Genomic DNA, 114,812 nt, shown 5'->3' on the forward strand with positions numbered 1-114,812 from the left:
GCCGGCACCACGACGTGGCCCATGCCCTGGTCGCCGGTCACGAATCTCGCGCCGAACGGGGTGACGACCGGGCTGTGATCGAGCACCGCACCGTGGAACACCTCGAGCGTGGTGCCGGCCGGGTCCTCGAAGGTGATCACCTCTTCCACCCGCCGGGCCTCGGCCTCGTCGGTGGACAGCTGCTTGAACGGGGTCCCGGCGGTGTCCAGGGTCGCCTTGACCCGTTGCAGCGCCGGGCGGTCACGCACCTCCCAGCCGACGGTGAGCACCCGGTCGGTCTCGCCGGGCACCACGATGAGCCGGGCCGCGCGCTCGTCCATCCGCAGGTACAGCGCCGCGGGGTCGGGGCCCTTGCCCTCGGCGAAACCCAGGACGCCGAAGGCGAATTGCCGCCAGCGGTCGATGTCGTTCGTCGAAATGGTGATGTAGCCCAAGCTTTTCAGGTCGGTCAACTTCTTCTCCTAGATCAAAGCCCGCAGCGGACCCTCGGGCGGCTCGATGCCCAGCGAACTCAGTGCCGAGGCGTGATAGGTGGTGCCGGGGACGTGGATGGCGTGCAGGTGGCCGACATGCACGTCGCGCCAATACCGTTGCAGCGGCTTGTCCATTCGGGCCGCGTTGCCGCCCGAGCGGGCGAAGATCTCGTCGACCGCCGACACCGCGCGCCACACCGCGCGAACTTGCGTTCGGCGTCCGGCCGCGCGGTCGGCGAACGACACCTCTTTGCCGGCTGCGACCATGTCGTAGATGCGGTCGGCGTTGGCCAGCAGTTCCTGGCGGGCGGCGTTGATGTCGGCGGCGGCCTCGCCGATCGCGTGCATGACGTACGGGTCGTCCTTGATCGCGGTTCCGGTGGCGCCGACGCGCTCGCGCTGGTAGTCCAGGTGCGCGGCCAGCGCGCCCTCGGCGATGCCGATCGTCGCCGCGGAGATGCCCAGCGGGAACATCGTCGACCACGGCATCAGATACAGCGGCTCGGTCATGCCGGCCTCGCGCTGCGCGGTGCCGTCCATCACCTTCGTCGCGTCCATCGTCCGGTAGGCCGGGACGAACGCGTCCTTGACGATCACGTCCTTGGAGCCGGTTCCGCGCAGCCCCACCACATTCCACGAGTCCTCGACGATCTCGTAATCCTTGCGGGGCAGGATCATGTGCAGCATCTGCGGCGGCATCAGCGGTATGCCTTTTTCGTCGCCGAGCATCGCGCCGAGAATGATCCAGTCGCAATGGTCGGTGCCCGAGCTGAATTGCCAGCGGCCGTTGAAGAGGTAGCCACCGTCGACCGGTTTGGCCACCCCCTGCGGCGCGTACGGGGAGGCCATCCAGGTGTCGTAGTCGTCGGCCCACACTTCGTCTGCCACCTTCGGGTCGGCGTAGGCCAACTGGTAGGGGTGTACGCCCACCACGCCGACGATCCAGCCGGCGGCCGGGTCGAGTGCCGCCGTGGCCATCACCGTCTCGGCGAACTCGCGGGGATGCACCTCGAACCCGCCATGACTCTTGGGTTGCAGCAGCCGGATCAGGCCCGCGCCCTTCATCAGCTTGACGCTGTCGTCGGTGAGTCGGCCGATCCGCTCGGCTTCGGCCGCCTGCTCACGCAGCTGGTCGGCCAAAGCCGCTACCCGGTCGATAACCCGCTCGCTCATCCTGTTGTCCTTTTCCGTGGCGTACTAATGGTGTACCGCAGTCGGTGCCGGACCAGAAGGTGATCGGGGTGAACTCGTGGCGCCACTGGGCAATAGGAGGACGACTGTGAGTGACATCGACGACCTGACGGCGCGGCTGCGCCGACTCGAGGACGAGCGCGATATCGCGAGGCTGATCGCCTCGTACGGTCCGGCGGTGGACGCCGGGGACCCCGACGCCGCCGCGCGGCTGTGGGCGAGCGACGCCAGCTACGACGTCGACGGCTGGCGCATGAAAGGCCGGGCCGACGTGCACGCCATGGTGAGCTCGTCGGCGCACCAGAACCTGGTGGCCAAGGGGTGCGGTCACTTCCTCGGGCCGTGCGTCGTCACGGTCACCGGCGACTCGGCGGTGGCGGTGTGCGAGTCCCTGGTGCTGGTCCGTGACGGGGACGGGTACCGCGTATGGCGCTGCACCGCAAATCATTTCGTGCTGCGCCGAATCGACGGCCAATGGCGGATCGGTGCGCGTACCAGCCGGATTCTGGACGGGAATCCCGACGCCCACGCGCTGCTGACCGCGGGCCTGACGGGGCTGGCCGAGCCCTGATGGCGCGACCCGCTAGCCGCGCGAGAGGAACGCCAGCACGGTGCTCTCGAACGCCTCTTTGGCCTCGATCATCGCCCAGTGACCGGAGTTCGGGAAGATGTGCAGCTCCGCGTTGGGGATGGTGCGCATCGGGATGAGCGCCATGTCCGGCGGACTCACCCGGTCGTCTCGCCCCCACGTCAGCAGGGTGGGCACGGTCAGCTTGTGCATGACGGCCCACGGCAGCGGGCGGTCGGAGGCGGCCATCGCGGCGTTCATCGCGGCGAAGGCCGTTTTCCCGTACATCCGGCGCGCGGCGGCCAGCGTGTCCGGGTCGGTGGCCAGCTCCCAGCGTTCTTCGACGAGTTCCTCGGTGATCAGCGCCTGGTCGTAGACCATCGACTTGAGCCAGTCCACCAGCCGCTGCCGGGTGGGGTCCTCGACGAACTCCTGCAGCAGCCGGATGCCCTCGCTGGGGCTCGGGCTGAAGATATTGGTCCCGATGCCGCCGATGGTCACCAATCGGTCGACGCGGTTCGGGTTGTGGGTGGCGAAGTTGATGCCGACGCCACCGCCCATCGAGTTCCCGACGATGTGCACCTTCTGGACACCGAGCGCGTCCAGGAAGGGCGACACGGTGCCGAACGCGGTGACCATCGGGTGGCCGCCGAAGTCGTCGCTGACGCCGAACCCGGGAAACTCCAGGATCAGGCAGCGGAACCGCTCGGCGAAAGTGGGCAGTATGCCGCGGAAGTTGCGCCAGCCGGTGACGCCCGGTCCGGAGCCGTGCAGGAACAGCAACACCGGGGCGGACTCCAGGCCGCAGTCGTAGTAGCGCAAAGCGCCCTTCGGAGTGCTGATTTCACGCAGGTCAGGCTGCGCAACGGTGTCTGCCACGCGTGTCACCTTGCCATGCCGCGGCAGCGCGGCACTATGGGGTTCCGCGGGTCAGGTGTGGTCGTGTCTGGGTTCGCTGCAATTCACCAGCTCTTTGAGCGCCGCGGGAAACGCGTCGGCGAGGTCCCAGAGGTCGGCAACCAGGTCGGGGCAGGAGATGAGGCCGACGCCGAGTCGGCCGTTGAGCGACATGACGGTGATGTTGAGTCCGGCGCCCGCGATGATCGGGCCGAGCGGATAGATGGCGTCGACCCGGCAACCCATGAAGTAGAGCTGTTTCTGCGGTCCGGGCACGTTGGACATCACCAGGTTGTGCGGCGGCTTTTCAGGCATGGGTATCCGCGGCAGCAGCTTCATCGCGGCGCCGAACATGGTCTGCGCGGTCACTTGCGTCCAGTCCTGCAGCAGGCTGGAACCCATGGCGGCCGCATGGTCTTTGGCCGCGGCGTTGCCCTCCGCGATGCTGCGCAGCCGTTCGGCAGGATCGTCAATATGGGTTTCAAGCCGGCAGAGCATCCAGGTGGTCTGATTGCGGCCCGGCCGGTCGGACTTGCCCCGCACCGAGACCGGCACGCTGGCCACCATCGGACTGTCCGATAGTTCATCGCGGTCCGACAAGAACTGTCGAAGCGCCCCGGCGCAGAGCGCCGTCACCACGTCGTTGATGGTGACTCCGAACCGGTTCTTGACCTGCTTGACCTCCTCAAGGTCAAGCATCGTCAAGGCGACGTTGCGGCGGCGGGTGAACTGACCGTTGAAAGCCGTCGGCGGCGCCGCGAACGGGGCGGCCATCGTCTGTCCGCCCCCGCGGGCGCGGAGAATCGTCTGCGCCAGCGTGAGGGCCGTTGCCGGCACCACCTTGGCCAGGCGCCACGGCCGCAACCCGGCACCGATGAGCCCGGACGCGGCGATTTGGAGGGGATTCGCCGCCCCGGCGCGGGTCGCGGGTTGCGGCGCAGGGGCGTCCGGCACGGTGCTGCACAACTGGGCCAACAGATTGGCCCCGCCCACGCCGTCGACCACCGCGTGGTGGGCCTTGAGAACGACGGACAGCGCGTCGCCGCCGTGCAGGCCCTCGATCACCCACATCTCCCACAGCGGGCGATCGCGATCCAGCGCCAGCCCGGCGACGTGCCCGCAGATCTCCGCTAACTCTCTGGATCCTCCGGGCGTGGGCAGGGCGGCCCGGTGGAGATGACGCGCCAGGTCGAATCGGTCGTCGTCGACCCAGACGGGATGGTCGAAGTTCAGCTGGTTGTCGGCCAGCTTGAGGCGGAATTCCGGCACCGCGTCCACCCGCGCCGACAGCGCCTCGCGAAATTGGCCGAAGGTGTAGCCGCCCGGCATGTCACCCGGGTCCAGCTCTAGTACGCAGCAAACATTCAACGGCTGCGTCGGGGATTCCAGGTACAAAAAGAACGCGTCTAATCCACTGAGTCGTTGCACTATCAGCTCATCTCATTTGTGCGGCCATGACCGCTGGTCACATGACCTGTGGTCAGCCCGGAACCCCACCGGCGAACGCAAACAGGGGCCGACCGCAATCTCTAAGTGTGATTTCTATCTGTAGCCGTTGAGCGGTCCCAGGCAAACATCTGAGCTAGACATTTAACAAAATCGCCACCGTCGTTCATCTCCGCGCAGGACTCAGCCGCCAGGCTGGCGCGCCATGGCCGAGTTGGGCGCCGCCCAGTCGGTCGACACCTTGCGATGCTTGATCAGCCAGGTGTCCCCATCGGGCACCAAGGTGTCGCGATAGCGGCCGAAATGGTCGAGCCCGACATGGGTGACCACGGTGAAGTACGACGAGACCTGCGCCGTGTCGCGAGTCAGTCCGGTGAACAAGACGTTGGCGAGGTTGTGCCGGACGACGGGCTTGACGCCGGCCGGGCGGGCGACGTCGACACCGCCGAGGAACGAGGCGATCGCCGATCGCCCGCGCAGCGGCTCGGCGCCCCGGATTTCCAGGACGCCGTCCGGGCAGAACGTCTCGGCGAGGCCGGTCACGTCGCCGCCATCACCCGCCCAGTTGTACCGCGCAAGCGTGTCACGGATCCGCTCCCGCGCGACCAGTTCCCATATCTCCACCGCGGTGACTCCGTTCTCCCGCCGGGCTAGCGGAACATGCCGGAGCCTAATACGTGAGCGCGCAGGCGCCGATGAGCCTTCCCGGAAAACGTTTCGGCAGTCGCACTTTCGCGGATGCGACCGCTACTTCACGATGTGGGGCCGGAAGCCGCGTGGAACAGCCGGTGTCACGCCGTTGAGATCGAAGACCGCGATCAGGGCCCGCAGCAGGGCGGGGGACCAGTCCTCGAAGGGCCGGGCGTCTATCCGGTCGATGACTTCGGCCCGGAGGTATTCGATGCCCATTTGCTGGTGGTCGCTCATGCCACATCCCGATGCGCGGGGCCCGCTTCGATGCTCAACGAGCCAGCTCCTTTCCGAGGCTCTGTCCTGCGTCGACGCTAGGACCGCCGCCTCGTGCCTGTACAGCGAACCGGCCAGATTCAAATGTGTCTCAAGTGAAGTTGTGTGCGGGAATGAATCCGGGCCCGGGGCGGTAGAACAACGCATGGAACTCAACGCCGCCGCCCGCGATCTCATTGGCAAGGGCGCCGATGCCACCCTGGTCACCCTCAACCCCGACGGCAGCCCTCAAGTCAGTCTGGTGTGGGTCGCATTGGAGTCGGCGCCCGACGGAGACGAACTCGTCACCGCGCACCTCGCCGCGCACAAGAAGGTTCGCAATGTCCGTAACGACCCCCGGGTGGCCGTCACCATCGTGTCGCTAAACGGGGCACACACCGGGATGCGGCCGTACCTCTCCATCACCGGAACGGCACGGATCCTCGATGGCGGCGCGCCCGAGCTGCTCGAGCAACTCAACCCGATCCTGGGCGACCCGAATACGAAATTCCCGCCGGACGGCGCGCCCCCCGGATTCTTGACCCGGATCCGCATCGACAAGGTCGGTGGCATCGGTCCCTGGGTGTCCTGACACCCGATTTCTGGGACTTCCGCGACGGTCAGTAGCGGAATACAGTGGGTGGGTGACGACGGGCGAAGACGGCAGGCATCTACGCACCTGCCCCCTGTGTGAAGCCATGTGCGGCTTGGAGATTCACGTCGACGGCGGCAGGGTCACCAGCATCCGGGGAAACCGCGACGACGTGTGGAGTCGCGGACACATCTGCCCGAAGGGCGTCTCACTTGCGGCGCTCCACGACGACCCGGACCGCGTCCGCCGCCCCATGATCAAGGTCGACGGCGAATGGCACGAGGTCAGCTGGGACGCGGCGTTCCGCCGCTGCACCGAATTGCTGACGCCCGTGATCGAGAAGTACGGAATCGGCGCGGTCACCGCCTACACGGGCAACCCGCTGGCGCACTCGTTTTCACTGGCCCGGTACGCGGGTGTGCTGATGGGCATGTCCGGGATGCCCGTCACGTATTCACCGGGGACGGTCGACCAGTGGCCCAAGAACCTGTCGTCGCACCTGATGTACGGCCTCTGGTGGAACTTCCCCGTGCCCGACATCGAACGCACCGACCTGCTGGTGATCATGGGCGCCAACCCCGCCGCGTCGCAGGGGTCATTGCTGGCCGCGCCTGACGTGATGGGCCTGATCGACCGGATCCGCAAGCGCGGCAAAGTGATCGTGATCGACCCGGTACGCACGCAGACGGCCGCCCACGCCGATGAGTGGCTTCCCATCGTGCCCGGGACCGACGCCGCGCTGTTGTTGGCGGTGGTGCACACGCTGTTTGACGAAAACCTGATCAATCCCGGACCGCACGTCGACGGCGTCGACACGATGCGCCGGGTCGCCGCGGACTGGCCGCCGGAACGGGTCAGCGCGGTCACCGGCATCGCCGAAGACCGCATTCGGCTGTTGGCCCGCGAGCTCGCCGGCACCGAGAAATCGGTGGTGTACGGGCGGATCGGCCTGTGCAACCAGGAGTTTGGCAGCCTGGCCAGCTGGCTGGTGGATGTGATCAACATTTTGACCGGTCATTTCGACGTTCCCGGGGGAGCGATGTTTCCCAAGCCGGCGGCTTGGTCGATCACCACCCAGCCGCTCCCCGGCCTGGAGGGTGGCCTCCCGGAATTCGGCCGCTGGCACACCCGGGTGCGCGGGGCGAAGGAAGTGCTTGGTCAGGCGCCTGTGTCATGCATGGCCGAGGAGATTGCCACCCCGGGCGAAGGACAGCTGAAGGCGCTGATCACCGTCGCCGGTAACCCGGTGTTGTCCACCCCGGGCGGTGACAAGCTCGACGAGGCGTTGCCGATGCTGGAAGCGATGATCTCCGTTGATCTTTGGCTCAACGAGACGACCCGGCACGCCGATGTGATCCTGCCCGGGCTGTCCCCGCTCGAGCAGCCGCACCACGACGATCTGATCCTGCTTTTTGCGATCCACAGCATCGCGAACTACTCCGCGCCGGTGTTCGATCCGGGGGACCGCCCGCATGAATGGGAGATCCTGATCCGGCTGACCGGCCTGTGCACCGGCACACCGGCCGAAGATGTCGACGTCGCCGCGATCGACGACGGCTTCTTCGATTACCTGGCCTTCACCCGGGGCGTCGACGGGGCCGAGATCCGCAAGCTCTACGACCGTGGCGGCCCCGAGCGGATGCTGGACCTCACGCTGCGAACCGGGCCGTTCGGAGACCAGTACGGCAAAAACCCCGGCGGGCTCACGCTGGACCTACTCAAGGCCAACCCGAATGGCATCGACTTCGGCCCGATGGTGCCGCAACTTCCGGACATCCTGGGCACGCCCGACAAGAAGATCCGGCTCGCCCCGCAATACCTGCTCGATGACCTGCCCCGGCTGGCCGCCCGGATGGAGCGGCCGGCCGAGCCGCTGGTTCTGGTGAGCCGCCGACACCTGCGATCGAACAACACCTGGCTGCACAACGTGCCCGCGCTGATGAAGGGAAAGGAGCGGTGCACGTTGCTGATTCACCCCGACGATGCGGCCCGGTGCGGCGTCGCGGACGACGACGTCGTCACCGTCAAATCCGCCGCAGGGGAAATCAAAGTGCCGGTCGAGATCACCGACGCGATCAAACCGGGCGTGGTGTCGATGCCCCACGGTTGGGGACACGGCAAGCCGGGCACTCGCATGGCGGTGGCCAACAGCTCGCCGGGCGCCAACACGAATGTGCTTTCCCCACCGACATTTATCGACGAGCCGTCCGGCAACGGCGCATTGAACGGCATACCGGTGACGATCATCTACGATCAAGCCCGATTCCGGCCCGCGCAAACGCCCTGAGTCCCGCAAGCCGTTCACCCCAAATCGCCGGGGCCGCGGTGGCTTTCACCCCGCATCGCTACAACCAAGACGAAGTTGCTCTCGAGCTCACCGAATTCACCGATCCAGGGTTCCTGCGCTTCGCGCATACGACGGGGGTCGACCATCGCAACCTCGCACTGCCGCTCTCGCGTTATCCACGGTTGAGCGGCTTCACCGAAGCGAACGATGCCTATCTCGAGGTCGCCGTCGACCGCGGCCTGGTTTGAGGACTGTCCGAGCGATCAGGGAGCGATGGGACGATTCGTCCACTCGCGGTCAGGCCGGCGCGACGAGCGGTACCAACCGCCCGCCGCGCCGGTACCGCCGTCGGTCGGGATGGTGTGGCCGGTGACGAACGCCGACAAGTCCGAGGCCAGAAACAGGATCACCCGGGCCTGATCCTCGGGCACACCCATTCGGCCCACCGGAACCCACTGGGGCCACTGTGTCTGCTCGTCGGCCGACAGCCACTGCGAGTAGGGCACCTGAAGGGATTCCGTGACGTCGGGGGCGATCGCGTTGACCCGCACCCCTTGCCCGCCCACCTGCACCGCAAGGCTGCGGGTGAACTGAATGACGGCCGCCTTGAGAGCCGCATAGACAGGATCTTCCGGGTAGCCGCGCAGGCCCTCGACGGAGGAGACGTTGACGACCGCACCGGCCCGTCGGGTGACCATGGCCGGCAGAAACGCGTGGGTGACCAGGAAGACGTGATGCAGATTGATCCGGTAGAGGTCGTCCCAGAGTTGGGGGTCGGTGTCGACGAAGCTTCCCGGATGCCGCAGCCAGTGACCCACATTGTTGACCAGCACGTCCACCCGGCCGTAGCGATCCAGCACCGAACGCGCCATGTCATTGACCGCGGCCGCGTCACGGACGTCGGTGACCACCGCGACCGCCGATCCGCCCGAGGCCGCGATGTCGTCGACCGTCCGAGCGGCAAGCCCGCCGTCGATGTCGACGATGACCACGTGTGCGCCGTGTTGAGCGAACAGCCGCGCGGTGGCCGCGCCGATGCCCCCACCACCGCCCGTCACCACCGCGACCCGGTCATCCAGCAGCGCGTCAGCGCGCGTTTCGGCGTTCATCGCTCATATCTTGGGCCACTGGGCGGAGATTGGCCGGAAATTGGCGAGCCCGGGCCGGCGAAGCGCCGAACAATTTTATATACCCACCCGCCAGCGGGGGTAAACCGTGATGTACCCAACATTCGCGCCGCCTTCACCCACAGTTTTTCCGGCCCACGGGCGGGTATTCCGTGCGCACTTAGGAGGGATTGCAATGGTTAGCACCACCGCTCCAAGTCGCGTATTGCCAAGTGGCGCAATGAAGCGGCGAGTCCACCATCGCCACAGTCCGCAATCGGTGGCGGTTTCGTTGGCCAGCCGGTTGATCGTGAAGAACACCGTGCGTGCCTGGGCCTTTACGCCGAAAGCACACTGGCCATTCGAATACGTCGACAGTTTCGCGGGTTTGGTGCCGCGCATCGGCATGTCGGCCAACATCGAACCGGTGCGGCTGGAAGACTGTGCCGCCGAGTGGGTTTGCGCCCCCGGCGCATCGACGGACCGGGCGATCCTCTATCTGCACGGCGGTGCCTTCCTCACCTGCGGCCTCAACACGCACCGCTCGGTGGTCACCCGCCTGTCGAAGGCCGCGGATGCCGCCGTACTCACCGTCGGATACCGAAAGCTGCCCTCGCACCACATCACCGATGCGATCGACGACGGAATGAACGGGCTGCGCTGGCTGCAGGATCGCGGTTTTGACGGCGACCAGGTGGTTGTAGCCGGCGACTCGGCCGGAGGATATCTCGCTTTCATGACCGCGCTTTCGGCCATTAGCAGCGAGGTGATGAGGCCCGCGGGGATCGCGACCATTTCACCGTTCACCGATGCCGACCCGGCCCGAAAGCTGCGGCACCGCAACGCGCGCAAGTGCTCAATGTTCACCCGCGGGGCGTTGTCGGTGTTCGCCGAGTACCTCAGCCAGGCAAAGGTTTTGGAGGGGCGGGCGGAGTCCGCCGTGGCTTCACCGGTGGACGCCGATCTGTCCTCCTTGCCGCCGGTGACCATTCATGCCAGCTCCGACGAGCTGCTGCTCCCAGACGCCGAACTCATGGCAAAGCGCTTGGAAGCCAGCGGGATTCCGTGCGATCTGCACCTATGGGACGGACAGATTCACGATTTCCCGTTGGCGGCGGACATCCTGCCTGAAGGAAGGCGAGCGATTCGCTATATCGGAAATTTCGTCAAGGACGTCACCGCCGTGCCCCAGCCGTGGCGCCGTAGCCTGCACACCGCCGCGGCGGCCGGCTAGCAAACTTGCGGAAGTGGCCGTGGCGCTGGCGCGCCGATATTCGGCGCCCGATTCGCGCGGCTGCCGATACAGTTGGTCGTGATGAGCCGACCAGCCCCACCTGTGTTGACCGTGCGGTACGAGGGATCCGAGCGCACGTTCGCCGCAGGCAACGATGTAGCGATCGGGCGTGATCTCCGCGCCGACGTCCGCGTGGCACATCCCCTGATTTCCCGCACGCACCTCATCGTCCGATTCGACCAGGGCCGATGGATCGCCATCGACAACGGCAGCCTCAACGGGCTGTTCGTCAACCACCAGCGCGTGCCCACGGTCGACATCCAGGACGGCCTGCGCGTCAACATCGGCAATCCGGACGGCCCGGCGCTGACCTTCGAGGTCGGTCGCCACCAGGGCTCGGCCGGGCGACCCCCGTTGACGACCTCGATACCGATCGTCAACCCGGCCACCGCGGCGAGCCTCCACGCGCCCCTGGCCCAGCCGCCGGGCGCGCACTGGCCCGGCCAGCCTCAGCAGCCCGCGTCGGCCTCCTTTCGCCAGCCCACGCATCAGCCCAGCGGGCCGCAGCCCGTCCATCCGCCGAGCGCGTCGTTGCCGAGCCACCCGTCGGCCCCGCAGCCGCGGTATCCGACCGGTGGCCACCCCGCGGCACCGCCGAGCGGAGCGCAACACGCCCCGCAGATCTACCGCTCGCAGCCGATGAAAGCGCCCCCGGCCCAAGCCGGGGAGCCGACGGGGCTGGAGACCGGGCACGTCGGCGGTGACGCGGCGAACATCGCGACATCGATGATGAAGATCCTGCGGCCGGGCAGGGCGGTCGAGTCGACGCCGGGCGCGATCAAGATCGGCCGGGCCAACGACAACGACATCGTCATTCCCGAAGTGCTGGCATCGCGCCACCACGCCACCCTGATCCCGACGCCGCACGGCACCGAGATTCACGACAACCGCAGCATCAACGGCACCTTCGTGAACGGCGCCCGGGTCGACGCGGCCGTGCTGCACGACGGCGACGTCGTCACGATCGGCAACATCGACCTCGTCTTCGCCGGCGGCACGCTGGCCCGCCGCGACGAGAGCGCGACCGCGACCCGCACCGGCGGACTGGACGTGCGCGGCGTGACGTGGACGATCGAGAACAACAAGACGCTGCTGGACGACATCTCGTTGGGCGCGCAGCCCGGGACGCTGACGGCCGTCATCGGACCGTCGGGTGCGGGCAAGTCGACGTTCGCCAGGTTGGTCGCGGGGTACACGCACCCGACCAGAGGCACGGTTGCGTTCGAGGGCCACAACGTCCACGCCGAGTACGCCTCGCTGCGCAGCAGGATCGGAATGGTGCCCCAGGACGACGTGGTGCACGGCCAGCTCACGGTGCAGCAGGCGTTGATGTATGCGGCCGAGCTGCGGCTGCCGCCGGACACGACCAAGGACGACCGGGCTCAGGTGGTGGCCCGGGTGCTCGAGGAACTCGAGATGACCCAGCACCTGCACACCCGGGTCGACAAGCTCTCCGGCGGCCAGCGCAAACGCGCATCGGTCGCCCTGGAGCTGCTCACCGGGCCGTCGCTGCTGATCCTCGACGAGCCGACCTCCGGCCTGGACCCGGCGCTGGACCGCCAGGTGATGACCATGCTGCGCCAGCTGGCCGACGCGGGTCGTGTCGTGCTCGTGGTCACCCACTCGCTGACCTACCTGGACGTGTGCGATCAGGTTCTGCTGCTGGCCCCCGGCGGCAAGACCGCCTTCTGCGGGCCGCCCAGCCAGATCGGGCCGGCCATGGGCACGACGAACTGGGCCGACATCTTCAGCACGGTCGCGGGCGACCCCGACGGCGCCAAAACGCGGTACCTGGCGCGGACGGGCCCGCAGCCACCACCGCCCCCCGCGCAGCAGCCCGCCGACCTCGGCGACCCCTCGCACACGAGCCTGGTCCGGCAGTTCTCCACGATCGCCAGGCGCCAGGTCCGGTTGATCTTCTCCGACCGCGGCTACTTCGTCTTCCTGGCGCTGCTCCCGTTCATCATGGGATCGCTGTCCATGTCGGTGCCCGGAGATGTCGGGTTCGGTAAGCCGAACCCCATGGGATCCGCGCCCACCGAGCCGGGGCAGATCCTGGTCTTGCTCAATGTGGGAGCGGTCTTCATGGGCACGGCGCTGACCATCCGCGACCTCATCGGCGAGCGGGCGATCTTCCTGCGCGAACAGGCTGTAGGTCTGTCCACCAGCGCATACCTACTGGCAAAGGTCTGTGTCTATACCATGTTCGCGATCGTCCAGTCGGCGATCGTGACGGTCATCGCGATCCTCGGCAAGGGTGGCCCGACTCAGGGTGCCGTGGCGTTGGGTATGCCCAATCTGGAGCTGTTCGTCGACGTCGCCATGACCACGGTCGCCTCGGCGATGCTCGGGTTGCTGCTGTCCTCCATCGCCAAGTCGAACGAACAGATCATGCCGTTGCTCGTCGTGGCGGTCATGTCGCAGCTCGTGTTCTCCGGCGGCATGATTCCGGTCACCGGGCGCCTCGGTCTCGACCAGATGTCCTGGGCCACCCCGGCCAGATGGGGCTTCGCGGCGTCAGCCTCCACCATCGACCTGCTCACGTTGGAACAGGCGGTGCCGTCCGTCGCGCACGACGCGCACTGGCGCCACGCGGCCGGGGCGTGGACGTTCGACATGGCCATGCTGGTGGTGCTCAGCGTGTTCTACCTGAGCTTCGTGCGCTGGAAGATCCGGCTCAAGGGCGGCTGACACCGCGCCGGGTCAGGCTCCCTTGCGGATCACCTGGTCGGCTGCGGCGCGCATGCGATCCGACAGCTGAAGCAGACTGTGCTCGCCCACCCCGAGCGGAAGGGTGTATGCCAGTTGCCGCAATTCGACCGCATAGTTGCGCAAGTCTTCGCGGAGGCGCGTCTCAACAGTGGGCATGACATCTCCCTCGGGCTGCGGCCGGGCAAAGGTCCTGGTCCGCGTCGACCAGCCGATGTGAAAATCTTCGCAGCCCTACCGCAGATCGGCGAGAGCGCCGATGCGAATTAACGGGAGTTTGACAGCGTCTTTACAGTCGGAGCTCCCAATCGAACCTCCGGCGCGCCGCCGAGCGTAAGGTCGCGGCGAAATCCCGGGCGCATTTTCGCCGTGGCGTTACGCTGGCGCTGCTTGGTGGAAAGGCCTTCAGAAAGGCTTCAGAAAGGCAGAGGCGCCCGAATGGATTTCGAACTCGACGCCGGGCAGCGCGCTTGGCTGGCCGAGGTCCGCGAGTTCCTCCACGCCAACGTCACCGCAGAGTTGCGAGCCGAGCTCGCCGAGCATGACCTGGAGTTCCCCGACGGCGAGGTGGCGCGGTTCCGTCGCAGGATCGGGGAGAAGGGCTGGTTCGGGCTGAACTGGCCGCGCGAGTACGGCGGCCTTGCCGGCGAGAGGGGCCTCGGTGCCATCCACCTGCATCTGCTGATGAGCGAATTCGAGTACTGGGGCGTGCCCGGGCCCGATCTGACGGTCACGTCCGTGGCGCCGATGATCATGCGGCACGGCACCGAACGGAACAAATCCGAATGGCTGCCGCTGATCGCCAAAGGCGAAATGGTCTGCGCCGTAGGGTATTCCGAGCCTGAGGCGGGCACCGACCTGGCCAACCTGCGCACCAGTGCCGTCCTCGACGGCGACGAATGGGTGATCAACGGCACCAAGATCTGGAACAGCGGCGCCCAGCGAGCCACCCACGAGTGGCTCTGCGTACGCACCGATCCCAACGGTGTTCGCCATCGGGGCATCTCGGTCATCATCGTCCCGATCGACAGCCCCGGCGTGGCCATCCGCCCGCTGTACGCGTGGTCGGGCTATCGCACCAACGAGGTGCACTTCCGCGATGTGCGGGTGCCGGTCACCAACCTGGTGGGCGAAGTCAACCGCGGCTGGACGTACATCACCGGCGCGCTGGATCTCGAACGCGGTGCGCTGACCAACGCGGGCGACCTGCGTCGCGCCGTGGAGGAGCTGCGTGAGCTCTCGCGCACGCCGCGCCGTGACGGCACGGTGCCCTCCGAGAGCCCGTCGCTGCGGCGCCGGCTCGCGCAGGCCGAGGCCGACGTGGCGGTGGCCACGCTGATGGGCTACGAGGCCGCGTCGATCCTGGACAGCGGTGTCATCCCGTCGGTGGAGGTCAGCGTCGAGAAGGTCTTCACCAGCGAACTGCGCCAGCGCATCGCCGTGCTGGCGCTCGATCTGCTCGGCCCGGACGGTTTACTGGCGCACCGCAACCAACATGCGCCGCTGGCCGGCAAGTTCGAGCGGCTCTACCGCGCCGCGCCCCTGATGCGGTTCGGCGGTGGTACCAACGAGGTGCTCCGCGACATCATCGCCCAGCGCGGGCACAAGATGCCCAGCTACGGGCGCTAAACCGATGAAAGCGATACCCACCGTTGAACAGCGCGAGTTCGCCTCGGCGTTGCGCGCCCTGCTGGCGGCCGAAAGCCCCGTGCCGTTGGTGCGCGCGCTGAACGAGCCGGACGCGGACCGTCGCACCCCGGCGCTGTGGAAGGCGTTGACCGAGGCGGGTGTCCTCGGGCTGGCCGTCGCCGAGGAGTACGGCGGCTCCGGCGGCTCCCTGGACGATCTCGCCGTCTTCTACACCGAGGCCGGCCGCGCGCTGTGCCCGACGACGATCCACAGCAGCATTCAAGCCGCGCTCACGATCGACCAGCTCGGCTCCCCGGACGCCAAGAGCACCTGGCTCCCGCCCCTGGCATGCGGTACGGCCCGCGGCACCACGGCGCTCTGGAACGCGCGTGACGCCGCCGTCGTGTCCGCCCCGCTGCGTGCCGACCCCGCGTCGACGCAGTGGCGGCTCAACGGCATCGCGGACTACGTAGCCGACGCCGACGTCGCCGACGTCATCGTGATTTCGGCTGCGGCGCAAGGACGTACGCTGGCCTTCGTCATCAACGCCGAAGCAACCGGTGTGAGCATGGAACCGCTCGCCATGGCGGGCGGGCATCGGGCGTTCACGGTGCACTTCGACGACGTCATGGTCACGGGCGACGCGCTGCTCGGTGACGCCGCTCCCTCAGCATTGCGGCGGGTGGCCAATGCGGCCGTGGCGTTGGGGTCGCTCGACTTGGTGGGAGTCGGGCAGGCGGTCATCGACCGCACCGTCGAATACACCACGTTGCGTCACCAATTCGGCCGGCCCATCGCGTCCTTCCAGGCCGCGCAGCACCTGGTCGCCGACATGCACATCGCCCTGGCGGCGGCGCGGTTGGCCGCGCATGCGGCGGTGTTCTGGATTGCGCGCGGTCGCACGGCGACCCGGGAAACCGCCATCGCGCGCATGCACGCGGCCACCGCGGCCAGGTTGATCACGTTGAATGCCCACCAATTGCACGGCGGCATGGGATATGTCACCGAGACCGATCTGCATCTGTGGACCGAGCGGGCACGGCTGGGCTCGACGTGGGGCGGCGGGGCGGACGTCGCCGCATCGTGGCTGGAGGAGACATTGGACGAGAACTCAGAGGAGTGCCGGTGAGCTCGAATGAACGATGACAGCTTGATCGACGCCGAATCGGCGTCCCGCATCGGCACCGTCGCCGCGTCCGCGACGGGCGAGGTGAACCGGCGCGACTGGCAACGGTGGGCCGCGGCGATCGGTGACCACAACCCGTTATGGTTCGACCCGGATTACGCCAGGGCCAACGGCTTTCGGGACATCATTTGCCCTCCGCTCTTTCTGCAGTATGCCGTGCTCGGCGTCACGCACCTCGAGGCGTTGCGGCCCGACGGTTCCTCGGGCGCGATTTCGGGCAGCCTCGCGTTTCCCAGTGCGCCGAAGCGGATGGCCGGCGGCGAGAGCTTCACCTTTCATCTGCCCGCCTACCACCGCGACGACGTCGAAATGGTGCGCACCATTTCCTCGATCGTCGAAAAGAGCGGCCGCTCCGGCAGATTCGTTCTGGTTACCTGGCACACGGTGTACCGGAACCAGCACCAAGACCTGCTCGCCGAAGCGTCGACTTCGATGATCGCGCGCCCCTAGGAGCGTCATGACCGACCAAGTCTTTTACGAGGACGTCGAGGTGGGCCACCAGATGCCCGAACTCACCGTGACCACCGACGAGACGCAGTTGTTCTTCTTCAGCGCCGCCACCTACAACGGCCACCGCATTCACTACGACAAGGAATGGGCGCGCACGGTCGAAGGCTACGACGACGTGCTGGTCCACGGCCCGCTGCAGGCCGCGCTGCTCGGCCGGGCGATCGGGGACTGGATCGGCGGGCGTGGCCGCCTGGTGTCCTTCTCCGTCCAGAACCGCGCAGTCGCCCATCCCGGCCAACCCCTGAGCTTCGGCGGCACGGTCACCGGCAAACGCCTCTCCGATGAGGGCGCCGGGTTGGTGGACCTCGACATCGCCGGCCGCCGCGACGATACGGTGCTGATGCCCGGAACGGCGACGGTCGAGCTGCCCCGACGCGGAACGCCGTCGTGACCGGCCTGCGCGGCGAGGCCGCGATCGTCGGCATCACCGAGTTGCCGGCCGAACGGCGTCCCACCCGCCCGCCGCTGTTCACCCTCGACCAGTACGCGCTGCTCGCAAAGATGGTGATCGAGGACGCGGGCGTCGATGCCGCCTGCGTCAACGGCCTGCTGACCCACGGCATTGCCGAGTCGGCCATGTTCGCGCCGGCTACGCTGTGCGAATACCTCGGCCTGGCCCTGGATTTCGGTGAGCGGGTCGACCTGGGCGGGGCGACCGCGGCGGGCATGATCTGGCGGGCCGCGGCCGCCGTGGAGCTCGGCATCTGCGACGCGGTGCTGGCCGTGATCCCCGGCTCGGCGTCGCAGCCGCAGTCCGAAAAGCGGCCACCACCCACCCCGAATTGGTATGGGGCGTCATCGAACAACTACGGGTCGCCGCAAGCGGAATTCGAGATCCCGTATGGCAACGTGGGCCAGAACGCGCCGTACGCGCAGATCGCGCAGCGCTATGCGGCCGAGTTCGGCTACGACCCCGCGGCGGTGGCCAAGGTCGCCGTCGACCAGCGCACCAACGCGTGCGCCCACCCCGGCGCGGTCTTCCACGGCCACCCGCTCACGGTGGACGACGTTCTCGCCAGCCCGATGATCGCCGACCCGATCCACATGCTGGAGACGGTGATGCGGGTGCACGGGGGAGCGGGTGTCCTCATCGCCAACGCCGACATCGCCCGGCGCGGCCGCCACCGGCCGGTGTGGATCAAGGGGTTTGGCGAACACATCGCGTTCAAGACCCCCACCTACGCCGAGGACTTGCTGTGCACCCCGATCGCCCGCGCCGCCGACCGGGCGTTCGGGATGGCCGGCCTGGACCGGGCCGAGGTGGATATGGCGTCGATCTACGACTGCTACACCATCACCGTGCTGATGAGCCTCGAGGACGCCGGCTTTTGCGACAAGGGCCACGGGATGTCGTGGATCGCCGGCCACGACCTGACCTACCGCGGCGACTTTCCGCTCAACACCGCCGGCGGACAACTCTCCTTCGGGCAGGCCGGCATGGCCGGCGGCATGCACCACGTCGTCGACGGTGCCCGCCAGGTCATGGGCCGGGCCGGCGACGCGCAGGTGCGCGACTGCCACACCGCGTTCGTCACCGGCAATGGCGGCATCATGAGCGAGCAGGTCGCGCTGCTGATGCGGGGGGACTAGCGATGAGCATCCCCGTTCCCGAGCCGACGCCCGTGTCGCGCCCCTTCTGGGATGGTCTGGCCCAGCACCGCATCCTGGTGCAGTACTCGCCCTCGTTGGGGCGCTACGTGTTCTATCCGCGCACCCTCGCCCCGGGAACATTGGCCGACGACCTGGAATGGCGCGAAATCGACGGCACCGGAACGCTGTACACGTTCACGATCGCCCGCCGGCCCACCGGTCCGCCCTGGGCGGACGCGCTGCCGCAGCTGCCCGCGGTGGTGCAGTGGGACGCCGGACCGAAATTCAGCACCGAGTTGGTGAACGTCGACCCTGGCGACGTCCATATCGGCATGCGGGTCGAGCCGGTGTTCTACGATCTGCCCGAAGACGGAATCACCCTATTGAAGTACCGGCCGGCGTGACCGACTCAACGATGAGCTCGGGAGGTGTACATGGACGATCCCTTTGACGGCGTCCAGGCGATGTTGCGCGAGTTGGACACGGGATTCCCGCGCATCGAGACCATGACCGCCGCCCAGGCCCGCGCCGCCGTCGCCGAGCGGCGCCGGCCCGTCGACAACGTTGACGACGTCCACCGCACCGAAGACCGTTCGATTCCGGGCCCCGACGGCAGCATCCCCGCTCGGATCTACTACCCGCACGGTGAGCCGCGCGACAACCGCGCCGCGGTCGTGTTCTGCCACGGCGGTGGATTCGTGTTGTGCGACATCGAATCCCACGACGGCTTCTGCCGCGCCCTGGCCCGCGGTGCCGAGGCGGTGATCGTGTCGATCGGCTACCGCCTCGCGCCCGAACATCCGGCCCCCGCGGCCGTGCTGGACGCATTTGCGGCGTTCTGCTGGGTGGTCGACCACGCGTCCGAGCTCGGCATCGACCCGGCGCGGACGGCCATCGGCGGTGACAGCGCGGGCGGAAACCTCGCTGCGGTCACCGCCCTTCTCTGCCGTGAACGGGCGGTCGCCGGGCCCGCCGCGCAACTCCTGCTCTATCCGGTCATCGATCCGTCTTTCGACACCGACAGCTATCGGCGCTGCGCCACCGGCTACTTCCTTACCCGCGCCGCCATGCAGTGGTACTGGCGTCAATACCTCGGCGCCGAAACGCTTTTGGAGCAGCCCGACCTGGTGGCGCCGGCCCGCGCGGAATCGCACGCCGGCCTGCCGCCCGCGGTGATCGTCACCGCCGGCCTGGATCCGCTGCACAGCGAGGGCTGCGACTATGCGCGCCGGTTGCGCGACGCGGGGGTGCGCGTGGTGCACCGTGATTTCCCGGGTTTGTTTCACGGCTTCCTGACCATCCCTTCCTTTCCGCCGGCGGACTCGGCGCGCGACCTGATCTGTGCCGACCTGCGGGCGCTACTCCAGCCCGCCGTCTGCGAGTCGACATGACCTTCAAGGCGGAAGCCGACGTGATCGTTATCGGCGCGGGCTTCGCCGGGCTCTACGCCGTGCACCGGGCCGCGTCGGCGGGCCTATCGGTAATCGGCCTCGAGGCGGCGCCCGACGTGGGCGGCACCTGGTATTGGAACCGGTATCCGGGTGCTCGGTGCGATGTCGAAAGTGTCGACTATTCCTACTCATTCGACGAATCGCTCCAGCAGAGCTGGACGTGGACCGAACGGTTCGCCGCCCAACCGGAGATCCTTGCCTACCTGCGTCACGTTACCGACCGGTTCGATCTGCGCCGCCACTACCGATTCGGGGTCGACGTCGTCGGCGCCGTTTTTGAGCAAGGCCGATGGCACGTCCGCACCAGGGACGGCGAGACCTATGCCGCGCAGTTCCTCATCTGCGCGACCGGTTGCTTGTCGGCGGTCAATCGACCCGACATCCCCGGCGTCAACGACTTCGCGGGCGAGGTGTACTTCACCGCCGCGTGGCCGCGCGAGGACCCTGACCTGCGCGGCAAGCGGGTGGGTCTGATCGGCACGGGTTCCTCTGGCATCCAGGCGGTTCCGATCGTCGCCGCGCGGGCCGATCACCTGGTGGTGTTCCAGCGATCCGCGAACTACAGCATCCCGATGCCCAACCGCCCCTGGACTCCGGAGGAGCAGCAACAGATCCGGGAACAGTATCCCGAGCGCCGCCGCATCTCGGCCTACGCGGCGGCGGGCACACCGCACGGCACGTATCACAAAAAGGCGGTCGACACCGAACCGCAGGAACGTGCCGACGCACTATGGCGGCGCTGGCGCGAGGGCGGCGTGCTTTTCGCCAAGACCTTCCCGGACCAGAACTCCGACCTCGCGGCCAACCACATCGCCCGGGAATTCGCCGAGGAGCGGATCCGTGAGATCGTGGCCGACCCCGCCGTGGCCACCGACCTGATACCCGTCGACCACCCGATCGGCACGAAGCGAATCTGCACCGACGGCGGCTATTACGCCGCGTTCAACCGCGACAACGTCCGGCTGGTGAACCTGCGGCGCGAGCCCATCGAGGCGATCACCGCCGAGGGTGTCCGAACCAGCGCCGCGACCTATCCGTGCGATGTGCTGATCTTCGCCACCGGCTTCGACGCGCTGACCGGCGCGCTGACCCGCATCGACCCGCAGGGGCCCGGGGGAGTACGGCTGAGCGACGTCTGGGCCGACGGCCCGCTGACGTTTCTCGGGCTGATGGTGCCCGGCTTGCCCAACCTGTTCACCATCAGCGGCCCCGGCAGCCCGTCGGTGCTGGCCAACATGGTGCTGCACGCTGAGGTACAGGTCGACTGGGTCATGGAGCTGGTGCTGACGGCCCGTCGCCTCGGGGTGTCGGAGGTGGAACCGCGGCGCGACGCCGCAGACGCCTGGACCGACCATGTCGCGAAGGCGGCCGAGCAGACGCTCTTCCCGAAAGCGGCCTCGTCGTGGTACCTGGGCGCCAATATCGAAGGCAAGAAACGGATCTTCATGCCCTACGCCGGTGGGTTCGGCACCTATCGGCGCCACTGCGAGGATGTGGCGCGTCGGCACTACGCCGGGCTGGTGCTGACCACCACCAACGAACCTCGGCCGAGGAAGTGAAACGACGCCGGAGGTCGACACTCAGCCCTGTGTCGTTTCCGCCGTCTGGAGTTCCCCCGCAAGGGCTTTCAGGCGGTTGGAATACGCCCGCACACCCCAGGCCATTGCTTCGCCATCAAGTTCGTTGGGCAGCGGACGATCCCGAATTCGATCCCAGTTTCCCACTATGTCCTCGGCCGTCGGATGCGGGCCGAACGTCGCGCCGTCGGTGTGTGAGATGACGTAACGGCAGTAATAGCCGCCGGTAGCCCCGAAAATCTGCGCCGTCGCGGGACAACTGCGGTGGACCAAGGCCAATGCCATCGGGGTGACCCGGCTCGCGGTGAGTAGCGCGACGTATTCGGCCGAGTCCAAGGAGATCTCGAGTTCGGGCGGCCGACCGCGCAGCGCCGCGTCGCCTTCGGGAGTGAACACCGAGAACAGGCGGGTATCGAAAGCCGCGGGGGCCAGTGCGTTCACCCTGATTCCGTATCGCATGCCCTCCCAGGCCACCGAGCGGGTCAAACCGATGACACCCATCTTTGTGGTGGCATAAGCCGCCTGCCCGAACGCGCCGGACAACCCGGATGCTGACGTCAGCGTCACGATGCGACCTCCGCCGTTGTCCTTCATCGCGCGGTAGGCGGCGCGGACGGTGCGAAAGGTGCCACGCAGATTCACCGCAGTGATGCTGTCGAAGTCATCGTCGGACACGTCTTCGAAGTGGTCGTCCAGCACGATTGCCGCGTTGTGAATCAGGCCGTCGACGCGGCCCCAGGTGTCCATCGCGAGATCGATGATCTGTTGGGGCCCTTCGTCGGAGGACACGCTCGCGCCGGACGCTACCGCCTCGCCCCCGGAAGCGACGATTTCGTCGGCAACCGACTGGGCCATCGTGGGGTCGCAGCCACCGCCGCGTGGGCTTCCGCCCAGGTCGTTGACGACCACGCGAGCACCGCGTCGTCCCAGTTCGATGGCTTGGGATCGGCCGATCCCGCCGGCAGCGCCGGTGACGATAACCACGTCGGTGTCGAAGCGAAGATCCCCGCTCACGGCTGTCCTCTCTAAAGATCGGGTGCGGTGTTCGGAAACAATCCGGCTGGGGCGGCGCCATCGACCTCGAGTAGTTTGCCGGTGATCCATGACGAAGCTGGAGATGCGAAAAATAAGGCGGCCGAGGCGATATCGTCTGGTGTGCCGTTGCGGCGCATCGGTGTCTTCTGGCGCAAGTTTTCCCGTATGTCGGGCATGGCATCCATGAATCCACGCAGCGCCTCGGTTTCGACGCAGCCCGGCAGGATGGCGTTGACCCTTATCTTGGGTGCGAGTTCGACGGCCGCGAGCTGGGTGAACTTGCCCAGCGCCGACTTGGCCAGGCTGTAGGGGAGGAAGCCGCGTTCGTTCTGCATCCCCGACATCGAGCCGATGTTGACGATCGCCCCGCCGCCGCGAGCGAGCATGTGCGGCAACGCATGCCGTCCGAGCTCGAAGGGCGCCGACACATTGAACCGGAACGCACCTTCCAGAATCGCCACCGTCATGTCCGTGTATGTGCCGAGCTGTTCAACTCCGCCGGCGTTGTTCACCAGCAGATCTAGCCCCCCAAGCGAGCGCACCGACTGTTCGACAACGTCTCCGAGACTATCGATCTCTGTGACGTCGGCCGGGATCGCGATGGCGTTTCGGCCCACGGCCCGGACGTCGTCGGCGACGGCGTCGAGATCCGCCTTGGTCCGGGCAACCAGCGCCACATCCGCGCCCGCCCTGGCGAATGCCAGCGCGATCCCCCTGCCGATGCCCTTGCCCGCGCCGGTGACTAGGGCGGTCTTGCCGTCGAGACGGAATTGCTCGGTGATATCCGGCACCGGTTAAACCTTGATGCCGAAGACCTCGGCGGCGTTGCCGCGGCAGATCTGATCGACCTCGCTGGCCGGCACTCCGTCGAACTGCTTCTCAATCCAGTCCGCGGAGAACGGGAACGAGCCCTCGTGGTGCGGATAGTCATTGCCCCACATCAGGCAGTCCAGGCCGGTGAGATCGCGGTTGCGGATCGCCAGCGGGTCCCACATGAACGTCGCGTGCGTCTGCCGCTTCAGGTAGTAGCTCGGGTGCACGTCGATCTTGGCGGGACCCATCAGGTCGTCGATGCCGAGCTCGTGCAGGCGGCTCTGGCTGAAGTGGTGGTCGTAGAACTGCATCGCGAAGGCCAGCCATCCGGCATAACCCTCGGTGCAGATCACGTGCAGGTTGGGGTAACGCTCGAAGACCCCGCTGTAGGTCATCCAGCCCAGCGTCTCGCCCATGCCGCAGCTCTGCACGTACCACCCGATGTCCTGACGGCCCGGGTAGGCCATCAGACCGGGCCCGACCAACGGTTGGCGCAGACCGCCGACATGCATGGTGATGGGGATCCGCAGGCTGTCCGCAGCTTCCCACAGGGGCTCCCACTCCTCCATGTAGTAGGGGCGCTCGAAGATCCCGTCCGGCAGCAGCGCCGGACGTAGCCCCATCCCCGCGGCGCGTTCCAGCTCTGCCACCGACGCGGCAATGTCCTTGAACGGCAGGTGAATACCGGGCGCGACACGATCGAGGTAGGGACCCCAATGGTCGGCCAGCCAATCGTTGGCCACCTTGCAGTAGGCGGTGTCGGCGTCGGCGGGAATCCCGTTGGGCATATCGGCGATCCGGCCGATCAGAACCGCGCCGTAGACACCGTCGCGCTCCAGATCAGCGAGTTGCTCGGCGGCGTCCAAGCTAATGTGCGCCTCGCTGACTACGTTGCCCTCGGCGCCGGTCGCGTCGGCCTGGATGTCGGAGTCGGCGCCCTCACCAGTCATCATGGAAAGAGAGACGATGTGGCCGAGCTTGTAGACGTCCTTGCCGTTCTCGTCCTTCTCGATGCGCGGGAAGTACTCCCGGTAATGCTCCGGCAGCTCGTTCACTATCGAAAGTGGCGGGGTGATGTGGCAGTCAGCCGTGATGAGTTTTTCAGGCACCATGGCGCCTCCTCCTGTCGGGGCTGTCGGGTTACGAGTGCTCAGCCTGGAGCTCTTCCAGGGAGGGGTTCACCGGGCCGCCCGGCATCATCGGGAAGGACCGGGAATCCCAGTAATCGCGGTTATGAACAATGCGGCCCTCGTCGTCGGTCTCGCCGACAGAGGCACCCCGACAAGCGAATTCGATGTCGAACGCGGTGCCCGACATGGTCCATTCGACCATGTAACGATTGCCCTCCTTCATGCCGCCATGGTGGGTGAACTTGCAGTCCGGCACCGCCATCAGGGTGATTTCGACCATGTTCTTCACACCCTCGTGACCCTCGAACTCGATATGGCCGGAGACGTCCTCCCACTTGATGTGGGGGGAGCAGATCGCCTGCATCGGCTCGACCTGGTGGGTGTTAAACGCGTCGATGAATTCCTCGCACCACGACATTGCGGTCTCCGTTCGCTGCAATGCGGTCACTAGACGATCGTCTAGTTCAGTTTCGTACCCTAGACGATCGTCTAGCTATGTCAATAGTTCGAGCACCAGATTGCGGAAAGCGCCTGTCTAAAGGATGGATTCGGCGCAGAGCGGCGATTCAGGCCGAGGCCCGTTTTGACTTTCGGTTCGTCCGGCGCTGCGACAAATCCGGGAGTCCGACAATCCGCCGGGCCATATCCAGTAGTTGAATGCGCAGCGTGTCGTCGTCGAGGTCCGCGACGAGCGGGTGCGAAACCGTTCCACCGACGACGCAAGTCAGGGCCGCAAGCCGCACCTGGGTATCGGGTCCGGGTTCGTCGCCGACGAGCATTCCGTAGAGCCGCTCGATGAAACGCTGAAACGGTTCGTGCTCGGAGAGCAGTCGCACGATCACCGGATCGAACTGCAAGGTATTGGCCGCGCGGCGATGGCCCACCGCATGGTCGATGACCCGATTCAGCAGCAACTCACGAGCTTCGATGCGACAGTCCAGCGCCTCGGCTGCTTCCAGCGCGTCTTCGAGCCTGGCGAGCTCCATCTCCGCCACGGCGATGATGATCTCGTCCTTGGTGTTGAACTGGTGGTAGATGGCACCTTTCGTCACCCCGACGGCGTCGGCGATCATCTGGTACGACGTCGCGCCGACGCCGCATTCAGCGAATAGCTCCAGCGCCGCATGCAGCGTGCGCACTTGCGAGGCGGTGCGCGGTGTCGAGCCAAGCCGTGTGGTTGGCTGTTGGGTGGAGGCCACCGACTAAGGCTATACGCGCGCCAGCGATAGGGCTAGACGATCGTATAGCCCGAAGAGGAAGTGAACGGTGCTGGAGACGGTTCAGCAACTGCTGCGGCAACGCCGCAACGACGACACCCCGGCCCTCGCATCCGGCGAGCGCATGTGGACCTGGCGGGAACACGTCGCGGAGGCCGAGGCGGAGGCGGCCGCGCTGATCACACTCGCGGACCCGACCCGACCGTTGCACGTCGGAGCCGTGCTGCCCAACTCGCCGGCGATGCTGCGCGCCATGGCCGCGGCCGCGCTGGGCGGTTACGTGCTGTGCGGGATCAACACGACGCGGCGCGGGGCGGGGCTGCTGGCCGACATCCGGCGGTCCGACTGTCAGCTGCTTCTCGTCGACCCCGAACACCGTGACCTGTTGGACGGCTTGGACCTCAACGGGATTCAGGTGCTCGACGTAACCGGGCCGCGCTACGCCGAACTGGTGGCCACCGCGCCGCCCCTGGTTCCGCACCGTGAGGTCGCCGGCGGCGACACCCTGATGATGATCTTCACCTCCGGGACCAGTGGCGACCCGAAGGTCGTCCGGCTCGCCCACGCGATGGCGATCATGTGCGGCGCCAGCCTGATCTTCCAGTACGACGTCACCCCCGACGACGTCTGCTACCTGTCGATGCCGCTCTTTCACTCCAACGGTGTCGCCGCCGGATGGGCGGTCGCCATCGGCAGCGGCGCCACCATGGTCCCGGCCCGGTTCTCACCGTCACGTTTCCTGGACGACTTGCGTCGCTACCGCGTGACATACCTCAACTATGTCGGCAAGCCCCTCGCGTTGATCCTGTCCACCCCCGAGCGCCCCGACGACGCGGACAACACATTGCGGGTGGCATTCGGCAACGAGGCGACCGACCGCGACATCGCCGAATTCGCAAGGCGTTTCGGTTGCCGCGTGGTGGACAGCTTCGGTTCCAGCGAGTTCGCGGTGATCGTTGTCCGAGAAGACGGCACCCCGCCCGGATCGATCGGCAGGCCATATCCGGGAGTGAGCATCTACAACTCGACGACGCTGCGGGAGTGTGCCGTCGCGGAATTCGACGAACACGGGGCGCTGACGAACTTCGACGACGCGGTCGGCGAGTTGGTCAACACCCAGGGGGCGGGCCCGTTCGTCGGCTACTACAACGATCCGGCCGCCACCGCGCAGCGGATGCGACACGGGATGTACTGGTCCGGAGACCTGGCCTACCGGGACGCCGACGGCTGGATTTACCTCGCCGGTCGGACCGCGGACTGGATGCGGGTGGACGGCGAGAACCTCGCGGCGGGGCCGATCGAGCGGATCCTGGAACGCCTGCCCCAGGTGAGCCAGGTCGCGGTGTACGCGGTACCCGACGACCGCGTCGGTGACCAGGTGATGGCCGCGCTGGTTCTGCGTGACGGGGCGCGGTTGGAGCCCGACGACTTCGCGAAATTTCTTGCCGCACAACCCGACCTGTCACCCAAGGCCTGGCCGAGGTATGTGCGCATCAACGACGGCCTGCCGACGACGGCGACGAACAAGATCCTCAAGCGGGCGCTGATGGCCGCGGGCGTCAGCGCGGAGGGCGGTGTGCTGTGGACGCGCCCGGCGCGCGGCACCGCCTACCGTCCCGCGGTGGAAACCAATGCCATGAGCTAGGTGACGGCCTCTTGCGGCCCTTCCCCGAACCGCGCCAGCACAAGTGTCGCCGACACGGCCACCATGAAGCCCGCGATAACCAGCCAGCCGAGGCCGTCGCGCGCGCTGTCGCCCAGCCACACCACTCCGACGAACGCGGGCGCGATGGTTTCACCGATGACCATCCCGGCGACGGCGGTGGTCACGGACCCGCGATGCAGGGCGGAGGTCAGCAGCAGAAAACCGGCGGCCCCGCCCGCGGCCGCCGCGTACAGCGCCGGATTGGTGTAGAAGGCACGCTTGGTCGGATTGATCACCTCGATCAGCCGGACGCCGACCTCGATGACCCCGAAGCCGGTTCCGGCCGCAAGCCCCAACGCCAGCGCGCGCGGCCGGTCCGGCAGTCGGCCCGCGATGGCACCGGCGATGAATATCGCGGCCACCACGCCGAGCAATGCCCAGCCGAGCCCGGCCGGAGCATGCCGGAAGTGCCCCGGCCCGGCCGCCAGTGCGAGCACGACGAGGCTTGCGCACACCACGCCCACCGCGGTCCATTCGGGCGGTGACAGCCGCGCCGACAGGAGCCATGCGGATGCGATGCCCGTGACCGCGATCGAGGCGGCCAACGCCGCGGCGACCACGTAGATCGGCACCAGGCGCAGCGCCGCCACTTGAAGGAGGAAGCCGACCCCATCCAGGCCGACGCCGGCGAGGTAGCGCCACTGCCGGGCGGCGCGCATCAGCAGCACGGTATCCACACCCGAGCCGCTGCCGGCTTCCACCGATCGCGTCGCGGCCGCCTGTAACACCGAGGCCGTGCCGTAACAGACCGAGCAGCCCAGCGCGAGGAGGAAGCCGATCAGCACACCTCGAACAATAGGGCGTCGGCGACGGGTGGCGCGGGCGGGCGACCGGCTGAGAATTGTCTGAACAAATGTTTGGGTGATGCGCAGTCGGGGCACGTCACAAGTACGCATGGCGTCAGCCGCGGCCGGACTCTCTCACGATTAGTGAACAGTCAAGCGTTCTATAAGTGGTCGTTGAATGTCGGTCAAATGATGCACTACAAGCTAATTCAGATCATATGTTTAAAGTGAGTGCACAAGTGTGTACTCCAGCGGCATGGCTGAACGCGGCGCCCAGCCCCACGTCCCATGGGGACGGCGATTGTTCCTGCGGGCGGTGCGGCGGTTGTTCAGCCCGCTGCAGCCCGACGACTACCTGGAGATGATCAACCCGCTCTGGACCACCAAGGAGCTGCGCGGGAAGGTCGAACAGGTCGAGCCGCAGGGCTCGGAAGCGGCGAGCGTGCTGATCCGGCCCGGGTACGAATGGCCCGGCCACAAGCCGGGTCAATACGTGCGGCTTGGTGTGGTGGTCGACGGGGTCTACCACTGGCGGGCGTACTCGCTCACGTCGGATCCGACGCCCGAAGACGGACTGGTCAGCGTGACGCCCAAGAGGGTGGACGGCGGAGTCGTGTCGCCGTATCTGGTGCAGAAGATCCAGCCGGGGGACTTGGTGCGGCTCGGCGAGATCGAGGGCGTGTTCACCCTGCCCGAACCGTTGCCGCCCAAGCTGCTGTTCATCAGCGCGGGCAGTGGCATCACGCCGATCATCAGCATGCTGCGCAGCCTTGATCATCGCGACGAGTTGGGTGACGTGGTCGTCATCCACTCCGCTCGCACCCGCGACCAGGTCATGTTCTTGTCCGCGCTCGAAGACCTCGACCATCGCCACGAACGAATGCGGCTGGAGTTGCGCCTCACCTCGGAGCGGGGCCGGCTCGAGCCGAGCGATCTGGACGAGGTGTGCCCGGACTGGCGCGAACGCGAGGCGTTCTGCTCGGGCCCGGGCGACATGCTCGACGCGCTGATCGAGCACTGGGAGAACAACGGTGATCGGGACCGCCTGCACTTCGAGCGATTTCAGCCCAAGATCGGCGGCGACGCCAACGCCGGCGAGGGCGGAGTGGTCTGCTTCCTGGACAGCGACGAGGAAGTCGAATGCGACGGCAGCACATCCATTTTGGAGACCGGGGAGCAGGCCGGCCTCAACCTCGCCTACGGCTGTCGCATCGGCATCTGCCACACCTGTGTCGGGACGCTGAAGTCGGGCAAGCTGCGTGACCTGCGCTCGGGTGACGTGATCGAACCGACCGGACAAGACGTCCGAATCTGCATCAACACCGCCGAGGGCGACGTCGAACTCGAACTGTGATCGAAAGGAGGGGCCGGTGACTGCTGTCGTGGAAAAGTCCGTGGAAAGCCCACTCGCCCGCTTGGGGGAACAAGAACTAGAAAAACTCGCCAAAGAATTCGACGCGATCCACGACGAGGTGTTCGCCGACCTCGGGGATCGGGACCGGCGCTACATCAAGACGGTCATTTCGGTGCAGCGTCAAATCGTGGTGGTAGGCCGGGTGCTGTTGCTTGCGTCCCGCTCGAAGACCGCGTGGGCGCTGGGCACAGCGTGTCTGGGCATGGCCAAGATCCTGGAGAACATGGAGATCGGGCACAACGTGATGCACGGTCAGTGGGATTGGATGAACGATCCCGACATCCATTCCTCGGTGTGGGACTGGGACACCGCGTCCACCGCCGAGTCCTGGAAGCACTCCCACAATTACATCCACCACACCTTCACCAACATTCTCGGCAAGGACAAGGACCTCGGCTACGAGATCATGCGGATCGACCCGAACCAGAAATGGGCGCCGCGGTTCCTGTTCCAGCCGATCTACAACCTGCTGCTGACGCTCCTGTTCGAGTGGGGTGTGGCCGTCCACGACATGGACATCAACGCCATACGCAAGCGCGAGAAGCCGTGGTCGGAAGTGCGAGAGGACCTGAAAGGCATCGGCGGCAAGGCGCGTGCGCAGATCATCAAGGACTACCTCGGGTGGCCGTTGATCAGCGCCGGCGCCTTCGCGCTCGTCCAGCTCGCCTCGCGCGGCAGGATCAGCCAGCCCGCCGAATCGCGCTTGGGCAGGAGGCTTCGCAAGGTGTCGGGCACGGGCCGCGTCGGCGCCACGGCCGCCTTCCTCGACAAGGTCTTGCCCGGGGTGGAGAGCACCTATCTACGGACCTTGGGTGCCGACGCCGTGGCCAATCTCATCCGCAACGTGTGGGCGCACGCCATCATCTTCTGCGGCCATTTCCCGGATCAGACGTACACCTTCACCCCGGAAGAGGTGGAGGACGAAACGCGTGGCGGCTGGTACGTGCGGCAGTTGGTCGGGGCCGCCAACATCGACGGCGGCCCGCTGTTCCACGTCATCAGCGGCAATCTCGGCTATCAAGTGGAGCACCACCTTTACCCGGACATGCCGAGCAGTCGGTACTCGGAGATCGCGCCGAAGGTCAAGGACATCTGCGAGCGTTACGCGCTGCCGTACAACCACGGCCGGTTTTCGAAGCAGTGGTTGATGGTGCACCGCAGCATCTTTCGGCTGGCCTTCCCCGGCGGGAAGCCCCGCCCGAAGCCCGGGCCATACCGCAGCCAGGTCACCCGGCCGGAGCCGCAGCGGCCGAGCGAGGGCAACCTGTTCCGCGAGCGGGTCCCGGCCGAACACCCGGCCGCGGGTCCTGAACACGAGGCCACCGGCGTCGAGGTGCAGCCCCCGCCGCGGGGCAAGGACTGACGCGCGGCGCTGATTCTCGAATCTGAACCCTTTTCGGCGCGCCGTCGTGGAAGATCGCCGATGATGCACGGCATCCGAAGATCTGAGACCGAAGACGCCGAGCCGACGAGCGATCCCGGCGGCTACGGGTTTCCCGCGCGGCTGTGGCGCCTGCTGGCCGAGCACCCGCCCCCGGGCGTCGGGCGGGCGCAACGGTGGCGCAGTCCGCTGCGGGGGCCGTGGCTGACGTCCGTGTTCGGTTCGGTGCTGCTGGTGACGCTGCCGATCGTCATCATCACCGGTCTGCTGTCCTACATCGCCTACGGGCCGCGGTTCGGCCAAGCCTTCCCCGGCAACGTCGGATGGCTGAAGCTCCCGACGTTCGACTGGCCCACCAACCCGTCATGGCTGTATCGGCTGACCCAAGGACTGCACGTCGGACTCGGGCTGGTCCTGATCCCGGTGGTGCTGGCCAAGCTGTGGTCGGTGATACCGAGGCTCTTCGCCTGGCCGCCGTCCCGATCCATTGTCCAACTGCTGGAACGGGTTTCGCTGCTGATGCTGGTCGGGGGCGTCCTGTTCGAAATCGTGACGGGCGTGCTGAACATCCAATACGACTACATCTTCGGTTTCGACTTCTACACCGCGCATTACTTCGGCGCGTGGGTGTTCATCATCGGGTTCGTCGTGCACATCGCGATCAAGATCCCGACCATGTGGTCGGCCTTGCGCTCGATCTCACCGCGCGACGTCCTGCGCACCGGGCGTGCCGACACCAAGGCGGAGCCGTGGGAGCCGGACGGGCTGGTCACCGCGGACCCGCGCCCCGCGACGATGAGCCGCCGCGGCGCCCTGGCCCTGGTCGGCGGCGGTGCGCTGTTCATGACGGTCATCACCGCGGGCCAGACGGTGGGCGGCTACACGCGGCCCGCCGCCCTGCTGCTCCCGCGGGGGCGCACCCGCGGGGACGGCCCCAACGACTTCGTGATCAACCGAACCGCGGTCGTGGCCGGTATCTCCGCGGAAAACAGCGGGGAGCGCTGGCGGCTCACCCTCAGTGGCGGCCCCCACCCCATGACACTGGACCGCGCCGCGCTCCTGGCCATGCCGCAGCACACCGCCGTGCTGCCGATCGCCTGCGTGGAAGGCTGGTCGACCACCCAAACCTGGACCGGGGTGCGGCTGGCGGACCTGGCCCGACTGGCCGGCGTTCCCGCACCGGAGTCGGCGCTCGTCGCGTCGTTGGAGCGCTTCGGCGCGTTCGGCCGCGCGACACTGCAAGGGAGCCAGGTCCTGCACCCCGATGCGCTGCTGGCGTTGCGCGTCAACGGTGCCGACCTGTCCCCGGACCACGGCTTCCCGGCGCGCGTCATCGTGCCGGCGCTGCCCGGCGTGCACAACACCAAGTGGGTGGCGTCCATTGCCTTCCGGGCGGCCGCAAATGCGTAGCGCGCGAGCATTTTTCGTAAGGCTCTATGGGTCCCACCCGTTGCATCTGCTGACCCTGATCGCCGGGTTCGCGCTCCTGGGCTACGTGGTGGCCACCATCAAGCCGGTGACGCTGTGGAACCCGCACGTGTGGTGGCAGTCGATCATCGTGTGGTTCGCCGCGGCCATCATCGCCCACGACCTGGTGTTGTTCCCGATCTATGCGTCTCTCGACTGGCTGCTGTCGCGGACCGTTGTCCGGCGCACACCACCGCGCGTGCCGGTGGTCAACCACATCCGGGTGCCCGCGCTGGGGGCGGGCCTGACGCTGCTGGTGTTCCTTCCCGGCATCATCAAGCAAGGCGCCACCACCTATTCGGCCGCGACCGGCCAGACCCAGGACCCCTTTCTGGGTCGCTGGCTGCTGCTGACCACGGTGATGTTCGGGCTCAGCGCCGCCATCTACGCGGTCCGCGTGCCGATGGCGCGCCGGCGGGCTGCGGCGCCCGCCCTACATGTTGGCGATGATCTGTAGGCGCTGGGCGCTGTACTCGGTGTCCGAGATCGCGCCCCTGGCGTGCAAGTCTTCCAACTGCTTGAGGCGCTCGGAAGGCGGTGGCTCGGACACGGGTAGCGCGACCGGGTGGGCGTGGATGCCGCCGTGGTGCGCCACGGTGCCGCCCTTGGTGCTCCACCCCGCGCCCAGGTCGATGAGGCGCAGTGCGAACAGCACTCCGGCGCCGGTGATCGGCAGGCCGAGGTAGAGCATCCACCCCAACGGCACGCCGGCTCGGCTCAGCGCGAAATAGCGCGTCAGCAGCACTAGCGCGAGCATCCCGCCGGCCAGCAGCACGACGACCTTGCTTTTCATCCGCGGTGTACCTCCGTGTAGTTGGCTGCGGGTGGCAGCGGTGGTGGGACAAGCGCAAACCACGCGTGCCGCTACCGATCCCAAAGGGCACTGGTCGACTTCACCGTCCGGGGCCGTCCTTGGAAGATTCTTGGTGACTTCTTGGAGTGTTCTTTCAAACCCGCGCGTTCTGCGCGTCGCGCGGTGAGTAACTACAGTGGTCAGACGTGGGGAACGGACAAGCCAGGACGGCGGCGACGTTGTGCGCCTGCGGTGCCGCGCTGGTTGTCGCGTTCGGTTGGTCGGCCGGTGACGCGACCGCACGGGCCGCGACCGCCCCTTCTTCATCGAGCGTGACGCCCGCGCCCCCGCCGACTCCGGGCGGCGCCTTGCCGGTGCAACCCGCCGGCGGGGGCGGCTGCATCATCGGCCTCAACTGCGGTTGCACGCGCAACTGCCATAAGCCCCACCCGCGTCCGCCCGACGTCGCCGGCGACCCGCAACACGGCGCGCCCGCGCCCGCCCCGCAGGACCCCTAGCGGGCGTTAGCAGACGGGGCCGCGCACAGCTTCCCTATCATCTGCTCATGGAGATCGAGTCCTCGCCGTCATTCACCGACGAGGACTTCGCCCGGTTTCACGCCGCCGGATGGTGGTCTGACACGACGCTGTCGGACGCGGTGCGCCGCAACGCCGAACGGTCCCCGGATCGTCTCGCCTATGTCGACCATCCGGGCACCTCGCTAACTTGGCTTCAATTCGACCGTGCCGCAACCGATCTGGCTGAACGTCTGGCTGGGGCGGGGGTGGCGCCCGGCCACCGGGTGGCGGTGTGGCACGGCGACTCCACCGCCCTCCACGTGCTCTTCGTGGCGATCGAGCGGTGCGGGGCCGTCGTCGTCGGCATCGGCGCGCGCGCGGGCACCCGTGAGGTCGCGGCGATACTGCGCAGCTCGCAACCGAAGATCCTGATCAGCGACCGGCAGCGCTACGGGGAGGCCGCGACTGTCGCCGACGGGCTTTCGCTGCCCGCCCTGGTGCTGAGCGCTGATGACGGCCCGCCACGACTGAACATTCGGTTACCGCCCAAGGCGCTCGCAGTCGAGTCCCAACTCGGGCCCGACGAGGTCTTCCTCATCAACTCCACCTCTGGGACCACCGGCCTGCCCAAGTGCGTGGTGCACACCCAGAATCGTTGGCACTACTTCCACCAGAAGGCCGTCGCCAACGGGCTGCTGACGACGGAGGACACGTTCCTGCCGGTGATACCGACGCCATTCGGCTTCGGGCTCTGGACCAGCCACACCACGCCGATCTATCTCGGCGCCAGCGCGGTGATCTTGGAAAGGTTCAGCGCGAGGGCGACCTGCGAGGCGATATCCCGGCACAAGGTCAGCGTGTTGTGTTGTGTGAGCACGCAGTTGACCATGCTGATGGCGGATCCCGCGATCAGTGGGTATGACCTGAGTTCGCTGCGCGTCGTGTTCACCGGCGGCGAGGCGCTGCCATACCGACCGGCCGTCGAGTTCGAGGAGCTCACCGGCGCCAAGATTCTGCAGTTCTACGGCTCGAACGAGACCGGAATGCTGAGCGCGACCACGGTCGATGACTCACGCGAGCGCCGGCTGCGCACCGGCGGCCGGATCGTCCCCGAGATGGCGGTCCGCCTCTTCGACGGGGAACGGGACGTCACCGCGACGGGACGAGGCCAGCCCGCATGCCGCGGTCCGGCGACCAGCCTCGGCTACCTCGGCGGGACCGACCACGACAAGCTATTCACCCGAGACGGCTGGATGCGCATGGGCGACATCTGCGAAATCGACACGGATGGCTATCTGACCGTCACCGGGCGAACCTCCGACTTCATCCTGCGCGGTGGCAAGAACATCAGCGCAACCCAGGTCGAGGATGCTGTCGCCACCCACCCCGCTATCGCGGTAGCCGCGGCGGTCGCGATGCCCGATCCGGTGTTCGGCGAAAAGGTCTGCCTCTACGCCGAACTCGTCGACGCGGCCACCCTGGAGCTGCCCGAGCTGGTCAAACACCTGCTGGCGCTGGGAGTGTCCAAGGAGCTATTGCCCGAACGACTCATCGTGGTCGACGAGCTTCCGCGATCGTCCGGCGGGAAGGTTGCCAAAGGCCGGCTCCGCGAGGATATTCGAGCCAGAACGGAGGCCGATCATGAATGCTCCTAACGCGCGCCGGGGCGGTCTGGAAGTGTGGGCGCCTTCGGTGGTTCCCCCGATCGGGGTCGAGCTGTCCGACGAGCAGGCGCTCGCCGTGGCCTTCCGCCACCTGGCCGGCATCGGATTCGCCGAGAACATGGCGGGACACATCACCTGGCAACCGGACGGTCAGACCGAGATGCTCGTCAATCCGTGGGGGCTGTGGTGGCAGGAGATCACCGCGTCCGATATCTGCGTGGTGGACGGTGATGCCCGGGTGCTGCGCGGCCGTTGGGATGTCACTCCGGCGATCCATATCCACACCGAGCTGCACCGCGTCCGCGACGATGCCCGAGTGGTCATCCACAATCATCCGTACTACGTCTGCGTGCTCGCGGCGCTGGGCAGGCTGCCCGAATTGGTGCACCAAACCGGTTCACTCTTCCTCGATGACCTGTGCCTGGTGGACACCTACGACGGCGAGATCGACAGCCCCGCCCGCGCGGCCGAACTGGCGGCCCGCATCGGGGCCGCGAACCTGACGATCCTGGCCAACCACGGCGTCATCGCGACCGGCCGCAACCTGGCCGAGGCCGTCTACCGAGCGGCGTCGATCGAACGGGTATGCAAGCTGGCCTACGATGTGCTGCTCACCGGCAAGGAACCCGTGGCCATGAAGTGGTCGGACATGGCGGGCATGCAGCGGTCCCTCACCGAACGCGCCGCCGACGTGTACTGGGCCGGCGCGGCCAGGATGACCATCAAGGCCCATCCCGATGTGCTCACGTGAACCGCACCGGAAGCCGTGACTTCAGACTCGACAACGGTGCCGCGCAAGGAGATTGACGAGTGAAATCGATCGACGAGCTGGCCGGCAACCTGAACTTCACCACCGCCAAGACCGGCGAGCAGCGCTCGGTCACCTTCCTGCCGGACCCGCCGCGCGCACCGCGTCGCTACACGGTGATCTCGGTCGATGATCACATCGTCGAACCACCGGACACCTTCACCGGACGGCTGCCGCGCAAGTTCGCCGACCGCGCGCCCAAAGTCGTGGAGACCGAGAGCGGGGGACAGACCTGGGTCTACGACGGCCGGGAACTGCCCAACGTCGGCTTCAACGCCGTCGTCGGCCGACCGGTGGCGGAGTACGGCTTCGAGCCGGTCCGATTCGACGAAATGCGCAGGGGCGCCTGGGACATCCACGAGCGCGTCAAGGACATGGACCTGAACGGCATCTACGCCTCGCTAAATTTCCCGTCCTTCCTGCCCGGCTTCGCCGGCCAGCGGCTGCAGCAGGTGACCAGCGACCGCGACTTGGCGCTGGCCTCGGTGCGCGCATGGAACGACTGGCATTTCGAGGTGTGGGCGGGCTCGTATCCCGAACGCATCATTGCATGCCAGTTGCCATGGCTGCTGGACCCCGAGCTCGGCGCGCAGATGATCTACGAGAACGCCGAACGTGGGTTCCACGCCGTCACTTTCAGCGAGAACCCGGCGATGTTGGGATTGCCGAGCATTCACTCGAAGCACTGGGACCCGATGATGGCGGCGTGCGCCGAGACGGACACCGTCGTGAACCTGCATATCGGGTCGTCGGGGTCCTCGCCGTCCACCACTGACGACGCGCCGCCGGACGTGCAGGGCGTGTTGTTCTTCGCCTACGCCATCTCGGCGGCGGTCGACTGGCTGTACTCCGGCCTGCCCAGCAGGTTTCCCAACCTGAAGATCTGTCTGTCGGAAGGCGGAATCGGCTGGGTCGCCGGGCTGCTGGATCGCCTCGACCACATGCTCAGCTATCACGCGATGTACGGCACCTGGCAGGCCCTGGGCGAAAGTCTGACTCCCGCGGAGGTTTTCACGAGGAATTTCTGGTTCTGCGCGGTGGAGGACAAATCGTCGTTCGTGCAGCGGGACCGGATCGGCGTGGACAACATCATGCTGGAAGCGGACTACCCGCATTGCGACTCGACCTGGCCGCACACCCAGCAGACGATCCACGAACAAATCGGCGACCTGCCTCCCGATGTGATTCGTAAGTTCAGCTGGGAGAACGCGTCTCGCCTGTACCGCCACCCGGTGCCGGTGGAGGTGCAGCGCGATCCCGAGGCGTTCTAGCTGCGACGCCCCGTATGGAGTAACCCGCCGGCGCAGTGAGCACAATGCGCAATAGCGCAGAATCGCCGGTTGCCATTGCGCACGAGCGCGTGAAAACAACGAGCAGGCCGCTCTGGCTGGGAACGCTCTTCCACGATTCGTCCAGCTATCGTAAACTACGTTTAGTATGTACTGAACGAGCTGACGGAGGGCCATGTCCCCGGAAGAGGCCGAGTTCGTCGACCGCCTCGGACTGTTCTTCGAGCTGCTCGGTGCCACCCGCACCATGGGCCGGGTATACGGGTGGCTACTGATCTGTGATCCGCCGCAGCAGTCCTTGACCCAGCTGGCCGACGCGTTATCGGTGAGTAAGGCCTCCATCAGTACCGTTGCCCGGCAGCTGCTGGAGGGCGGCATGGTGGAACGGTTGCCGAGCCCGGACCGCCAACACCTCTACCGGGTCACGCCGGGTGGGTTCACCAGTGTTCTGGAAACGCAGCTGTCGCTGATGCGGTTAGGGATCGAGCCCGCCGAGTTCGCCCTTTCCGTGCTGGGTGAGGACCGTGCCGAACAGCGGCAGCGTGTCGAGGATTTCCGCGATTTCTGCGAGTTCTGCACCCAGGGCTACCGCGACCAGCTCATGCAGATGTGGACCGAGTATCGGGCGGGAAGGAATAAGACATGACGACGACCAAAGTTGACTTCACCGGTGTGCCGTGGGGCTCGGTGGAGTGGACGAACCTTGTCACGCTGTATCTGCGCGCTCACGAAAGCCGTTCGCGCCGACCCATTTTGGGTGACAAGGCGGCCGCCGAAGCCGTGGACCGGATCGACTATGACTTCAAGCGAATCCACCGAAGCTCGCTGCCGGCGTCGAACCAGTACCTGGTCGCCCTGCGCGCCAAGCAGCTCGACGAGTGGTGCGCGGATTTCCTGCGGCGTCACCCCGACGCGGTGGTGCTGCACCTGGGCTGCGGCCTGGACGGCCGCGCCTTCCGGCTCGCGTTGCCGGCGTCGGTCTTGTGGTTCGACGTCGACCAACCCGGTGTCATCGAGCTGCGGCGGCGCCTCTACGACGACACCGAGCGGTACCGGATGATCGGCTCCTCGGTGACCGACCCGGAGTGGCTGGAGCAGATCCCGACTGGACGCCCCACGCTTGTGGTCGCCGAGGGCCTGCTGATGTATTTGACCGAGCAGCAGGTGCGGCAGCTGCTCCAACGCTTGACCGACCGATTCGAGTGTGGCGAAATGCATTTCGACACGTTGTCGGCGCTGGCGCCGCTGCTGTCCAGGGTGTTCACCAGGGGAATCATCAAGTGGGGCATCCGCGACGCGCGGGAGCTGCAGACGTGGAACCCCAGGCTGCGGCTGCTAGAGCAGTCACCTGCGTTGGCCGGTTACCAGAAAATCGAATCGACCGCGGTTCGGTTCATGTACACGCTGACGTGCGCAACGCCCGGCGGCCGATACGACGTGCTGAACCGCTTCGCATACTCATAGGTCGGAAGCCAGGCGCCGCAGAATCTCGGATGTGGGTTCGGCAGTGGCGTTCCGGTATCCGGTGCCCGCCCACAGATGGACATAATCGGGCTTGCCCGCCGCGGCCGCGGCTTTGCGCAGGGGGCTGGTGAGGTAATGGATGGCGGGATAGCCCAGCGGCGCCTGCGCCTCGTGGGTGTCGATGAACGCGTTGCGCAGCCCGCGGGCGGGGCGGCCGGTGAAGGAGTGGGTGAGCACCGTCTCGGTGTAGGCGGGATCGGTAAGGGCCGCCTGATGGGTGGCTGAGGCGCCGCTTTCGTCGGCGCGCAGCAGAACAGTCCCGACCACGGCCGCCGCGGCCCCCGCACGGACTACCTCGGCGACCGCACCGGGGGTGGCGAGCCCGCCGGCGGCCATCACCGGCAGCGGCACCGTCGCGACGATCCGTTCGACCAGCTCGGCGATCGGCACCGGCGTCAACGGTTTCCGCGGCGAGAGCGTGCCGGAGTGACCGCCGGCCGCCACCGCCTGCACGGCGAGCATGTCGACCCCGGCGTCGTGCGCTTGCGCCGCCTCCTCGGGTGTGGTCACCGTCTGGACCACGACGCTCTTGGCAATCTGCAGCGCGGCGATCACGCTGCGCGATGGAATGCCGAAGGTGAACGACACCATCGGAACCGGGTCGTCGAGCAACAGCGCGATCTTCTCGTCGAATTTGTCGTTGTCCTCGACGGGGTCTGGGGGCAGCGTCAAACCGAACTGGTCGGCGTCCCGCTGAACGATCGCGGCATAAGCGCGGTAGCTCTCAGGGTCAACCGGTAGCGGGTTGGGGGCAAACAGGTTGATACCAAACGGGATTCCCTCGGCGCGAACCTGTTTGAGCTCAGCCTCGACGGCCTCCACGGTCTTGTAGCCGGCGGCGAGCATGCCCAGGCCGCCCGCGCGGGTCGCGGCCGACACCATCGCGGGGGTGGTCGGGCCGCCCGACATCGGGGCGGCGACCAGCGGAATGGACATCCCGAACTGTGCCAGCATCTCAAAGCCCTTCCGGTATCGCAGCGTCGAAGGCGCGGACAGTGCCGCCTCGACAATAACGACGCGCAGTTGCGGCAGCATTCCGCCCAGCCGCCGGACCTGGCAGGATGCTTCAGCGTGAAGAGGCCTAACTTCCTCGTTATCGTGGCGGACGACCTCGGTTTTTCCGATATTGGCGCGTTCGGCGGCGAAATCGAGACGCCCAATCTTGATCGGCTGGCCCACGCGGGGATCCGGCTCACCGATTTTCATTCCGCGCCGGCCTGCTCACCCACCCGGGCGATGTTGTTGACGGGGACTGACCACCACATCGCCGGCATCGGCACCATGCTCGAGGTCGCCGGCCCCGGATTCCGCGGCGCTCCCGCTTACGAGGGCTATCTGAACGACCGGGTGGTGGCGTTGCCGGAACTCCTGCGCGACGCCGGATACCTGACGCTGATGTCGGGCAAGTGGCACCTGGGCGCAACCATCGAGACGTCGCCGTGGGCGCGCGGGTTCGAGCGCTCGTTCGCCTTGCTGCCGGCCGGGGCGAGCCACTTCGGGGGCGGAGGGGCCCGGAGTTTCTCGCCGGTGCCAACGCTTTACACCGAGGACGATCAGTTCGTCACCGTCGGGGACGACTTCTACTCGTCGGATTCCTACACCGACAAGCTGTTGCAGTATCTGAGCGAACGCGCGCCCGGCGACGACCGGCCGTTCTTCGCGTATCTGCCCTTCCAGGCGCCGCACTGGCCGCTGCAGGCGCCGGACGAATCCATCGCGAAATACCGCGGTCGCTACGACGCCGGACCGGACGCGCTCCGCGAGGAGCGACTGGCGGCGCTCAAGCGGCTCGGACTGTGCCCGCCGGGCGTCGAGGCGCACCCGGTCGTTGCCGACGGCGCCCCGGAGTGGGACGAGATGACTGCCGAACAGCGCGCGGTGTCGGCGCGCAGCATGGAGGTCTACGCCGCGATGGTCGACCGGATGGACTGGAATATCGGCAGAGTGATCGACTACCTCTCGGAAAGCGGCGAGCTCGACGACACCGTCGTTATCTTCTTGTCCGACAACGGCGCCGAGGGCGCCATCGTTGAGGCGATGCCGCTGGTCGGTGCCCGGATCGTCGCGCAGATCGAAAAGCATTGCGACAACACCCTCGACAACCTCGGCCGGCCGTCCTCATTCATCTGGTACGGGCCACGGTGGGCGCAAGCGGCCACCGCGCCGTCGCGGCTGCACAAGTCGTTCACCACCGAAGGCGGGATCCGGGTGGTCGGATTCGTCACCTGGCCGGGCTTCGACCGGCAGCGGCAGATCGGCACCGCCTTCAGCACCGTCATGGACATCGCACCGACGGTGCTGGAACTGGCGGGGGCCGCGCATCCGGGCACGGCCTACCGAGGGCGCGAGGTGGCGCCCATGCGCGGCCGGTCCCTGGTGCCATACCTGTCGGGCGGCGCGCAGACGGTGCACGACGCCGATACCGGCACGGGCTGGGAGTTGTTCGGCCGCAGGGCCATTCGCCAGGGGGACTTCAAGGCGCTGCACCTGCCCGCACCGTACGGTCCGGGCGATTGGCAGCTGTACGACCTCGCTTCGGATCCGGGCGAGATCCACGACCTGGCCGACTCACATCCGGACAGGCTGGCCGAGCTGCTGACGCTGTGGGATCGTTACGTCGAGGAAACCGGCGTGATCCTCGATCCCGTCTCAGTGTTCGAGGTGGAGTTCTGATGGCTGAGAAGACCACCTGCGCGATCATCGGTGGCGGCCCGGCCGGCATGGTCCTGGGGCTGCTACTGGCTCGGGCGGGCGTGCAAGTCACCCTGATGGAGAAGCACGGCGACTTCCTGCGCGACTTCCGCGGTGACACGGTCCATCCGACGACGATGCGACTGCTCGACGAGCTGGGTTTGTGGGAGCCCTTCGCGGCCTTGCCTTTCACCGAGGTCCGCACCGCGAAACTCGAGTCCAACGGGCGGTCGGTGACCTACGTCGACTTCGAGCGGTTGCGCCAGCCCCATCCCTTCGTCGCGATGGTGCCGCAGTGGGACTTGCTCAATCTGCTAGCGGATGCGGCACAGGTGGAGCCGAGCTTCTCGCTGCGGATGAACACCGAAGTCACCGGGCTGCTGTGGGAGGCCGGCAGGGTTGCTGGAGTGCGCTACTGCGGGCCCGACGGCCCCGGCGAATTGCGGGCCGAGCTGACCGTTGCCTGCGACGGCCGTTGGTCGATCGCGCATCACGAGGCCGGACTGAAGGCGCGCGAATACCCGGTGAAGTTCGACGTGTGGTGGTTTCGGTTGCCGCACAACGAAGACACGGAGTACTCGTTCTTGCCGCGCCTCGGTCCGGGTAAGGGTCTTGCCGTGATCCCGCGGGAGGGCTACTTCCAGATCGCCTACCTCGGGCCCAAGGGCACCGACGCCCAATTGCGGGCGCGTGGCATCGAAGCGTTCCGGCGCGACGTCGAAGAGTTGCTACCCGATATGCCGGAGTCGGTGGCGGCGCTGCAATCCATGGACGACGTCAAACATCTGGACGTGCACGTGAATCGGCTGCGCCGTTGGCACACCGAGGGGCTGTTGTGCATCGGTGATGCGGCGCACGCGATGTCGCCGCTGGGCGGCGTCGGCATCAACCTGGCGATCCAGGACGCCGTAGCGGCCGCGACCGTGCTGGCCGAACCGCTGCGACGGCACCGGGTCGGCGGCCGCGACCTCGCCGCGGTGCACCGCCGCCGCGTGTTCCCCACGGTGGTGACGCAACTGGTGCAGCGGGTGCTGCACCGGATGTTGCTCGGGCCGTTGTTGCGCGGGGCGGACCCCACGCCGCCCGCGGCGCTGCTCGGCGTGATGCGACGGTTGCCATGGCTGTCGGCCGTGCCGGCTTACTTCGTCGGCGTTGGAGTGCGACCCGAGCATGCGCCGTCGTTTGCGCGCCGGGCGCCCGGGCCGGCTACCTAGGCTGAATCTCCGACAACAGCCGACGCGCCGCCTCGACGCACGGCCGGAGCCGGTCGATCGGGCTGATGCCCGCCAGCGCCAGCGATCGTCTCGGCACTTCGAGTTCGATCCCGATGTCAGGCGGAAGCGCGGAAAGGATGTCGCCGAGCGGTAGTTCACCTTCGCCGGGAACCATGCGCTCAAACATGGCTTCCTCCATGTAGTTGTCCATGCGTGGCTGCAGTGTCGTGTCGTTGAGTTGGGCGTAGCCGATGTGGTCGGAGGCAATGGCTGCGACGTCGGCGGGGCTGGATCCGGACCGCACCAAGTGCATGGTGTCGATCAGCAATCGGAAATCGGACCGCCCGACGTATTCGCGGGCGGCCAGTGCGGTGGCCAAGTCGCCGACCGTCAGCCCGGGCACCGGTTCGACGACGGTCTGGATGCCGCGCTGGGCGGCAAGTTCCGTCAGGACCGCGAACTGGTCGAAGGTGCGGCTCAGATCGGGATCCAGGCTCACGACGTCGATCTGCGGAACACCGAGCTCAGCCAACGCGTCGAGATCCGCGGTGAACCCATGCGTATCGGAGCCGGGCAGCACCAGGAATCCGTCGCCGAGCGAGATCTGCACGCCGCGGTGATCCATGGCGGCAAGCATGTCTCGCCTGAGTGCGGCGTCCTTCAAAGAAAAAGGAGGATAACCCAGCGGCACCAATGGCAGTCCCTGCACGACCGTCGAGATAAATCGACAGCCGAGATCTCCGGCGAGATCGACGAACTCCACCGGCGGAAGGCCGAATGCGCTGAGAAAGCCGACAGCAAACTGGTCCATTTTCGTTCCGGTAAAGAACCCTACAAGCGGCCCAGCCGCGTTACCGGCCAAAACGATGGCTAGGCCACCAGCTGGCTACGGCCGGGTTTGACATTCCGAAAAGGAGGGTAACCTCGACACACACCAATTCATTGGGTCGCGAATCGGTCCACACGCGGGACACCGCTCACGTCGGGCGGAGCCCGGGGACTGAAAGAAGGCGATAAATCACCATGATTATGAAGAAAATCGCAAGTGCGGCCGCAATCGCTGGCGCACTGGGTGCTGCCACCCTCGGATTCGGTGCAGGTGTGGCACAAGCTGATCCCGGCCCATGGATACCACCGGGTCCGCCGGGTCCGCACGTCGTCGACCATGGTCCTTGGAATCCGCTGCCACCTGGGCAGATCAAGCAGATTTGTCCCTGGCAGTCGCCGCCCGGCCATTGGGTTGGCGGTCCGCACGGGGTTCCCTGTACCTGAGCTCGCTTGAGTTCCCGGAGCTAACACGATGCCCGCCCGCCCTGTTGTTCGGCAGGGAGGGATGTGGGCTATCGCCGACGGCTCTTTACTGACACTACGAATATAGAGTAATCTCCGGGTCCAAGATCACGGGACCCGGTATGGACAAACGACGAAAGCCTAACCCTGCGGAGCGCCGCCGCGACTTATGCGATGCGGCGATCCAGTTGTTGGCCGACGACGGGGCCAAGGGATTGAGCCACCTCAAAGTCGACCGCAAAGCCGGCGTGCCCGACGGCACCACCTCGTTCTATTTCCGCACCCGCTCGGCGCTGCTGCGCGCCGCGGCCGAGCGGCTGGCCGAGTTGGACCTCGCCGAGCTGCAATCGGTGGCGGACAGCTCGACCGATCAGAAAGACGATGCCTCACCCTCGCGGTTGTCGCAGGTGGTCATTCAGGCCGCCACTGACCCGCAGTTGTCGCGGACCAAGGCCCGGTACGAGCTGACGATGCAAGCCACTCGCGACCCGGCGCTCGCCGCGATCTTGCAGCAGGCCACGGACGAGTTCACCAAGTTGCATCGGGAGATCCTCGTGCAACTGATGCCACACGGCGCGGACCTGGAACCGGCGGTAGTCGAGGACCTCAGCAACGTCACACTGACGTTTATCAACGGTCTGCTGCAGCGGCTCGCCCATGGCGACCGGTTCATCGATACCGCGGAGCAGCTGGACGGGATCTTGTCCGCGATGGCGGCGGGGATTCTCAAAAGTCCGAACAAGGGGCGCCTGACACGGAGCGACGGCCTGCCACCAGCGCGCCGCAGCCGGGTAGCCGGATCCGGGTGAGCGTGCGGGCCGGACACGGCGTACGTGGCTCTGGCTCTTGCCAGGGCACCCGCTGTATGGTTCTCTACGAGAATAGAGTAAGTCCACGTTCGCGGGCCATTTCAGCCAAAACCCGTGTGCACGTGCGAGCAATATGATTAAGCGGAGTGTATAAATTGGCCGAGCCCAATCCGGCGCTGACAGACCGGCAGCGCCGGCACTGTCGTAGCCGGTGCGGGCGCCCGGAAACGCCTGCAGTAGGAGGGATTTCGTGACGGCGAGCACCGATAGCCATGTTCGTTTCGATCCATACGATGTCGAGCTCATTGCCGACCCATATCCCATGTTCAAGCGCCTGCGTGACGAGGCGCCGCTGTACTACAACTCCGAATACGACTTTTACGCGCTGAGCCGATTCGCCGACGTAAACAAGGCAATCATCGACTACGGCACTTACAGCTCCGCGCGCGGCGTGATCATGGAACTGATCAAGGCCAACCTCGAGATCCCGTCGGGCATGCTGATCTTCGAGGATCCGCCGATCCACGACGTGCACCGCAAGCTGCTGTCGCGCATGTTCACCCCCCGCAAGATCGCCGCGCTGGAGCCGATGATCCGCGAGTTCTGCGCGCAATCGCTGGATCCACTGGTGGGGTCGGGGCGGTTCGACTTCGTCACCGACCTGGGCGCGATCATGCCGATGAAGGTCATCAGCGCACTGCTCGGGATTCCCGAAGAAGATCAGGAGTACATCCGCGATCGCGGCAACGCCCAACTACGCACCGAACCCGGCAAGCCGATGAGTGCCGCCGAGCATGGCTTGTCCGTAGGCGAGCAGTTCGAGGCCTACATCGACTGGCGTGCCGACAATCCGTCCGACGACATCATGACCGAGCTGCTCAACGTCGAGTTCGTCGACGAGACCGGGACCACGCGGCGGCTGAGGCGCGAGGAGATCCTCGTCTACCTCAACGTGGTGGCCGGAGCGGGCAACGAAACCACGACGCGGCTGATCGGTTGGGCGGGCAAAGTTCTCGCGGAGCACCCCGACCAGCGTCGCGAGCTCGTCGAGAACCCCGCACTCATCCCGCAGGCAATCGAGGAGCTGCTGCGCTTCGAGCCACCCGCGCCGCACATGGCACGCTATGTGACCCGCGACGTCAGCCTCTATGACCGGACGGTGCCGGAAGGCAGCGTGATGCTGATGCTGCTCGGGGCGGCCTGCCGCGACGAGCGCCAATTCGGTCCCGACGCGGGCGAATTCAACATTCATCGCCCCGCTCGCCCGCACCTCACGTTCAGCGTCGGCGCCCACTTCTGCCTGGGCTCGGCGCTGGCCCGGCTGGAAGGCCGTGTCGCCCTCGAGGAAATCCTCAAGCGCTTCCCGGAGTGGGAGCCCGATCTGGCCAACGCCACGCTCAGCCCAACGTCGTCGGTGCGCGGCTGGGAAACTCTGCCCACCGTGGTGCCCTGATGACCGGCCGGGTCGAGGGCAAGGTCGCGTTCGTCAGCGGTGCCGCCCGCGGTCAGGGTCGCAGCCACGCGGTGCGCTTAGCGCAGGAGGGCGCCGACATCATCGCGATCGACGTCTGCGGGCCGATCGAGAACCTGGCTTATCCACACTCGACGCCGGAAGACCTGGCCGAGACGGCCGACTTGGTGAAAGCCCAAGACCGTCGGATCGTCACCGCGCAGGTGGACGTCCGCGACTACGAGGCGCTGAAATCCGCAGTGGACGGCGGTGTGGAACAACTAGGGCGGCTCGACATCATCGTCGCGAACGCAGGCGTGGGTACCGACGGCAGGAAGCTGCACAAGATCCGGGAGAACGTCTGGCAGGACATGATCGACATCAACCTGACCGGCGTTTGGCATACGGTCAAAGCGGGTGTCCCACAAATACTCTCGGGTGGCCAAGGCGGATCGATCGTGCTCACCAGCTCGGTCGGTGGGCGCAAGGCCTACCCGAACACCGGCCACTACGTCGCGGCCAAGCATGGCGTCATCGGCCTGATGCGTGCCTTCGCCGTCGAGCTGGGCCAGCACATGATCCGCGTCAATTCGGTGCTACCCACCCAGGTAAGCACCACGATGGTGATGAATGACAACACGTTCCGGCTCTTCCGCCCGGACCTGGAAAATCCGGGGCCGGACGACTTCGCCCCCATCTCACAGATGATGCACACCCTGCCTGTGCCATGGGTGGAACCCGCGGACATCAGCAACGCGGTCCTGTTCCTCGCCTCTGACGAATCTCGTTATGTCACTGGCGTTTCGCTTCCCGTCGACGCGGGCAGCTTGCTCAAATAAACGCTATTCAAGAGAAGTTGGAGACGACGATGCCCGAATACGATTACGAAGAAATGAAGAAGGAAGCCGAGCAGTACATCAAGTTCGAGAAGGACAAGAAGAACCGGATCGCCTACATCACCTTCAACCGCCCCGAGGAGCTCAACTCCACCACCTTGGGCATGCGGCAGAACTACGCCGACTTAATCCATAAGTGCAACGTGGACGACGACGTCAAGGTCGTCGTGATCCGGGGCGAGGGCCAGGATTTCGGAAGCGGTGGCGACCTACCCGAACAGCGAGGAATGCTGGAGAACCCCGGCATGCCGCTCCTGCACGAGCTGGCGATCAATGATGACGACGTCAAGTACCCGCCCGGCGGATCGTATCGCTACCTTTCGACCGTCACCGACTTCTACGCCAAGGCCCGAGCGGGCAACCGCCCGCTTCAGGAGCTGCGCAAGATCAGCATCATCGAGGCGAAGGGCTACTGCTACGGGTGGCACTTCTACCAGGCCGGCGACGCCGATCTGGTGATCTCATCCGACGACGCCCTCTTCGGCCACCCGGCGTTCCGCTACGTGGGCTGGGGCCCGCGACTGTGGTGGTGGGCCGAGACGATGGGCCTGCGCAAGTTCTCCGAAATGCTGTTCACCGGGCGGCCGTTCAGCGCCAAGGAGATGTACGAGTGCGGCTTCGTCAACAGCGTGGTGCCCCGGGAGAAACTGGAAGAAGAGACGCTGAAGTACGCGATGGCGTGCTCCCGCTCCCGCCCGACCGACACCGTCGCGGTGCAGAAGACCTTCCTGGAGCTCTACAAGCAGCACAAGGGTGAATACTTCGGCAGCCTGCTCACCGGCATGGTCGAGGGCATGCTGCCGATGATCACCAACGACGCAGAGGAGGTCGACCTGACCGCGGGTACCTTCGAGAAGGGTCTCAACAACGTGGTCAAGGACAACGACCTGAACTTCCCGCCGGAGTGGCGCCTGAGCCGCTCGGGACGCGCGAAGCCCTGACCGTCTTGGAAGAGGTCGCATGTCGGCGCTGACGGGTTTCCGGGTCGTTGAGCTGGCCGGGTCCGTCGCGGGGGAGTACTGCGGAAAGCTGTTGGCCGACTTCGGCGCCGAGATCATCAAGGTCGAGACGCCGGAGTGCGGCAGCCCGACGCGGGCGATGGCTCCCATCATGGCCGACGGGTGCGACGGCAGCGGGCTGTTCGCGTACCTGAACACCAACAAGCAGTCCGTCGTGCTGGATCGCGGCTCGGAAGCCGACGTCGAGACCATCCACAAGCTCATCAGCACGGTGGACGCGGTCATCGACGACCACGCCATCGACTGGGCGCAGCGACATCCGGATGTGGTGTTCTGCTCGATCACGCCGTTCGGGCAGGGCGCGCCGGCCGAGTTCGGTAATGCCAAGAGCATCAACGTCTTCCATGCCAGCGGCTGGGGGTACCACACGCCCAGTCACCCTGATCCCGCCAAGCCGCCACTGCAGGGGCCCGGCCGGTTCCTGGCCGACTACGAAGCCGGACTGGACGCCGCGCTCTGCGTGACGGCATCGCTCTTCGCGCGCCTGCACAGCGGCCACGGCGACTCCATCGACATTTCCGAACATGCCGTGCTGGCCTCGCGTGCCGACTGCATCCTGGGTCGATTCATCACCGGCGAGGTGACCGCCGAGGGCCACCGCGGCGATTACGACCAGGCCGGCCCCGCAGCATTTTTCGCGTGCGCCGATGGCTTTGTGTACCTGTACATGACCAGCCGCGCCCACTGGCTCGGCCTGAAAGAACTCATGGGTCATCCGGACTGGCTAGACGGGTTTGAGGACGACTGGCTGGAGTTCTCCGTCACCGCGGAAAAGGTCGGCGCATTCCAGCGGGGCTTCGCGGCGTGGATCCGGGCCCTCGGCAAGGACGAAGCATCCGACCAAGCCCAGCGCCAAGGCGTGCCGCTGGTGCCGGTCAACGGCGCCGCGGACCTGCACGATTCGCCGCAGTACCGCCACCGCGGCTTCTTCCAGCAGGTGACGCACCCGGTGCTCGGCGGCGCGGCGTATCCGACGGTGCCATACGGGTTCAGCGCGTCGCCGGCTCGGATCACCTCCGCCGCACCCACTCTCGGCCAGCACACGGGAGAGGTGCTCGGACGCATCGCTACCCCGCGCCCACGGCCGCGGATCAAGTCGGCACAACTCAAGCCGCCCAGGAATCCGCGCGGTGGGCCGCTGGAAGGGGTGCGGGTCGTCGAACTCACCAAGGTGTGGGCCGGCCCCTACGCGGGCAAGTTGCTGGCGATGCTGGGCGCCGAGGTCATCAAGATCGAAACCGCGGACAGCCCCGAGGAGATGCGAGCCTACGGTGGCACCGACATCAACCATGCGCCCTACTTCCTGAGCATCAACCCCGAAATCCTCAGTGTGGACCTCGACATCAAGTCCGCCGAGGGCATGGCGCGCCTGCGGGAGCTGATCGCGCGCAGCGACATCGTCATCAACAACCTGCGCCCGGGTGCGATGGAACGCCAGGGCCTGGGCTATGCGCAGCTCCAGGAGATCAAGCCGGACATCATCTCCGTGTCGATCAAGATGTGGGGCAACGACGGACCGCTGGGCCATCAAACCGGTTACGCGCCATGCTTCGCCGCCCTGGCCGGGCTCGCCTCGCTGGTGGGCTATCGCGGTGGGCCGCCGCTCGGGACGAGCATGCGCTACGGCGATTCGACGGTCGGTGCGGCCGCCGCCTACGCTGCCGTGGTCGCGTTGCTGCATCGCGAGCTCAGCGGCGCCGGGCAGTTCGTCGACCTATCGGCCGTGGAAACCCTGTCGTCGATGATCGGCGACTGCCTGCTCGAGCAGGCCCTGACGGGGCAAGCCTTCGGGCCCAATGGTAATGATCACCCGGACCTGTGCCCGAATGGCTGCTACCCCTGCGCGGACGGCGCCTGGATCACGGTGGCCGTCGCCGACGACGCGCAATGGCGCGGGCTGTGCGATGTGCTCGGTGCGGGCTCGCTTTCCCGAGAATGCCGCTACGCCACCACGGACGAGCGACGGCACCACGCCGAGACGCTCGACGCCGACCTCGCGCAATTCATTCGAAGCCACGATGCCGAGCAACTCGCGCATCGCCTGCGTGCGGCGGGGGTTCCGGCCGGCAAGAGCGCCACTTCCCTCGATGTGATCGGTGATCAACGACTATGGGACCGCGAGCTGTATCGGTTCGTCAGTGATCACCGTGAGGGCCAGCGGCCGATCGTCGGGCCGTCCTGGCGGATGGCGCGCGGCCAGGCGCGCATCGCCCGTGGCGCGCCGGATCTGGGCGAGCACACCGAGTACGTGCTACACGAGATACTGGGCGCATGACGGGGACACTTGCACACACTGCGGCCTTGGTCACCGGCGCCAGCAGCGGTATCGGGGCCGCGACCGCCAAAGCGCTCGCCGCGGAAGGCGCGGCGGTGGCCCTGCTCGCGCGCCGCGCGGATCGGCTCGCCGAGCTGAAAGCCGACATCGAATCGGCCGGCGGCACAGCGCTGGCCGTGGCGGCCGATGTCACCGACGCCGAGCAGGTGTCGGCGGCCGTGCAACGCGCCGTCGCGGAGTTCGGCCGGCTCGACACCGTGGTGAACAACGCCGGGTTGATGCAGTCCGGGCCCGCGGCCGAGGCGTCGCTGCGGGATTGGGACGCCATGGTGACGGTCAACGTGCAAGGGGTCCTCTATGTCACCCGCGCGGCGCTTCCGCACCTGATCGACGCCGCCGCCGACTCGCCGCGCGGCGTCGCCGATCTGGTCACCATCAGTTCGACCGCGGGATGGGTGGCCCGACCCAACACCGCGGTCTACTCGCTGACCAAATTCGGGGTGAACGCCTTCAACGAGGGCATTCGGCAAGAGGTGCTCGGCAAGCGGGTCCGGGTCGGAGTGGTGGGCCCCGGGACGGTCGACACCGAGATCTTCAGCCACCTCGCCGAGGCGTCGCGGGAAGCGTTCGAGCGCCAGACCGCCGGCATGGTCAAGTTGCGCCCGGAAGACATCGCCGACGCGGTGCTGTTCATGGTGACCCGTGACCGCCGGGTGGCGGTCAACCATATGCTGGTGCGCGCGGCCGAACAAACCTGGTAAGCAATTGAATTCACATTGGGCCGTCGGCGACCAGTATGGGTTGGCGTTTCCGGCCGACCCCGCGGCGCTGAAAAGCGGTGGGGCGCGTTTCCTCACCGACGCCTTTCTCGCTTCCGGAGCATTGCGGGACAACAGCATCACGCGCGTTACCGGGTTTCGGGAGGTGGCCGGCGGCAGCACGGGACGCAAGGTGATGCTCTCCGTCGAATACGCCAAGGCCGCAACGGATCTGCACACCGACTTGTTCGTCAAATTCTCGCGCGATTTCGACGACCCGGCACGTGACCGCGGAAAGACGCAAATGGAGCCGGAAGTGCGGTTCGCCGCGCTGTCTTGCGCGCCGGAATTTCCCATCGCGGTACCCCGGGCGCAGTTCGCCGACTATCACCGCCAGACGGGTACCGGAATACTTATCACCGAACGAATCCGATTTGGCGACAACGGGATCGAACGGCAATATCACAAGTGCCTCGACTACGAGATGCCCGAACCCCTCGGGCACTACCGCGCGCTGCTCACCGCGCTGGCCCAGCTTGCCGGCACCCATCGATCCGGGCGCCTCCCGGCAGAGCTGACCGCGCCCTTCCCGCTGGACGTGGCGGCCGCGACGGTGGGGGAGCGGGCACCACTGTCGGTCGATAAGCTGGAACGCCGAGTGGACCAGCTGGCCGAATTCGCCCAAAGGGACCCCGGGCTGCTTCCGGCGTGCTCACCGGAGTTCATCGCGCGCCTGCGCGCAGACGTGCCGCGGTTCGCCGACCACGAGAACACGATCGCGGGCCTACTGGCCGGCGACTCCGACTATGTCGCGCTGTGCCATTGGAACGCCAACATCGATAACGCATGGTTCTGGCGCGACACCGATGGCATTCTGCGTTGCGGCCTGATGGACTGGGGATGCGTCAGCCAGATGAATCTAGGCATGGCGATCTGGGGGGCCATGTCCGGTGCCGAAACCGAGCTGTGGGGCTCCCATCTCGACGAGCTCCTGCAGCTGTTCGTCAGCGAGTTCCATCGTTGCGGCGGAACGGAACTCGATCCGGTTCGGTTGCGTCGGCACACGTTGCTCTACGCGGCGACGATGGGGGTCGCCTGGCTGCTCGGGGTGCCGGCGTTGATTCGTAAGCGATTCGAGGCGATACCGAACAGTCGTGAGCATCCCCTCATCAGGAACGACGAGGGTGTGCGCGCGCCGCTGCAGATGCTGTCGAACTTGTTGTTCGTGTGGGAGCGGCATCGCGTCGGGGATCTGCTCGACGCCGCCCTGGCAGAGTCGACCCCGTGAGTTAGGGCTCGTCGTCGTCCCCGTCTCGGAGCAGCTTTTCGGGGTGATGAAAGGTGTTGGTGCGAGGCTGGCCGCGGTCCAGATGGGGTGGCGGGATCCATTGGGTGTCGCGTTTGGCGTTCTTGCGGGTGCTCCAGCCGCCGGGTTTGAGCAGGCGATGGTGGCTTCCGCAGGCGAAGGTGAGGTCGTTCACGTCGGTGCGACGGCACTTGGCCCAGTCGGTGACGTGATGGACCTCCGAGTAGTAGCCCGCCACAGTGCAGCCGGGCGCCGAGCACCCACGGTCCTTGGCGTACAGCACGATTCGCTGCCCGGGGGAGGCCAGGCGTTTGGTGTGATACAACGCCAACGCCTTGCCCTTGTCGAAAATCACCAAATAGTGACGCGCGTGGCGGGCCAGCCGGATCACATCGCTCATCGGCAGGATGGTGCCACCGCCGGTGAGGCCCCGGCCCGCGGCGGCCTCCAGCTCGGCCAGCGTCGTAGTGACCACGATGGAGGTCGGTAAGCCGTTGTGCTGGCCTAGTTTTCCCGAGGAAAGGAGCGCTCGCAGGCCCGCATTGAGCCCATCATGGTTGCGCTGCGCGGCACTACGGGCGTCGCGGTCTATAGCGTCCTGGCTGGGTGTGCCGTCCACAGATGGGATGTCGTCGAGAGGGTTGCACATGCCCGGTGCCGCCAGCTTGGCCAGCACGGCCTCAACGGTGGCCCGCAGTTCGGGACTGATCGTGCCGCGCAACTCCGACATGCCATCGGGGCCTTGCTTACCCAGCGTCAGGCCACGGCGACGCGCGCGGTCCTCGTCGGTGTAAATGCCATCAGGGTTGAGGCAATCGGCGATGTGATCGGCCAGTTCGGCCAATTGTTCGGGGCGGTAGTGCGCTCCGTGAGTGGCCAGGTCGGCTTCGGCAGCCTGGCGGGTAGCGAAGTCCACCCACCCGGGCAGGTGGTGGAAAAACCTGCGGATGACCGCAACCTGCCCGGCGCCAAGCGTGCCCTCCCGCTGTTTGGCGGCTGTGGCCGCCAACGCCGGTGGCAGCGGTTCGCCGGTCAGCCCGCGCAGCGGCCCCAAGTCGGCGGCTTCGCGAATGCGCCGCGACGCTTCGGCGCGGCTGATCAGCGTCGCCTCGGCGATCGCATGCGACAGCTTGCCGCCCAACTCTTCCGGGGTGGCCTGGCGGGCCAGGTTGTTGATCAGCGGATGCTCGACGGCCGACAGTCGGCGGCGCACCTTCTCGGAGCGTTCCAAAAGCGCTAACTGCTCGCGGGTGGCGAATGCCTCGCAGTCGTTGCCGACCAGAATATCCAAGGCGTCGTCGATGGTGTCGAAAGCCGCCGACACCGCCTCGGGATCTACACTCACACCGCGAAACTATCGGAGCCCACCGACAAAAAAGTCGACTCCGAGACCACTGAAGCTAAAGTGAAGCAAGTGATTTCAGTGGATGACGTCCGGATCCGAGGCCCGCCAACGGGCTGGCGGTCAACACATCGGCGCCGGGTTGACGCCAGCGCCAGGCAGGGCCCCTCGCCACCTAGAGGGCGTTCCGCTCCGCGAAGTGACGAGTCCGCGCCTCGATGGCGCGACCCCGTTCTTCCGCGCTGATCCGCTGTTCCGGTCCGAAGTGCTCGTCCAGCTCATCCGTTCGGATGACGGTCAGTGTCGGTGTTGCCGGCTGATGCGGTGTGCTAGCCCGCCAAGTCACCACGCCATTGCCATACCCACGGGCGTCAAGCCAGTTGTGCACGCCGAAATCCTCGGTCGACAGCAAGACCCGCACCCGTCCGTCGTCAACTTGGGATTGCGCGAGGTTGAGACTGGTTTGCCGAGTGTCGAAATCGATCATCTCACTCCACCGATTGGTCAAGCAGATTCCGACGTACGGCGAACCGAGAGGGATCTCGTAGTCGATCACGAGCGCTTCGCCATCCTCTAGTGCCCAAGATATGGGGACGAACCATGCACCAGCCATCGCTGAAGGAGGTTGGAGCGGGGGGATGGCGAAGTTCTTGGGCAGGGCGCCGAATACCCGCGCCGGAATGTCCTTGACCCACATAGTGAATAGCTCGCGGGACGCCACGAGGTGCGCGTCGAAGGCCGCGATCGCCTGCTTGAGCGAATCCGGCTTGACCGGATCGCCTGGGTTCAAGCACTCGATACGAATCGCGCCCTTGGCCTCATTGTCCCAGTCGCCGAATGTTTGGTAACAACAGAACGAGTCGGCTCCCGCCGGGAGCTGGAACCAGTTCGTGTCGCCCATCCTCTGGCGGCTGAAGAAGATCTCAAACGAACCGTCATCACCGACAACGAGCTCTTCGGAGAGCACCTTCACCGCTTGGGCTTGATCGTCCTTACCGGCGTAGACGCCGAAGGTCGTCTGCGCAACAGAACCCAATTTCCCGTGAACGCGGTAGTCGTGTCTGTCATCGACGCGCGCCGTCAGATACAGCGTGTCGGGATTGGAGTGGCCCCAATTCCACGATGCGTATTGGCCGTTGATGAGATTCGGCCGCGCAGGATCGCTGCGCAGTTGCAGGCCCATGTATTGGATGTGGCCGACGAGGCGTCCCAGCAAGGCCGCCGCCGCACCGTCGTCGAGATCGCCTTGGGCCAACGCGATCTCGAGCAGTTCATCGTGAAGATCTCGAAAGCGTCGCCAGGCCGCACGCAGGAGTTGCTGTGAGTCATCGGTCACGGCCGTCCTCGATTCCGTAGAAGTCGCGGTAAAACTGCAATTGCGGCCACAACTCGTCGATGTCGAGCCCGTAGTCGGCAGCCTCATAGATGTTGGGCTTGCGCTTCGCCAGGCCGCGCTCATCCATGAACCGGCTCATCTTGCGGTGGGCCTCATCGGTGAGTTCGATGCCGAAGAACTCGTAGATCTCTTGCACGCACGACATGGGGTCGCGCACCATCCGGTCCATCGGAAAGTCGATGAAACGCTTCGACTCCTGCGCGTACTGCCGACGCAACTCGACATTGCGCGTCAGCATCCTGCCGGTGCGCCAGCGCATGTAGCGGCCATGGTCGTGCCAATCGACGTCATCTTCGACCATGCCGAAAACGGTCCCGGCCAGCTTGCAGCTGGAGGCGACGATCTCTGTCGGCTCGCGGTAGGTGGTGACGAAGCGCGCGTCGGGAAAGACCGCCAGGATCTTGTCGATGTTCTCCATGTGCGGAGGTGTCTTCAGCAGCCAACTCTCCGAGGGGCGTAAGCCACCGCTTTGCATGTACTGCAACAGCAGCTTCTGCTCCTGGTAGACCCACGTGAGGTCCTGCTCGGTCAACCACCGGTCATAGGCCTGGCAGTTGAACATGACGTGGAAAGTCGCGCTGTGGAAGGCATAGGCATGGAGTAGCGCGCACTCCTGGGCCTCCCGCGCGCCAATCGGATGCGCGGCGTCGAGATCGGGGGCCAGCGACAGGGTGCGGCGGATCTGCCTGTCACTGCGCCTGATTCGCGGATCAGTACGCATGGTGGCAGGATCCAGCGGCGGATGGAGCTCATCGCATTCCCACGTGATCGGGTAGCGGAAACGGTCGTCCTGGCTCAACAAGTGATGGGTGATTGTGGTCCCCGTGCGTGGTGCGCCGACAAGAATGATCGGCTTCGCGATTACCTCGTCACGAATCTCAGGGTGCTGGCGTAGGTGCTCGGTGAACAGCAACCGCTGGCGCAACAGATTGGTGATGTGCGACGTGGCGAGTATGCGCCCAAAACCGTTGAGGCGATCCTCGCTCTCGAGCGACTCGATCAGACGGTCGAGGCCGTCTTCGAAGCGCGGATCACCAAAATCCTTCAGGCCTCTCGCGCGGCGCATGGCCCGATCCATCAATGCGTGCTTGCGCAGGGGCAGCGGATGGACACCCAGCCTACGGGCCACCCGGTAACCGGCATTCAGGACCCGGAAAGGCAGAGGCCTAGATGGTGAGTCGATCACCATGGTGAGAGAGCGCCTCCTGGGGCCCGCGCGATTGTCTACCGGCGCGCAAAACATTACGATCTGAACGTAATGGAGTCAATGAGCGAGGCTGATCAGCAACAGCGACGCGCTGGCGTGCGGTCGCAGGGACGGCCGCGGGACACCCGCATCGACGAGGCGGTGCTTGCTGCGACGATCGAACTGCTGGACGAAATCGGCTACACACGACTGACCATCCCGTTGGTCGCGGCGCGCGCCGGGGCAACCCCGCCGGCGGTCTATCGACGGTTTCCGAACAGAGTCGAATTGGTCTACGAGGCGGTGTTTCCCACGCCACCGAGTGCTGAGCTCCCGTTGACCGGCGATCCGGCGGACGTTGTTCGCACTCTGATACGAGCTACGATCGACCTGTTCAGCCGACCGGCGGTGCACACCGCGTTATCAGGCCTCATGGCCGAATTGCCCGCGGAGCCAGGCCTGTCGGCACGCTTGCTCAGCCGCCTTCAGGGCAGCACATACCTTTTGCTGCAGCGCTACCTCGACGAGGCCGCCGCCGAGGGACGCGCCGCCGACGACGTCGACGCCCGCGTATTGGTGGACATGATCGGTGGCACGGTGGTGATGGCGCTGGCCAACGAACGCGTCCTCGATGACGCCTGGGTCGAGCAGAACACCGCCCTCATCGCTAACGGGCTGGTCCGATGAACTCAGGCGAATCAGGCAATCCGCCAATGGAAATCGTCGCCTCCGCTCCGGCTCTCGAACGGTGCAAATCCATTCCGGCTGCGGGGGACCAGGCTGCCCGAGCCGACCGGTGAACTGCGTACGTCCGGTTCAGGGCCCAGACCAGCACGGGCTGATGGTCAGCACGTTCACACCACCTTCGGTGATGTGAACGGTATCCCGGCGGAATACCGCGCCGGTGCCTTCCCGCCACACATAGCCGGTGATCGCCAGCACCATGCCGGCCTCCAGCACGTCGTGTTCGCCGGCGGCCAGCAAGGTTTCGGACACCACCGGCGGATCGAAGCCCAGCCCCAACCCGTGGGCGATCGGCATCGGCGGTATCGGCTCGCCGGCCGCCTCATAGGCCCCGAGGAGGTCGGATGTCGGCGCACCGGGACGACAGGCCGCAAGCATGTTGTCGTACAACGTATTCGACCGCCCGAACAGCTTGCGGGTCTGATCGTCGACGCTATCGCCGGCCGGCCAGGTGCGGCCCACCTCCGCGACATAGCCATTCGCCAGGGCCCCGGCCGCGAATGCGACCAGGTCGCCCGCTCCCACCTCGCCCGAACCGGCGCGGCGCCACGGGCGTTCCTTTGAGGTCACCCAGGCGGCGTCCTGGGTGGCCGGCGTGCTCACCCCGCCCGCGGCCATGGCCTCCATCATCGCCCCCGCCAGCGTCCGCTCCGACACTCCCGGCGCGAATTCGGCCAGGGCGGCGGCGAGTCCGCGTTCGGCGACCCGAAGTGCGGTGTCCATCGCCTCGATTTCATCGGGTGTCTTGACGCGCCGCGCCGCGCGCATCGCGGGCTCCGCGTCGACGAGTTCGGCATTGGGGAACGCCTCGGGCAGCAATGCGGCGAAAGTGGGTGTGATCGCATCGGTTCCGACCCGCCGCGCCGTGTCGGCGCCGTCGATCTTCTTCAGCACGTCGATGAGCGTCATCGGGTTCCAGGCCAGTCCGTACAGGTGATCGTGCCCGATCTCCGCCGGGACCCCCTCGTCGTCGGTGCTGTTGAGGTAGATGTCACCGGAGGCCCGCACCACCACACACATCGGACCGAACGGCCGCGTCCCGGCTATCCACAGCTGCGGTGCACCTGTGACGTAACGAATGTTGGCTTGCCGCCCGAGCACCAGCATGTCGAGTCCGTGTGCGTCCATTTGGGCCAGCGCCCGTTCCCGACGGCCCGTCCGCAATGCGGTGGGGTCGGGCAGAACCTCAGTCGCCATAAGGGGAGTAGGGGTAGTCGGTGATCGGCAGGTAGCCGTCTTCGGTGATCACCACGATCTCCTCACTGCGATAACCGCCCGTCCCGTCCTCCCACACCACGGGTTCCAAAACCAGAACCATTCCGGGCGGGAAGACGAAGTTGTCGTCGAACTCTTCGCCGAGATCCGTTCCGATCATGGGCGCTTCGGCGGGGTAGGTGCCGATGCCGTGGCCCAGATAGAAATGCGGCAACCACGGTTTGCGGCCGCCGTTGGCGGCGATCGCCGCGCGCGCCAAATCACCGGAGGTGACACCGGCTTTGGTCACCGCGAGCACCGCATCCAGGATGGCCCGCCATTGCCGAAACTGATCCTGCTGTCGTGGCGTCGGCTGCTGCCCGACAATCCAGGTCCGGCCGAAGTCGGAGCAATACCCGGCGTAGGTGATGCTGATATCGGTCCACAGGACATCACCGGCGGCCAGTTCACGATCGGTGGGGAGCAGCGGCAGCGCAAGGTCGCCATGCGTCGTCCACACCCCCGCTTCCCGTGAAGTCGGCATCACCTGCCAGATGGCCTCCAGCATGTTGGTGGTGGCACCCAGTTCGAATGCGCGACGTACCAGCGTGGCCGACAGGTCGATCTGCCGCACCCCCGGCGCCAGGGCCCGCTGCACATCCACGATCGCTTGCTCGGTGATGCGGGCCGCGCGGCGCAGGCAGGACAGCTCATCTAGGGTCTTCACCAGTTGCGCGTCGGCGAGCACCAGCGCCGCATCCGTCGGCTCTCCCGCGGGAAACAGCTTGGCTCCGGCCCTGCGCATCGCCCCGGTCAGCTCGTCGACGGCGATGTTCGAGCCCGGCGGAACCAGCCCGGCCAGCTCGCGCGCGAATTGGTCAACGCCATGGTCGAATTCGAGGTAGACCGGGCCGTGCAGATGGTCGGCGGGCACCGGTGGCTCCGCGGACGCTCCGCCGCGGAACGGCATGAACAGGTGCGGATGTTCGTCGTCGGCGAGCACGACCGCGACCGGGCGCTCCACGTGCGAGAGGCCCGCGTCCACGAGTGGCCAGCTCGCACCCGTCGCGTATCCGACGTAGCCGTTCATCAACAGGATCAGCGCGTCGACGCCGTGGTCGGCCATCGCGGACCGCAGGCGCGCCCCGGTCTCCGAACGCATGCGGGCCCGGTCCGGTTCATCGGGTATGTCGATCACCGAGCCGTGGGCGGTGAATGAATTGGTCATCAGAGACCCAGGAAGTTTCTGATGTTCCCACTGACGACGCGGACGGCGTCCTCGGGGCCGACGGCGTCAACCACCGCGGCCAGCGACCGCTCCGAATAGCCGTAGGTGCTTTCGTTGTGCGGGTAGTCGGAGGACCACATCACCTTGTCGATTCCTATTTCGTCGATCTGGGCGAGGCCGAGGCCGTCCACCATGAACGAGGCGCACATGTGGGTGTCCCAGTAATAGCGGATGTCGTGTTCGGGCTGGTGCGCGAGCATGTGCCGATACGAGGCCAGTACGTGCTCGGCGTCTTGCAAAGCCGGTGGGACCCAGGCGATACCACCTTCGAACCAACCGACCCGCAGCCCTGGATGACGGTCGAGGATGCCGCCGAAGACATACTTGGAGAACATTTCCCGGAACGAGTCGATGTTGACCATCATGGCCACCGCGACGCTGTTGACCTCGCTCGGAATCTTCGGCTGGCTCTCCCCGATGTGGTGGGCAACGGGCAGCCCGGCGTCCTCGATTTCGTCCCACACCGCGTCCATCGCGGCGCCGGAGAAGTCAATCGCGTGGCCGTTGTCGTCGTTGCCGGGGCTTATCGGCATCAGAAACGTTTTGAGCCCCAGCGATTTGAGCTCGGTCAGCGTGCGCCGGGCTCCGCGCGGATCCCACCAGTTGATCAAGCCGACCCCGTAGCAACGGCCGTCGGACCGCTCCTGCACGGCGGCGATGTGTTCGTTGTAGATGCGGAAGATGCGCTCGCGCAGGTCCTTGTCGGGATAGTGGAACAGGGCCAACACGGCGTTGGGAAACACCAATTCCTTGTCGACGCCGTCTTCCGCGAGCTCGCGCACCCGGGCGTCGATGTTGTTGCTGACCGCGCCGGCAAGGTCGTCGTATTGCATGAGCACCGCGCTGAAATCGCCGACCACCATCGACTGCCCCGGCCGGCCGAGCAGGTAGGCGCCGTCCTCGTACCAGATTCGCGGCGCGTAATCCTTCAGGTCGTCGGGGAAGTGCTCGTAGAAGATGTCGTCGGCCACCGAGATGTGATTGTCGGCGGAGAACACCTCGGTGCCGACTGGCAGCCCGGTACTGAATTCCGAAGCATGACCGCGGCGGTCCTTGGGCGCACCGATCACACCCTCGGGGTAAAGGGTGCGAGCTTGAAGTGACATCATCGTCCCTTTCTTCGTGCTACCTGGATAGCAGACCGATGCGTTCCAGGCCGGCAAGGTATTTGTCGATCAACTCCTGAGACAGATGGGGGATCGCACGACCGGCGTCGCGGACCGCGGTTTGGAACCGCTCTCCGGGCACAGGTGAACCCGCGACGGCCGCCATGGGTTCACGGTAGACGTCCAACACGGTCAACACGGAGTGCGCGCGCTGACGTTCGGGCAGTGCGCGCATCGCGGTTTCGAACCGGGTCAGCCACGCCGCGTACTCGTCGATCCGTTCGATCGGGTGGCCCGCGGCGACGATCCAGTCGACGAAGGTGTCCAGGGAGATGCCGTCGTCGTGGGGGTTGGTGGTGTTGTAGGTGTCGAAACCGCCACCGTGTTGTGGGCCGATGGCCGCGATCGCGTCGGCCAGGAAGTCGACCGGCAGGCCCTCGTAGTGGGGACGTGTGCCGTCACCGCCGTAGAACGACCGCGGGGCCACGCCGGTGGCGACCAGGCTGAACACCAGGCGGGTGAAGATGTCGGGCAGGTTGAGCTGCCCGGTGTAGCGGCTATCGGCGAGGATCATCCCGGGCCGGAACACCGCGACGGGCAGTCCGCACAGATCGTGCGCCTCGCGCATCAGCACCTCGCCGGCCCATTTGCTGATCCCATAGCCGTTGGCGTAACCGTCGTTGACGACGCAGGCAGGCACCGCGCGGCGGATGTCGGTGTCCTCGTCGACGAGCTGATGCGCCACGGCGCTCACGCCCATCGTGGAGACGTAGTGAATCGGCTTGAGCCGGGCGGTGATTGCCAGTCGGATCACTTCGGCCGTGCCCACTACGTTGGGCGCGAACAGCTGGCGATAGGGCAGGACGTGGTTGACGTGGGCGGCCGGGTGGACCACGAGGTCAACGGTGCGGGCCAGCCGCTGCCAGGTCGTGTCGTCCAGGCCGAGGTTGGGCTCGCCGATATCCCCGGCCAGCACCTCGAGATGCCCGTTGGCCAGGGCGCGGAAGCGGTCCAGCAATGCGGCATCAGAACCCAATGCCGCCTCGATCCGCTGCCGGGCCTGCGTGGCGTCGGCGCCCCGCGCCAGGCATACCAGGGTGCCGCCCGAATCGGCGAGTCCCTGAAGCCATTCCATGCCGACGAAGCGGCCAAGGAATCCCGTTGCGCCGGTGAGCAAGACGGTGCGGATCTCGGCCGTGGGCAGCGGCAGCAGCATTGCGGATTTCAGCACGTCGTCGTCGATGAACTTGTCCAGGGTCAGCTCCCCGGCGTGCACCTCACTGTCGCCCCTGGTGTGCACCGATGCGTACGTCGGCCGCAGGCCGTCCGCGGCGCGATGGCGTTCGATGTGGTCGGCGACGCTGAGCAGGTCGCCGGTCGGATCGATCACCACACCCACCGGAACTTCGACGTCGTAGATGTCGGCGAGCAGGGTGGAGAAGGTCAATGCCGACAGCGAATCGCCGCCCAGATCGATGAAACGCGCCTCGGGGGACACGTCGGCCGCCGGCGCGCCGAGCGTGGCCTGCACGGCCTTGGTGACGGTGGCCAGCACCGGCTGATCGGCGCCCCCGGTGCGTAACGCGCGAAGCCGGCTGAGTTGGTCGTCGGCCATCGTCGCGTACAGCTGTTCGAGCTGATCGCCGTAGCGCTCTTTGAGCTTGGGCCGCAGGAACTTTCCAACGCCTGATAACAGGCCGTTGGCCAGGCTGAAAGGTTCCGATTCGATGAGGAAGTCGCGCGGGATCTCATAGCCGTTGAGCTGGTTGTCGCGGGCGATCTGACGCAGCGACTGGGCGATCGCCGCCGCACGCACACCGTCGTCGGTGGGTACGACCACCGCGAGCAGGAACGAGCGCGCGCTGTTGCCGTAGATGTAGATCTGATGGATCAGGGGGCTGGTCGAATACAGCGCCTCCAGCCGGGATACGGCAACGAATTCGCCCTGCGCGAGCTTGATCACGTTGTTGCGCCGATCGACGTAGCGCAGGCGGTCCGGGCCGACCTCGGCCATGATGTCGCCGGTTTTGTAGTAGCCGTCCGCGTCGAACATCGTGGCTGTCAGATCGGGCCGGTTGTAGTAACCCGCCATGAACCGGGCCGACTTCACTGCCAATTCCCCTCGCGGATAAGGCTTGTCGGTGTTGAAGTAGCCGAGCTCGGGAACATCGAGAAGTTTGTAGTCGATGACCGGCGGCCGCAGCACGTGCTCGTCGGCCACGATCATCCCGCCCGCGATTTCGGTGGACGAATAGCCGATCAGCAGATGCTGGTCGAGCACCTCTTCCATGAACTCCTTGATCTCCGGGGACAGGGCCGCCGATCCGCAGCCCACGGCCAGCACGCGCCCGCCCAGGATCTGCTCGCGGATGGCCGTGGTGATCTGCCCGCCGACGCCCTCGGGATCAGCGCCGGCCAATACGTGGCGGTCCAGCTCGCGCTGATAGTGGTGATAGAACATCTCGCACACCCGCGGCACCAGGCTCAGCGACGTGGGCCGCACCGACGCCAGGTCCTCGAAGAGCGTCGAAAGGTCGCTCCTGGCGGCGAAATAACTCGTGCCGCCGTTGGCCAGGGTCAAGATGACGTAGCCGTAGCCGATCAAGTGGCTCATCGGCATGTAGCTCAACGTGATGACCGCCTGATCGGACTGTGCGAGCCAGGTTCCGATGCACAGGCTTTCGGTGAACATCGCGCCTTTTGGTGTGCCGGTGCTGCCCGACGTGTAGAACACCCAGGCAAGCGGGTCTTCGCCGTCGGCGGCCACGTGCATGGGCGCGGGCGGCAGCGTGGCGCCGCGGGTGACGACGTCGTCGAAAGTTTCGATGGTCAGCGGCGCGCCCACCGCGGCCAGCCGCGCCTGCGCCGCCTCGTAGATGGCGCGTTGGTCGTCGTCGCGGGGCTCGTAATCGAAGACGATCAGGCGGCCCGGAACGGTGCCGGCTTCCGCTAAGACTGCTTCCAAGCCCGTCGCCAGGTTGTCGATGCCCACGGCGAGAATGCGCGGCTGCGTTTCGGCGAGGATCGGCGCATGTTGGCTGGCCGGGGCGCTGGTCTGCAGGGGAACGACCACCGCGCCCAGGTAAATGCAGGCGCATTCGATGGCCGTGTAGTCGATGCTGGCGAAGCCGAGCACGCACACGAAATCCCCGGCTCGCACCGGATGCCGTTCGTGCCGGTGCCAATCGGCGGCCGTCGCCTGCACGCGCGCCCACAGGTTTGCGTAGCTCATGGTCTCGAATCGCGGCAAGAGATGCAGGGCCGAGCGTCCGGTGGTGAGATCGGTGATGATCTCGCGGGCACGCTGTCCCAGCGCCGGGCGGCTCGCGTAACCCTGGAACACCGTCGCCATCACCTCGGCGATCCGCAGCCCGGGGGCGCGTGCCGCCGCGGCGACGTCGTCGTCGGGTCGGGTGTCCCGGAATTGCTGGTCGACGGCGTACAACTGCTCACGCCGACGTGCCAACCGCTCCCATTGGTCCTGCTGGGCACCGGGATCCTGGACACCGGCTCGACCGACAAACGGCATCTTTCACCTCTCCCCGTCGGGATATGTGACGCCGGTGAGTTGTTCGGAGAGCTGCCACAGCTGTCTCACATCGGGCTCGCTGCGCGCTGGCCCGGGAACCCCGGCGAAAGTCACTCCGCCCCTGACGGTTTCGTAGAAGCCGCGCGGGCCATAGTATTTGGCGCCCTGCGCGTCCGGTGACACCGCGGCGTAGAGAGTCGGCTTGATGCCTTCATCGATGTCGAGCCACATGAACGGCAGCACCCGCCACGTCAATCGGGTGAACCGCGCCTGCAACGTCGGCCGGGTCCGGCCATAGGAGGCGCCGCTGAGCAAGTTGGTCTTGGTCAAGCCGGGGTGGGCGGCGTTGGACATTAACCCCCAACCGCCAAGGCGACTGCGCCGGTCCAGTTCGACGGCGAACATCAGCTGCGCCAGCTTGGCCAACCCGTAGGAGCGCATCGGGCGGTAGCCGTGCTCCGCGTTGGGATCGTCGAAGGTGAGATTGCGCTGGGTCGCCGCCAGGCTGCTGACGGTCACCACCCGCGCGGACCGCGCTGCGCGTAGCAGCGGAAGCAGGTGCCGGGTCAACGCGAAGTGCCCCAAATGGTTGGTGCCGAACTGCAATTCAAAGCCGTCGTGGGTCTCCTGTCGTTGCGGCGGCGTCATGATGCCGGCGTTGTTGATCAGGATGTCGATCGGGCGGCCCTCGGCGGCCAGCTCTTCACCCAGCGCCGCCACGCTTTTCAGCGACGACAGGTCCAAGTGTCTGATGGTCAGCTTGGCCGCGGGCACGTCACGGCGGATCGCGGCGATCGCTTCTTCGCCCTTGGCCTTATCGCGGATCGCCATGACCACGTCGGCGCCCGCCGCGGACAGCCTCTTCGCCAAACCGAATCCCAAGCCGCTATTGGCCCCGGTCACGACGGCGAAACCGCCGCGCAGGTCCGGCACGCGCAGGCTCAGATCAGGCTTCACCATGTCACTGGGAGCTCATACAGGCCGTACGCCAGCGCGTCGTGTTTGAACGGCAGCTCTTCCACCGGCACCGCGAGCTGCAGGGTCGGGACGCGGCGCAGCAAGGTGGGCAAGACGATCTGCAGCTCCATCCGGGCCAGCTGCTGGCCGACGCACTGGTGGCGACCGTAGCCGAACCCGACGTGTGCGCCGTCCTCCCGGCGCAGGTCGAGCCGGTCCGGGTCGGGGAATTGCCGGGCATCCCAGTTCGCCGGCGCCACGTCGAGGATGATGCCCTCGCCCGCGCGGATCGTCTCGCCGCCCACCGCGATGTCCTCAACGGCGATGCGGCGCTGCCCGGTCTGAATGATGCTGAGGTAGCGCATCAATTCCTCGACCGCGACGGCGATCACCTTCGGATCGTCGGTGTCGCGCATCAGCGCCGACTGGTCGGGGTGGTCGAGCAGGGCCGCGATGCTCAGACTGATCATGTTGGCGGTGGTCTCATGCCCGGCGATGAGCACACCGGTGGCCAGCTGCGCGGCTTCGCGCACGCTGAGCTCTTCGGCATTGACCCGCTCGGCTAGGTCGGACACCAAATCTTCCGACGGGTCTTGCATTTTGGCCCGCACCAAGTTGGCCAGGTACTTCGCCAACGACGCGGCGCCTTGCGCAGTGTCCTCCTCGGTGGCATAGCGGCCCATGCCCCGCTGGGCCTGGGTCTGGAAGAAATCCGCGTCCTCATATGGCACGCCCAACAACTGACTGATAACCAACGAGGGGACGGGCAGCGCCAACGTGCTGACGATGTCGCCCGGCTTGGGGCCGGCCAGCAACGCGTCGATGTGATCGTCGGTGATCTGCTGTACCGCGGGCCGCAGCGCCTCAACCCGCTTGAACGTGAACGGCTTTGACAGCATCCGGCGGAATCGGGTGTGCTCTTCGGCGTCGGAGGTGAACACCGAACGCGGACGCTTGTGTACCGTCGCCAGCATTCCCTCGTTCCAATGCGGATACCCCGGCAGCCGGTCGTCGACGCTGGCGCGCGAGTCGGTGAACAACGCCCGGATCGCCTCATAGCCGTGGATCAGCCACGGCGTGCTGTCGTCCCAGATCCGGACCCGGCTCAGCTGCTTGTCGGCGTTGAGCTCCAACACCTTTGGCGGCGGGGCGAACGGGCAACCCGGCGCCCGCGACATCGGGAACTCCGGGATATCGGTGGCGGTCGAGACGTCGGTCATCGTTCTCCTCGGTTGGGGGCCTGTTCTGGTCTTCGGTGGACTAGCCGCCTGCCGCACCCACGTGGACCGGTGCGCGCCACAGGCCGACGATCGCGTCGATGAGGCCTTCGCCGGCGACCGGCCAGGCCGAACGCGCACGCGGTCCGTGCTCGGCCAGTGCGCTTTCGTGCTCGGCGCAGGTGTGCATCAGCAGGTTGCGCACCATGACCATCCGTTCGGAACGCACCCGCCTGGGCAGGTCGGGAAGGCAGCGGTTGATGCCGTCGATGGTCCGCACGAGCAGCGGCGACGCGAGCGCGTCTTTGGTGACGACGTGGCGGTAGGTGGGATCGGCCATGGCTTGGGCGGCGAACCGGGCATACCAGCTGGGCGTGCCCAGCGCGTGCAGGTGGTCGGTGAGTGGCCGCACCAACGCGCCTACCCAGTCGCGCAGGTCGGTCGATTCGTCGACGGCGGTCAGCATCTGCGCCCGCAATTCCTCGATTGGCTCCCGATGCTTGCTTTCGATCGCTCGAAGCAGGTCGGTCCTCGTCCCGAAGTGGTAGCAAGCCGCGGCGTTGTTGCCCTGTCCGGCCGCCTCGCTTATCTGCCGGTTCGAAACGGCATACATGCCGCGTTCGGCGAACAGCACTTCCGCGGCCGACAGGATCGCCTCCCGGGTGCCTGTCGACCTGTCGGAGCGGGCGATACGCTCGGCGGTCATCGCCTCAGTGAACACTGGCGACCTGATTAAATCAAGCAGTTTATTTAAGGGCGCGGCGCCCGTCGCGATGCCGTCAGCGGCCGCCCCCGAATCCCCGGCCCGTCAAGGTGATTTCATCGCTTCGACGCCCGGGCCGCGGCGCCCCGGGAATACAGTCTTCGTATGAATCCGCTTCAGCGGGTGGCTCGCAATCCGGCGGCCTACCGCCGGCTCGTCCTGAATGGGCGGCCGGTCGCGGAGAATATCGAGGCGCTGCTGCGGTTCGCGACGGGTGGGCGGCTCGGCGTTTTGGACCTCGCCGGGCTGCCGAACGTGCGGATCACGACGCCGGGTCGCAAAACGGGTCTTGCCCGCACGGCGACGGTGCAATACGTCCCGGTCGAGAACGGGCTGCTGCTGGTCGGCTCGAACTGGGGCCGGGATCGCCACCCGTCGTGGTCGGCGAATCTGAAAGCTGCCCAACGGGTTACCGTCCGAAGGCGCGGCCACCGCTTCGTCGCAACGGTGCGGTTGCTCATGGGCGAGGAGCGCGACGAAGCATGGTCCACGCTGCTGGCGCACTGGCCGAACTATCAGGTCGCCCAAGATCGCGCGGGACGTCGGCAATTCCGGCTGTTTCTGCTCACGCCGACCTCGTTGGCGTCGCACCGAGGACAAGCGATTCTGGCCATGGCGCAGCCATGGCGAGCGAAACCCGCGCCTACCCGGCGAGCCCCTTCTTGATGGCCGCATCTTGCTTCTGGCCGACATCGGTGACGAAGTCCGGTGGCACGAGGGCGTCGGGCGGCCCGTCGAATTCGATCTCGACGAAGGCCCTGCCCTCGGTAAACAGCAGAACGGTCACCCCCTTTGCGCCGTCGGGAGAGGGCCCCGAGATCGTCGTTCCGCCAGTGCCGATCGCGATCGGTTCCGGCACTCCGTGGACGTAACCGTCGTGTGTCGCCTTCGCTGATTCCAGCGCGCTGAGCGCGGCGGCAGCATCCGGTAGAACCTGGATGCTCTCGACGATCACATGCGTGCGGCCCTGGTTACTGAACGTGGTGGTGGCGCCCGGTTGGCCGTTCGGGTTGTTGATGGGTGGGTCGGCGGTGAAGCTCTCGGGCGCGTTGATGTCGCTCGCCTGGATCAGCAGTTTGGTGTAGTCCGTCGGCTGCGCGGGTGCAGACGTCGAGGCCGAGCTGCTCGCAGAACTCGAGGCGGATCGCGGCGTCGATGGCGAGGACTTGGATCCGCCGGCGCAGCCGACCACCGATGTGGCGGCCAGCGTTACCGCTACCGCCGGCGCAGCGGCCCGCGCCAGAGAAATCTTCATGGCTCCGCGCCTCAAACGCTAGCCCGGGTTGGATTTTTTCAGGCGTGCGATCTCCTCGCCCCAAACCGATTGTGCGCCAGCATCACCCACGCGGTAAATCTGGACCATCGAAGCGGTGCCGACGGCGAGCGCGAGTATCGCGACGATTCCCCGGGTGGCCATGCGGCCTTTGTCCGACCGGCGTTCGATCACGCGCAGCGCCACGAGGACCAGCGCGACCGCCAGCAGTGCAGCGGAAAAGTAGACCATCGTGCTGCCTCGGGAGGCGTGCTCCTGCAAGATGGGGCTGGGTTTGGCCCTCAGGTCGTAAAGCCATGCCCCGGCGTTAATAGTGATCGGCGTCAAGACCATATTGCCGGCGGCCAGTATCACCGTGAGCCACAACAGCCGGCCCCGCCGCGCCGCCGGCCACAGACCGCACACGATCACCAGCAGGGCGGTCAGCGGCACGAGCACCAACACGAGGTGCAGCAGCAGGACGTGCGCCGGCATCCCGTTGACGATGGTCATTTGACTCCTTGGTGGGCGGTCAGTTCGCGCTCAGCCGCCGAGCCCCTTCTTGATGGCCGCATCTTGTTTCTGGCCCACGTCGTTGACGAAATCCGCGGGGGCCAGCGTGTCGGGCGGCCCGTCAAACTCCAGCGTGACGAAGGCCTTGCCCTCGGTGAACAGGAGTATCGTCACGCCCTTGCTCTTGTCCGGAGAGTTGCCCAACAACGTCGTTGCGCCCGTGCCCACGTTGGCAGGTTGCGTCGTCGGGTTCTTGATCACGTCATCCTGGGCGCCCTTGGCCGCGTTCAGCGCGTTCGTGGCGGCGCCGGGGTCCGCGAACACCTGGATGGTGTCCTTGATGACGTGGCTGCCGTCCTCGTCTTTGAACGTCGTCGCGACGCCGGGTTGGCCGTTCGGGTTGCTGATCGGTGGCGTGGCCGTGAACGGTATCGGCGCGTTGATGTCGCTCGCCTGGATCAACAGTCCGGTGTACTCGCTCGGCTGTGCGGGCGCCGACGAGGTCGGTGCCGAGCTGTGGGCGCTGGTCGCCGAGCTGGACGACCCCGGCTTCGATGTCGATGACGTCGGATTTTTGCTGCTGCACCCCGCTACCGCCACCGCGGTCGTCGCCGCGACGACCGCGGCCACTGTCCGTGAAGTCCTCATCCTCGAGCTCCCTTCCAGGCTGCCTTCGGCGCCACAGTCGAGTTCGTTCCCGAGTCGCACAGTACATTGCGGCAAGGCGCCGACGTGGCGCCGAAGCGCCCTGAGGGCTTTGAAGGGCTACTCCAGTTGGTCGCGCAGGCAGCGCAGGGTGCTGGCCAGGATGCGGGAGACCTGCATCTGCGACACCCCGATGCGCTCGGCGATCTGGCTCTGCGTCATCGATTCGAAGAACCGCATGCGCAAGACCTCGCGTTCGCGCCCTGGGAGGGCGGCAACCAGGACGCGCAGGGCTTCACGGTTGGTGATGTGCTCGATCTGCGGATCAAGGCCGCCGACCGCATCAGCGACCAGTCGGGGCGTGCCCGAGCTGTCGGCGCCCACCGGCGCGTCCAGGGAATCCAGCCGGTAGGCGTCGCCCGCCACGAGGCATTCGACGATTTCCTCATGGGGGACTTCCAGCGCTTTTGACAGTTCGGCCGCGGTGGGCGCACGCCCCAGCTTCTGGGCCAGATCGCCGGTCGTCCTGCTGATCTGTACGTGCAATTCACGCAACCGCCGCGGGACCCGCATACCCCAGCTGTGATCGCGGAAGTAACGCCGAACCTCGCCCATCATGGTCGGGACCGCGAAGCCGATGAAGCTGGGCCCCTTGGCGGGATCGAACCGGTTGATGGCGTTCATCAGTCCCAGGCGCGCCACCTGGACGAGATCGTCGAGACCTTCGCCGCGGCGCGCGAAATGGCTGGCCACATGGTCGGCCAGGGGCAGGCATCGGGCCACGATCCGTTCGCGCTGGCGGCTGTACTCGTGCGACTCGGCCGGCATCTGGCGCAGCGCCACGAACATTTCGACCACGTCGTCGTAGGAATCGTCAGCTTTGCTGTCGCGGCACCGAGCCGGACGGGTGGGAGCGACTACATCGGTCATAGGCACACGTGCCCGGTCTCGGCGCGGCTGACCCTGAAAACTTTGATGCAAAGACATTTCTGCATTGCTGACTCACTCCTCTGAGTCGTGCGCAGCGAGACGTGGCGGCTATGCGCGCAGTCGCCTCTCTGCATCTGTATCCGCAGGACCGGTCGGTTGTCGAACGCGCGGGCTACCGACGGGAGATGACTCAGGAGTTTGTCGCCGGAGCCATATCAAGCTCAGTAGCCATGCGGCTGACTGGCCGCTTTTAGCTAAACGGCGGACACGTCCATAACGGACTTCAGTGGCGACTATACGCCTCATCGCATTCGCCCGCGATCGCTCATCGCAAGCCGGGCTCGACTCTGTCGTAAGAGATTCCAACCCGAACGACCGGCATGGCAGCAAACCGCTGGTCGGCCGCAACATGCGCGGCGCTCGCCGGTACCCGGCGTCGCCGCGTCACGGCGGATTGCGGTCCCGGCTCCGGGCGCTGCTCCTGCCCCCTGCTTGTTCGCCGGTCGGAGAAGTGCCGACTGCGGTTCTCATTTGTGTGCCGGCTGGGTACTGTTCGCCTAATGTTCGTGACCGATCTCCCGCGACATGCACTCGATCTATTCCGAGAGCAGTTCGCTCCCAACGTATTACGGTGTCCGTGGCGGTGAACGGGAGCGGGCGCCTGCTGGATGGGCGCGGCGTGGTGGTGGCCGGCGGCAGTCGTGGAATCGGGCGGGCGGTCGCCGAACTACTCTGCGGCCTGGGCGCCGGCGTGGTCGTCAACGGGCGCGACGCTGACGCCGTCGAGGAGACTGTCGCCGCCATCACAGCGTCGGGCGGACAGGCCAGCGCGGTGGTCGGACCCGCGGACCAGGAGCGTGTCGCCGGCGTCCTGATCGACGACTGCGTGCGCACGTACGGACGGCTCGACGCCCTGGTCAACTGCGCCGGTATCGCCGAGCCGCCCGGCTCCTCGATTTTGAACATCTCGCCGGAAGACTTCGACCGCCTGATGAGCGCCCACCTCGGCACGGCGTTCCACACCTGCCGGGCGGCGGCCCGGGTCATGGTCGCGCAGGGGCACGGTGCCATCGTCAACACGAGCTCGGTGGCATTTTTGGGCGACTACGGCGGCACCGGTTATCCCGCGGGCAAGGGCGCGGTGAACGCCCTGACCATGGCCATCGCCGCCGAACTGAAGGCCCACGGCGTACGGGCCAACGTGGTGTGCCCCGGTGCCCGGACGCGCCTGTCCACGGGCGCCGAATACGAAGAACACATCGAGGACCTGCACCGTCGCGGCTTGCTGGACGAAGTGACCATGCGGGCCTCACTGGACAGCGCCCCGCCCGCCTTCGTGGCCCCGATCTACGCCTATCTCGTGAGCGACTTGGCGCAGGCCGTGACGGGCCAGATCCTCGTTGCCGCAGGCGGATTCGTCGGTAGGTTCGACCGGCCGACGCCGCGGCTGCTGGGCTATCGCGACCACCATGACGCCGAACCCTGGTCGGTCGGCGATTTGCACAAGATGATCGGCGCACCGCAAGCCGCGCGCTGAAGCGACCCGGAACGGGCGGCGGCAGCAAAGTCATCGACGCTTGGCACGACCGTGCGTGCACGAGCCGGGCCCGGCGCCCCCGACCACCGGTATTTCGCCACGGGTCCACCAGAAAGTCGCACTTTATGCGTGTGCGACGAGGTCCCGCGGCCTACGCTGTCCTGCGAACCGCAGGAGGATGTTTTGACGATGCAACCGAACCCACTCGACCCAGTCGCCAGCGAACGGCTGTCGCATGCAGGCAAAGTGTTCACCTCCGATCTGTCGATCAACGAATTCGCCTTGCTGCATGGGGCCGGGTTTGAGCCGATCGAACTCGTGATGGGCGTGTCGGTCTACCACGTCGGTTATCAGTTCACCGGGATCCGGCAACAATCCGAACTGCCCGTGCTCACGGACGCGACCTACCGGGCGCGCTGGAATGCGATGTCGCGGATGCAGGCGGAGGCCGATTCGCTGGGCGCGGACGGCGTGGTCGGCGTCCGTCTCGAATGGCGTCATCAGGGCGAGGGCGAGCATCTGGAGTTCATCGCGGTCGGCACCGCGGTGCGATACACGGAGAAGCCCGGCGCCTATCGGCGCCCCAACGGCCAGGCGTTCACGAGTCACCTGTCCGGGCAGGATCTGACGACCCTGCTGCGATCGGGATTCGTCCCGGTGGCGTTCGTGATGGGCAACTGCGTGTTTCACGTTGCCGTGCAAGGGTTCCTGCGCACGCTCGGCCAGGTGGGACGCAATGCCGAGATGCCCCAATGGACGCAAGGGAGCTACCAGGCCCGGGAGCTTGCGATGTCACGCATGCAGAGTGAAGCCGAGCGCGACGGCGGAACCGGTGTCGTCGGAGTGCATTTCGCCATCTCGAACTATGCGTGGGGGCATCACACCGTCGAGTTTTATGTGGCCGGAACCGCGGTGCGTCGCGGCGGCGAGGCGCAAACGCTGACACCGTCGTTCGTCCTGCCCATGAGCGATTGATGACGAGCCTCGATCATGAGCGGGTCGGCCAGGCGGTCGGAACGGCTTTGGCGGGTCCAGGGGGAGTCGGGCTGGTGCTCAGGGTCTTCTGCGGGGTTCCGGGAGTGGTTCTCGTTCCCGCGCGGCGCGGCTTCTTCCGGTCGCAGCCGGAGCGGGTGCAGATCGGCGACTGGCGCTATGAAGTCACCGCCGATGGCCGCCTGAGCGCCGCCCATTTGGTGAACGGCATCGTCCTGGCCGAGGAGGTTCTCGCCGCCGGCGCCGTCGGACCGCACATCGCTCGCGCGCTCGGGCAGCTGGTGCGCAGTTACGGTCCGACGATCATCCCCAACATCGATGCGGCCCTCGAGGTCCTCGACGCCGGCGCCGGACCACGCTGATGTCGCGCGTTCACTCGGTGCCCGGTTGTGTTTGATCGATGCCGACCACCCACCGACTGAACCGCCAGCTGCCGTCCTGTTTGACCGCGGTGAAGTCGTAACAACCGGTCAGGTCGGCAGTGGGCGGACCACCGCCCTTGATGGCGAAGATCTGGACATAGCAGTGTCCGGTCGCTTCGTCGGCGCCTTGGCTGGAGAACCAGAACGAGTTCAGCGCGTGGCGGCGTTGATTGTTCTCGGCCTCGAACGCTGCCTTCCTGGCCGCGAGCAGGCTCATGACCGTTTCGATGTCGGCTGACAGCGGTTGGCCCTCGTGCAGCAGGACGAGTTCCGGTGACTCGGTGAACAACATGCGGAAATCGTCGAGCCGGTTGTGGTCATAGGTGTAGGCGTAGGCGCCGAACAAGTTGATGATCGCCAGCCGATCGGCGACGTCGAAGGACGTACTTCCGACGCCCTGGATCGGATGCCCGTCAACGGCCACGTGGCTCAGTCTAGGTGCTGGCCTACAGGCGGCCGGCGGCGAAATCGGCGGCCTGGTCGACCATGCCCGCTTCGACGTACTGCCGGTGCGCGGCAGGGTTTCCGGCGTCCGAACAGACCGGGTCGCCGGGCACGCACAACTCGATGGTCTTGGCCGCATACGGTGCGCCGATCGTCACGGGCGGCTCGTTGAGGATGTTCATGAACTGGCCCGATGGCTTTCCGAAGAGCGCGACCGCGGCCACGTGGTTGGAGACCTCGGCCGGCATCGGCTGCAGTGCCTGGATCAGGTGCACCCCGTCCGGCACCGCGCTTTCGGTGACGAAACCCATCACGGCTGCGCCCTGGGAGTAGCCGCCCAGCACCATCCTGGTTCTGGGGCAGGAGACCGCCATGTGTTGGACGTGCGTGCCGGCGTCGCTGATGCCATCCACGGCCCGGGGGAAGTCCGTGGTCGCGGGGTAGTCGACGGGATACACGCTCAGGGATTTGCCGCCGACGTGCGAGCGCAGGCTGTCGACGAAACTCTGGCCGATACGGCCGACGCCCGGCGGCTCGTTGGTACCGCGGGCGAACACCACCTCGACATCCGGGCATGGCGCGGCGGCCGCGATCGGAGCGACCGGGAGTGCCCAAAAGGGAGCCAGCACAGCACAAATCAGACTGCCGACGGTATGCGCCTTCACATCGTGATTTTGTCACAGGGTGACAAAGTGCGCGCGTCGTGCGGTTGCGGCCGAGGCCGGGTTAACGCGGTGCGTCCGCATCGGGGGCGCGGGGTTGCCGGTGCCTGAACGAACTGGTCGCACGCAGCACGCCGCGAAACGCATAGGCGGCGGTCACGACGGTCAGGATGATCAGCAGGACGAACATCGGCAGCCAGTTGCCCCTGCTGTGGTCGATCTCCCACCAGATGATGGTGAACAACACCACACAGGCCAGGAGGACGACGTCCCGCCAGTTCCCCTGATAAGACAACGCCGCCTTGCGCAGCGCCCGGCTCCGGTCCGCGGTGTCGATCAGGTCGTCGATGCGGGCATCGATGGTGCGTTGCAGTTCGGCGCGCCTCGTACCGGCCTCGGGTGGTAGCCGGTCCAGCAAGTCCATGTCCTGTTTGATCAACCCCCGATAATCCGGGCCGCGGAATTGCCCGGCGGCGACGCCGAGCATCGCGCCACCGAAAACCGGCGCACTATTGAGCGCGATCTGTCCGAGGCCCGTCATGCCCGCTCCTTAGGGTCGTCGTCAACGTCGCTCGATGACGGGGGTCAGGATGCCTTGGAAGGGCGCCGCCGCGTGCGCGGCGGTTCGGGGCTTTGCAGCGCGCCCATCGCGCGCATCATCTGTGGATAGGCGATCGCCGGTCCAAGCCAGCGCGTGAGGTAGCGCCGCAGATCTGCACCGGTGCGCGGCGGACGCCCCGGGTCGGCGAGGAACGAATGCAGCACCCGCAGGCTGAATTCGTTCAATTCGTCGAGACCGGCTTCATCGAAACCGTAATTCTCCCAATCGATGTCGTAGCGATGCAGCATCGACCGCCCGAAGGCCAGGGCGGTGTCCGAGACGATCGAGACCTTCTGGCCGCCGCGGCGGCGTTGACTGAGCACGAATTCGACCTGGTTGTCCGAGGCCAGCTCTTCGATGGCGAATGCCATCCCTTCGGTCATCGCGACGACCGGGTCGGTAACACCCTCGAGGTGGGCCGCCATCCGATCCAGGAAGCCGTCAGCCGACCGCATCGCCGATGCCACCAACAGCGCCTGCGTCCCGGGGAAGTATCGATAAACGGTCTGGCGGGTGACCCCGAGCGCGCGCGCCACGTCGGCGATCCGCATCGCCGAGCCGCGTTCGTCAATGATCTTGTCGGCGGCATCCAGGATGCGCTCGATCGCCTCCTCGTCGGAGGCGGGCGTGTTCCCTGCCCATCCGTGACTGCGCATTTAACCGGCGGCAAACCCGTAGTCGGTGATCCCCACAGCTGGATCATAGCGGCTGTGGGTGGGCGATCGTTGCTGGTTAACATGGCCGGACACTTCGGTCAGTATGTATGATCACTGCGGATCGTGAGCGTCCGGCGCGGCAGAAAGGCCGAACATTGCAGTACGACACCGTGATCATGAACGGGCGCTGGTTCGACGGAACGGGTGCGCCGTCGGCGCGCAGAAACATCGGTGTGCGCGACGGCCGCGTGGCCACCATCGCCCCGGAACCGCTCGACACAGCGGGGGCCGACGTCATCGACGCGACGGGACAGTGGGTGATCCCCGGCATCATCGACATCCACACCCATTACGATGTCGAAATCCTCTGTGAGCCGCAGCTTTCCGAATCGCTGCGGCACGGTGTGACGACGGTCATGCTCGGATCGTGTTCGTTGTCCACGGTTTATCTGGACAACGTGGACGCGGGCGACATCTTCGGCCGGGTCGAGGCAATTCCCCGGCGCTATGTCATCGAGCACCTGGACGCGGCCCGGTCGTGGAGCAATCCCGCGGAGTATGTCGCCGAACTCGACCGGCGGAACCTGGGTCCCAACGTCGCGGCTTTCATGGGCCATTCCGACATGCGCGCCGCGACGATGGGCCTGGACCGCGCAACTCGCAAGGACGTCCGACCGTCGGCGGCGGAACTGGCGCGGATGGAGTCGATGCTGAACGAGGCGCTCGACGAAGGTTTCCTCGGGATGTCGTCGCAACAACTGCTGTTCGACAAACTCGACGGCGAGGTCTGCCGGTCGCGCACCCTGCCCTCCACTTACGCGAAGTCCCGCGAACTGCGCCGGTTGAACGCTATCTTGCGCCGCCGCAACAAGATCCTGCAGTCGGGACCCGACATCAAGAATCCGCTGTCGGTGGTGTCGCAGTTGGCGACGTCGCTGGGGTTCGGGCGCCCCCGGTTGAAGACCAGCCTGCTCTCGGCGGCCGACATCAAGGCCATCCCGCCGGTGATCCACCTCATGGACTCCCTTGCCCGGGTCGTGAATGCCCTCGGCGGCGACTTCCGGTGGCAGCATCTGCCGGTACCGTTCGAGGTGTACGCCGACGGGATCTCGCTGGTGGTGTTCGAGGAGTTCGGCGCCGGTGCCGCGGCGTTGCACCTGCAGGGTGAGGTCGAGCGCAATCAGCTCATGCGTGACGAGGACTATCGCCGCTGGTTCCGCGAGGACTACGACAAGAAGTTCGGGCCACGGGTGTGGCACCGCGATTTCTTCGACGCCGAGATCGTGGCCTGCCCCAATCCATCGGTGGTGGGCAAGAACTTCGGGCAGGTGGGGCTGGACCGCGGCGGCCTGCATCCGGTCGACGCATTTCTCGACTTGGTGGTGGAGCACGGCGAAAAGCTGCGCTGGCGCACCACGATCTCCAATCATCGGCCCCAGGTGCTCAAGAAGCTGGCGCAAAGCGAAACCGTCCAGATGGGTTTCTCGGACGCCGGCGCGCACCTGCGCAACATGGCCTTCTACAACTCCGGACTTCGTCTGCTGCGGCACGTGCACGAGGCGGAGAAGCACGGCACCCCGTTCATGTCGGTCGAGCGTGCGGTGCACCGGCTCACCGGCGAGCTCGGATCGTGGTACGGAATCGACGCCGGCACCCTGCGCGAAGGGGACCGCGCCGACGTCGTCGTGATCAACCCGGACAAGCTCGACGCCTCGCTGGATCGTTATGCCGAGCACCCGGTGGAGTCCTACGGCGGGTTGTCCCGGATGGTGAATCGCAACGACGACACCGTCAGCGCCGTGCTCGTGGCGGGACAGTTCGCGTTCGGTGCGGGCGAGGCCGCACCGACGCTGGGCAAGCAGAAGTTCGGCCGGTTCCTGCGGGCGGGTGAGGAGTGCAGGAGCTTGACGCCGGTGGCGTGACCTGCGGCCGCGGGCCCGCCTAATCCGTTGCGCCACCACCGGTTACGCGACGGAGGCACCCAGGATGAGGTTGACGGCCTCGTCGAGTTGTCCCGCGATCTCGTCGAAGCTGACGAACCGGGCAGTCATCAGGGCGCCGGAGAAGGTCATCTGCAGGGTGGATTTCACGGCGCGCGGCCAGCCCGGACCCAGGGCGGCGCCGATGCGGGTGGCGACCTCCTGGCCGATCTGCTCCCGAATTGGCATGACCGCCGGGTCGTCGGCCATCAGGGCCGCGCCGCAGGCGGCGGTCAGCTCGGGCTCGTCGGCGACCACGACGGCCATGTCTCGCAGCGTGGCGCTGACCCGCGTCTTGGTCGTGTCGTTGACGTCGGTATGCAGCGGCAGCTCGCGGAGGAAGCGCAGGTACACCGCCGCCACCAGTGCGCTTTTTGACGGAAAGTAGGTGTAGGCGCTGGCCGGCGATACTCCGGCGCGTGCCGCCACCGAGCGCATCGTCAGGTTGGCGTAGGACGACTCGCGCAGCTCTCCCAGCCCGGCATCGAGGACTTTGCGGATCGTTTGTCCCGGCCGGCGATCCGACCGGCGAGCCGCATCTTTAGACACCCGTCCAGTGTAGGAAGGCGACGTGGGCACGAACAACTTCCTTCCGGGTCTCGCGTGTCGGCCGATCTGCGCCCGTTCCAGTTGTTTTGCGTTCGCGACGAAGGGTGACCCCGTCTCCACCGCCAGCGATTTACAGACAGCTGTCTAGAACAATCGCCTGTGCATCCGAAGTTGGTCCTAGAGTGGCGGCTATGGCCGAGGCGGACCGGCAGCGCTGGGACGAGCGGTACGCGACGAAGGCACCGCCCACGGTGGACGCGGTGGGCCCGCCCGAATTCCTGGCGCCCCATGCGGAGCTACTCCCCACTGCGGGAAGGGCTCTCGATCTCGCGTGCGGACCCGGGCTCACAGCGGTGTGGCTCGCGATGCGCGGGCTTCGGGTGGAGGGATTGGACGTCTCGCCGGTGGCGGTCGCCCAGGCGCGCGGCCTGGCGCGGCGGGCCGGGGTGAGCGATCGGTGCCACTTCGAGGTCGTCGACTTGGATGACGGGCTGCCCGGCGGGCCGTCCGCGGATGTCATCGTTTGCCATAGATTCCGGGACCGTCGCCTCGACCGCGCGATGATCGAACGCCTGGCACCCGGGGGCCTGCTGGCGATAGCCGTGCTGAGTGAAGTCGGGGCCGCGCCGGGGCCGTTTCGTGCGGTCGCCGGTGAGCTACCCGCGGCGTTCGCCGAACTCGACCTGGTAGCCGCCGATGAAGGCGAGGGTGTCGCCTGGCTGTTGGCGCGAGCAAGGCACGAAGGCCTCTGAGTAACAAGCGTTTTCGGCGTGACGGAGTACGGCCCATCGGAATGGCGATTGGGCGGTGCGAATCTGGCTTCCGGCACCGCGGTGTCGGGTAATGTCACGCGCATGGAGCGGCGCGTCCTCGAAGCGGTCATTTACGAGCGCGAACCGCCGATTGCCCGGATCATCCTGAACAGGGTCGACAAGGCCAACACCAAGGATGCGGTCCTGGTTACCGAAGTCGATGAATGCCTGCACGAAGCCGACCGTGACAAGGAAATCAAGGTCGTCATCCTCAAGGCCAACGGAAAAGGATTCTGCGGCGGACACGTGGCTCGCTGGGGACCCGACGAAAATCCGTATCCGGACTTCGGCGAGACGTTCGAGGACCTGTACAAGGGCACCGCCGACCTGTTCCTGTGGCCGACGTTGTATCTGTGGGAATTCCCGAAGCCGACCATTTCCGCGATTCACGGCTATTGCATGGGCGGCGGGATCTACCTCGGCCTGTTGACCGACTTCTGCGTGGCTTCCGAGGACGCGTATTTCCAAATGCCGCTTGCCCAAAGCCTCGGCGAGCCGGGCGGGCACACCATGATCGAGCCGTGGTTGCTGATGAACTGGCATCGCACCATGGATTGGCTGCTGCTGGCCCCGACCCTCTCCGCGCAGCAAGCCCTCGACTGGGGCCTGCTCAACAAGGTGGTGCCGCGCGAAGACCTCGAGGGCGTCGTCGAGGAGATGGCGCGCAAGATCGCCCAAATCCCGTTGACCACGCTGATGGCGGTGAAGAACAACGTGAAGCGCGCCTGGGAGTTGATGGGCATGCGGGTGCACCTGCAAGTCAGCCACATCCTGACGAACATGGTCGGCGCGGCCTCCGACGTCCAGGCGCGGCGGGCCGAGCTGATCCAATCGGGCATGAAGCCGCGCGATTTCATCGGCCGCGACGAGACGCAAGCCCCTTAACACGACCGCAGCGCTGTTCGTGGTGGGCGAGTTTCCTGGCTGACCTGAGGCTTTGTCGTTTTTTGCGGCTGGTGAAGGCCCGGCAGGGAACGTGAAAATTGACGCATAACAGCCCCGGCCGGTGAATTAGGATTGCACGTGGTAGCGGCTGGCGCGCCACTGCACCGCCCGCATGGCCGGCACGACGAGAGGGGTGCTTGGTGGCTGCACCGTATCTGGCCGCTGGTGACCCGATCGATGCGCGTGCTGTCGGGCGAGACGTTAAGCAACTGCCTCGCGTACACGCCATTCGGGCATGTCGGCACTGCGCTCCCCAGGACGTGACTCACCGGCGAGGATCGCTTCAGCACAAGGAGAATGACCCGACATGACGCAGACGTTGAATGTGGAGTATGAGGAACTCCTGACGCGAGCTGCTGAACTTGAGCAACCGCTGCCGACCGTTCCGTCAGCCAACCCGCAAGGGCCGTGCAACCTTTCGTTCATCAGCGATACTGCCGCACGACTCGTGCTCACCGCTGACACGTTGCGGCTGTACCTCAAGGGGTGTGAACGGGAATGGAAGAGTCTGGCGAAATCCCTGAGGAATGCGGCCAAGGCCTATGAGGAGGTCGACACCGGAGCCGCGGAGGACATCGGCAACATTCTGAACAACGACTCTGCCACCGCGGGGGTGGCGGCACCCGCACTGGTCGCCGATGACGAGCCCTGGACGGCGCCCGAGCCGATGGCAGCGGCGCCGCCGTTCGAATACCCCTACTACGAAGTCAGACAGGCAGCGGAGGATATCGAATCCGGGGACCAGGGCACGTCGTTCAGGGCGTTCGCCCAGGAATGGAAAGCGTTTCAGCAGGCATTCCAGGAACAGGCCTATCGATTCCGGCTGTTCAGTCGCTGGGAGGGGGAGGCGACGGAGCAAGTCGAACGGAATTTCCAACAGCAAAAAGACTGGATATATAAGATGGCGAAATTGTGCGCCGACCTCGGCCAGCAGGCCGACAGGGTCGTTGACGTGCACAAAAAGGTCACCGCCACCACCGGCTACAACAATCAGCACGCCCTTGGCGGCGCGCATCCCACCACCTATGAAGTATCGCAATGCGATTATTGGTATCGGTATTACGTCGAAAATGGTTACCAGGAATACATCGCCTCAGCCATTGATTGGTATGAGAAACTTCAGGCGACTTCGGAATCGGCATTGAAGTATTACGTTCAGTACGCGAACATACCTCTGAAGCCGCTGAATCCGGACGCTCCGCCCAAGGCCACGGTCATCAAGCCGCCCGGTGAAACCCCGAAGCCGGACCCCAAGCCGAAGCCGGACTCGGGGGCGGCTCCGACGCCAATTCCCACCCCGACACCCGCGCAGCTCGGTCAGCTGGCGGGCAACATGTCGCAGGGCATGCAGGGCCTTTCGCAGGGCCTGCAGGGCGCCATGCAGGGCATTCAGGGCCTCACGCAGGGCATGGGCGGTGGCGCGATGCCCGCGCAGCTCGCCTCGGACACCTCGCCGGAGCCGCCGCCCGCTGACGAAGCGAAAAAGGACGACGAGGCCAAAGACAAAGAGGACGAAGAGAAAAAGGACGAAGAGAAAAAGACCGCCGAGGCAACGACACCTGCCGAAGGCGCGGCGGCGGGCGACCCGGGGTCGGGGAACGCCCCCACCGAGCCACCGGCTGCCGGCCAACCGGGGACGACGCCGTCAGGCGTGGTGCTCTAACTGAGGTCCTCGCGAACGCGGCTTCTCTCGCCGGCGACCCTCCGACCGGCGGCGTGCCGGGCGGCGACGTAACCGAACACCATCGTGTAGGCGATGCTTCCGCCGGCACCCAGATAATTTCGGCCCATCACCGTCGCCGTGATGTTGCCCGTCGCGTACAGCCCGTCGATCACGCAGTCGTCCTCGTCGAGGACCTGCGCGTGCTCGTTGGTGATCACCCCGCCGCACGTCCCGACGTCGGCCGGAACGACTTTGGTGGCGTAGTACGGTGACCGCTCGAGCGGGCCGAGCGCGGCGTTGGGGCGATACCCGGGATCACCGAGGCAGTCGTTGTAGGCCGACTGGCCGCGCCCGAAGTCCGGGTCGAGGCCCTTGACCGCAAACCCGTTGAAGCGCTTGATTGTCTGCTCCAGCGCGTCGGCCGGGACGCCCATCTGGCGCGCGAGGTCTGCGATGGTCTCGCCCCGGATGACCGCGCCCCGCGCGATGAGTTCTTCGGGGAGGCGACGTTTCCTGAACGGGTTGGCCCCCGAAACGTACCGGCTGATGTAGCCCTCGTCGAAGACCATCCAGCACGGCACCGCCTTGTTCGCGTACATCGCCTTGCCGACCTCGACGTACGAGTTGGACTCGTTGCAGAACCGCCGGCCGCTTCCGTCGACGTAGATGGCGCCGGGCCGCTGCCGGCCGCTGCCCAGCGCCTTCGCGGCGTCACCGCCGTCGGCGATGAAAACCGATGGCAGCCACCAGGCCTCGTCCATCAGGTCGGTCTTCGCGCCCAGCCGGATCGCCGTCTGCAACACCTCGCCGGTGTCGCCGGCGTTCGCGATCGACCAGCGCCCCTCGTTGGGCTGTTCCCCGCTGTAGCGGCGACGCATGTCCGCGTTGCGGCTGAAGCCGCCCGCCGCGAGCAGGACGCCCTTGCGGGCCTCGACGTTCAGCGCGGTGCCGTTACGGGACACGCGCGCGCCGACGACGCGGCCGTCCTCGATGATCAGGTCCTGGATCGCGGCGTCGGTCCAGATCGGCGGCTCACCGCGGAGGTCGATCAGCACTTTGAGCATCTGACCAATGAGTGATGCGCCGTTGGTGAGTATTTCCCGGCGGCGGAGCCTGGCCGCCCTGGTGCGCGCGAACACCCGAAGGGCCACGGCGAAGGCCCGCGGCGAGCGATTGAAGTACTGCACCGAACGCAGCTCGTTCGTCTTGAGGACGAACCCGCCGTAACTCTTGGCCATCGAGGGCTGGACCTTGTCGCTCCAGCTCCCCAGCGCCCCCGCGTCGTACGGGATGCACTCGATCGCCCGGCCGGCTTCGTTGCCGCCCTTGTGGTTCGGGTAGTAGTCGCTCCAGCCCGGGCACCGCACGAACCGAACGCCTTTGCGGGTCAGGAAGTTGATCATCTCGTAGCCCGCGGTGAGGAACTTCTCGCGCCGCGCCGGCGATGAGGCCGGGCCGATATCGCCGACGACGTCGTCGAAGTACGCCAGCCCGTCCTCGTGCGAGTCCGGGATGCCGGCGGTGCGCATCAGCGGGTTGTTCGGCAGCCACACCATGCCACCGGAAAGTCCGGTGGAACCGCCCACCAGGGGTTGCTTCTCGATCACCAGGGGTTCGATGCCGGAGTCGAGCGCCGCCAGCGCCGCGACCATGCCGCCCCCGCCGCTGCCCGCGATGACCAGATCGACGGAGCGGTCCCACCGGGCGGTCATCGTGCCCCCGCGCCGAAGCCCAGGTCGACGATGGGCACATCGATGGTGGTGTTTGTTTTCTGGATGGCGGGCAGCAGGGTGGTATACGGCAGACCGGCCAGGAACCCGTCGATGACGCGTTCGAAGTTCGAGATCAGTCCTTCGATCTGGTTGGACAACCGCATGAACTCAAAGCCCTTGGAGTGCAAGCCTTTCTGCTGTCGTGGCAGGTTGGAGAAATCCTGGGCGGGGATGGGCGGCCAGCGCGGGTCATCGGGTGCCATGGGTTCGGGTGGTGTGGGTTTGCCGGCTGACGCGTCCCCGGGAAATCGAGTGAGAGACCAGATCTCGAACAGCGTGTCCTCGGGCCCGAGCGGACGGATGCGGTACGACGACGCGCTGCTATAGGTCGGCAGAATGAAGTGGTGCGGGAACGCGAACCCGATCGCGTCGGTGATCCCGCGGCGGACCAGCTCGTTCAGGTCGGGCATGCCGCTGCCCCGGGCGCGATGCCAATTGACGACGGCATCGTTGAGGGCGCTGCGCCACGAGGCCAGCGCTGCGGCCGGGTCCGACGGTAGCTCGATGTTCTGCAGGCCCTCGGCGATGCGGATGTCGTTTTCGTGCGTCATGCCACCCATGCCGTCGCCGAGGGTGCGCATGAAATACAGGCTGCTCGCGACGACGGGATGTACAGCCGCGGAAGGTTCTCCGGTCTGCGCGGACGGCAGCAGCTGCGGATGGGTCTGAGGGACGTGGTAGCCCTCCATGAACGCCGCCGTCGCCAGTTTCCAATTCACCGGTAGCCGGCAGGATTGCCACCACTCCACGCGCAGTGATTCGACCTGCCACGCGTCGTAGATCGACGCAAACGGCTCCATCCAGTCGCGCAATGCCGGTGCGTCGTCGTCGAGGTTGATCCACGCGCAACCACCCCAGAGCTCACATCGCACCGAGACGAGTTGCAGGTCGTCGGCGGCCATGTTGCCTTCGGCGAACGCTTCCGGTCGCAGGACGAACGTGTTGCGCCCGTCGATGCCCCAGCACCATCCATGGAATGGGCACACGAAAGTGCGCCGATTCCCGTTGCCTTCCACCAGCTTCACGCCGCGATGACGGCACGCGTTGTGGTAGGCGCGCACGTTTTGGTTGTCGACCCGCACCACGATGATGGACTCGTCGAGGATTTCGTATTCGACGAAATCGCCCGGCTTGGGGATCTCCTCGAGCCGGCACGCCATCTGCCACACGCGTGGCCAGAACATCTCCGCTTCCAGCGCATAGAACTCCGGGTCGTAATAGCGCTGCTTGGGGATCCGATCGGCGGTCTGGACCGCCCACGGCACCGATAGCGGCGTCCAATTCACCCCTGCCTGGTGCGAGGTCCGCGCAGTGGATATCTCGTTGCCCATTCCTACAGCCATCTCGCCATCCCTCGTTCGTTCACACGATTCGCGAAGCTCGCCCCTGCCAGTAACGCTCGCGAATGCGTCTCTTGTACAGCTTTCCGTTCGGGTCCCGTGGCAATTCCTGGACGAATTCGACGGTGCGCGGGCACTTGTAGCCGGCCACATGTGCTCGGCAGTAGTCGATCAGCTCGGCCTCGAGATCCGGGCCCGGCGTGACGCCGTCAACCGGCTGTACAACGGCCTTGACCTCCTCGCCGAACTCGTCGTTGGGCACGCCGAAGACGGCCGCGTCGACGAGCTTGGGGTGCATGATCAGGAGGTTCTCGACTTCCTGGGGGTAGATGTTCACCCCGCCCGAAACGATCATGAACGTCGAACGGTCGGTGAGGTAGAGGTATCCGTCCTCGTCGACGTACCCCACGTCACCCAGGGTGCGCCACCCGCGGTCGTTGGACACCGACGCGGTCTTGGCGGGGTCCTTGAAGTATTCGAAGTCGGGTCCGCCCTCGAAGAACAGCTCGCCGGCTTGGCCCGCGGGAAGCTCGACGCCATCGTCTCCGATGACGTGCACCGGCGACATGGGTCTGCCCACCGAACCGGGATGGGCAAGCCATTCCTCCGGCCCGATCGTCGTACCCGCGAATCCCTCCGTGCCACCGTAGTATTCGTGGATGATGGGCCCGAACCACTTCATCATGTGGTGCTTGACGTCGACCGGGCACGGCGCGGCCGCGTGGATGACACACCGCAGGCTCGAGACGTCATACTTTTCCCGAACCGCCTTGGGCAGTTTGAGCATTCGCACGAACATGGTGGGCACGAACTGCGCGTGCGTCACGCGATGGGTCTCGATCAGCCGCAGCACAGTCTCGGCGTCGAACTTGCGCATCAGGATCGCCGCCGCCCCGACGCGGTTGACCGCCATGGTGTAGTTGACCCCGGCGGCGTGGTAGAGCGGTGCGGGGGAGAGGTACACGCTCGACCGGCTCATCCCGTACTTGTGCGTCAGCGCCAGCTCCAGGACGGCCTGAGCCCATGAGCCATTGCCGTCCGACGGAAGGGGCCGGCGGACGGCCTTGGGCCGCCCAGTAGTGCCCGACGAGTACAACATCTCCGACCCGTCCGACACCGGCGGCGCGTCACCGGCCGCCGCCAGCGCGTCCTCGTAAGCGTGCCAGCCCGGCAGGTGGCCCCCCACCGCGAGATGGAGGGTGACGGCCGCGTTGGCCTCGCGGACGTGCGCGGCGAGGTCGGGCATGGTGGCATCGACGAACACCACCCTCGCATCGGAGTCGGCGATGACGTAGGCGACCTCGTCCGGGGTGAAGTGGGTGTTGACCGCGGTGTAGTACAGGCCGGAAAGCTGGCAGGCCCAGGTGATTTCGAGGAACTCGGGCCGGTTCGGCAAGATCAGTGCCACGCCGTCGCCGGGGCGCAGCCCGGCGCCGTGCAGCACGGCGGCGACGCGCTGGCTGCGGGCATACAGCTCGGAGTGCGAGATCGTGTCGCCGCCCGCGACTATGAGGGCCGGCGCCTGTCCGGCCCTCGTGGCGTGGTCGGCGAGATTCACCGGTGAGCCCTGCGAAACCTAGGTGGCCGTCGCGCCGTCGGTTGACGCGGCCGCCGCGGCCTGGCGCCGCGCTTGCTCGGACGGCAACACTTTGTCCTGGAACACCGTCTGGATCAGCTCCTGGACGTCCTTGCTGATAGAGGCCAGGGCGACAAGGTCGTTCGAGCTCTGCCAGTGCACCCGCATGCCCATCAGCTCCCAGGCCCGCTTGAGGTTGGCCTTGGTCGCCAGCAGCGTCGTCAGCGGCGCCTGCGCGATGTGGCGGGCGATGGCCTCAGCACGCGCCTCCAGTTGGTCGCGCGGGACCACTTCGTTGACCAGGCCGACCTCCAGCGCCTTCTTGGCGTCGATGACCTCGGCGAGGTAGAGATAGTAGGCCGCGCGGCGCCAGTTCATGAAAACCCATGGCTCGATCGAACATTCACCCGACGGCATGCCGAAGCCCTGCAGCGGCGGGTAGGAGAAGTAGGCGTCCTCGGCGGCGATGACGATGTCGGTGGTCAGCCCGTAATGGGTGCCCCCGCCGACGCAATAGCCGTGCACGGCAGCGACCGTCGGCTTGGAGAACTCCCACAGGTTCAGGATCGGTTTGACGAACAGGTCGGTCTGCGCCTTCCACGGGGTGCCCAAGACCTTTCCAGCCTCGACGAACGCCGGGTAATCGACCGCGTTGTTGCCGATGGCGTGTCCCGAGCAGAAGCCCTTGCCGTTGGCCTTGAGGATCAGCACCTTGATGTCGTAGTCACGGTCGGCATCCAGCAGCGCGGCGTCGACCTCTTCGGCCAGCTTCTGGTCCTGGGCGTTGGCCTTCTCCGGCCAGTTGAGGGTGACACGGGCGATGGGCCCCTCTTTTTGGTAGATGATTCTCTCGCGAGTCTCGTTGAGATCCATACGTGCTCACCTTTCCTGGTTCATGAAGTGATGACGCCGATTTCGGCGCCGATGTCGTAGGTGGTCCCGATGTGCCCCGTCCATTGCACGGTTCCCGACGCTCCGGCCTCGATCTCTTGTTCCACCTTCTCGGTGGCGATCACGTAGATCGGTGTGCCCGCTTCCACGTGCTGGCCGGCGTCGACGAGAAGGCCGGTGAGCTCGGCTTCCGACACGGCCACCGAGACCCGCGGAATGCGAATGATGAAGTCAGCCATGGACTCCCGCCCCTGCCGGGGTCCTTCCAAAGGTCTTGAGCGCGGCCGCGACGATCCGCGCCGGGGAGGGATACACCTGCGCCTCGAGCGCCGCCGCGGCCGGGTTGGGGACGAATCGGGCGGCCACCCGTTCGACGGGTGCGGCCAGCTCGGCGAACAATTCCGAATGCAGGATGGCAGCGATCTCGGCTCCGGGACCGGCGAATTGGACCGCATCGTGGATGATGACGGCTCGGCGGGTACGGCGGGCGGAGTCGACGATGGTCTCGACGTCGAGTGGCACCAGCGTGCGCAGATCGACGACCTCGGCGCTCACGCCCTGTTCGTCCAGCGTGGCCGCGGCGGTGAGCGCGTCGTGCACGCAGCGTCCGTAGCTGATCAGGCTCACATCGGTGCCGGGACGCTTGATGTCGGCCTGGCCCAACGGGATCGAAAACCCGGGCTCGACGGGGACGGGGCCCTTCTTGCCCTGCAGCCGGATGGTTTCGATGAACAGGCAGGGGTCCTCGTCGAAGATCGCCGTCGTCAGGAGACCCTTGCCGTCCCGCGGGGTGGAGGGCACGATCACCTTCATGCCCGGGATGTGCATGAACCACGCCTCCAGGCTCTGCGAATGCGTGGCGCCGGTGGCCAGCCCGGCGTAGACCTGGGTGCGAATGGTGATCGGCGCCGTCGTGCGCCCGGCGGTCATGAACCTCAGCTTGGCCGCATTGTTGATCAGCTGGTCGGCGGCGATGCCGATGAAATCCATGATCATGATCTCGGCCACCGGTAGCAGGCCGTCGATCGCGGCTCCGATGGCCGCGCCGACGATCGCCGCCTCCGAGATCGGTGTGTCCAGAACGCGTTCGTGGCCGTACTTCGTCGACAGGCCCGCGGTGGGTCCGGACGCGCCGGGATCGGCTATGTCCTCACCGAGCAGGAACACCCTGTCGTCGGCCGCAAGGGCCTGGTCCAGCGCGAGGTTGAGGGCCTCGCGCATCGTCATCTCTCTGTCTTGCATGTCCTCGTCCTGCATGCTCACACCGGGAATTTGATCGGGGTCGCGTACACGTCCAGATCCAGCTCGTCGATCGACGCGAAATCCGCACCCATCACGGTTTGCAGCGCCGCTTCCACCGCCGCCAGCGCTTCATTGTCGATACGGTCGAGTTCGTCCCGATCGCAGATGCCCGCGTCGGCAAGGTGGCTGCGGAACCGGGGGACCGGGTCGGCTTCCATCGCCGCGGTCAGTTGGTCCTTGGGGATGTAGGCCATCCGATCACCGAAGTAATGGCCGCGGAAGCGGAACGTCACGCATTCGATGAAGGTGGGGCCATCGCCGGCGCGGGCCCGCCGCAGCGCGTCCTCGAGCGCCGATGTGACCGCCAGCGGGTCGTTTCCGTCGACCCGCACACCCGGCATGCCGTAGCCCGCCGCCCGGTCGGCGACGTGTTCGAGCTTCATCGTGTCGGCGGTCGGCGTCATTTCGGCGTAGAGGTTGTTCTGGCAGACGAAGACGATCGGCAGGTCCCAGAGCGCGGCCATGTTCGCGGCCTCGTGGAAGGACCCGGTGTTGGTGGCGCCGTCGCCGAAGCTGACCACCGTGACGCGATCGGAGCCTTTGCGTTTGGCGGCCATCGCCAGCCCAACCGCCACCGGCGGTCCGGCCCCCACGATCCCGGTCGAAAGCATCACGCCCTTACCGGGATTGGCGATGTGCATGGTGCCACCCTTGCCGCGGCTGGCGCCGACGACGCGGCCCATCATCTCGCCGTAGATCTCCTCGAGCGGGACGCCCTTGCCGATGAGGTCGTGCAGGCCGCGGTAGGTGGTCACCAACTGGTCGTCGGGCCGCAGCGCAACGCCCATCGCGGCGGCGATGGCCTCCTGGCCGCGGGAGGGCCAGTACACGCACATGAACTCGCCGGTGCCAATGCCTTTGGACAACCGATCGTCGGCCGCCTTCATCAGCACCATGAGTTCGTACAGGCGGCGCTCAACGCCGGTCGCGGAGTGACCGTCGCTCATCGGTATCACCCACCCGACCAGGGCTTGACCTTGAGGAACCCGCCGCCGTCCACACGGAGCTGCTGGCCGGTGATGTAGCGTGCCGCGTCGGAGGCGAGGAACAGCACCGCCTCGCTGATGTCCTCGGGTTCGACGTAGGGGATCGGCATCGCCTGCACGAGCGGGAAGACCGGTTCGGCATCCTCGCGGGTGGGCTCCTTCAGGTCCGGCCGGAATGCCCGATACATCGGCGGGCTGTGCAGCATGTCGGTGTTGACGTTGGTGGGGTGCACCGCGTTCATCCGGATGGAGAACCGGGCAAGCGCCAGGGCAAAGTCGTTGACGTAGTGTGCGGCAGCAAGTTTCGCGAAGGCATACCCGGCCCCGCCGGGGCCGCCGTCGATGCCCGTGGTGTTCATCGATGACATGAAGGCGGCGTTGGAGCCGATCACGATGATCGACGCGCCGGCTTGCAGATGCTTGAGGCTCGCGTGCACCAGGTTCAGCACGCCGACCAGGTCGACGTCCACGGCGTCGGCGAAGGCCTGCGGCGGCAGGCCTGCGGTGAGCGGGCAGATGCCCGCGTTGGCGACGACTACGTCGAGATGCCCCAACTCGGCAACGCCCTCATCGATCGCCGTGGACAGGGCCACGCGATCGCGCACGTCGGCAACCGCGGTGAACGCGCGCTGCCCCTCCTTCTCGACCAACCGGGCCGTCTCGTCGAGGTCCTCACGCCGGGCCAGGGGATATTCGTTGGTCTCGATGTCCGCGCACAGGTCCACGGCGATGATGTCCGCGCCTTCGGCGGCCAGCATCCGCGCATGCGAACGGCCCTGACCGCGCGCGGCGCCACTGATCACGGCGACCTTGCCCGTTACCCTGCCCATCGCCCGTCCTTCGTCGGTGTGTCTACATCGTGATCCACGTTGGGGCCCAGGAGGATTCGTTGGCACCGCCGGTGAACCGGGGATGCTCCGGACGGCCCCCCGTCTGCGCCGGGGTCCGACGCGCGGTCACCGGGTGTCGGAATCAGGCCGACGGTCGGATCCATCGCATCTCTTCCACGAAAAACTGCGCTGACCTGCAGCTGGGCTACCACTATGCCCTAGACTAGCTAGAATATCTAAAATAGCAAGGAATGGCGGTCGACCGAGGGAGTTGGCGATGTCTGGCGTGCGCGGTGGGGTCCTTCAAGGGGTGCGGGTGGTCGAATTGGCGTCGTGGACCTACGTGCCGTCGGCCGGTGCGGCGCTGTCGGACTGGGGCGCCGACGTGATCAAAGTGGAAGGCGTGGCCTCGGGTGATCCCGGGCGCGCGCTGGTCGTCGGCGGGTTCACCCGGCAGGCGGCCCGACCGGACGCCGACTTCATCCTCGAACTGGGCAACCGCGGCAAGCGCAGGATCGCCATCGACATCAAATCCGAAACCGGTCGCGAGCTGTTCGGCCGGCTGTTGGCCAGTGCCGATGTGTTCCTTACCAATTGGCTGCCGGGTGCGCTCGAGCGGGCCCGACTGACCGTGGGCGACATCCGCTCGTTCAACCCGAAAATCATCATCGCGCGCGGCACGGGGCTGGGGGTGCGGGGTCCGGATCGGAATCGGGGCGGGTTCGACGCGGCCACCTACCTCGCGCGGGGCGGCGTCGCCTACACGCTCACGCCGTTCGGCACCGAAACGCCCGCGGTGCAGGGTCCCGGGTTCGGTGATTTGCAGGGTGGGGCAACGCTCGCCGGGGGCGTATGTGCCGCGCTGTTTCATCGCGAACGCACGGGTGAACCGACGATTGTCGACTCCTCGCTGCTGGCCCAGGCGATGTGGGCGATAGCGCCGTCCATCTCGGCGGCCGATTTCTTCGATATCGACGGGATCCCGGGCGCACCACCCGGCTTGGCCATCAACCCGCTTGTCAACCGGTACAAGACCCGGGACGGCAGGTGGATCCAGTTGGTGTTTCTGCAACCGGACAAGTTCTGGGCCGGGTTCTGCGAACGCATGGGCCTGGCTGAGCTGGCCAGCGACGAGCGATTCGTGCCATCGAGCAACTTGATAGCCCATGCCTCCGCGGCCACCGAGATCCTGGCCAACGTGTTCGCCCGCCACGACCTCGCCCACTGGCAAAAGGCGCTCGAGGACGAACCCGGCGTGTGGGGCGCCCTGGCGACGCCGCGGGAGACCCTGAACGATCCGCAGGTCGAACCCAACGGATACGTGGTGACCAACGTCGACGACCATGGCGAAAAGTACCGGATCGTCGCCGCGCCCGTTCAGTTCGACGAAACCCCGCCGGCGCCCGCGCGTGCGCCGGAACACGGCCAGCACACGGAGGAGATCCTGCTGGAACTCGACGTCGATTGGGACCACATCGCCAGGGCCAAGGACCTCAAGGCGATTCTGTAGGGCGAAGCGTCGGCAGTCGACGAAAGGCGCCATCTGTGGGGACCAAAGTCATCGTCTGCCGACAACCCGGTGACGAGGGGCGCCCGCAGTCGTACGTTCTGTGCAAGGAGCACTGATATGACTGCATTCATGCGCGCCACCGACGCGTTCACCTGGGCGATGGAAAGTGACCCACGGCTGCGATCGACCGTGGTCACCGTCATACTCCTGGACCGATCCCCGGACTGGGGTGAAGTGCGGAAACGATTCGATTTGATCAGCCGCAAACTGCCCATGTTCAGGCAGCGGGTGGTGCAGTCACCTCCGCCGGCCCCACCGCGGTGGGAGAATTACCGGGATTTCGATCTGGATTACCACCTCCGGCGAGCGACCATTTCCGGCCCGGGAACCCTTGACGAGGTGCTCGAGCTGGCCCGATTGGCCGAGATGCAGGATTTCGATCGCGCCCGCGCGCTGTGGGAAACGACGTTCATCGACGGTTTGGACAACGGTGGCGCGGCCGTGATCTGCAAGTTCCACCACGCGCTCACCGATGGGGTGGGCGGAATCCAGATCGCGATGCACCTGTTCGACCTCTCCGAAGATCTTTATCCCCTCGAACCCATGCCACCCGAGCCAGAGGTCGCGGGGTCATCGACGCTGGGGGGCTACCGCGATGCCGTGCGCTACGAGACCGGCTTGCTCAACAGCGCGCTGACCGGCGCGGCCACCCGGGTGCCACGTTTGATGTACGACAGCGTTCGGCGGCCCGTCGCCACCATCCGGTCCGTGGCGACCACCGCGGCATCGGTCTACCGAACCGTCCGGCCGATAAGCCGCCCCGGGTCGTCGTTGGCAACGGAGCGCGGCCTGATCCGGCGTCTCGGGGTGCATCAGGTGCCGACGCGGCCGCTTCGGGAAGCGGCGCACCGCTGCGGTGGGGCGTTGAACGACGCCTTCGTCGCCGGGGTGGCGGGCGGACTACGGATCTACCACGAGAAGCACGGCGTTGCGGTGGGCGACTTGCACATCACGATGCCGATCAGCCTGCGGACCAAAGACGATGGCATGGGCGGGAACCGGATCACGCTGATGCGCTTCGACGTGCCCGTCGGCGAGGCCGACCCGGCAAAGCGAATCGCGGCGATAAGGCGGCGCACCGCGGAGGTACGCAACGAAAGATCGCTCCCGTACACGCAATTGATTGCCGGGCTTCTCAATCTGGCGCCCCGGTGGTACATCGGCTCGGTCCTGCGCCACGTGGATTTCTTGGCCAGCGACGTGCCGGGCGTTCCGGTTCCGGTCTTCCTCGGCGGCGCCGCGGTACGGGCACAATACGCTTTCGGCCCCACAATCGGTGCGGCAGTCAACGTCACGCTTCTCACGTACGTCGACACCTGCGCGCTCGGCTTGAACGTCGACACCGCCGCAATTCCCGACTACGACGTTTTCTACGACGCCATCGTCGGCGGCTTCGACGAATTACTTGCTTTGGCAACCTAATTCGAAGCCCGCTACTTCAGTGCCAACCGGGCGTGGTGCGGGAGTCGTTGGTTAGCAGCAGATCCCGAAACGGTCACAGGCAGGTATCAATGTCGGCCGTGGTCTGGCATAACGCGATCGATCGACAAATCATGGCACAGGACACCTTTGAGGTTTGTGGCCGCGATGATGCGTAGTGCAGGAATTCCTCGTCCGCTGCGCGAGTGGCGGAATCGTGACGGTGCCGCAGGAGGTATCCACAACATGACGACGAACTGGGTCCCCGCCCAGACTTCGTGTGGCCCGCATTCTGGTCGCATCCTCGACACCGCGCGGGGCATTCTCATCGGCCTTCGCCGGTGCCCGTCTGAAGCCGCCCTGGACGAATTGCACAGTGCGGCCTTGCGGCACAAGGTGCCGGTATTCGCGATGGCTTGGGCGCTGGTGCACCTGGCCGGCGATGGCGAGAAGACACCGAGCTTCACCGATGCGCAATCCGCGGCTCGACACGAATGGGGTCCGTTGTTCGAGTCCGCCGTAGTGCCCTGTTGAGCTGGGATCAAGACGTTGGGACGGCCGAGCTTTCGAGGGGTAACCCGGCCGTCTCCGACGCCAATCGCATCGACGCGTGTGCGCGTTCGGAGGGTCGGGCCACGCTCCGGTTGCAGTGGCCGCCTCGGTCCTGGCCCGAAATCGACTACGGGATCAACCTGATCCGCTGAGGCTAGCGCGCCCAGGCCGGCGATTCGGCCGCCGCCCGCAAAGCGGCGACGATGCGCTGTTCCTTCTCGAGGAAACGCTCCGTCGGCGCCGGCACCGAGATAGCGACCATGTTGTCGCCCACGGCGCGTCGTGCGATCGCGGCCGCCGAGATCCCCGGGGTGTGTTGGTCGCGATCGAAAGCGATTCCGGTGCGCCGGATCTCGGCGACCTCGGCGCGGAGCCGGTCGGCGGCCTTGGAACCCAAGCGTGAGATCGCCGCCTCGGCCTCGGCGTCCTCGAGGGCCGCCAGCGCCGCTTTGCCGTTGGCGGTCGACTCCAACGGGAACCGGACGCCGACAGCCGAGACGGCGCGCAGGCGATGCGACGACTCGATCTGGTCGACGAACCACATCCGCTGGCCCCGCAGTACCGAGAGGTCGACCGTCTCGCCCTCCGTCGCACGCGCCACCCGCTCGATCGTGGGCCGGAAGATCGCCGCGATGTGCGCCCCGTCGGAATTGCCGTATCCCAGCAAGCGGTCGCCCAGGGAAAAACGGCCCTGCGAATCGACACTGGCCAACCCCACCTCGACCAGGCCCACCAGCAGCCGGCGGGCCGTCGACTTGGCCAACCCGAGCCGCTCGCCGAGGTCGACCAGACGCAACCGCCCGGGCTCGGCGGCGATCTCGTCCAACGCGGCGGCGGCGCGGCGTAACACCTGGATGCCTTCGTCGCGAGCAGCTGGAAAATTCTCCCCCGAGGACGGCATTCCTCCACTATAGTGTTCCGCATCACGGATCACAAAGATCCGAACTGCGAATCAAGGGAGATCCCGGATGAGCGGGCTACCGGCCGGACGGCACCATTTCCGCGGCGATGACGGCTACGAGGCGGCCCGCTGTGGCACCGTGTGGCACCAGCGGGTGCCAGAGCGCTACCCCGAAGTGATCGTGCAGGCCGTCGACTCCGACGACATCGTCGACGGTATCCGCTACGCCAAGGCCCACGGGCTCAAAGTCAGCATCGTCTCGGGCGGACACAGCTTCGCGGCCAGCCACCTGCGTGACGGCTCCGTTCTGCTCGACGTCAGCCGCCTGGACCACGTCTCCATCGACGCCGAAAAGGGCCTCGCCCAAGTGGGTCCGGGCAAGGGTGGCAGTCTGCTCATGGCCGAGCTCGAGGCTCAGGACCTGTTCTTCCCCGGCGGTCACTGCAAAGGCGTGTGCCTCGGCGGCTACCTGCTGCAGGGCGGGTACGGCTGGAACAGCCGCATCTTCGGCCCGGCCTGCGAGAGCGTCGTCGGCCTCGACGTCGTCACCGCCGAGGGCGAACACATACACTGCGACGCCAGCAACAACGCCGACCTCTACTGGGCTGCCCGCGGTGCCGGGCCCGGCTTCTTCGCCGTGGTCACTTCGTTCTACCTCAAGCTTTATCCGCGCCCCGGGGCCTGTGGCACCAGCGTCTATGTCTATCCGTTCGACCTGGCCGACGAGGTCTTCACGTGGACCCGCGCGGTCGGCGCCGAAGTGGACCCTCGGGTCGAGCTGCAGGCCGTGGCCTCCCGCGGCGAACCGAACATGGGCATCGACACCCCCGTCATCTCCCTTGCGTCGCCCGCGTTCGCGGACTCCGATGAGGAGGCCGAACAGGCCTTGGCCCTGTTCGGGACCTGCCCGGTCGCCGATCGGGCGCTCGTCAAAATTCCTTACATGCCAACCGATTTGCCGACCTGGTATGACGTCGCGATGAGCCACTACCTGTCCGACCACCACTACGCGGTCGACAACATGTGGACGTCGGCGCCGGCCGAAGACCTGCTACCGGGCATCCGGACGATCCTGGACACGATGCCCCCGCACCCGGCGCACTTTCTGTGGCTGAACTGGGGCCCGTGCCCTCCCCGCCAAGACATGGCCTACAGCATCGAAGGCGACATTTACCTGGCCCTCTACGGTTCGTGGAAGGACCCAGCCGACGAGGCGAAGTACGCCGACTGGGCGCGGTCCAACATGGCCGCGATGTCCGAATTCGCCATCGGCATTCAGCTCGCCGACGAAAACCTCGGGCAGCGTCCGGCGCGCTTCGCCAGTGACGCCGCCATGGCCAAGCTCGACCGCGTGCGCGCCGAGTACGACCCCGACGGTTTGTTCAACAGCTGGATGGGACGGCTCTGATGGCCGGCGACCTTTATCTGGGCTACCGCGACGACGACGCGAAGACCCCGTTCGGCAAGTTCTTCACGCCCGAGATGGCCCCGCTGCCACGCCATGTCGTCGAGGCACTGGAACACGGGCCCCAGGGAGCCATGGCGCTGTTGGCGTTCGACGACGCCGCGCGTGTCGCCGACGACGGATACCAGCAGACCGAGAATGGCTACGGGGTTCTCGACGACGGCGGCTATCACGTGTCGGTACGCACCGACATGCCGGAAATCACCCCGGCGATGTGGTCGTGGTGGTTCGGCTGGCATGGCTGCGACAGCCGCCGTTACAAGCTGTGGCATCCGCGCGCCCACCTGTGCGCCGCCTGGAAAGACGGAGACGACGCGGGCCGTCGGGGCGCCCAGCGCTACATCGGCCGCTGGTCGTTGATCAGCGAGTACATCGGCTCGACGATGCTCAACGGCGCAATCCAATTCGTCGATCCGGCGAAGATGGGCTGCCCGCCCGACAGCGACGGCGCGGTGGCGATCTGCGCCCGGCTGGGATCCAGCGAGGCCCCGGTAGACGTCGGATGGTTCATCCACCACGTCCGGTCGACCCCGAACGGGGCCGAGATGCGGTCGCGCTTCTGGATGGGCGGACGGCACATCGAGGTGCGCAACGTCCCCGGCGTCGCATCGCGGGCGGTGCGCCCGATCGCCTCGCGGGTGCTGGGCAACGCGGAGACCGGCGCTCGCAATCTGCTGGTGCATTGCGCCCAGGAGATGAATCACCTGGCAGCCTTCCTACCGGAACTCCACCGAGCCTTCGGTCACGAATAGGCCAAATGGGCTTCTCGCCAATTTATTTCGCTGGCGGGAGTTGGCGCGGGCCTTCGGGCGGATCAAGCTCGGCGGGTCCGTCGCGCGTGGTCAGTTCACGCTCGTTGATCCGCTCTGCCGTCCCCGGCGACAACGCGTATCGGTCTGGGCTACCCACCTGTGGGTGAACAGAGCGGGCGCGATCGTCGCGTGCAGAGTCGATGAACGCTGTTGCAGCAGAGTGGGATTCGGTAGCATCGGAGTGGCGAGGGCGCCGCTCGCCGGTGTCGGAGCTTTCGGAGTCCATCGTGACTCTGTGGGTGCGCCTCAGCGCGAAGGTGATCTCCTCGACCTCTTCGAAGACCTGCCGCGCGGTGCGCAGCGGCGCAGTCGTGGTGTCGATCATCCGCGCCACGAACGGCGGCACCAGCGGGCGAATCCACCGCGCCGCGGCCTTGGTGGCGTCCGGAATCGACGGCATCAGCGATGTGCCTTGGTCTTCGTGCGGTACAACGTCGCGCTGGACGGGGGCCGGCAAGTTCTCCACCTCGGCGGTGCGCGCCGGGTCGGGCAGGCCGAGGACCGCGCGGCTGGCGGCCTCGGCTTCCGCGGCGATCGGCAGGTACACGTCATCATCGGCCGGCTCGAATGTGCGTTGCGCCGATGCCCGCACCGGGGGATCGATAGCCTGCACGGGGGGTTCGATAGCCTCGACGATTCGCCGGCGTTGCTGCTCGCGGTCGATTTCGGTCTGGGCCTCGATGGCAAGCCGGGCCTGGGTGAGTTGGTGCTCGGCCCACATGATTTCGGCCTCGCGGCGGACCTCGGCCCGCTTGATCGCGATCGCGGTATCGGCCTCGAGTTCCGCGCGTTCGCGCTCCGCGCGCGCCGCGGCATGGCGATCGTGGGTTGTTTCGCCGCGCCATCGTCGCAGGATCAGCGGCAGCAGATAGAGCAGCACGCAGAACGCGATCGTCAGCAGCCGCAACGTCAGCGCGCCGAAGTCGGCGGAGGTCAGGTCGTTCATCGCGACCCAGCGCGCGCCGAGGCCACGATCGGCGTTCGCGACCACGCCGTGGCGCGCCTCGTCGAGTGCTTGCTCCTCGCGGGAGATTTTGGCGTCCAACTCGGGCGCTTGGCGATCCCGGGCCGCCAGCGCACTGTCCAGTTCATGCTGGGCATCGGCGAGAAGCTCGTTCGCCGTTCGCGTTTCGGGCCCCGCACCGGGGTCGCCGGTGATTCGGGTCTGCGGGCAGGCGGGGGTGGGATGGTATTCGCAGCGCGCGACGACCAGGGCCTGATCCTGCTGCTGGCGGGCCTGGTCGACGGCGGCGTCGAGCGCGGTGCGCGCATCCCGGGTTTGTTGCAGGGACGCCGTCGCTTGCGCGACCGCTGGCGCGGAACCGGCGTCGCGCAGGGCACGTTCGTCGAGACGGTGGTCGATCGAGCCGGTAAGCAGGACGACTGCCGCCAGTTCGCCGACGACAACGCCGACCGCGGCCGCGACCACAGCGCGTCCTGCGACGCCGAACCGTCCTCGGTTGGGCCGGGAGGTGGTGGCGCGGGTGACCGCTCCGACCAGCAGGGCGAAGACGAGGGTCAGCAGGACGACGGAAAGGAGTGACCAGCGAGCCGACTCGCTGACCGCCAGGGTCGCGACGAGCCAGGCCAGCGCCGCCCCGAACAACACCACCGCCCCGGCCCCGGTTTCGGCGGCGTGCGTGGACCGCTCGTGGCGCTCACCCAGCTCGCGCCATTGCCCGCCGCCAAGCCAGGTGAGCAGGCCCGCGGGCGACAGGGCCGAACGCTTTTCGGTAACTTCCCGGGCGCACATCAAAAACACCTCCCAAGCCAACAAGCCTCCCAGGCGACTACCCGCCGAATCGAATCGAAGCCCCCCACCTGTGGCGTGCTTCACAATGCGCGGGCATCGCCGGCGATTCCACCGGGGCGTTGGCAGACGCGGATTTCCTACGACGCGTGCAGATCAGCGAGGGTTCCGGCGGCCGACATGAGACGGTATAGGTCTATGGAGACTCACGATTATGTCACCTACGAAGAGTTTGGACGAAGATTCTTCGAGGTCGCTGTCACCCCCGAGCGTGTCGCCGCCGCATTCGCCGACATCGCCGGCAACGAGTTCGCCATGGAGCCCATCGCGCAGGGGCCCGGCGGGATCGCCAAGGTCAGCGCCAACGTCAAGATCCACGAGCCCAAAGTCACGCGCCGCGTGGGCGACAGCATCACGTTCGTCATACACATCCCCTTGTCGATCGACCTGCTGCTCGACCTTCGGCTTGACAAGCAGCGGTTCGTCGTCTCCGGGGACATCGCGTTGCGGGCCACGGCGCGAGCCGCCGAGCCACTGCTGCTGATCGTCGACGTCGCGAAACCGCGACCCTCCGACATCACCGTCAACGTGTCGTCGAAGTCCTTCCGCGGCGAGGTGTTGCGCATCCTCGCGGGCGTCGATGGCGAGATCCGCCGATTCGTCGCCCAGTACGTCGCCGAGGAGATCGACGCGCCCCAGTCGCAGGCCGCGCAGGTGATCGACGTGGCGCAGCAATTGGAGCAGACCTGGCCCTGAGGCCCACACTGACGCGTAGGCCCGGCCGCACCGGGGTACTCAGTGCACGTTGCGCGCTGGTCGCCTGTGCTGCCGTCTGGGTGCCAACCGCGATCGTCTGGGGAGGAGCGGCAAGACTTGGCACGAGTAGATGTTTCGGTGTCGTCGAAGGTAGACCCGGAGGCCGCCTGGAAGCTGGCGTCCGACTTGAGTCGATTCGATGAGTGGATGACCATTTTCGCCGGGTGGCGAGGACCCGTTCCCGATACGATCGGGGAGGGCACCTGCGTTTCCTCGTGCGTGAAGGTCAAGGGTTTTCGCAACGTCATTCACTGGACGGTCACCCGCTACAACGAACCGAAATCGATTGAGCTGCAAGGTCGCGGTCGCGGTGGGATCCGCCTCGGGGTGGCGATGAGCGTCACGGACAACGATCCCGGGACCGATTTTCACCTCACCGCGGACATCGGGGGCGGATTGCTCAGCGGTCCGATCGGCGGATTGGTCGCCAGGGTGCTCCGCTCCGATGTGAAAAAGTCCGTCAACAACCTCGCCGCCCTGCAATCAGCGTCGCAATAGGCGCTACCGCACCGCGTGGCCGAGTGGTGGCCATTTCCGCTCCGTCTCGCGAATCCGCCTGCGGTCCATGGCAAGCCAGGCCAGGCCGGCCCCGAACGCGAGCAGGGCGACGATCGCGGCGGCAACGCCGGCGCCGGCGTCTCCGAGGGCGAACGTGGCCACACACACCGCGAACGCCAGGGCGGCAGCCCCGACGATGACTAGCCCGGGCGTGCGCTCGAAGTCTCGCGCCGACTCGTCGTGGTGCCGGCGAATGGTCCGATCATGGTCGACAGGGCTGTGCCGCATGGGCGTCTCCTCTGGTCAATTCCGTTCGGCCGCTTCCGTGGTGCTACCCGGATTGCCGTCGGAACAAACGAGGTGAGGCGCCGCCGCCGAGGGGCCAGCGCTACTTTTTACAGCGTCTGGTGCCGCCCGAAGTATTTGTGGTCCTCGCTGTAACCGCCGTAACCGCTCCCGATGTCGCGGTAGTCGGCAACGAACTCGATTCCTTTGATCCACTTGACCAGCTTGAAGCCGTGCTGCAATTCGTTGCGCAGCCGCAGTGGCCGGCCGTGCATGTAGGGGAGGGGTTGGTCGTTCATGTTGTAGGCGAGCATCGTCATGTGATGGTCCATCTGGCCGATGTGATGGGCGTTGTAGTAGATGCCGCCCGTGGCGCCGAGCCCCATCGAATAGAACACCGCCCAGTTGGCTTCCGGCAGTGGTTTGACGATGTCCATGATCGTCTTCATCTGCACGCCACCCCATTTGGCGACGCCCGACCAGGCTTGGATGCAGAAATGCTGGCTGATCTGTTCGTGGTAGGGCAGCGCCATCAAGTCCTCGAGCGAGAACTCCATCGGGTGCTCGACGAGACCGTAGACCTTGAGCCGCCAGTCCTTGAAGTCGTTCTGTTCGAGCTCTTTGTACTCGACGGTTTCCGGCAGGCGGCCGTTGCGCCAGTGGTGCGGCGAGATGTCCTTTTCGGTGAAGGCGCCGGGCTTGGGGTCAAGCTGTTCCAGCATTCGCTGGAACGGGCCGACGAGCGCGTACCCGACGCGCTGAATCACGCGTGGATGGCGAATGGTGAAGGGAGTGGCCCAAACCCACGCGATCGCCGTCAGCACCATGGCCGCGGCGAAAATCCCGAAGCCTACCCAGCTGTTGTCGTCGCGGGAGGCGAACATGTGGTTGAGGTTCCGCAGCGCGCTGGTTGTCAAGACCATCGTGACGTGCACCAGGATGAAGAACAGGAAGTAGACCAGCACCACGAAATGCAGTGATCGCGCGTGTTGAATGCTCAGCCGCTTGCTGAGCCAGTGAACGCGCTGCGACAGCGCCGGTGACATTCCCAGTCCGGTAATCAAAGCCGCGGGCGCGGCGATGAAAACCGTGGTGAAGTAGGACAACAACTGCAGGCCGTTGTAGGCGACCCACCCGTTGTCGGTCGGCCAGTCCAGCGAAAGGTACTGAACGGCGACCGACGCCGCGTTGGGGAAGACGTCCCAGCTGGTCGGCACGATGTGCCGCCACTGTCCGGTGGCGAACAGCAGGACGTAGAAGACCGCCCCGTTGACGAGCCACAGAACGTCTACGCCGAGGTGCCACCACCGGGCCAGTCCGATGGAGTGCCGGAATCCGGGCAGTCCCAATTGCGGTGGCAGGGCTACGGTGTCGGCGTTGGCGGTCCACAGCTCGTCGTCCGGTACCGGCGGGCCGACCCGCAGCCATTCGTCCTTACCCGGAGTGGCGTTGCGGTTGAAGTAGAGCCGGGGATGGTCGCAGAGAATCTGGATCCCCGTCCTGATGATGAACATCATCATGAACAGGTTGAAGAAATGCGTCCAACCGATCCAGGCCGGTAGGCCGGGGGTGACACCGGCGCTGTCCGTTCCGGGGTAACGCTGGATAAACGACTGGATCGCCGGCATGTTGTGTAGGCCTTTGCCAACCGCCACCCCGGCGATCAGCAGGGCAAAGCCGATGGGGATCAGCCAGAGCAGGTTGAACCACCGGTCGCGGCCGATGCGCAGCTTCGGGGCGGTCGCCCGCCGCGTGAGATCGAAGCCGCCACCGTAGGTCTCGACGTCGATGATGTCTTCGGCAGTGTGAATTTCGTTGCGGTAATCCGGGGAGGACTGCAGCGGGCTGCCCACCGCCAGTGTCGATACGTTGCCGTTCGGGTCTGTCCGTGCTCCGGTGGTTCCGGCGGTATTGACGTTCAGGTTCCGATGTTCGGTGTTCGTCACGCGGCCGAAAATACACGGATTGACTTGTATAAATTGGACCCGATCAGGAAGAAATGCGTCGTCTGGGGTCTCGCCGGGACGCACGGCCGCCGACGTCGGTCCTGAGCGGGCAAAATCCACATCGGGCTCCGCCGTGATAACCGCAATTGCCCAACGAACCGCCGTTTTCTGCCGCAGATTCGGTTAATGGATGGCCGCTGTGAGTTTGCGCAGAGTCTTCTGCCAGCTCGCTAGATCGGGTCGTGTCGTCGCACCCGGCGGGCCGAATGGGTCTCAATTGCATTGATGGTCAACGCCCGGCGGCCGATGCGCCAGCGGTCGCTCAGCTCGTACTCGTCGTCGTAGCGCAGATGCCAGACCACATCGACGAGTTCCTCGTCGCGCTGGTCCCAATGGTGCGCGATGCAGGCAACGCGCCCCCGGGCGGTGCCCGGTCGGCTGGCCTCGTCGTAGACCTCGCCGATGATGGCGTGCTCGGTGCGGGTGACCGCCGCGACGGTGGCGACCGCGGCGCTGATGGCGTCTCGGCCGCGATGCGAATGGATCGGCTCCAGCGCCTTGGGCGGTTCGGGCACCGCCAGCACGGCGGTGTCGGTGAATAGCGCTGCGACGGAATCGAATTCACGCTCGTCCACGAGCGCCGCGTACCGGTGCACCAAGTCGCTGAGGGCAGCTCGGTCGTCGGCCGACAGGGTCATCGCGGTCACGCGATCAGCGACAGGCGTTGCGCACACGCTGACAGCATGTCCTTGGCCTGCTCGATATCGGCGGTGGGCGGCATGGCCAACACAAGCCGGTCGGCGCCCTGATCGATCAGGCCGCCCGCGCGGTCGGCGTCGACCTTGTTCACGGCGTGACCCAATGACACTTCCAGGCTCGCCGGATCGCGGCCCGCCGACGACGCCTCGTCGCGCATGAGCGCGATCAAGGACGCCAAGCGGGGCCCCGTCACACCGAGCGGTTGGAAGCCGTCACCGAGTTGTCCCGCGCGCCGCGCGGCCGCAGGGCTGTGTCCACCGATGTGGATCGGAAGACCTTCGCGGGCAACGGGTTTGGGGTAACACATGACGTTGTCGAAGCTGAAGAACTCGCCGTGGTACGAGGCCCCCTGCGGTTGGTCGGCCCACAGCGCCCGCAAGACGGCCAGCTGCTCGTCGGCACGTCTGCCGCGATTCTCGAAATCCGCGCCGCACGCCTCAAGCTCCTCCTTGAGCCATCCCACGCCCACGCACAGCCGCAGCCGTCCGCCCGACAAGGCGTCCACGGTGGCGGCCCGCTTGGCGAGGACCACCGGATGGTGGTTGGGCAGCACCAACACGCCGGTGGCCAGCCCGAGGGTGGTGGTGTGGCCGGCCAGAAAGGCCAGCAGATCGAGCGGGTCGGGGATGGGGCAATCGGCAGCCAGCCCGACGCGTCCGGAGTCGTCATACGGATAGACGCTGTCGTAGCGGGTGACCAGCACGGTGTGCTCGACGACAACGATCGACTCGAACCCGCACCGTTCCAGGTGGCCCGCGAAGGCCGCCATCCACTCGGGATCCGCGGTGACGGCGTCGGCAACCGGCGCCACGACTGAGACCTTCATGGCCTCAGAAGCTAACAGGCGCGCTTTCGACGGCCGCGGGCGCGATTGCACTGCGCACGGCCTCAGCCAGTCGGGCCGCCCGAGCATCGGTGAAAACGTCCTCGAGCAGCACCGGGCGCCCGTCGGGGTCGGTCAGCGGAACCCGCCAGTTGGGGTATTCGTCGGTGGTGCCGGGCTGATTCTGGGTCCGGCGGTCACCCACCGCGTCGGTCAGGGCCACGCCCACCAGTCGCGACGGCGTCCGCCCCAGATACCGGTACAGGGCGAGCACAATCGTTTCCGCGTCGTCTTCCGCATCCTCGAGCAGCCCCACCCGGACCAACTCGGCCATCCAGGCCGCCAACTCGGCCCGGTCGGAGGCGAGCTCGTCCTCGGCCGGGCGGGTCAGCAGTCCCAGGGCTTCGCGCAGCCGCACATGATCGCCCGCCAGATAGCCGGCGGTCGGCGGCAGGTCGTGCGTGGTCACCGAGGACAGGCAGTACTCCCGCCAGCGCTCAGCCGGCAGCGGACCGCCGTTTCCGTCCCGGTCCAACTCGAACCACAGGATCGACGTGCCGAGCAAGCCGCGCAACAGCAGGTAGTCGCGCACCCATGGTTCGACGGTGCCGAGATCCTCGCCGACGACGAGCGCCTCGGCGCGGTGTGCTTCCAGGGCGACGATGCCGATCATCGCCTCGTGGTCGTAACGCACGTAGGTGCCGTTGGTGGCCGCCGCTCCCTCCGGGATCCACCACAGCCGGAACAAGCCGATGATGTGATCGATGCGTACGCCGCCGGCGTGCCGCAGCACCGCACGGATCAACGCCCGAAAGGGCCGATACTCGTCCGCATCCAGCCGATCGGGTCGCCACGGCGGCTGCGACCAGTCCTGGCCGAGTTGATTGAACTCGTCCGGCGGTGCGCCGGCGGTGACGCCCAGCGCCAAGACATCCTGCAGGGCCCACGCGTCGGCGCCGTTGGGGTGCACGCCGACGGCCAGGTCGTGCATCACGCCCAGCGCCATTCCGGCGCGGACCGCCTGCGACTGCGCCGAGGCGAGTTGTTCGTCGAGTTGCCACTGCAGCCATCGATGGAAATCGACTGCACCCGAATGCTTTTCGACGAAATCGGCGACACCGGATGCGCGGGGATGCTGTAGTGACTCCGGCCAGGAATGCCAGTCGTCGCCGTACTTCTCGGCCAGGGCGCACCAGGCGGCGAAGTCGTCGAGCGCGCCGCCCTCACGGGCGCGGAAGGCTTCGTAGGACAATTCGCGGCCCGCCGACCGCGGTACTTCGTGCAGCAGCTTGAGCGCCGCGCGCTTCGCCGCCCACGCGCTGTCGCGGTCGATGGCGTCGAGTCGGTCGGTATGCCGTTGCACTTCCGAACGCAGCCGCCGCACCCGGCTGCGCTTGGGCAGCTCGGCCAGCTCGGGAATCGCCTCGACGTGAAGATAAATCGGGTTGACGAAGCGTCGCGATGTCGGCAGATACGGCGACGGCTCCATGGGGCTCGTCGGTGCGGCTGCATGCAGCGGATTGACCAATAAATAGTCGGCGCCGTGCCGCGACGCCGACCACACCGCCAGGTCCGTCAGATCGGTCAGGTCGCCGACCCCCCATGACTGCGTGGAGCGCACGCTGTAGAGCTGGGCGGCCAGGCCCCAGCCCCGGCGCGCGCCGAGCCGCTCCGGCAGCCCGAGCCAATCCGGCGTCATGATCAGCGCGGTGCTGGTCTCACCGTCGCCGGAACGCAGATGCACCCGGTGATAGCCCAGCGGCAGGTCGGCTGGCAGCACGAAGCTGGCTTCGCCGACCCAGCGCCCGTCCAGGTCGAAGGGCGGGGTGAAGTTGTCGACCTGCTGGATCCCGCCGCGTACGGTGCCGTCCTCGAGCTGCAACCAGACCTCCGCGGGGTCGCCGTGGGTCACGTGCACCCAGAACCGCGTCTGCTCACCGGTGCGACCGACGATGGTCGCCGGCAGCCGGCGCGCCCAATGTGACCGCAGCTTCGCCGTCAGGGCCACGTTGCGCTCCTGCTCGGTGGCGGCCGGCACGCCGAGCGCGGCCAACACGGCCACCAGCGTGGTTGCCGAGACCAGCACCCGCCGCCCGGTCCAGTCCTGGTACTCGGTCGCGATGCCGTACCTCCTGGCAAGTTCGACCAGCGACGGCGCGAGCTCACTCATACCGCTCATCTTGCTGCCAGAATTCGCCGGCCCACCAATCGGGGAGCGGCTTGCGCGCGCGACCGCCCGATTTGCCGGCCGTTCGTTCGCTGAGGGCGCACGCTCAACAGGACGCGTCGGCGATTCGCCATTACGATGCCCTGAGGAGACATGGACAGTCTGGGCGGGGATCGGCGCGGGAACCAGAAAGTGCCAGCTCAACGGCGCCTGGCACGCTGCGCGCGTCGGCATCTCCGGCGAGGTGCGAGCGCCCGGATAGATGTACACGAAGAGATGCAGACGTGAACGCACGGCGCCGCGTGGCGAGGTCGCTACGGGTGACTTACGGTTGTCGATGTAATTCGCGCTGGATCAGTTTTGAGAGACAATATCCAGGCGTTCTAGCAGACCGGATGGTGAATTAACGTGGCGGAAGAGAGTCGCGGGCAACGCGGGTCGGGGTATGGCCTCGGGTTGTCGACGCGGACCCAGGTGACCGGCTACCAGTTCCTCGCTCGCCGCACCGCAATGGCGCTCACCCGGTGGCGCGTCCGCATGGAGGTCGAGCCGGGGCGGCGACAGACGCTGGCCGTGGTCGCATCGGTTTCGGCTGCGCTGGTGATCTGCCTGGGCGCGCTGCTCTACTCGTTCCTCAGCCCCGCGGGCCAGGTCGGGGATTCGCCGATCATTGCCGACCGCGACTCCGGCGCACTCTATGTCCGCGTCGGTGACAAGTTGTACCCGGCGCTGAACCTGGCGTCGGCGCGCCTGATCACCGGCCGGCCGGACAACCCGCACCTGGTCAAGTCGAACCAGATCGCCAACCTGCCGCGCGGCCCGATGGTGGGCATCCCGGGGGCGCCGTCGAACTTCCACCCCGCGAGCCCGTCCACGTCGTCGTGGCTGGTGTGCGACACCGTCGCCACCTCGACCGGTGTCAGTGCGCCGTCCGGGGTGACGGTTACCGTGATCGACGGAAACCCCGACCTCAGCAACCACCGGCGCGTGCTGACCGGGTCGGATGCCGTGGTGCTGAGCTACGGCGGCGACGCGTGGGTGATCCGAGAGGGACGCCGGTCACGAATCGACGGGACCAACCGATCCGTGCTGTTGCCGTTGGGCCTGACGCCGGAGCAGGTCGGCCAGGCCAAGCCCATGAGCCGCGCCCTGTTCGACGCGTTGCCGGTAGGCCCGGAACTGACCGTGCCGCAGGTGCAGAACGCGGGCGCCGGCGCGTCGTTCCCGAACGCCCCCGGCCCGATCGGCACGGTGATCGTCACGCCGCAAATCAGTGGGCCGCAACAGTATTCGCTGGTGCTGGCCGACGGCGTGCAGACGCTGCCGCCGCTGGTGGCCCAGATTCTGCAGAACGCCGGGCCGGGCAACACCAAACCGGTGACTGTGGAACCGTCCGCCCTGGCAAAGATGCCCGTGGTCAACAAGCTGGACCTGTCCTCCTACCCGGACGCCCCGCTCAACGTCGCTGACATCCGCGAGAACCCGGCGACCTGCTGGTGGTGGCAGAAGACCTCCGGTGAAAACCGGGCCCGCATCCAGGTGGTGTCCGGCGCGACCATTCCAGTCGCGGCCAAGGACGAGAACAAGGTGGTCTCGCTGGTCAAGGCCGACACCACTGGTCGCGAAGCCGACCAGGTCTACTTCGGGCCCGACTACGGAAACTTCGTGGCCGTCACCGGCAACGACCCCGGCGCCAAGACGACGGAATCGCTGTGGTGGCTGACGGATGCGGGCGCCCGGTTCGGGGTCGACGACACCCGCGAGGTGCGTGAGGCGCTGGGCCTGAAGACGAAACCGAGCCTGGCGCCGTGGGTGGCGCTGCGCCTGCTCCCGCAAGGCCCGACCTTGTCGCGGGCGGACGCGCTCGTGGAGCACGACACCCTACCGATGGATATGTCCCCAGCAGAATTGGTGGTGCCAAAGTGAAACGCGGGTTTGCGCGGCCGACACCGGAGAAGCCTCCGGCCATCAAGCCGGAGAACATCGTCCTTCCGACGCCCCTGAGCATTCCGCCGCCGGAGGGCAAGCCCTGGTGGCTGATCGTGGTCGGCGTCGTCGTGGTCGGCCTGCTGATCGGCATGGTCGCCATGACGTTCGCCAGCGGCTCACACGTGTTCGGCGGCGCCGGCTCGATCTTCCCGATCTTCATGATCGGTGGCGTCGCGATGATGATGTTCGGCGGCCGGTTCGGCGGGCAGCAGCAGATGAGCCGGCCCAAGCTGGACGCGATGCGCGCCCAGTTCATGCTGATGCTGGACATGCTGCGCGAGACCGCCCACGAGTCGGCCGACAGCATGGACGCCAACTACCGGTGGTTCCACCCGGCGCCCACCACGCTCGCCGCCGCGGTGGGAACGTCGCGGATGTGGGAACGCAAGCCCGACGGCAAGGACCTCAACTTCGGTGTGGTGCGAGTTGGCGTCGGCATGACGCGCCCCGAGGTGACCTGGGGTGAGCCCCAGAACATGCCGACCGACATCGAGCTGGAGCCGGTGACGGGTAAGGCGCTGCAGGAATTCGGGCGCTACCAAAGCGTGGTCTACAACCTGCCCAAGATGATCTCGCTGCTCGTCGAACCCTGGTACACGCTCGACGGCGAGCGGGAGCAGGTCCTGGGACTGATGCGGGCGATCATCTGCCAGCTGGCGTTCTCGCATGGCCCCGATCACGTGCAGATGGTTGTCGTCACTTTGGATCTGGACGAGTGGGACTGGGTGAAGTGGCTGCCGCACTTCGGTGACCCGCGGCGCCAGGACGCCGCGGGCAACGCGCGGATGGTCTACAGCTCGGTGCGCGAGTTCGCCGCCGAGCAGGCCGAATTGTTCGCGGGCCGTGGTTCTTTCACACCCCGGCACGCCAGTTCGTCGGCGCAAACTCCGACGCCCCACACCGTGATCGTGGCCGATGTCGTCGACCCCCAGTGGGAGTACGTGATCAGCTCCGAAGGCGTCGATGGGGTGACGTTCTTCGACCTGACCAGCGCCTCGATGTGGACATCGGTCCCGGAGCGCACCTTGCGGTTCGACGACAAGGGCGTGATCGAGGCGCTGCCCCGCGACCGCGACACCTGGATGGTGATCGATGAGAAGCCGTGGTTCTTCGCCCTGACCGACCACATCAGCATCGCCGAGGCGGAGGAATTCGCCCAGGCGCTCGCGCGCTGGCGGCTCGCCGAGGCCTACGAAGAGATCGGTCAACGGGTGGCCCACATCGGCGCCCGAGACATCATGGCCTACTACGGAATCGACGACCCGGGCCGCATCGACTTCGAGTCGCTGTGGGGCAGCCGAAACGACTCGATGGGCCGGTCGCGGTTGCGGGCACCGTTCGGTGTTCGTTCCGACAACGGCGAGCTGCTGTTCTTGGATATGAAGTCGCTGGACGAGGGCGGTGACGGCCCGCACGGCGTCATGTCCGGAACGACGGGTTCGGGTAAATCGACCCTGGTGCGGACCGTGATCGAATCGCTGATGCTCAGCCACCCGCCAGAGGAGCTGCAGTTCGTGTTGGCGGACCTCAAGGGTGGGTCGGCGGTCAAGCCGTTCGCCGGGGTTCCGCACGTGTCGCGGATCATCACCGACCTGGAAGAGGACCAGGCGCTGATGGAGCGCTTCCTGGACGCCCTATGGGGCGAGATCGCCCGGCGCAAGGCGATCTGCGACAGCGCCGGTGTCGACGACGCCAAGGAGTACAACTCGGTCCGCCTCCGGATGCGGGCCCGCGGCCAGGACATGGCGCCGCTGCCGATGCTCGTGGTGGTCATCGACGAGTTCTACGAATGGTTTCGCATCATGCCGACGGCGGTCGACGTGCTCGACTCGATCGGCCGGCAGGGCCGCGCCTACTGGATCCACCTGATGATGGCGTCGCAGACGATCGAGAGCCGCGCCGAAAAGCTCATGGAGAACATGGGTTACCGGCTGGTGCTGAAAGCGCGTACCGCTGGTGCGGCGCAGGCGGCCGGCGTGCCGAACGCCGTGAACCTGCCGGCACAGGCGGGTCTGGGCTACTTCCGTCGCAGCCTGGAGGACATCGTCCGGTTCCAGGCCGAGTTCCTGTGGCGGGACTACTTCCCCCGCGGGCTCACCGATGACGGCGAGGAAGCGCCTGCGTTGGTGCACAGCATCGATTACGTTCGCCCGCAACTGTTTACCAACTCGTTCACCCCGCTCGAGGTCAGCGTGGGCGGACCGGACCTCACCCCGGCCGCCCTCACCAACGGCGAGACGCTCGAAGCCGACGGCGCAGCACGCGACGACGACGACATCGAGGGCATCAGGGTTCCGAAGGTCGGCACAGTCATCATCGATCAGCTGCGCAAGATCGACTTCGAGCCGTACCGGTTGTGGCAGCCGCCGCTGAACAAGCCCGTCCCCATCGACGAATTGGTCGACCGGTTCCTCGGCCACCCGTGGCAGGAGAACTACGGCACGGCACGCGATCTGGTCTTCCCGATCGGGATCATCGACCGTCCGTTCAAGCACGACCAGCCGCCGTGGACGGTCGACACCTCTGGGCCGGGCGCCAACGTCTTGATCCTCGGTGCCGGCGGTTCGGGCAAGACGACGGCCCTGCAGACCCTGATCTGCTCGGCCGCGTTGACCCACACTCCCGAGCAGGTCCAGTTCTACTGCCTGGCCTACAGCAGCACCGCGTTGACCACGGTCGCCCGGCTGCCGCACGTGGGTGAGGTGGCCGGTCCGACCGACCCGTACGGCGTGCGCCGAACGGTGGCCGAACTGCTGGCCTTGGTCCGCGAGCGCAAGCGCACCTTCCTCGAGTACGGGATCGCCTCGATGGAGGTCTTCCGGCGCCGCAAGTTCGGCGGCGAGCCGGGCCCCGTCCCCAACGACGGGTTCGGCGACGTCTACCTGGTGGTGGACAACTACCGGGCGCTGGCCGAAGAGAACGAGGTGCTGATCGAGCAGGTGAACCTGATCATCAACCAGGGTCCCTCGTTCGGGGTCCACGTGGTGGTCACCGCCGATCGCGAATCGGAGCTGCGGCCACCGGTGCGCAGCGGTTTCGGCTCCCGGGTCGAGTTGCGACTGGCCGCCGTGGAAGACGCCAAGCTGGTGCGTTCCCGGTTCGCCAAGGACGTTCCGGTCAAGCCGGGCCGCGGCATGGTCGCGGTCAACTACGTCCGGCTCGACTCCGACCCGCAGGCCGGTCTGCACACGTTGGTGGCTCGGCCCGCGCTGGCCACCACACCTGACTACGTGTTCGAGTCCGACAGCATCATCGACGCGGTCAGTCGCCTCACGAGCGGTCAGGCCCCGCCCGTGCGCCGGCTCCCCGCGCGGTTCGACCTGGAGCAGCTGCGCGAGCTGGCCGCACAAGACACCCGCCAAGGGGTCGGTGCGGGCGGAATCGCTTGGGCCATCTCCGAATTGGATCTGTCGCCGGTCTATCTCAATTTCGCCGAGAACGCGCACCTCATGGTGACGGGCCGACGCGAATGTGGGCGTACCACCACGCTGGCCACCATCATGTCCGAAATCGGCCGCCTGTATGCGCCCGGTGCCAGCAGCGCACCCACGCCGCCGGCCGGCCAGCCGTCGGCACAGGTGTGGCTGGTGGACCCACGACGTCAGTTGCTGACCACACTGGGTTCGGACTACGTCGAGAAGTTCGCGTACAACCTCGACGGCGTCCAGGCGATGATGGGCGAGCTGGCGGCGGTCCTGGCCGGACGCGAACCGCCGCCCGGTCTGTCCGCGGAGGAGTTGTTGTCGCGGTCGTGGTGGAGCGGCCCGGAGATCTTCCTGATCGTCGACGACATCCAGCAGCTGCCGGCAGGGTTCGATTCGCCGCTGCACAAGGCCGCCCCCTGGGTGACCAGGGCCGCCGATGTCGGATTGCACGTGCTCGTCACGCGCACCTTCGGCGGCTGGTCTTCGGCGGGCAGCGACCCGATGCTGCGGGCGCTGGCCCAGGCGAACGCGCCATTGCTGGTGATGGACGCCGACCCCGACGAGGGCTTCATCCGCGGCAAGATGAAGGGTGGCCCGCTGCCCCGTGGTCGAGGCCTGCTGATGGCCGAGGACACCGGTGTGTTCGTACAGGTCGCGGCGACGGACTTGCGCAAGTAATACGCATACGCTGCGCTGGGGTTGGCTGGATCAGCCCCAGCGCAGCGGCAATTCTTTGAGCGCGAAACTCTTTGAGGGGTAGTTGATCGCGGGGACATAGTCCGCGGGCACCTCGAAGTCGGGAATCTGCCTGAGCCATTCGCCGACGACTACCGTCAGTTCGATCCGGGCCAGATGAGACCCGAGGCAGCGGTGCGGTCCGCCGCCAAAACCCCAGTGCCGGTGGACCTTTCCGTCCATGACCAGTTCGTTGACGGACGTGGCATCGCTGTCGTCGCGGTTGACCGCGGCCATGCACAACCGCACCGATGTGCCCGGTGGCAACGTCATCCCGCCAACGTCGACGAATTGGGTAGTGATCCGGGGCGCCACCGGTGCCGATGGCTCCAGCCGGACGATTTCCTCGATGAAAACCCGGATCTGCCTTGGGTTGTCGCGAAGCAACTCGCGCAGCTGTGGTCGGCGCGCCAATTCGAATAGGCAGAATCCGATCGCCGCCGTCACCGTATCCAGACCCGCCAGGATCAGCAGGTGGCTCATGCCCAGCAGTTCCAGATCGCTGAAGTCACCGTCACTGGCCATGACCTGCGACAGCATGTCGGACCCGGGGCTTTGCCGGCGTTGCTGGATCGCGTCGGCCAGATACGCCAGCAGCTGCTCACTCTTCTCAATGTCGGCCTGGGTGATGTAGGGCTTGTCGCTGACGACGGCGTCCTTCAAATCGATCAGGCGATCGCGATCCTGGAGCGGCAGGCCGTAAAGGTCCATGAAGACCTGAAAGGGGTACAGGTGCGCGAAATCTGCCATCACTTCGCACTTGCCTTGGCCGGCCAGGGCAGCAATCATCTCGACGGCGTGCCGCTCCAGCACCGGGCGGGACCTGCTCAGACCGAGAGGGCTGAAGAAGGGCTGCAGCACCTTCCGGTAGCGGGTGTGCTGAGGAGGATCAAAGGCCAGCGGCAGCACCGGCAATGGGTGGCCGGGAGGCTGAAGGATCGCCGACGAGAACACCTTGGGATTGCGCAGCGCGGCCAGCACATCCTCACGGCGCGTGATGTAGTAGTGGCCGTTCATGAACACCACCGGCCCCGCATCGCGCAGCGTCTTCCACCCGACGCCTCGGTCCACGGCCATCGGCAACTTCTCGAAATCGAGCCGCGGTAGGTGGAACGCGCCTTGCTGGCCTTGGCCAGGAGTGCTCATGGGCTCTCCGCTTGTCTGTCTTTTCTTACAACCGCTGCGGCGGGGACTTCGTCGGCACCGATTTCTCGCTTGGACCCCAATATCGCATGTGTCGCAAAGGGACACGAATCCGACCGCTGGCCCATCGTGGGCTCTGCAGCGGCCGGCCTCATCCGTCGACGATCTTCTACACTTTAGCGAGCGACTAATCTCCGTCTCGATTCGTTCAGTGCGATCTTGCTATTTCTGCGGAGCCGGGTAGGGAGGAAACCTGATGAGGGTTCGTCTCGAACAATCCAAATGCGTGGGCCATGCCCAGTGTTACGCCGTCGATCCGGTCCTGTTCCCGATAGACGACTCGGGCTATTCGATTCTCGAAGCGCATGAGGTGAGGCCCGAGGATGAACAGTTGACTCGCGACGGTGTGGCTTCCTGCCCGGAAATGGCGTTGATTCTCGAGGAAGACTGACTCGGCCCAACGCTCCACGGGGACTGACGAACTGGAAGTTCAAACCGGTTTGCAGGCAAACCCCGGATGAACAATCGGTTGCCGGAAATGAACGGCAGTCGACGGGGAGTGAACAGTGGCTGGCCGGGAATGAACAGTTGGCGTCGCGTATCGGCGTGCCCCCGCTAACGAACTAATCTCATGGGCGAGCGACAGTTCGGACAGACCGTGGACTGTCGCTCGGTTGCTGACAGCAGGGGATCAATCGAGGCTAAAGGTGCACGTTGTTCTTGACCGGACGTCCAAGAAGCGTGGTGCAAGACCACATTTGGGCTTCGGGTACGGGATCGGCAGGATGCGCCGGCCAGCCCGCCGACTGGGGTGGCAGACCGAGAGGTCTGAGTCGGTGATTCCGGGCGGTCAGCAAGCCACGGGTGGCGATTGCTTACGAAGCCGTGACCACGGCCACCACTGATTCCGATGCGACTGCCGCGATCGCCAGCGATCGTGGCCAACTGAGGAGAACAGGTGTTTGACTTCGGGGCGTTACCGCCGGAGGTGAATTCCGGTCGGATGTATGCGGGTCCGGGTTCGGGGCCGCGG

Annotated in this window: 104 protein-coding genes and 2 pseudogenes; 54 read left to right on the forward strand and 52 right to left on the reverse strand. The window is 66.4% G+C overall.

Annotation, left to right across the window (positions count from 1 at the left end; translation table 11 throughout):
- Together AWC17_RS08040 and AWC17_RS08045 are read right to left on the reverse strand one after the other, a co-directional pair.
- On the reverse strand, positions 1-452 hold a 452-nt coding region (locus AWC17_RS08040), incomplete at its 3' end, for a VOC family protein (RefSeq protein WP_482805288.1).
- 9 nt (positions 453-461) lie between these two features.
- Positions 462-1,646: an acyl-CoA dehydrogenase family protein gene (locus AWC17_RS08045; RefSeq protein ID WP_085164496.1), complete on the reverse strand. Its 1,185-nt coding sequence runs from the start codon at positions 1,644-1,646 to the stop codon at positions 462-464.
- Between the two features lie 106 nt (positions 1,647-1,752).
- On the opposite strand from AWC17_RS08045, the gene AWC17_RS08050 reads away from it, so the two are divergent.
- Positions 1,753-2,235, forward strand: coding sequence for a nuclear transport factor 2 family protein (locus AWC17_RS08050; RefSeq protein ID WP_046185206.1), 483 nt, complete (start codon positions 1,753-1,755; stop codon positions 2,233-2,235).
- Positions 2,236-2,247: 12 nt separating this feature from the next.
- Here AWC17_RS08050 and AWC17_RS08055 read toward each other — a convergent pair whose 3' ends face one another.
- From AWC17_RS08055 to AWC17_RS08070, 4 genes are all read right to left on the reverse strand, one after another.
- A complete protein-coding gene (locus AWC17_RS08055; protein WP_046185205.1) occupies positions 2,248-3,111 on the reverse strand; it encodes an alpha/beta fold hydrolase in 864 nt (287 codons plus the stop codon).
- Between the two features lie 51 nt (positions 3,112-3,162).
- The gene (locus AWC17_RS08060) at positions 3,163-4,557 is read right to left on the reverse strand and encodes a WS/DGAT/MGAT family O-acyltransferase (protein WP_046185204.1); all 1,395 of its coding nucleotides are present in this window, start codon (positions 4,555-4,557) and stop codon (positions 3,163-3,165) included.
- A 201-nt stretch (positions 4,558-4,758) separates the two neighbouring features.
- A complete protein-coding gene (locus tag AWC17_RS08065) occupies positions 4,759-5,199 on the reverse strand; it encodes a nuclear transport factor 2 family protein (protein WP_046185203.1) in 441 nt (146 codons plus the stop codon).
- 123 nt (positions 5,200-5,322) lie between these two features.
- A complete protein-coding gene (locus AWC17_RS08070; RefSeq protein ID WP_046185202.1) occupies positions 5,323-5,502 on the reverse strand; it encodes a hypothetical protein in 180 nt (59 codons plus the stop codon).
- A gap of 184 nt (positions 5,503-5,686) precedes the next feature.
- Here AWC17_RS08070 and AWC17_RS08075 point away from each other — a divergent pair, with 184 nt between their 5' ends.
- From AWC17_RS08075 to AWC17_RS08085, 3 genes and pseudogenes are all read left to right on the forward strand, one after another.
- Entirely contained in the window at positions 5,687-6,112 is a 426-nt protein-coding gene (locus AWC17_RS08075; RefSeq protein WP_046185201.1) for a PPOX class F420-dependent oxidoreductase, read from the forward strand.
- Positions 6,113-6,164: 52 nt separating this feature from the next.
- Entirely contained in the window at positions 6,165-8,399 is a 2,235-nt protein-coding gene (locus tag AWC17_RS08080) for a molybdopterin-dependent oxidoreductase (protein ID WP_082123093.1), read from the forward strand.
- Positions 8,400-8,437: 38 nt separating this feature from the next.
- Positions 8,438-8,638, forward strand: a pseudogene (locus AWC17_RS08085) (type III polyketide synthase); the annotation flags it as partial.
- 24 nt (positions 8,639-8,662) lie between these two features.
- On the opposite strand, the gene AWC17_RS08090 reads toward AWC17_RS08085, so the two are convergent.
- The gene (locus tag AWC17_RS08090) at positions 8,663-9,508 is read right to left on the reverse strand and encodes an SDR family NAD(P)-dependent oxidoreductase (protein ID WP_046185198.1); all 846 of its coding nucleotides are present in this window, start codon (positions 9,506-9,508) and stop codon (positions 8,663-8,665) included.
- Positions 9,509-9,701: 193 nt separating this feature from the next.
- Between AWC17_RS08090 and AWC17_RS08095 the strand changes: the two genes are divergently transcribed.
- Together AWC17_RS08095 and AWC17_RS08100 are read left to right on the forward strand one after the other, a co-directional pair.
- Positions 9,702-10,739, forward strand: coding sequence for an alpha/beta hydrolase (locus AWC17_RS08095; protein ID WP_046185197.1), 1,038 nt, complete (start codon positions 9,702-9,704; stop codon positions 10,737-10,739).
- Positions 10,740-10,820: 81 nt separating this feature from the next.
- Complete coding sequence (locus tag AWC17_RS08100) at positions 10,821-13,490, forward strand: FHA domain-containing protein (RefSeq protein ID WP_082147585.1); 2,670 nt, start codon at positions 10,821-10,823, stop codon at positions 13,488-13,490.
- Positions 13,491-13,502: 12 nt separating this feature from the next.
- Here the strand turns inward: AWC17_RS08100 and AWC17_RS32610 are convergent, their stop codons facing one another.
- Positions 13,503-13,667 carry a hypothetical protein gene (locus tag AWC17_RS32610; RefSeq protein WP_167374077.1) on the reverse strand — a complete coding sequence of 55 codons (165 nt, stop codon included), beginning with the start codon at positions 13,665-13,667 and terminating at the stop codon, positions 13,503-13,505.
- Between the two features lie 279 nt (positions 13,668-13,946).
- Between AWC17_RS32610 and AWC17_RS08105 the strand changes: the two genes are divergently transcribed.
- From AWC17_RS08105 to AWC17_RS08140, 8 genes are read left to right on the forward strand one after another with little or no spacing between them, the layout of a single operon-like run.
- On the forward strand, positions 13,947-15,137 hold the full coding sequence (locus AWC17_RS08105) for an acyl-CoA dehydrogenase family protein (RefSeq protein ID WP_046183742.1): 1,191 nt from the start codon (positions 13,947-13,949) through the stop codon (positions 15,135-15,137).
- Positions 15,138-15,141: 4 nt separating this feature from the next.
- On the forward strand, positions 15,142-16,266 hold the full coding sequence (locus tag AWC17_RS08110; protein WP_046183743.1) for an acyl-CoA dehydrogenase family protein: 1,125 nt from the start codon (positions 15,142-15,144) through the stop codon (positions 16,264-16,266).
- Between the two features lie 6 nt (positions 16,267-16,272).
- Positions 16,273-16,773: a MaoC family dehydratase gene (locus AWC17_RS08115; RefSeq protein WP_046183744.1), complete on the forward strand. Its 501-nt coding sequence runs from the start codon at positions 16,273-16,275 to the stop codon at positions 16,771-16,773.
- A 7-nt stretch (positions 16,774-16,780) separates the two neighbouring features.
- Positions 16,781-17,224, forward strand: coding sequence for a hotdog family protein (locus AWC17_RS08120; protein WP_046183745.1), 444 nt, complete (start codon positions 16,781-16,783; stop codon positions 17,222-17,224).
- Positions 17,221-18,423: a thiolase family protein gene (locus AWC17_RS08125; protein ID WP_046183746.1), complete on the forward strand. Its 1,203-nt coding sequence runs from the start codon at positions 17,221-17,223 to the stop codon at positions 18,421-18,423. The genes AWC17_RS08120 and AWC17_RS08125 overlap by 4 nt, the downstream gene beginning before the upstream one ends.
- Before the next feature lie 2 nt (positions 18,424-18,425).
- On the forward strand, positions 18,426-18,827 hold the full coding sequence (locus tag AWC17_RS08130; protein WP_046183747.1) for a Zn-ribbon domain-containing OB-fold protein: 402 nt from the start codon (positions 18,426-18,428) through the stop codon (positions 18,825-18,827).
- A 30-nt stretch (positions 18,828-18,857) separates the two neighbouring features.
- Positions 18,858-19,814, forward strand: coding sequence for an alpha/beta hydrolase (locus tag AWC17_RS08135; protein ID WP_046183754.1), 957 nt, complete (start codon positions 18,858-18,860; stop codon positions 19,812-19,814).
- Positions 19,811-21,433: a flavin-containing monooxygenase gene (locus AWC17_RS08140; protein WP_046183748.1), complete on the forward strand. Its 1,623-nt coding sequence runs from the start codon at positions 19,811-19,813 to the stop codon at positions 21,431-21,433. The genes AWC17_RS08135 and AWC17_RS08140 overlap by 4 nt, the downstream gene beginning before the upstream one ends.
- Positions 21,434-21,454: 21 nt before the next feature.
- Here the strand turns inward: AWC17_RS08140 and AWC17_RS08145 are convergent, their stop codons facing one another.
- From AWC17_RS08145 to AWC17_RS08165, 5 genes are all read right to left on the reverse strand, one after another.
- The gene (locus tag AWC17_RS08145) at positions 21,455-22,465 is read right to left on the reverse strand and encodes an SDR family NAD(P)-dependent oxidoreductase (protein ID WP_052742764.1); all 1,011 of its coding nucleotides are present in this window, start codon (positions 22,463-22,465) and stop codon (positions 21,455-21,457) included.
- An 11-nt stretch (positions 22,466-22,476) separates the two neighbouring features.
- On the reverse strand, positions 22,477-23,277 hold the full coding sequence (locus tag AWC17_RS08150) for an SDR family NAD(P)-dependent oxidoreductase (protein WP_052742765.1): 801 nt from the start codon (positions 23,275-23,277) through the stop codon (positions 22,477-22,479).
- Positions 23,278-23,280: 3 nt separating this feature from the next.
- Complete coding sequence (locus AWC17_RS08155) at positions 23,281-24,411, reverse strand: amidohydrolase family protein (RefSeq protein WP_082123000.1); 1,131 nt, start codon at positions 24,409-24,411, stop codon at positions 23,281-23,283.
- Between the two features lie 28 nt (positions 24,412-24,439).
- Complete coding sequence (locus AWC17_RS08160) at positions 24,440-24,877, reverse strand: nuclear transport factor 2 family protein (protein WP_046183750.1); 438 nt, start codon at positions 24,875-24,877, stop codon at positions 24,440-24,442.
- A gap of 118 nt (positions 24,878-24,995) precedes the next feature.
- Complete coding sequence (locus tag AWC17_RS08165; RefSeq protein ID WP_046183757.1) at positions 24,996-25,559, reverse strand: TetR/AcrR family transcriptional regulator; 564 nt, start codon at positions 25,557-25,559, stop codon at positions 24,996-24,998.
- Positions 25,560-25,695: 136 nt separating this feature from the next.
- Here AWC17_RS08165 and fadD1 point away from each other — a divergent pair, with 136 nt between their 5' ends.
- Positions 25,696-27,291 (forward strand): fatty-acid--CoA ligase FadD1, encoded by a 1,596-nt coding sequence (fadD1, locus tag AWC17_RS08170; protein ID WP_046183751.1) that lies wholly within the window; start codon positions 25,696-25,698, stop codon positions 27,289-27,291.
- On the opposite strand, the gene AWC17_RS08175 is transcribed toward fadD1, so the two are convergent.
- Entirely contained in the window at positions 27,288-28,136 is an 849-nt protein-coding gene (locus AWC17_RS08175) for a DMT family transporter (RefSeq protein ID WP_231588558.1), read from the reverse strand. The genes fadD1 and AWC17_RS08175 overlap by 4 nt on opposite strands.
- 256 nt (positions 28,137-28,392) lie before the next feature.
- On the opposite strand from AWC17_RS08175, the gene AWC17_RS08180 reads away from it, so the two are divergent.
- Genes AWC17_RS08180 through AWC17_RS08195 form a run of 4 tightly spaced genes read left to right on the forward strand, consistent with a single transcriptional unit; the run spans position 28,393 to position 32,855 of the window.
- Positions 28,393-29,490 carry a ferredoxin reductase gene (locus AWC17_RS08180; RefSeq protein WP_046183752.1) on the forward strand — a complete coding sequence of 366 codons (1,098 nt, stop codon included), beginning with the start codon at positions 28,393-28,395 and terminating at the stop codon, positions 29,488-29,490.
- Positions 29,491-29,506: 16 nt separating this feature from the next.
- Complete coding sequence (locus tag AWC17_RS08185) at positions 29,507-30,913, forward strand: fatty acid desaturase family protein (protein ID WP_046183753.1); 1,407 nt, start codon at positions 29,507-29,509, stop codon at positions 30,911-30,913.
- Between the two features lie 60 nt (positions 30,914-30,973).
- Positions 30,974-32,341, forward strand: a complete 1,368-nt coding sequence (locus AWC17_RS08190; protein WP_085164498.1) for a molybdopterin-dependent oxidoreductase — start codon at positions 30,974-30,976, stop codon at positions 32,339-32,341.
- Positions 32,334-32,855: a hypothetical protein gene (locus AWC17_RS08195; RefSeq protein ID WP_046185393.1), complete on the forward strand. Its 522-nt coding sequence runs from the start codon at positions 32,334-32,336 to the stop codon at positions 32,853-32,855. The genes AWC17_RS08190 and AWC17_RS08195 overlap by 8 nt, the downstream gene beginning before the upstream one ends.
- On the opposite strand, the gene AWC17_RS08200 is transcribed toward AWC17_RS08195, so the two are convergent.
- Positions 32,832-33,191, reverse strand: a complete 360-nt coding sequence (locus tag AWC17_RS08200; RefSeq protein WP_046185394.1) for an SHOCT domain-containing protein — start codon at positions 33,189-33,191, stop codon at positions 32,832-32,834. The two genes, AWC17_RS08195 and AWC17_RS08200, sit on opposite strands and share 24 nt — an antisense overlap.
- Positions 33,192-33,397: 206 nt before the next feature.
- On the opposite strand from AWC17_RS08200, the gene AWC17_RS31980 reads away from it, so the two are divergent.
- The 6 genes from AWC17_RS31980 to AWC17_RS08230 all read left to right on the forward strand — a co-directional run bounded on the left by AWC17_RS31980 (position 33,398) and on the right by AWC17_RS08230 (position 38,934).
- Complete coding sequence (locus AWC17_RS31980; RefSeq protein WP_141224551.1) at positions 33,398-33,709, forward strand: hypothetical protein; 312 nt, start codon at positions 33,398-33,400, stop codon at positions 33,707-33,709.
- 47 nt (positions 33,710-33,756) lie between these two features.
- Positions 33,757-35,364 carry a class I adenylate-forming enzyme family protein gene (locus AWC17_RS08210; RefSeq protein ID WP_046185396.1) on the forward strand — a complete coding sequence of 536 codons (1,608 nt, stop codon included), beginning with the start codon at positions 33,757-33,759 and terminating at the stop codon, positions 35,362-35,364.
- Positions 35,351-36,124, forward strand: a complete 774-nt coding sequence (locus AWC17_RS08215; RefSeq protein WP_046185397.1) for a class II aldolase/adducin family protein — start codon at positions 35,351-35,353, stop codon at positions 36,122-36,124. Before AWC17_RS08210 ends, AWC17_RS08215 begins: the two co-directional genes overlap by 14 nt.
- 59 nt (positions 36,125-36,183) lie before the next feature.
- Positions 36,184-37,452: an amidohydrolase family protein gene (locus AWC17_RS08220; protein WP_046185398.1), complete on the forward strand. Its 1,269-nt coding sequence runs from the start codon at positions 36,184-36,186 to the stop codon at positions 37,450-37,452.
- Positions 37,453-37,645: 193 nt separating this feature from the next.
- The gene (locus tag AWC17_RS08225; protein WP_046185399.1) at positions 37,646-38,116 is read left to right on the forward strand and encodes a GbsR/MarR family transcriptional regulator; all 471 of its coding nucleotides are present in this window, start codon (positions 37,646-37,648) and stop codon (positions 38,114-38,116) included.
- The gene (locus tag AWC17_RS08230; RefSeq protein ID WP_046185400.1) at positions 38,113-38,934 is read left to right on the forward strand and encodes a class I SAM-dependent methyltransferase; all 822 of its coding nucleotides are present in this window, start codon (positions 38,113-38,115) and stop codon (positions 38,932-38,934) included. The genes AWC17_RS08225 and AWC17_RS08230 overlap by 4 nt, the downstream gene beginning before the upstream one ends.
- On the opposite strand, the gene AWC17_RS08235 is transcribed toward AWC17_RS08230, so the two are convergent.
- Positions 38,929-39,948: an NAD(P)H-dependent flavin oxidoreductase gene (locus tag AWC17_RS08235; RefSeq protein WP_046185402.1), complete on the reverse strand. Its 1,020-nt coding sequence runs from the start codon at positions 39,946-39,948 to the stop codon at positions 38,929-38,931. The two genes, AWC17_RS08230 and AWC17_RS08235, sit on opposite strands and share 6 nt — an antisense overlap.
- Positions 39,949-40,065: 117 nt before the next feature.
- On the opposite strand from AWC17_RS08235, the gene AWC17_RS08240 reads away from it, so the two are divergent.
- The gene (locus tag AWC17_RS08240) at positions 40,066-41,667 is read left to right on the forward strand and encodes an arylsulfatase (RefSeq protein WP_085164500.1); all 1,602 of its coding nucleotides are present in this window, start codon (positions 40,066-40,068) and stop codon (positions 41,665-41,667) included.
- Complete coding sequence (locus tag AWC17_RS08245; protein ID WP_046184762.1) at positions 41,667-42,899, forward strand: FAD-dependent oxidoreductase; 1,233 nt, start codon at positions 41,667-41,669, stop codon at positions 42,897-42,899. The genes AWC17_RS08240 and AWC17_RS08245 overlap by 1 nt, the downstream gene beginning before the upstream one ends.
- Here the strand turns inward: AWC17_RS08245 and AWC17_RS08250 are convergent.
- Complete coding sequence (locus AWC17_RS08250; protein ID WP_046184763.1) at positions 42,892-43,710, reverse strand: sugar phosphate isomerase/epimerase family protein; 819 nt, start codon at positions 43,708-43,710, stop codon at positions 42,892-42,894. The two genes, AWC17_RS08245 and AWC17_RS08250, sit on opposite strands and share 8 nt — an antisense overlap.
- A gap of 601 nt (positions 43,711-44,311) precedes the next feature.
- Between AWC17_RS08250 and AWC17_RS08260 the strand changes: the two genes are divergently transcribed.
- The 7 genes from AWC17_RS08260 (at position 44,312) to AWC17_RS08290 (ending at position 52,684) form a co-directional block, all read left to right on the forward strand.
- Positions 44,312-44,998, forward strand: coding sequence for a TetR/AcrR family transcriptional regulator (locus AWC17_RS08260; RefSeq protein WP_085164502.1), 687 nt, complete (start codon positions 44,312-44,314; stop codon positions 44,996-44,998).
- A 250-nt stretch (positions 44,999-45,248) separates the two neighbouring features.
- Positions 45,249-46,451, forward strand: a complete 1,203-nt coding sequence (locus tag AWC17_RS08265) for a cytochrome P450 (RefSeq protein WP_046184765.1) — start codon at positions 45,249-45,251, stop codon at positions 46,449-46,451.
- Complete coding sequence (locus AWC17_RS08270; RefSeq protein ID WP_046184766.1) at positions 46,451-47,287, forward strand: mycofactocin-coupled SDR family oxidoreductase; 837 nt, start codon at positions 46,451-46,453, stop codon at positions 47,285-47,287. The genes AWC17_RS08265 and AWC17_RS08270 overlap by 1 nt, the downstream gene beginning before the upstream one ends.
- Positions 47,288-47,316: 29 nt before the next feature.
- A complete protein-coding gene (locus AWC17_RS08275; protein ID WP_046184767.1) occupies positions 47,317-48,285 on the forward strand; it encodes an enoyl-CoA hydratase/isomerase family protein in 969 nt (322 codons plus the stop codon).
- 19 nt (positions 48,286-48,304) lie between these two features.
- Positions 48,305-50,638, forward strand: a complete 2,334-nt coding sequence (locus AWC17_RS08280) for a CaiB/BaiF CoA transferase family protein (RefSeq protein WP_047323036.1) — start codon at positions 48,305-48,307, stop codon at positions 50,636-50,638.
- On the forward strand, positions 50,635-51,399 hold the full coding sequence (locus AWC17_RS08285) for an SDR family NAD(P)-dependent oxidoreductase (protein ID WP_047323037.1): 765 nt from the start codon (positions 50,635-50,637) through the stop codon (positions 51,397-51,399). The genes AWC17_RS08280 and AWC17_RS08285 overlap by 4 nt, the downstream gene beginning before the upstream one ends.
- Positions 51,400-51,403: 4 nt before the next feature.
- Positions 51,404-52,684: a hypothetical protein gene (locus AWC17_RS08290; RefSeq protein WP_046184770.1), complete on the forward strand. Its 1,281-nt coding sequence runs from the start codon at positions 51,404-51,406 to the stop codon at positions 52,682-52,684.
- Position 52,685: 1 nt separating this feature from the next.
- Here the strand turns inward: AWC17_RS08290 and AWC17_RS08295 are convergent, their stop codons facing one another.
- From AWC17_RS08295 to AWC17_RS08305, 3 genes are all read right to left on the reverse strand, one after another.
- The gene (locus AWC17_RS08295) at positions 52,686-54,047 is read right to left on the reverse strand and encodes an HNH endonuclease signature motif containing protein (protein WP_047323039.1); all 1,362 of its coding nucleotides are present in this window, start codon (positions 54,045-54,047) and stop codon (positions 52,686-52,688) included.
- A gap of 172 nt (positions 54,048-54,219) precedes the next feature.
- Positions 54,220-55,380, reverse strand: coding sequence for a DUF1214 domain-containing protein (locus tag AWC17_RS08300; RefSeq protein ID WP_046186714.1), 1,161 nt, complete (start codon positions 55,378-55,380; stop codon positions 54,220-54,222).
- The gene (locus AWC17_RS08305; protein WP_231588681.1) at positions 55,370-56,506 is read right to left on the reverse strand and encodes a sulfotransferase family protein; all 1,137 of its coding nucleotides are present in this window, start codon (positions 56,504-56,506) and stop codon (positions 55,370-55,372) included. Before AWC17_RS08305 ends, AWC17_RS08300 begins: the two co-directional genes overlap by 11 nt.
- A gap of 201 nt (positions 56,507-56,707) precedes the next feature.
- On the opposite strand from AWC17_RS08305, the gene AWC17_RS08310 reads away from it, so the two are divergent.
- Complete coding sequence (locus tag AWC17_RS08310) at positions 56,708-57,313, forward strand: TetR/AcrR family transcriptional regulator (RefSeq protein WP_231588682.1); 606 nt, start codon at positions 56,708-56,710, stop codon at positions 57,311-57,313.
- Between the two features lie 129 nt (positions 57,314-57,442).
- Here AWC17_RS08310 and AWC17_RS08315 read toward each other — a convergent pair whose 3' ends face one another.
- Genes AWC17_RS08315 through AWC17_RS08345 form a run of 7 tightly spaced genes read right to left on the reverse strand, consistent with a single transcriptional unit; the run spans position 57,443 to position 67,382 of the window.
- Positions 57,443-58,567 carry a M24 family metallopeptidase gene (locus AWC17_RS08315; protein ID WP_085164504.1) on the reverse strand — a complete coding sequence of 375 codons (1,125 nt, stop codon included), beginning with the start codon at positions 58,565-58,567 and terminating at the stop codon, positions 57,443-57,445.
- Positions 58,557-59,792, reverse strand: coding sequence for a M24 family metallopeptidase (locus AWC17_RS08320; protein WP_046183635.1), 1,236 nt, complete (start codon positions 59,790-59,792; stop codon positions 58,557-58,559). The genes AWC17_RS08315 and AWC17_RS08320 overlap by 11 nt, the downstream gene beginning before the upstream one ends.
- Entirely contained in the window at positions 59,792-60,958 is a 1,167-nt protein-coding gene (locus AWC17_RS08325) for an amidohydrolase family protein (protein ID WP_046183642.1), read from the reverse strand. Before AWC17_RS08325 ends, AWC17_RS08320 begins: the two co-directional genes overlap by 1 nt.
- A 19-nt stretch (positions 60,959-60,977) precedes the next feature.
- Entirely contained in the window at positions 60,978-64,487 is a 3,510-nt protein-coding gene (gene car / locus AWC17_RS08330) for a carboxylic acid reductase (protein ID WP_046183634.1), read from the reverse strand.
- A gap of 3 nt (positions 64,488-64,490) precedes the next feature.
- Positions 64,491-65,447 (reverse strand): SDR family oxidoreductase, encoded by a 957-nt coding sequence (locus AWC17_RS08335; protein WP_046183633.1) that lies wholly within the window; start codon positions 65,445-65,447, stop codon positions 64,491-64,493.
- Positions 65,441-66,664 (reverse strand): cytochrome P450, encoded by a 1,224-nt coding sequence (locus AWC17_RS08340; RefSeq protein WP_046183632.1) that lies wholly within the window; start codon positions 66,662-66,664, stop codon positions 65,441-65,443. The genes AWC17_RS08335 and AWC17_RS08340 overlap by 7 nt, the downstream gene beginning before the upstream one ends.
- Positions 66,665-66,704: 40 nt before the next feature.
- Positions 66,705-67,382 (reverse strand): TetR/AcrR family transcriptional regulator, encoded by a 678-nt coding sequence (locus tag AWC17_RS08345; RefSeq protein WP_046183631.1) that lies wholly within the window; start codon positions 67,380-67,382, stop codon positions 66,705-66,707.
- Positions 67,383-67,529: 147 nt separating this feature from the next.
- Between AWC17_RS08345 and AWC17_RS08350 the strand changes: the two are divergent.
- Positions 67,530-68,000: pseudogene (locus AWC17_RS08350) on the forward strand (nitroreductase family deazaflavin-dependent oxidoreductase); the annotation flags it as partial.
- 67 nt (positions 68,001-68,067) lie between these two features.
- On the opposite strand, the gene AWC17_RS08355 reads toward AWC17_RS08350, so the two are convergent.
- The 4 genes from AWC17_RS08355 to AWC17_RS08370 all read right to left on the reverse strand — a co-directional run bounded on the left by AWC17_RS08355 (position 68,068) and on the right by AWC17_RS08370 (position 70,764).
- Positions 68,068-68,679, reverse strand: a complete 612-nt coding sequence (locus tag AWC17_RS08355) for a hypothetical protein (protein WP_046183630.1) — start codon at positions 68,677-68,679, stop codon at positions 68,068-68,070.
- Between the two features lie 18 nt (positions 68,680-68,697).
- On the reverse strand, positions 68,698-69,189 hold the full coding sequence (locus AWC17_RS08360; RefSeq protein WP_046183629.1) for a DUF2231 domain-containing protein: 492 nt from the start codon (positions 69,187-69,189) through the stop codon (positions 68,698-68,700).
- A gap of 30 nt (positions 69,190-69,219) precedes the next feature.
- On the reverse strand, positions 69,220-69,837 hold the full coding sequence (locus AWC17_RS08365; RefSeq protein WP_046183640.1) for a hypothetical protein: 618 nt from the start codon (positions 69,835-69,837) through the stop codon (positions 69,220-69,222).
- 117 nt (positions 69,838-69,954) lie between these two features.
- A complete protein-coding gene (locus tag AWC17_RS08370; RefSeq protein ID WP_046183628.1) occupies positions 69,955-70,764 on the reverse strand; it encodes a SigB/SigF/SigG family RNA polymerase sigma factor in 810 nt (269 codons plus the stop codon).
- Positions 70,765-71,407: 643 nt separating this feature from the next.
- On the opposite strand from AWC17_RS08370, the gene AWC17_RS08375 reads away from it, so the two are divergent.
- From AWC17_RS08375 to AWC17_RS08385, 3 genes are all read left to right on the forward strand, one after another.
- Positions 71,408-72,301 (forward strand): SDR family NAD(P)-dependent oxidoreductase, encoded by an 894-nt coding sequence (locus tag AWC17_RS08375; RefSeq protein ID WP_046183639.1) that lies wholly within the window; start codon positions 71,408-71,410, stop codon positions 72,299-72,301.
- A gap of 189 nt (positions 72,302-72,490) precedes the next feature.
- The gene (locus AWC17_RS08380; RefSeq protein ID WP_046183627.1) at positions 72,491-73,276 is read left to right on the forward strand and encodes a heavy metal-binding domain-containing protein; all 786 of its coding nucleotides are present in this window, start codon (positions 72,491-72,493) and stop codon (positions 73,274-73,276) included.
- Positions 73,276-73,656, forward strand: a complete 381-nt coding sequence (locus tag AWC17_RS08385; RefSeq protein ID WP_046183626.1) for a DUF5073 family protein — start codon at positions 73,276-73,278, stop codon at positions 73,654-73,656. Before AWC17_RS08380 ends, AWC17_RS08385 begins: the two co-directional genes overlap by 1 nt.
- A gap of 10 nt (positions 73,657-73,666) precedes the next feature.
- Here AWC17_RS08385 and AWC17_RS08390 read toward each other — a convergent pair whose 3' ends face one another.
- The 4 genes from AWC17_RS08390 to AWC17_RS08405 all read right to left on the reverse strand — a co-directional run bounded on the left by AWC17_RS08390 (position 73,667) and on the right by AWC17_RS08405 (position 76,079).
- Positions 73,667-74,140, reverse strand: coding sequence for a nuclear transport factor 2 family protein (locus AWC17_RS08390; RefSeq protein WP_046183625.1), 474 nt, complete (start codon positions 74,138-74,140; stop codon positions 73,667-73,669).
- 22 nt (positions 74,141-74,162) lie between these two features.
- Positions 74,163-74,789, reverse strand: coding sequence for a cutinase family protein (locus AWC17_RS08395; RefSeq protein WP_046183638.1), 627 nt, complete (start codon positions 74,787-74,789; stop codon positions 74,163-74,165).
- Between the two features lie 97 nt (positions 74,790-74,886).
- Positions 74,887-75,363, reverse strand: coding sequence for a hypothetical protein (locus AWC17_RS08400; RefSeq protein WP_046183624.1), 477 nt, complete (start codon positions 75,361-75,363; stop codon positions 74,887-74,889).
- A gap of 44 nt (positions 75,364-75,407) precedes the next feature.
- Positions 75,408-76,079 (reverse strand): TetR/AcrR family transcriptional regulator, encoded by a 672-nt coding sequence (locus AWC17_RS08405; protein ID WP_046183623.1) that lies wholly within the window; start codon positions 76,077-76,079, stop codon positions 75,408-75,410.
- A 155-nt stretch (positions 76,080-76,234) separates the two neighbouring features.
- On the opposite strand from AWC17_RS08405, the gene AWC17_RS08410 reads away from it, so the two are divergent.
- Positions 76,235-78,001, forward strand: coding sequence for an N-acyl-D-amino-acid deacylase family protein (locus AWC17_RS08410; protein WP_046183637.1), 1,767 nt, complete (start codon positions 76,235-76,237; stop codon positions 77,999-78,001).
- 42 nt (positions 78,002-78,043) lie between these two features.
- Here the strand turns inward: AWC17_RS08410 and AWC17_RS08415 are convergent, their stop codons facing one another.
- The gene (locus AWC17_RS08415) at positions 78,044-78,607 is read right to left on the reverse strand and encodes a TetR/AcrR family transcriptional regulator (protein ID WP_208618368.1); all 564 of its coding nucleotides are present in this window, start codon (positions 78,605-78,607) and stop codon (positions 78,044-78,046) included.
- A gap of 191 nt (positions 78,608-78,798) precedes the next feature.
- On the opposite strand from AWC17_RS08415, the gene AWC17_RS08420 reads away from it, so the two are divergent.
- The 3 genes from AWC17_RS08420 (at position 78,799) to AWC17_RS08430 (ending at position 82,027) form a co-directional block, all read left to right on the forward strand.
- The gene (locus tag AWC17_RS08420) at positions 78,799-79,359 is read left to right on the forward strand and encodes an SAM-dependent methyltransferase (RefSeq protein ID WP_047323046.1); all 561 of its coding nucleotides are present in this window, start codon (positions 78,799-78,801) and stop codon (positions 79,357-79,359) included.
- A gap of 102 nt (positions 79,360-79,461) precedes the next feature.
- Positions 79,462-80,304 carry an enoyl-CoA hydratase-related protein gene (locus tag AWC17_RS08425; RefSeq protein ID WP_046184371.1) on the forward strand — a complete coding sequence of 281 codons (843 nt, stop codon included), beginning with the start codon at positions 79,462-79,464 and terminating at the stop codon, positions 80,302-80,304.
- Positions 80,305-80,671: 367 nt separating this feature from the next.
- On the forward strand, positions 80,672-82,027 hold the full coding sequence (locus AWC17_RS08430; RefSeq protein ID WP_046184359.1) for a PPE domain-containing protein: 1,356 nt from the start codon (positions 80,672-80,674) through the stop codon (positions 82,025-82,027).
- On the opposite strand, the gene AWC17_RS08435 is transcribed toward AWC17_RS08430, so the two are convergent.
- The 8 genes from AWC17_RS08435 to AWC17_RS08470 form a co-directional block, all read right to left on the reverse strand.
- Entirely contained in the window at positions 82,024-83,739 is a 1,716-nt protein-coding gene (locus tag AWC17_RS08435; RefSeq protein ID WP_046184360.1) for an FAD-binding protein, read from the reverse strand. The genes AWC17_RS08430 and AWC17_RS08435 overlap by 4 nt on opposite strands.
- Positions 83,736-85,085 carry an aromatic ring-hydroxylating oxygenase subunit alpha gene (locus AWC17_RS08440; protein ID WP_082123042.1) on the reverse strand — a complete coding sequence of 450 codons (1,350 nt, stop codon included), beginning with the start codon at positions 85,083-85,085 and terminating at the stop codon, positions 83,736-83,738. The genes AWC17_RS08435 and AWC17_RS08440 overlap by 4 nt, the downstream gene beginning before the upstream one ends.
- A gap of 76 nt (positions 85,086-85,161) precedes the next feature.
- Positions 85,162-86,697: an acyl-CoA synthetase gene (locus AWC17_RS08445; RefSeq protein WP_046184362.1), complete on the reverse strand. Its 1,536-nt coding sequence runs from the start codon at positions 86,695-86,697 to the stop codon at positions 85,162-85,164.
- An 18-nt stretch (positions 86,698-86,715) separates the two neighbouring features.
- Complete coding sequence (locus tag AWC17_RS08450; protein ID WP_046184363.1) at positions 86,716-87,588, reverse strand: enoyl-CoA hydratase/isomerase family protein; 873 nt, start codon at positions 87,586-87,588, stop codon at positions 86,716-86,718.
- Between the two features lie 20 nt (positions 87,589-87,608).
- Entirely contained in the window at positions 87,609-87,845 is a 237-nt protein-coding gene (locus AWC17_RS08455; RefSeq protein WP_046184364.1) for a biotin/lipoyl-containing protein, read from the reverse strand.
- Positions 87,838-88,848 (reverse strand): alpha-ketoacid dehydrogenase subunit beta, encoded by a 1,011-nt coding sequence (locus tag AWC17_RS08460; protein ID WP_046184372.1) that lies wholly within the window; start codon positions 88,846-88,848, stop codon positions 87,838-87,840. Before AWC17_RS08460 ends, AWC17_RS08455 begins: the two co-directional genes overlap by 8 nt.
- 17 nt (positions 88,849-88,865) lie before the next feature.
- Positions 88,866-89,855, reverse strand: a complete 990-nt coding sequence (locus AWC17_RS08465; protein ID WP_046184365.1) for a thiamine pyrophosphate-dependent dehydrogenase E1 component subunit alpha — start codon at positions 89,853-89,855, stop codon at positions 88,866-88,868.
- A 5-nt stretch (positions 89,856-89,860) separates the two neighbouring features.
- Positions 89,861-90,724, reverse strand: a complete 864-nt coding sequence (locus tag AWC17_RS08470; protein ID WP_046184366.1) for a mycofactocin-coupled SDR family oxidoreductase — start codon at positions 90,722-90,724, stop codon at positions 89,861-89,863.
- A 277-nt stretch (positions 90,725-91,001) separates the two neighbouring features.
- Here AWC17_RS08470 and AWC17_RS08475 point away from each other — a divergent pair, with 277 nt between their 5' ends.
- The 3 genes from AWC17_RS08475 (at position 91,002) to AWC17_RS08485 (ending at position 94,247) form a co-directional block, all read left to right on the forward strand.
- Positions 91,002-92,234, forward strand: coding sequence for a CaiB/BaiF CoA transferase family protein (locus AWC17_RS08475; protein ID WP_085164505.1), 1,233 nt, complete (start codon positions 91,002-91,004; stop codon positions 92,232-92,234).
- Positions 92,235-92,351: 117 nt separating this feature from the next.
- A complete protein-coding gene (locus tag AWC17_RS08480) occupies positions 92,352-93,716 on the forward strand; it encodes a wax ester/triacylglycerol synthase domain-containing protein (RefSeq protein ID WP_046184368.1) in 1,365 nt (454 codons plus the stop codon).
- A gap of 243 nt (positions 93,717-93,959) precedes the next feature.
- Positions 93,960-94,247, forward strand: coding sequence for an ANTAR domain-containing protein (locus AWC17_RS08485; protein ID WP_046184369.1), 288 nt, complete (start codon positions 93,960-93,962; stop codon positions 94,245-94,247).
- Positions 94,248-94,419: 172 nt separating this feature from the next.
- Here AWC17_RS08485 and AWC17_RS08490 read toward each other — a convergent pair whose 3' ends face one another.
- The gene (locus AWC17_RS08490; RefSeq protein ID WP_047323050.1) at positions 94,420-95,166 is read right to left on the reverse strand and encodes an IclR family transcriptional regulator; all 747 of its coding nucleotides are present in this window, start codon (positions 95,164-95,166) and stop codon (positions 94,420-94,422) included.
- A 67-nt stretch (positions 95,167-95,233) separates the two neighbouring features.
- Here AWC17_RS08490 and AWC17_RS08495 point away from each other — a divergent pair, with 67 nt between their 5' ends.
- Positions 95,234-96,574: an FAD-binding oxidoreductase gene (locus AWC17_RS08495; protein ID WP_046182859.1), complete on the forward strand. Its 1,341-nt coding sequence runs from the start codon at positions 95,234-95,236 to the stop codon at positions 96,572-96,574.
- Positions 96,574-97,383, forward strand: coding sequence for a DAPG hydrolase family protein (locus tag AWC17_RS08500; RefSeq protein WP_046182858.1), 810 nt, complete (start codon positions 96,574-96,576; stop codon positions 97,381-97,383). The genes AWC17_RS08495 and AWC17_RS08500 overlap by 1 nt, the downstream gene beginning before the upstream one ends.
- A gap of 22 nt (positions 97,384-97,405) precedes the next feature.
- Here the strand turns inward: AWC17_RS08500 and AWC17_RS08505 are convergent, their stop codons facing one another.
- Positions 97,406-99,196: a DUF4407 domain-containing protein gene (locus AWC17_RS08505; protein ID WP_046182864.1), complete on the reverse strand. Its 1,791-nt coding sequence runs from the start codon at positions 99,194-99,196 to the stop codon at positions 97,406-97,408.
- 195 nt (positions 99,197-99,391) lie between these two features.
- On the opposite strand from AWC17_RS08505, the gene AWC17_RS08510 reads away from it, so the two are divergent.
- The gene (locus AWC17_RS08510; RefSeq protein ID WP_046182857.1) at positions 99,392-99,949 is read left to right on the forward strand and encodes a hypothetical protein; all 558 of its coding nucleotides are present in this window, start codon (positions 99,392-99,394) and stop codon (positions 99,947-99,949) included.
- Between the two features lie 117 nt (positions 99,950-100,066).
- Positions 100,067-100,507, forward strand: coding sequence for a type II toxin-antitoxin system Rv0910 family toxin (locus AWC17_RS08515; RefSeq protein WP_046182856.1), 441 nt, complete (start codon positions 100,067-100,069; stop codon positions 100,505-100,507).
- 3 nt (positions 100,508-100,510) lie between these two features.
- On the opposite strand, the gene AWC17_RS08520 is transcribed toward AWC17_RS08515, so the two are convergent.
- The 5 genes from AWC17_RS08520 to malQ all read right to left on the reverse strand — a co-directional run bounded on the left by AWC17_RS08520 (position 100,511) and on the right by malQ (position 106,490).
- Positions 100,511-100,795: a hypothetical protein gene (locus AWC17_RS08520; protein WP_085164507.1), complete on the reverse strand. Its 285-nt coding sequence runs from the start codon at positions 100,793-100,795 to the stop codon at positions 100,511-100,513.
- Positions 100,796-100,902: 107 nt separating this feature from the next.
- Positions 100,903-102,645, reverse strand: coding sequence for a molybdopterin-dependent oxidoreductase (locus AWC17_RS08525; RefSeq protein WP_085164516.1), 1,743 nt, complete (start codon positions 102,643-102,645; stop codon positions 100,903-100,905).
- Positions 102,646-102,968: 323 nt separating this feature from the next.
- A complete protein-coding gene (locus tag AWC17_RS08530) occupies positions 102,969-103,436 on the reverse strand; it encodes a nuclear transport factor 2 family protein (RefSeq protein WP_085164518.1) in 468 nt (155 codons plus the stop codon).
- Positions 103,437-103,441: 5 nt separating this feature from the next.
- Positions 103,442-104,323: an LLM class F420-dependent oxidoreductase gene (locus tag AWC17_RS08535; RefSeq protein WP_046182854.1), complete on the reverse strand. Its 882-nt coding sequence runs from the start codon at positions 104,321-104,323 to the stop codon at positions 103,442-103,444.
- Positions 104,324-104,327: 4 nt separating this feature from the next.
- Positions 104,328-106,490 (reverse strand): 4-alpha-glucanotransferase, encoded by a 2,163-nt coding sequence (gene malQ / locus AWC17_RS08540; protein ID WP_085164510.1) that lies wholly within the window; start codon positions 106,488-106,490, stop codon positions 104,328-104,330.
- Between the two features lie 405 nt (positions 106,491-106,895).
- On the opposite strand from malQ, the gene eccB reads away from it, so the two are divergent.
- Positions 106,896-108,413: a type VII secretion protein EccB gene (gene eccB / locus AWC17_RS08545; RefSeq protein WP_046182852.1), complete on the forward strand. Its 1,518-nt coding sequence runs from the start codon at positions 106,896-106,898 to the stop codon at positions 108,411-108,413.
- Positions 108,410-112,579, forward strand: a complete 4,170-nt coding sequence (gene eccCa / locus AWC17_RS08550; RefSeq protein WP_085164512.1) for a type VII secretion protein EccCa — start codon at positions 108,410-108,412, stop codon at positions 112,577-112,579. Before eccB ends, eccCa begins: the two co-directional genes overlap by 4 nt.
- A gap of 30 nt (positions 112,580-112,609) precedes the next feature.
- Here the strand turns inward: eccCa and AWC17_RS08555 are convergent, their stop codons facing one another.
- Complete coding sequence (locus AWC17_RS08555; protein ID WP_046182850.1) at positions 112,610-113,782, reverse strand: cytochrome P450; 1,173 nt, start codon at positions 113,780-113,782, stop codon at positions 112,610-112,612.
- A gap of 253 nt (positions 113,783-114,035) precedes the next feature.
- On the opposite strand from AWC17_RS08555, the gene AWC17_RS08560 reads away from it, so the two are divergent.
- Both AWC17_RS08560 and AWC17_RS31985 read left to right on the forward strand, forming a co-directional pair.
- Entirely contained in the window at positions 114,036-114,230 is a 195-nt protein-coding gene (locus AWC17_RS08560) for a ferredoxin (protein ID WP_047323051.1), read from the forward strand.
- Positions 114,231-114,737: 507 nt separating this feature from the next.
- The coding region (locus tag AWC17_RS31985; protein ID WP_141224555.1) for a PPE domain-containing protein at positions 114,738-114,812 on the forward strand (75 nt) is incomplete at its 3' end.

Source organism: Mycobacterium nebraskense, from assembly GCF_002102255.1.
GTDB lineage: Bacteria > Actinomycetota > Actinomycetes > Mycobacteriales > Mycobacteriaceae > Mycobacterium > Mycobacterium nebraskense.

Excerpts from the sequence above, each read along its gene's own strand:
- AWC17_RS08045 (WP_085164496.1), bottom strand. The coding sequence starts at position 1,646 with ATGAGCGAGCGGGTTATCGACCGGGTAGCGGCTTTGGCCGACCAGCTG.
- AWC17_RS08070 (WP_046185202.1), bottom strand. The coding sequence starts at position 5,502 with ATGAGCGACCACCAGCAAATGGGCATCGAATACCTCCGGGCCGAAGTC.
- AWC17_RS08075 (WP_046185201.1), top strand. The coding sequence starts at position 5,687 with ATGGAACTCAACGCCGCCGCCCGCGATCTCATTGGCAAGGGCGCCGAT.
- AWC17_RS08090 (WP_046185198.1), bottom strand. The coding sequence starts at position 9,508 with ATGAACGCCGAAACGCGCGCTGACGCGCTGCTGGATGACCGGGTCGCG.
- AWC17_RS08095 (WP_046185197.1), top strand. The coding sequence starts at position 9,702 with ATGGTTAGCACCACCGCTCCAAGTCGCGTATTGCCAAGTGGCGCAATG.
- AWC17_RS08100 (WP_082147585.1), top strand. The coding sequence starts at position 10,821 with ATGAGCCGACCAGCCCCACCTGTGTTGACCGTGCGGTACGAGGGATCC.
- AWC17_RS32610 (WP_167374077.1), bottom strand. The coding sequence starts at position 13,667 with ATGCCCACTGTTGAGACGCGCCTCCGCGAAGACTTGCGCAACTATGCG.
- AWC17_RS08105 (WP_046183742.1), top strand. The coding sequence starts at position 13,947 with ATGGATTTCGAACTCGACGCCGGGCAGCGCGCTTGGCTGGCCGAGGTC.
- AWC17_RS08110 (WP_046183743.1), top strand. The coding sequence starts at position 15,142 with ATGAAAGCGATACCCACCGTTGAACAGCGCGAGTTCGCCTCGGCGTTG.
- AWC17_RS08115 (WP_046183744.1), top strand. The coding sequence starts at position 16,273 with ATGAACGATGACAGCTTGATCGACGCCGAATCGGCGTCCCGCATCGGC.
- AWC17_RS08120 (WP_046183745.1), top strand. The coding sequence starts at position 16,781 with ATGACCGACCAAGTCTTTTACGAGGACGTCGAGGTGGGCCACCAGATG.
- AWC17_RS08130 (WP_046183747.1), top strand. The coding sequence starts at position 18,426 with ATGAGCATCCCCGTTCCCGAGCCGACGCCCGTGTCGCGCCCCTTCTGG.
- AWC17_RS08135 (WP_046183754.1), top strand. The coding sequence starts at position 18,858 with ATGGACGATCCCTTTGACGGCGTCCAGGCGATGTTGCGCGAGTTGGAC.
- AWC17_RS08140 (WP_046183748.1), top strand. The coding sequence starts at position 19,811 with ATGACCTTCAAGGCGGAAGCCGACGTGATCGTTATCGGCGCGGGCTTC.
- AWC17_RS08155 (WP_082123000.1), bottom strand. The coding sequence starts at position 24,411 with ATGGTGCCTGAAAAACTCATCACGGCTGACTGCCACATCACCCCGCCA.
- AWC17_RS08180 (WP_046183752.1), top strand. The coding sequence starts at position 28,393 with ATGGCTGAACGCGGCGCCCAGCCCCACGTCCCATGGGGACGGCGATTG.
- AWC17_RS08190 (WP_085164498.1), top strand. The coding sequence starts at position 30,974 with ATGATGCACGGCATCCGAAGATCTGAGACCGAAGACGCCGAGCCGACG.
- AWC17_RS08195 (WP_046185393.1), top strand. The coding sequence starts at position 32,334 with ATGCGTAGCGCGCGAGCATTTTTCGTAAGGCTCTATGGGTCCCACCCG.
- AWC17_RS08200 (WP_046185394.1), bottom strand. The coding sequence starts at position 33,191 with ATGAAAAGCAAGGTCGTCGTGCTGCTGGCCGGCGGGATGCTCGCGCTA.
- AWC17_RS08210 (WP_046185396.1), top strand. The coding sequence starts at position 33,757 with ATGGAGATCGAGTCCTCGCCGTCATTCACCGACGAGGACTTCGCCCGG.
- AWC17_RS08215 (WP_046185397.1), top strand. The coding sequence starts at position 35,351 with ATGAATGCTCCTAACGCGCGCCGGGGCGGTCTGGAAGTGTGGGCGCCT.
- AWC17_RS08225 (WP_046185399.1), top strand. The coding sequence starts at position 37,646 with ATGTCCCCGGAAGAGGCCGAGTTCGTCGACCGCCTCGGACTGTTCTTC.
- AWC17_RS08230 (WP_046185400.1), top strand. The coding sequence starts at position 38,113 with ATGACGACGACCAAAGTTGACTTCACCGGTGTGCCGTGGGGCTCGGTG.
- AWC17_RS08235 (WP_046185402.1), bottom strand. The coding sequence starts at position 39,948 with ATGCTGGCACAGTTCGGGATGTCCATTCCGCTGGTCGCCGCCCCGATG.
- AWC17_RS08245 (WP_046184762.1), top strand. The coding sequence starts at position 41,667 with ATGGCTGAGAAGACCACCTGCGCGATCATCGGTGGCGGCCCGGCCGGC.
- AWC17_RS08250 (WP_046184763.1), bottom strand. The coding sequence starts at position 43,710 with ATGGACCAGTTTGCTGTCGGCTTTCTCAGCGCATTCGGCCTTCCGCCG.
- AWC17_RS08260 (WP_085164502.1), top strand. The coding sequence starts at position 44,312 with ATGGACAAACGACGAAAGCCTAACCCTGCGGAGCGCCGCCGCGACTTA.
- AWC17_RS08270 (WP_046184766.1), top strand. The coding sequence starts at position 46,451 with ATGACCGGCCGGGTCGAGGGCAAGGTCGCGTTCGTCAGCGGTGCCGCC.
- AWC17_RS08275 (WP_046184767.1), top strand. The coding sequence starts at position 47,317 with ATGCCCGAATACGATTACGAAGAAATGAAGAAGGAAGCCGAGCAGTAC.
- AWC17_RS08280 (WP_047323036.1), top strand. The coding sequence starts at position 48,305 with ATGTCGGCGCTGACGGGTTTCCGGGTCGTTGAGCTGGCCGGGTCCGTC.
- AWC17_RS08285 (WP_047323037.1), top strand. The coding sequence starts at position 50,635 with ATGACGGGGACACTTGCACACACTGCGGCCTTGGTCACCGGCGCCAGC.
- AWC17_RS08305 (WP_231588681.1), bottom strand. The coding sequence starts at position 56,506 with ATGCGCCGCGCGAGAGGCCTGAAGGATTTTGGTGATCCGCGCTTCGAA.
- AWC17_RS08310 (WP_231588682.1), top strand. The coding sequence starts at position 56,708 with ATGAGCGAGGCTGATCAGCAACAGCGACGCGCTGGCGTGCGGTCGCAG.
- AWC17_RS08315 (WP_085164504.1), bottom strand. The coding sequence starts at position 58,567 with ATGGCGACTGAGGTTCTGCCCGACCCCACCGCATTGCGGACGGGCCGT.
- AWC17_RS08320 (WP_046183635.1), bottom strand. The coding sequence starts at position 59,792 with ATGACCAATTCATTCACCGCCCACGGCTCGGTGATCGACATACCCGAT.
- AWC17_RS08325 (WP_046183642.1), bottom strand. The coding sequence starts at position 60,958 with ATGTCACTTCAAGCTCGCACCCTTTACCCCGAGGGTGTGATCGGTGCG.
- car (WP_046183634.1), bottom strand. The coding sequence starts at position 64,487 with ATGCCGTTTGTCGGTCGAGCCGGTGTCCAGGATCCCGGTGCCCAGCAG.
- AWC17_RS08335 (WP_046183633.1), bottom strand. The coding sequence starts at position 65,447 with ATGGTGAAGCCTGATCTGAGCCTGCGCGTGCCGGACCTGCGCGGCGGT.
- AWC17_RS08340 (WP_046183632.1), bottom strand. The coding sequence starts at position 66,664 with ATGACCGACGTCTCGACCGCCACCGATATCCCGGAGTTCCCGATGTCG.
- AWC17_RS08355 (WP_046183630.1), bottom strand. The coding sequence starts at position 68,679 with ATGAAGATTTCTCTGGCGCGGGCCGCTGCGCCGGCGGTAGCGGTAACG.
- AWC17_RS08360 (WP_046183629.1), bottom strand. The coding sequence starts at position 69,189 with ATGACCATCGTCAACGGGATGCCGGCGCACGTCCTGCTGCTGCACCTC.
- AWC17_RS08365 (WP_046183640.1), bottom strand. The coding sequence starts at position 69,837 with ATGAGGACTTCACGGACAGTGGCCGCGGTCGTCGCGGCGACGACCGCG.
- AWC17_RS08370 (WP_046183628.1), bottom strand. The coding sequence starts at position 70,764 with ATGACCGATGTAGTCGCTCCCACCCGTCCGGCTCGGTGCCGCGACAGC.
- AWC17_RS08380 (WP_046183627.1), top strand. The coding sequence starts at position 72,491 with ATGCAACCGAACCCACTCGACCCAGTCGCCAGCGAACGGCTGTCGCAT.
- AWC17_RS08385 (WP_046183626.1), top strand. The coding sequence starts at position 73,276 with ATGACGAGCCTCGATCATGAGCGGGTCGGCCAGGCGGTCGGAACGGCT.
- AWC17_RS08400 (WP_046183624.1), bottom strand. The coding sequence starts at position 75,363 with ATGACGGGCCTCGGACAGATCGCGCTCAATAGTGCGCCGGTTTTCGGT.
- AWC17_RS08405 (WP_046183623.1), bottom strand. The coding sequence starts at position 76,079 with ATGCGCAGTCACGGATGGGCAGGGAACACGCCCGCCTCCGACGAGGAG.
- AWC17_RS08420 (WP_047323046.1), top strand. The coding sequence starts at position 78,799 with ATGGCCGAGGCGGACCGGCAGCGCTGGGACGAGCGGTACGCGACGAAG.
- AWC17_RS08425 (WP_046184371.1), top strand. The coding sequence starts at position 79,462 with ATGGAGCGGCGCGTCCTCGAAGCGGTCATTTACGAGCGCGAACCGCCG.
- AWC17_RS08430 (WP_046184359.1), top strand. The coding sequence starts at position 80,672 with ATGACGCAGACGTTGAATGTGGAGTATGAGGAACTCCTGACGCGAGCT.
- AWC17_RS08435 (WP_046184360.1), bottom strand. The coding sequence starts at position 83,739 with ATGACCGCCCGGTGGGACCGCTCCGTCGATCTGGTCATCGCGGGCAGC.
- AWC17_RS08450 (WP_046184363.1), bottom strand. The coding sequence starts at position 87,588 with ATGGATCTCAACGAGACTCGCGAGAGAATCATCTACCAAAAAGAGGGG.
- AWC17_RS08455 (WP_046184364.1), bottom strand. The coding sequence starts at position 87,845 with ATGGCTGACTTCATCATTCGCATTCCGCGGGTCTCGGTGGCCGTGTCG.
- AWC17_RS08460 (WP_046184372.1), bottom strand. The coding sequence starts at position 88,848 with ATGCAAGACAGAGAGATGACGATGCGCGAGGCCCTCAACCTCGCGCTG.
- AWC17_RS08465 (WP_046184365.1), bottom strand. The coding sequence starts at position 89,855 with ATGAGCGACGGTCACTCCGCGACCGGCGTTGAGCGCCGCCTGTACGAA.
- AWC17_RS08470 (WP_046184366.1), bottom strand. The coding sequence starts at position 90,724 with ATGGGCAGGGTAACGGGCAAGGTCGCCGTGATCAGTGGCGCCGCGCGC.
- AWC17_RS08475 (WP_085164505.1), top strand. The coding sequence starts at position 91,002 with ATGTCTGGCGTGCGCGGTGGGGTCCTTCAAGGGGTGCGGGTGGTCGAA.
- AWC17_RS08480 (WP_046184368.1), top strand. The coding sequence starts at position 92,352 with ATGACTGCATTCATGCGCGCCACCGACGCGTTCACCTGGGCGATGGAA.
- AWC17_RS08485 (WP_046184369.1), top strand. The coding sequence starts at position 93,960 with ATGACGACGAACTGGGTCCCCGCCCAGACTTCGTGTGGCCCGCATTCT.
- AWC17_RS08490 (WP_047323050.1), bottom strand. The coding sequence starts at position 95,166 with ATGCCGTCCTCGGGGGAGAATTTTCCAGCTGCTCGCGACGAAGGCATC.
- AWC17_RS08495 (WP_046182859.1), top strand. The coding sequence starts at position 95,234 with ATGAGCGGGCTACCGGCCGGACGGCACCATTTCCGCGGCGATGACGGC.
- AWC17_RS08500 (WP_046182858.1), top strand. The coding sequence starts at position 96,574 with ATGGCCGGCGACCTTTATCTGGGCTACCGCGACGACGACGCGAAGACC.
- AWC17_RS08505 (WP_046182864.1), bottom strand. The coding sequence starts at position 99,196 with ATGTGCGCCCGGGAAGTTACCGAAAAGCGTTCGGCCCTGTCGCCCGCG.
- AWC17_RS08510 (WP_046182857.1), top strand. The coding sequence starts at position 99,392 with ATGGAGACTCACGATTATGTCACCTACGAAGAGTTTGGACGAAGATTC.
- AWC17_RS08520 (WP_085164507.1), bottom strand. The coding sequence starts at position 100,795 with ATGCGGCACAGCCCTGTCGACCATGATCGGACCATTCGCCGGCACCAC.
- AWC17_RS08530 (WP_085164518.1), bottom strand. The coding sequence starts at position 103,436 with ATGACCCTGTCGGCCGACGACCGAGCTGCCCTCAGCGACTTGGTGCAC.
- AWC17_RS08535 (WP_046182854.1), bottom strand. The coding sequence starts at position 104,323 with ATGAAGGTCTCAGTCGTGGCGCCGGTTGCCGACGCCGTCACCGCGGAT.
- malQ (WP_085164510.1), bottom strand. The coding sequence starts at position 106,490 with ATGAGTGAGCTCGCGCCGTCGCTGGTCGAACTTGCCAGGAGGTACGGC.
- AWC17_RS08555 (WP_046182850.1), bottom strand. The coding sequence starts at position 113,782 with ATGAGCACTCCTGGCCAAGGCCAGCAAGGCGCGTTCCACCTACCGCGG.
- AWC17_RS08560 (WP_047323051.1), top strand. The coding sequence starts at position 114,036 with ATGAGGGTTCGTCTCGAACAATCCAAATGCGTGGGCCATGCCCAGTGT.